Source organism: Nocardiopsis gilva YIM 90087 (assembly GCF_002263495.1).
GTDB lineage: Bacteria > Actinomycetota > Actinomycetes > Streptosporangiales > Streptosporangiaceae > Nocardiopsis_C > Nocardiopsis_C gilva.
Map to the genome: position 1 here is coordinate 3,874,102 of NZ_CP022753.1, position 115,343 is coordinate 3,989,444.

Genomic DNA, 115,343 nt, shown 5'->3' on the forward strand with positions numbered 1-115,343 from the left:
AATCACCACATGGGCGGGGACCGCACTGGAGACTTTCTGGAGGGTGTCGGCACGGTCCTAGGGGTGGTGGCAAAGAACGAAGGTGGCGCCGTGAGCCCGGAGACGGCCGAGCAGGCCGCACTGGCACTCCAACTACTCAACGGCCTTGTCGGCTAGCGCTACCGCCCGCGTACACATAAGGACGGCCGCACACGCAAGGCGAACGCGTGCGGCCGACCTTGTGGGCACCGCCTAGCTGCTCGGGCAAAGGCGCTGGTCCTGACCGCCGTTCACGCTCGCCTCGACGCAGCCTCCGGGGAGACCGGAGTCGGGGTCGGTCGCGTCGCCGAAGTTGGCGGTGACGGTGAGAGCACCGTCGCCGAACTCGCTGCGCTGGACCAGGTTGTCGTCGGACAGGTACTCGAACCCGGTCATCGGCTCGGTGGCCGCCGCCTCGTGCAGTGGCTGGAAGAACTTCTGCAGCTGGGCGATCTCCTCGCCGTGCTCATCGACCGCATCCTCGTTGAGGACGAGGTTGATCGGCGTGTTGTAGAGCATCGCGAGCAGGACGCGGTCCCGCTTCTGCTCCGGCAGCTTGTAGAGCGGCATCTCCCAGCGGTCGGTACTGATCAGTGAGTCGTGCAGGACCGTCTGGTACAGCGGCACCCGGTAGGCAGGGTCGAACATGGCCTTGGCAAGAGCGTCGGACAGAGTGGCGGGCTGGAAGAAGAATTTCGGGCCGGTCACCGGGGCCCAGCCGCCCCACTGCTCCTTGTCCCGTTCGAGCGCCCAGAGGCCGTCGGCGACGGGGGTCGAGGAGCCGTGGCTGAACGCGATGACCTCGTTGGCCCAGCCGACGGCCGACTCCGAGCCGAGCACGAGCCCGTCGTCTTCGGAGACGCGGCGCATGCGCTCGATGCGGTTGTCCCGGTCCTGGGCCTGGGTCATCGGGTGGTCGGGGCTGTAGTCGTCGAAGAGCTCACCCGCCGCGTCGACGTCCAGGAAGTAGCTCGTGGCGCCGTTGGCGGTCATCTCCTTCACACGGTCGGCGATGTAGGCCTGGGTGTCCTTGTTGTCCGCGATGGCCTGGGAGCTGAGGTAGCAGCCGCGGTCACCGAACCCCGACTTGGGCTCGCCGTCGGCCTCGATCACGCAGTCCTTCGGATAGACGCCCTCGGGCCACACCGAGGTGGGCGAGTCGGACTCATCGGGGTCCTGCGCATTGGCCCAGGAGTCGTAGGGGCCGACGAGGTATCCGGCGTCGTTGGCGGCGCGCACGGTGTCGGCGGTCATGGGCGTGTCGTCGGAGTCGCCGAGCCACATGCGGTCGATGCCCAGCTCGCGCAGCTTCTGAACGGTGGCGCTACGGCGGTCGCCGCCCCAGGTGTAGGCGTGGAAGGCGCCGACGAGCTTGCCCACCTCGGGGTTGTCCTGGATCTTCTTCTTCAGTGACCCGAGCTGCCCGCGCTCCTTGAGCAGGGAGCGGTAATCGGCCGCCGCGGCGGTGGGCTCGGGTCCGGTGAGGGCGAAGGTGACGGTGTAGTCGAGCGTCCCGGACCGCTCGGAGAAGGTGTGCTCGGCCTGGTTGGACAGCCGCCCGTTCTCGGAGACGAAGCGCAGCAGGGTCCCGATGCCGTCGTCGTCAACGGCGTAGCTCGCGCCGAGGTCGCCCAGGGCGGTGCCCCAGAACGGCAGGGTCAGCCCGGAGGACATGTCGATGTCCGTTCCTGCGAGACCGGCGTCCTCGGAGTTCCAGAAGCCGTCGTCGAGCGGGACCGACAGGCCTTCCCCGCGCGGGAACCGCACGGCGGAGGCGGCCGGGTCGGTGCCGGTGACGGGCCAGGTGACGGTGGAGTCGGAAGCGTCGTCTCCAGTGGCGGTGGAACGCAGCTCGACGGAGAGGCGGCCCTGATCGACCGTGGCGGTCGCTTCGAGCCCGCTGTCGGGGTAGGACCAGCTGGCGCCCTCGGTGCCGATGGTGACCTCGTCGGGGTCGCCCAGGTCCTGCTCGGCGGCGTCGGACAGGGCAACATCGTCCCCGCCGTCGTCGGGCCGGGCGGTGACCGCGAGCGAGGCCGGGTCGACCACGGCATCGCCGCCGTCGATGGGGACGATGACCGCGCCGTCCTCGACCCGGACCGGTGACGGTGGGGGTTGTGCGGCGGCGACGGCCACCGGTACGGCCACGGCGACGCCGACACAGGCGGCGATCCCGGTCACCCATCGCGCCGTGCGGGGCGACGGGCGTCGCGGGGTCGGGGTGGAGAACTCGGGGATATCGGTCGGTTCTTCTGCCATGCCGCCTGATGCTGCCGACCGGGCCTGAGAGTTGGATGAAAAGCGCCGATGGCCGCGCCACCCACCGCCGTCCGCCGACGCCGCCCCGCGGCAGCGGATGCCTCATGGGCGGTCGCCTGTGTCCATGGCGCGCCAGTACTGGCGCTTCTTCTCGTCGCGGACGACGATGCCCAGCTTGGCCAGCTCGTGGCGGAGCTCCGCGGCGTCGTCCCCGTCGTCCTTCTCCAGCGCCCGCTGGCGGGCCTTGAACAGGGCGTGGGCTCCCTGCGAAAGCTCGGGCATGTCCGGCACCCAGCGGCGGAACTCGTCGCGGTAGGGGTCCCCTTCAGCCAGCCAGGTATAGCCGTGGGCGCTGAAGGCCTGCTCCAGCACGGTGGCATCCAGGTCGTTCTTCTCCCTGGCCAGCTCACGCGTACCGCCGCCGAGCAGCACGAGATCCTTGCCGTCGAGGAAAACCGCGTTGACCGACGGTCGCTGGATCTCCTGGACGTTGTCGCCGCGCTTCAGCACGACGCCGTCGTCGGTGACGGTGACCGACAGGCTCCCGAGCCACCAGAGGAAGGCCAGGACCAGCCCGGCCGCCGCGCCGAGCACGAAAGCGCCGATGGTGGCGACCGGCTCAGGCAGGGACGCGACGAGCCGGAACGGCCCCTGGAACGGCGCCCACTCCAGGGAGGCGACCCACCCCGCCAGGGACTTGAGCAGCCATCCGAGCCCGGCGCCGATCAGTGGAAATCCGATCCACCACACCCGTTCACTGACGACGGTGGCGTTCTCTCTCTGGCTCATCGGTGATTCCATGGTGCAGGCTCTTCGTTCCCTCATCGACGTAGGCCGCCGGGTTTCGCTTCGTCCGACGGCAGTGGGCACGACCCGACGCTACGGGGTGTCACGACCTTGCGCATCATCCGTTGGGATGGGCCGCCGCGACCGAAGTCGATCACGCGGCAGCCGTGGTTGTCCGAGGGTCAGGCCCGTCCCCGTCGGCGCTCCCCGCGGCCCCGGCCGCGGTCGTGCCGCGCGGCGAAGGACGGCCCAGATCACTCGACGTCGTTGAGCAGCCCGGCGTCGTGGGCGAGGAGGGCGATCTGGACGCGGTTGTTGAGGTCGAGCTTGGTGAGGATGCGCGACACGTGCGCTTTGACCGTCGGGACGCTCATGTAGAGGGCCGCGCCGATCTCGGCGTTCGACCGGCCGTCGCCGATGGCGACGGCGACCTCGCGTTCGCGCTCGTTGAGCAGCGCGAGGCGTTCCTTGGCCCGCAGTCGGCGCAGGTCGTGGTCGGATCCGGTGACCTGGTCGATGAGGCGACGGGTCACGGCCGGGGATAGCACCGGCTCGCCGCGCGCGACGCGCTGCACGGAGGCCACGATCTCGGCGGGCGGGGTGTCCTTGAGGACGAACCCCGCGGCCCCGGCGCGCAGGGCGCGCAGGACGTGGGCGTCGGCGTCGAACGTGGTGAGGATGATGACCTCGGGTGCGCGGGTGCGGGCGCGCAGGGTCTCGGTGGCGGTCAGCCCGTCCATCGCGGGCATCCGGATGTCCATGAGGACGACGTCCGGCGCGTGCCGGTCCACCAGCGGCAGGACCTCCGTGCCGTCACTCGCCTCGGCGACGACCTCGATGTCGGGGGCTCCGCCCAGCATCATCTTGAGGCCGGCACGAAGGAGCGGGTCGTCGTCGACGATGAGCACGCGAATGCCCTGGGGCTCGGGTGAGGTCATGCGGGCCAGGGTAGCCAGGCGGAGACCCGGAAGTCTCCGGTTGGGGTGACTCCGTGGTGCAGGTGCCCGCCGACGATGGCGGCGCGTTCGGACAGGCCGGGCAGACCGTGGCCCACACGGGGGGCGCGTCCGGAACCGGCGTCGCTCGGTGGCGAACCGCCGGTTCCGGCCCCGGAGTCGAGCAGGGGGTTGCGGACGTCGACGGTGAGCCCCTCCCCCGGTTTGCCCGACAGGGCGACGCGCACCCCCGCCCGGCGCGTGCTTGCGGGCGTTGGTCAGTCCTTCCTGCACGATCCGGTAGGCGGTGCGGCCGATGGTGTCGGGGACGGTCCCGGTGACGTTCTCGTCGAGGTCCACCCGGGTCCCGGCCTGGATCGACTCGCCGACGAGTTCGCGCACGTCGGCGATGGTGGGTTGGGGCAGCTCCCCCGTTGGTGCGCGCAGCACGCCGATGACCTCGCGCAGGTCCTGGAGGGCCTGGTGGGCGCTCTCGCGGATCACCCCGGCCGTGCGGGCGATGTCCTCGGCTGGCGCGTCGGGGCGGTATTCCAGTGCGCCCGCGTGCACGCTCAGCAGGGAGAGCCGGTGCCCGAGCACGTCGTGCATCTCGCGTGCGATCTGCTCGCGGGCGAGCAGCTGGGCCTGCTCGGCGCGGAGGCGGGCCTCGGTCTCGGCGCGCTCGGCCCGGTCGCGCAGGGACAGGACGAGCTGGCGTCGGTGGCGGATGAACAGGCCCCAGCCGATGATGCCGAGCATGAGGCTGACGCCGAGCAGTTCCGCGAGGTACCGCGGGGCGCCGGGTTCGGGGCTGAGGATGGCGCCGACGAGCGATACGAGCAGGGCCAGACCGGTGACGTAGCCCGTGGTCCGCCAGGGGCGGTGCACCGCGACGGTGAACAGCGCCACCAGGGTGGCCCCGGCGACCAGGTCGGAGTAGGTCATCACGGCCACGAGAACCACGGCCAGTCCGACCGGCCACCGGCGCCGCAGCCAGAGTGCGGAGCAGCCCAGGACCGCCGTCGCGTAGTCGGCGATCAGCAGCCCCTGGGGGATATGGACACCGGTCTCGACGCGGTCCATCACCATCAGGAGCCCGAACAGTACCGCGCAGATGAACAGGGCGGAGTCGACGATCCAGTCACGCAGACTCCGCCGATGCGCGGGTCGGTCCTCAGAGCCCCTCATGGTGAACGACGCTACCCCCAGCTATCGGGCCGCTTCGCGCGCCCACCGCGCGATAGACCGAAGTCAGGGCGGATCCCGACGTTCGGCTGTCGTCGGTGGAGCGGTGGCCGACTTCGGCCAGACCAGGGGCCGACGTTCTGCTCCCGTTGCCGTGATCAGCACTCAGAGGGAGAGCCGGGGGTCTGCTGGGCGGCCTTGTCGGCGATCCTCCTTTCCGGTGTTCGGTGGTGAAAAGCGGCACCAGTGGCGGGTGGGGTTGGGGGCGCCGGTCTCCCCGGGTGCGGCGCGGCTCGGTTCGCGGCGGTGGCCCGCTGGTCATGCATACTCCCGGTGGGGCAGGTCGGGGAAAGCGGCAGCGACGGCCGGTGGGGGTTGGGGCCCTGCTGTTGGCTCCCGGGTGGGGCGGGGCCCAGGCCCGGGGCGGGAAAGCGCTCTCTGCGTGCCCGTTATGTCCGCCACCCCGTTGATCTCGGGAAAGTGCGCCAAAAAACCGCCGGAATTTGGCGCACTTTCCCGAGATCAACGGATCCACCGCCCACTGACCACGACAAACGAGACAAAGCGCCCACCCCTTCCTGCCTTGATTCCCCACTTCAGGCCGCTTCTGGCGATGATCACGGGAATTCTCTCGATTTCCGGCCGATTTTCGAAATAATTTCCATGATCATCGCGGGGAACTTGTGGCATACCGGGCGCCCAGTGGCCCGCAATCCGGCTTTCGGGCCGCCCGCATGGCTCGCCGGGAACCGGTCAGGGGCGCCCGACCCTCACTCCCCGGCGCCGCCCCTCACCGCTCGACCCGAGAGGTGACCGGCGCCCCAACCCCCACCGCCGTCGGCGCCGCTTTTCACCACCGAACACCGGAAAGGAGGATCGCCGACAAGGCCGCCCAGCAGACCCCCGGCTCGCCGATCATCTTCCGAAGGTGTCCCAAGACCGGGATTCCCACGCGGAGAACTCCCTTTCCGCTCGCCCGGGTCCACGGCCCCCGACGCCGCCATCGTGGCCCCGAGCACCGCCGTCGCTGCCAGCGCGGTGAGCACCCCTCTGCGCGCCAGCTTGGCCATGATCCCCATTCCCAGGTGTCCCATAGGTGCACGCGTCGACGCGTTCTCGTGTGTTCATGCGTGGGACGCCGAACTCCCGACAAAGGTTGCGAAATTCCCGAAAAATAGTACTTCGGTAAATTCCGAGAGTATGTCGAATAACGGAATCCCTTGCGCGATGAGGAACGACGCAGACGCGTTCGGTTACGCCTGGACACAGTCGGAGGTGGAGGGCGCGGCGTCCACGGAAATGACTCCGAAGGGTGAGGATATTCCATCGTGGAAGTCGCAATCGGGCGTCCTTCGCGCACCGCTTCGGCGACACATTCCCGCAGTTCACATGGGGTATTTCCGCATATTTCCCTTACCCGCAGGGCAGCTTTATGTTACCTACAGCCAGTCAGCTACTACTTGACCGCCGTCACGGGACGCTTAAAGGATGTGGGCGTGCGTAACCGACACCGTCGCTTGTCCCGCGCCCTCGTCCATCGACCGATCCTCCCGCGGTGAGCACGGCGCCCGCTCGTCAAAGCGCCGCCCGGTCGCCAGGGCGCGGCGACCTCGTGTCGGTGGTGGACACCCTGCACGGACGGGCCATCGCCGATCCCTACCGGTGGCTGGAGGACCCCGACTCCCCCGCCACCCGCACCTGGCTCGCCGACCGGGAACGGCAGTTCGCGCAGGCCGCCCCCAGCTGGCCGATGCGCGACCGCCTGGCCGCCCAGATCCGTCGCCTCATCGCAACCGACCTGTGGTCTCCTCCGGTACGGCGAGGCGGCCTCGCCTTCACCACCCGCCGGGACGCCGGGGCCGACCACCCGCGCCTCGTCACCATCCGCGGCGGCCACGAGCGCGTGGTCTTCGACCCGGCCGTGTACGACCCCAGCGGCCGCACCACCCTCAATGCCTGGGAACCCAGCCCTGACGGGCGCCTGGTCGCGGTTCAGACCTCAACGCGCGGAGCCGAACGCGGCGCGTTGCGCGTCCTGTCCACCGAGAGCGGACTTCCCGTCGAGGAACCCATCCGCGGCGTGCGCTACTCCCATGTGGCGTGGCTGCCCGGTTCCCGCGACACCGCCTTCTACTACGTCCGCCGCGACGACACCGAGGGGCGCCCCGGAGTGTGGCTGCACCGCGTCCTCGCCGTGCCGCGCCTCCCCGACATCCTGGTGCACTCCTGCGGCGGGCCGTGCACCGTCCCGGGTGTACGCCTGCTGCGCGGCCGATGGCTGCTGATCTCCGAGAACCACGGGACCGGGCACCGCAACGACCTCTGGATCGCCGACCTCTCCGGCGGGCGCGCACACGCGCCGCGGCTGCGGGAGGTGCACACCGGGGAGGAGATCGAGTCCGAGGCCGAAGTCGGCCCGGACGGCCTCCTCTACCTGCGGACCACCCTGGACGCGCCGCGCCGCCGCATCTGCGTCGCCGACCCCGCCCACCCGGCCCCCGCCCTGTGGCGCGAGGTCGTCCCCGAAGACCCCGAGGCGACGCTCGACGGGTTCGCCGTCACCAGCACCGCCCACCGATCCCCGCGCCACGTCACCACCGCCGACGCCGATACGTCGGCCGACATCGAGCTCCTCGTGAGCCGGAACCGCCTGGGCATCAGTGAGCTGGCCGCCTACGACACGCGCGAGGCCCACCGCCTGCGCCGCATCGAGCTCCCCGGCGAGGGCATGGTGACCCGGCTGGAGACGGTGACCGACGGTTCGGCCTCCTTCTGCTACGCCGACGTCGCCACGCAACAGACGGTGCTGGTGCTCGACCACGGTCAGCGCTGCCCCACAGATGGCCCCTCCACGCGCCAGCGGACGCTCGAAGCGCTGCCGCCTCCGGCACGGCGGGTCCCCCGGACGCGGAGCCCGGCCGACGCCCCCGCCGCCGCACCCTGTGGTGCAGCTCGACCGACGGCACGAGCGTGCCCATCACCGTGTTCTCCGCCCGGCCCGTCGACGGGCCGGGCCCCACGATCCTGCACGCCTACGGCGGTTTCGGCCGTCCCCGGCAGTTCGGGTTCAGCGCGACCGTGCTGGCCTGGCTGCTGGCCGGCGGCCGCTACGCGGTCGCACACGTCCGCGGCGGCGGCGACGCCGGAAAGGAGTGGCACCTGCGCGGCGCCCGCCGCAACAAGATCCGTTCGGTCCAGGACCTCATCGCCGCGGCCGACGCCCTCGTCTCCGGCGGGTACTGCGCGCGCGACCACCTGTGCCTGTCGGGCGGCTCGGTCGGCGGGCTGCTCGTGCTCGCGGCGGCCACCATGCGCCCCGACCTGTGCTCGGCCGTCATCGCCTCGGCCCCACTGGCCGACATGGCGCGGTTCGAACAGCTGGGTCCCGGGCGGATGTGGGCGCGGGAGTTCGGCACCGCGTCCGACCCCGTCGACTTCGCCGCACTGATGTCCTACTCCCCCTACCACCGGGCGTTGGACGGCCAGGACCACCGCTACCCGGCCGTACTGCTCACCGCCTGCCACGGCGACACCCGCATCGACGCCGCACACCCGCGCAAGATGTGCGCGGCACTGAGCGCCTCCACCTCGCCGGACCGTCCTGTCCTGCTCCGGTACGAACGCGACGCCGGGCACGGGGCGCGCGCCGTGACGAGGGCCATCGAACTCGCGGCCGACGCGCACGCGTTCGCGGCCGCGCGAACGGGGCTGTCCCCGCGGACCCGGTCCGCGTAGGACGGCCTACTCCCCCCACAGGAAGAGAGGTGAACGCACATGGACCCGATTGAGGTCGAGGTCGAGGAGCTGACCCAGGTCACCTCGCGGGACATCACCGCGGGCGGCGACAGCGACGGTACGGACTCCAGTTCCGACTTCATCTGAGCCTGAGCCCATGTCCCATCGGACATGCGATTCGGTGCTCTGAGTGACCCATCGGCAACCGGCCGCCGGGGAGACCCTGCTCCCTGGCGGCCCACCGTCTCCGCGGAGGAAGGGCCGACCGTGACCGACCGCCTGTTCACCGAAACGCTGCGCGCCGCCGTCGGCGACGACCTGCTCTCCGCCCGACTGTCGTCGGACGTCATATTCACCGACCTCGGGACCGACGCCGTGCGCTCGCTGCTGACCTTCGACGACCTCGACGAGATCCTGCGTACCCGCGAGCTCGAACCACCGCGCGTCCGCCTGCACAAGCGCGGGAAGCCGGTCCCCACCGCGCGCTACACAGAGGCCGGTGAGGCGTCGGGCACCGCGCGCTCGGTCATCCGGCCCGAGGACTTCTACCGGCAGCTGCGCGAGGGCGCCAGCCTGGTCATGGACGGGATCGACCGGCTGCACCCGCCCGTCCGCGCCGCCACCGACGACCTGATGCGGCTGGTCCGCGAACGCGCACAGGCCAACCTGTATCTGATCTGGGGCGACTCGCACGGCTTCGACACCCACTGGGACGACCACGACACGTTCGTCGTGCAGCTGGCCGGGGACAAGTCCTGGCAGGTGCACGGCCACGGCAGCCGCGCCTACCCGATGAAGGTCGACACCGACCACACCCACACCCCGCCCGAGGACGTGGTGTGGGAAGGGGTGCTGCGCCCCGGCCAGGTACTGCACGTGCCGCGCGGCTGGTGGCACACGGTGCGGGGCACCGGCGGGGTGAGCATGCACCTGACCTTCGGATTCACGCGCGCCACCGGGATCGACTGGGCGCGGGCACTGCTCGAACGCCTGCAGGACGTCGAGTTCATGCGCCGTGACCTGCCGCGGTTCGCCGCATCCGATGAGCGCGCCAAGCACCACGACGAGCTCCTCCGACGCCTCGCCGACGCGGCCGAGGAGTTCGATGTCGACGCGTTCCTGGACGCGCGCGACGCGCGCTTCCCGCGCCGCCGGTCCTTCTCCCTCGCCTGGGCGGTGGAGGGGAACGTGCCCGGTCCCGACACGCGAGTGGAGTTCGTCCCGCTGCTCACGCCGCCGGTGGAACGCGACGGGGCCGACGTGGTCGTGACGGTATCGGGGCGGCGCTACCGCTTGCCGTCCGTAGCGGAACCGGTGCTGGCGGAACTGGCCCGGGAGCGCGAGCTCACAGCCGGCGAACTGGCCGAACGCTCGGAGACACCGATGCCGATCACCGCGGAAGTCCTACGGGCGCTGGTCCGCCACCAGCTGGTGCTGCTGCGCTGACCGGCTCGGCGTCACCGAACGTCGGAGTCAAGGTCCAGGGTGAACTCCCATCGGTACCTGGTGGGCGTCGGATCCGTCGGCGGATCGAGCGGGACTAAGCGTGCCGAGCCTTCGGCTTCCTGGAAATCGCCGGTGCCACCGACGACGACCGCCTCCGTCTCCTGGAACTGGAGCCCCTTCAGGTCGGTGAGCCACGAGGTGTGGATCTGGCCGGATCCGTCGATCGCGTAGACGGACCGGCCTAACACGGTGGACTCCGTGGGGGCCTCGGCGCTGATCTGTGTGACCAGCGCCTGTCCGTGTCCCTCCCCGATGCGCTCGCCGCTCTCGTCACGCAGCGGCGAATGGGCGGTGATCGAGCTACCCGCGCCGATGGGCTCGGGCACATCCAGGTCCAGCAGATCGGTGGTGAAGGTGATCTCCCGGGTCTCGCGTCGCTCCGCCTCCGATGTGGCGGCGCCCGTTCCCACCACAGTGACCAGCGCCGCCAGGCCCGCTACCGCTGCGATCACCGCGCTCAGACGCCCCGCACGGCGCCGTCGGATCCATCCCGTATGCCGCCACACCACCATCGGACCCCCCTGAATCTCCGCAGCAATACTCACTCAACGAACTCAAGCAATAACATGCAGCGACAAGACGGCGGCTACCGCAACACGTCACGACCGCCGATCCGCCGAGAGGCGCCGTCCGCGCTCCTCACATGCCGCCGTCAGCACCGCCGCCGCGTTCCGGAACGCCGGTCACGCCCACGCCTCCCATCCGCAACTCACCCGATTGACGAAGGCCGAATCCCACGGTTTCCGGTCGCTGCGAATGGCAGACAGGGAGGGGGCGCGGCCTGGTCAGCGCGCGTTCTCGGAGCCAGGGCACCCGGCGCCGTTACGGCCGGTGGCGCGCGTTCCGGCCCGGCGCGTGGCAGCCCCGACGTTGGCGGCCGTTTCACAGACGGTGCACCGTCCGTAGTGCTGGAATTACAGCATGGGGAGGACTGTGGGGCGGGGCGATGCAGAGGTGGCGTGGACCATGCGGTACGGGGTCTGGTTGGCGGCCCCGATCTGTGCGGCGCTCGTCGGTGTGGTGCTGGCGATACTTCTCGGGCCGGTGACGCACTGGGTAGCCGGCCCGGTCGTGCACCGGTTGCCCGACGAGCAGCAGGCGGTGGCGCTCAACCATGTGCGCAGGACCGTGCTGCAGTCGGTGGGCGGCACCGCGGCGCTCTCGGCGCTGGCGTTCGCGGTGGTCAACTATCGGCTGAACCGGCGGGGGCAGATCACCGAGCGCTACACCTCGGCGATCGGCAACCTGGCGTCGGACAAGCTCGCCGAACGCATCGGGGGGATGTACGCGCTGGAGCACATCATGCGGGAGTCGGAGCGGGACCACTCGACGGTCGTCGAGGTCCTGTCGGCCTTCATCCGGGAGAACGCCCCCGCTGAAGACGAGGAGGAGGCTCCGCCGGTGCGGGATCTGGGGCGGTGGATGCACCCTCCCGCCGGCACCGTGGATCCTCCCGACGAAGCGCAGGCGCGCAAGCGCCCGGCAACCGATATCCAGACGGCGCTGACCGTGATCGCCCGGAGACCCCGGCGCCCGGAGCGGAACCGGGTCGATCTGGGCACGACCAACCTGCGCGGTGCGGACCTGCGCGGCGCCCACCTCGAACAGGTGGATCTGCGCGGTGCCCACCTCGAGCACGCCGACCTGCGGGGTGCGCACCTGGAGGACGCGAACCTGAGACGGGCGCATCTCCAGCACGCCAACCTGAGACGCGCCCACCTGGAACATGCCGACCTGTGGGGCGCCCGCCTGGAGGACGCCTACCTGGGGGGTGCGCAACTCCGCCGCGCGGACTTGTGGGGGGCGCACCTCGAAGACAGCAACCTGGTGGGCGCACACCTGGAGCACGCCCGCCTGCTGGGCGCCCACCTCGAACGCGCGTACCTGGTGGGGACCCACCTGGAACACGCCAATCTGCGCCGCGCCCACCTCTCCCACGCCAATCTGGTGGACACGCACCTGGAGCACTCCTACCTGGTCGACGCCCACCTGGAGGACGCCAACCAACTGGGCGCGCACATGGAACACGCCAATCTGCGGGGGGCGCACCTCGAACGGGGGAACCTCGGCGGCGCCCACCTGGAGGACGCCTACCTCGTCGGCGCCCACCTCGAACACGCGAACATGGTCGACGCCCACCTGGACCGGGCCGATCTGGTGGGCGCCCATCTCCAGCGCGCGGATCTGGTAGGCGCCACCCTCGACCACGCCAACCTGGTGGGCGCCGATCTCAAGGACGCCGACCTGTGGGGCGTCGACCTGTCCACGGTGCGGGGCCTGAGCGAGGCCCAGCTGCGGTCGGCGATCACCGCGGATGTCGACGAGCATCCCGGGGAGGGAAGCTGACCCGGGGCATAGAAGCACCGATCACGGCCGCGCGGAACTGCCCGGCGGAGGTCGTCATCGGAGCCTGGGAAGAACGTGGGACCGGACCATGCCAGCCGGGGGTCGCAGATCACCGGTTCGCCTCGCAGGCCGACACCCGAACCCGGCCCACCTATGAGATCATCACACCTTGGTCCGATCCGTGCGATGCGTCTGAGGCCACGGGGTTCATCCGTCGGCGCACGACGGATAATGCTGAGCACGGGCCTGGCGTAGGCCGCGGCGGTGGCATCGTTCCGGCGACGGGCCGACCGGGTGGTCGAGGCCGGTGACAGGTCGTGGAGAGAGTGACTCCTCCCACCGCTAAAGCGGCGGGCTTCTCCTGTCTCATCTCAGGCGACAGGAAGGACCAGCCCGGCCCTGATACCAACGTTCAACGCGCCCACGCGGTCGGCGTGCTCTGTGTAGCCGCACCGCATGCAGCGAAACTTTTCCTGTGTCTTGCGGTTGTCCGCACTGGTGTGCCCGCATGCTTCGCGCGGGCAGGTGCGCGATGTGTTGCGGGCGTCCACCGGGATCAACTCACGACCGGCGCTTCCAGCCTTGTACGCGAGAATTTCCAAGAACACCCCCCAACCCGCATCCAAGACGCTTCGGTTCAGCCCGGCCTTCGCGGCGGCACCGTTGGGCAGGTGCCCACCCTCGCCGTCGGGTTTGGGCGCCGGGCTCTTGGTCATGCCCGCGATGTTCAGGCGTTCGTGTGCGATCGCGTCGAACCTGCGAACCAGGTCCAACGCGGTCTTGTGGTGATGATCAAGGCGCTGCCTGCGAACCTTCGCATACAGCTTCGACACCCGTTCCTGCGCCTTGCGGTGCTTGCGGGTACGGTTCCTCGCCTTGACCCGTTTCGGAAACTTGTCGAGGTCGCGTTGCGCGGCGGCCAGCTTCTCAGCGCAGGAGGTGAGGAACCTCGGGTTGTCGACGTGTTCGCCCTCGGAGGTGGTCAGGAACGACGCCACCCCCATGTCGACACCGGCCACACGCCCCGTGGGCTCCAACTGTTCGACGGGAACCCGGTCGCACGCCAGCACCACGTACCAGCGCGCACCCTCACGCTTGACGCTGATCGTCTTCACATGGCCCTTGACCGACCGATGCTGGTGAACCCGGACGTGACCGACACCCTGAAGGCGCACGCGGGTCACCGGGTCGTTGGGTGTGGAGTCCCACCGGCACCCGTCGCCGTCCTTGGGGAAAACCACGGTGTCGAAGTGCCCGGCACCCTTGAATCTCGGGTATCCCGGCTTCTGACCGGCTTTCACGCGTCGGAAGAACGCTTGGAACGCCTCGTCCAGCCTGCGCAGCGTGGCTTGCTGGGAGGAGAACGACCAGCGCCCCTGCCGTTCGGGGTCGAACGCCCGAATATCTTTGAGCTGCGCAGACTGATTGCCGTACTTGATCTTGGTTTTCGAGGCGTGGGCGTAGGCGTCGCGGCGTTCCTGCAAGGCGCCGTTATACAGCGAGCAGTGGTCACGCAGCATCTGAGTCAATACCGCTTGCTGCCGCTTCGTAGGCCGAAGAAGGAACTTGTAGGCGCGGTTCATGCGTCTGCCTCCTTCTTCTTCGACCCGGGGTGTTCCGACGTCCGACAAGTTAGCGGGTCGGTGCGACAAACGCCGTCTCGCCTAGCGACAAGACGGCTTTCCTTGTCCCGCTACGCGGGGCACCTGATTCTCCCACCGGCTAAAGCCGGTGATCCCCTCAGGAGGGCTTGATGGAGCTCCCCTACAGCGCACTCATCCACGACTACCTCGCCGGTGCACCGCGACCCTGGGTTGTGGTGGCCCACTGACGGGAACACGCTGTTTCCCGACGCCTGCTGCCCGTCAGACACCGGAAGCCCGGGGCCGGTTGTCCGCCGGTCCCGGGCTTCGTTCTGTCGGGCCCGCGCCATGCTCGCGCGGGACCGCCGAACTAAGCGCTGGGCTGGTGCTCGGGCGCGCCCGCGTCGGTCTTGTGCTCGCCCATGAGCACGCGCAGCTTGCCGACGAACAGGCTCAGGGCGATGCCGCAGACCACGGCAAGCAGGCCGAGCACCAGGTAGTAGGTGCCGCCCAGGACCGGCTCCAACCGGCTGACCTGGGCGCCGACAGCGTCGCCCGCCGAGATGGACAGGAAGAACATCCCCATCATCTGCCCGGCGAAGGCCTTGGGTGCGAGCTTGGAGGTCATCGACAGGCCGACCGGGCTGAGGCAGAGCTCGGCGATGGTCATCAGGAGGTAGACCCCGAGCAGCCAGAACAGGCTGACCTTGACGGTGCCGCCGTCGGTGGCGGCGCTGGCGGCCGACATGAGGACGAAGGAGAGACCGGCCACGACCAGCGCGAAGCTGAACTTCGCGGCGGTGCTGACGCGGTTGCCGAGCTTCGTCCACACGAGCGCGAAGACACCGGAGAACAGGATGACCATGACCGGGTTGGCCGCCTGCGTCCATCCGGCCGGGACCTGGAATCCGAGCAGGTTCAGGTCGACGTCGTGCTTGGCGAACAGCGTGAGCGGACCGGCCGCCTGGTCGAAGATCATCCAGAACACGGCCGAGGCGATGAAGAGCCACAGGAAGGCCGTGAGCTTGGTGCGCTCCTCGCCCACGATCTGGTCGCGCTTGAACACGAACATGTTGATGAAGTAGAGGATCGGGACGATGACCGCGAGCGCCGTCAGCACGTAGGTGACCCTGTCGATGCTGAAGGTGCCGGTAGCCACGGACGCCGTGGCGGCGGCGACCACCACCACGATGCCGATGGCCACCCACGTGATCATCTTGTTCCGCTCGGCGGCGGACAGCGGCTGTCCCGGCACCTTGCCCGCGTCGCCCAGGCTCTTTTGCCCCAGGACGTAGGAGATCAGGCCGAGGGCCATGCCGAGGGCGGCGACGCCGAAGCCGATGTGCCAGGAGACCTTCTCGCCGATGTAGCCGACGGCGAAGAGGCCGATGGCCGAGCCGATGTTGATGGCCATGTAGTAGAGCGAGTAACCGGCGTCGCGGCGGGCGTCGGTGTCGTCGACGTAGAGCCTGCCGACCATGGAGGTGACGTTCGGCTTGAGGAAGCCGGTGCCCAGGCAGACCAGCATCAGCCCGCCCCACACAAACAGGTCGCTGATCTGGATGGCCAGGGAGATGTGGCCGAGCATGATGATGATCCCGCCCACCAGGACGGTGCGGCGCTCACCGAGGACGCGGTCGGCGATCCATCCGCCGGGCAGTGTGGTGAAGTAGCTCAGCGCCAGGTACAGGCCGACGATGGCGGTGGCGGTGCCGGTTCCCAGGCCCATGCCGCCATCGGCGATGGCCGCCCCCAGGAAGAGGACGAGGATGGCGCGCATTCCGTAGAAGGAGATGCGCTCATTGAGTTCGGTGCCGGCGAGGGTGAGCAGCCCTCTGGGGTGTGTGCGCAACGGGTTACGCCTTCCTTCCCCTGTGGTCGCGTGTGGCTGGACCCGACCCACGGGTACGCGCGTATAGCACGGCATGCGACAGCATTCGGCCACGCCAGACGAACCCTGTGGTGCGGGGGTGTCGGAACGCAGCCCCGGGGACGCCTTCCGTGCAGGGCGACCTCGCGAGACGCGGTGGCCTCGCAGGGGAACTACGAACTCGTTTGAGAAATATACAACTTTCTGTCCGATTTACCGAACGGAGTTCGAGTAGGGCGCCATGGAGCTCGGCGCACCCGTGCTGACCACGGCGAACGTCGGTTTCGCGGAATCCGCGCGCCCATTGCCCCAGCGATCGACCTTAGGGTAGCCTCATCTAATACACGACGGGTGTCGACCTCAGCACGGGGGTCGGTCGGCATGTTGTTCCCGTCCTCTTCCCCGCCTCTGGGACGTTCCGGAGTCTTCCCGCAGGACTGCAGTGCCTTCCGCAGGGCATCCGCGCAGAAAGGTCGACGCATCCGTATGACCATGACGCAAGCGCCACTCCAGGCGGTGGTCGATGCCTGTGCGCCGCTGAAGTTCGCGCCGCTGCCCGACATCCGGACCGAGCGGATCTCCTCCGTGCGGGAGCACCCGGGGAACGAGCACTGGTACCGCACGGACCTGATGGTCGCCGACGGCGCGGTCGGACCGCTGTTCGACCAGCTCATCGCTCACCACGGCCCAGGCCACAAGCTGCCCGCCGCCACCCACTTCCTGCGTGCGCTGCTGCGCGAACCGATCTTCCTGGTCTCCGCCGGCTTCTACCTCACCGGCCGCGCCGCACTGCTGGACGCCGAGCACCTCTGGTTCCCCTGGTCCTCCAGCGGGACCTTCGGCACGCCCACCATCACCAGCCCGCGGGTCGCCATCACCCCCGACGACCCCGCCGTGGGACACCCCGACACCGTCGTCGTCCAGGACGAGGCCGAGCTGGAGCGGCTGGCCGCAGAGCACCTGGTCCGGACCTTCACCCCGATCATCGACGCCGTCCACGCCCACACCCGCGTCGGTCTTCGCACGCTGTGGGGCTGGGTCCTCGACATCGTGCACTTCTACATGCTCAACCCCGCCCGGTTCCTGGGTCAGGATGCCGAGGAGGCCTGGCAGCGCGCGGCTCGGCTCGGCGATGCCCTGATCGAGGCGGGCGCAGTGACGCGCGCCCGGCCCCGGCTCTTCCCGTTCTGGGACAACCACCCGCGCGGCACCTGGGCCGTGCGCGGGACCTGCTGCTTCGATTACAAGGACGACCCCGAGCACGGGTTCTGCACCACCTGCCCGCTCAAGTGCGACGCCGACCGCCGCGTCGAGCTGCAGGAGTGGATCCGCAACCCGGCGCTGGCGCCCTAGCGCACCGCACCGCGGGCGTCAGCGGGTCAAGTCGACCATCACCGGCGGGTCCGGAGAGAGCAGGTCCTTCATCTCCAGCTGCTCCGGCTTCACATCCTTGGGGATGTCGTAGACCAGCCGTCCGCTCACGGAGTCGTCCGGTTGGATCCGCTGGAAGAACTTCTCCTGGTTACCGAGGTAGATCTCGGCCTGGGGGTCGTTGGCGTAGCGCTCGCCGTCGCTCCCGATCAGCACCTGCCCGGGACCCTCGAACCTGGTCGGCGTATCCCCGAGGTTCTTCACGGTGACGTTCACGATGATGTACTGGCCCTCGGCGTCCTTCCGCAGGGGGTCCGTACCGACGCTCAGCACCCGGGTCTGCACACCCGTCACCGTCATCCGCAGGTGCCCGGAGACGACGGGGTCGCCGATGGCGCCGGTAGTCGCCCCGGTCGGCAGCGGCCCCTCGGGGGTGTACTCGATCCCCGGCTCGATGGTGTCCTCGCCGATGCTGATCAGGACGACGACGCAGCCCGCCACGAAGAGCGCGAGCACGACGGCCACGACGCAGCCGAGGCCGAGGATCCTGCCCCACGGCCTCGGGCTGGGCTGCTGCGGCTGCCCCGAGCCGTCGGGCGGACCATCCGAGGATGGACCGCCGGGAGGCGGCGGCCCAGGATGGTTCCCGCCCGGAGGTTCCCCGGGCGGCGGTTGGTGGGTCATGCGGAACACCCCTCGTCGACCCGACGGATCCCGCGCCCCAGCGGTTCACTTCGGGACCCGGCGGGTACCCATCCCGCACCATAACCACCACGGGCACCAACCACACCGTATGCGGAAGCGTGTTTTCGCGATCGAGAGGAACCTCTTGACCCGGGGATGACGCGGACGTCGCACACTTCGGCGGAGATCACCCGTTCCCATAACGCCAGCGGAGGAAGTCGTGTTCACGCTCCATACGCCGCATCTCCGCGTACAGCCCATCGGGGTCGGGTGCCGAGACAACCACCCCACCGGTCGGGACCGGCCAGCGGGCGTAGGCCCAGTAACGGCGGGTGTAATACCCCCACAGAACCAGCCACATGCCCTGCTTCTGCCACTCGATGTGCGCCGCGACCTGCCGCTGGTCTGAGTCCTCACCGTTCATCGCGATGGGTGCATACCCGCACGCCCACCCGCGTGCTCACCTGTCCACCGGGCCGGATGTGGTCATCGGGCGGACGCTTGGCACCAGTGGCGGCCGGCGCCTTGCCTGAGGTGCGCCGACCGCCGTGGTGTTGTCGCTGGTCGCAGCGGGTTCAGACGCGCTCGCGCGGGTGTTCGGTGGTCGCGGCGCCGGAGACGAGACCGGAACCGGGGACCGGTTCGGCGGGGTCGTCGCCGAGGCGGACGATGCGGTTGTCGGCGTCGACGTGGACGACCTTGGGGGTGTGCTGGGCGCGCTCCGCTTCGTCGACCTCGACGTAGGACATGATGATCACGAGGTCGCCCGGGTTGACCAGGTGCGCCGCCGCGCCGTTGATCCCGATCACGCCGCTGCCGCGCTCGCCGCTGATGGTGTAGGTCACGAGACGGTTGCCGTTGTCGATGTCGACCACATGCACCTGCTCGCCCTCGACGATGTCGGCCGCCTCCAGGAGGTCGGCGTCGATGGTGATGGAGCCGACGTAGTGCAGGTCGGCCTGGGTCACCGTGGCACGGTGGATCTTTCCGTTGAACAGTGTGCGACGCACGTGCTTCATCCTCAGCTGTGTGATGCAAGGGACTACAGGCCCCGAAGGGTCCCGTGAACTCCTCCATCATGGCCCCTACCGCGCCGTGGGCGCACCACCGGGGTGCCGTTCTACTGCCTGCTGGCAGGTCGAACGCCGGACACAGCGTTGTTGTTCCGCCCGTGGTTCCCGGCCCTAACCAGGGACGTGAGCCGGTCAGCCGCGTCAGGGGCGCATACCGCGCACACCGGGGCGGAATCGGCCAGCGCGCGGGCCATGCGGTCCGGATGCTCCAGGTCGAGGGCGAGGTGAGCGGCGCCCGTCCGCATCACGGCGACCAGGGCCAGGACGAGGCCGGGCGAGCGCGGCAGGGCGACCGCCACCTCGGTTCCCGGACCGGCACCGTGCGCGGTGAGGTCGCGCTCCAGCTGTTCGACGCGTTCGTCGATCTCGGCGATCGTGAGCTCGGTGTCCACGGCGAAGGGGAGGACGGCGAGCCCGGTGCCTGGGGTGTCCTCCCGGTAGGGAGCGCTGTTCATGTGAACCTCCAGGTGGGGTGGGGTGTACCACGGTGAACGGCAGCGATGCCGGCGTCGCGCGCGGCCCCGCCGACGCGCGCGGGGCGGGACGCGCCGCCCGCGACCGACGGCGATCGCTCGGGCAGGATGAGGATGACGGCCGAACGCCCGCTGTCCTGGCGTTTCTCGCCGGGCGTGGCCTCCAGGTCGCCGATCGGGCGGCGGGGGTGGGCGATGCACTGGGACAGCAGCCGCAGCAGGCGCGCGACGATCGTGTCGGCGGCGGAGCGGTCGAACCGGTCCGCCGCGTATCGCAGGGTCAGAATCGACCGGCCCTCCTCCGGTTCGTCGACGACCGCGAATTCCAGTTCTCCGAGGGCGGCGGAGCTGCCGTCATCGTCGATGACGGTGTCCAGGCCGAAGAGGCGGCGCGGACGCTCCGGCCGGGTCGCGTGCGACACCGTCACTTGGAGCAGGGGCGCGCGGTGCGGGGCACCGGCCGGGGTGGGGGCGCTCGCGTCGGCCACCTGGTCGAGCGGAAGGTCGGCGTGGGCGCGGGCCGTGCGTGCGACCGTCTGGACCCGGTCCACGACATCGCCGAAGCAGGGCGTGCCGGAGAGACCGGCACGCAGGACGACGGGCCGCTGGAACATCCCCACCGCGTCGCCGAGTGCCTCGTCCGCGCGATCGGTGATCAGCGCGGTGAGGGGGATGTCCTCTCCCGCGCCGAGCCGGTGCAGCAGGACGGCCACGGCGGCGCGGATCACCGTCGCCGGTGTCGAGCCGTGGTCGCGGGCGAAGGTGGGCAGGCTCCGGGCCAGGGCGGTCGGGATTTCGGTGCGAACGACGCCGACTGTGTCGGTGCGTGTGGCCGGGGAGCGGGCCGGGGGTGCGGTGTCCTGCGGGTGACCGCCGCTGCCGGGGACGGTGGAGGGGATCGTGGGCAGGGCGATGGTCTCGGGGAGGTCGGCCAGTTCCCGTGTCCAGAACGCGCGGCGTCGAGCGGCCCTGCCGCGGGGGTCGTCCGCGCCGAGCAGCGCGCGCTGCCGCACCGCGTGGTCCGCGTACCGCAGGGGCAGTGGCGGCCAGGTCGGTGCCGTGCCCGCGCGCCGGGCGGTGTAGGCGGCCTGCAGGTCCCACAGGAACGGCCCCTGGGACGCCGGGTCGACGGCGATGCGGTGGAAGAGGTGGAGAAGCACGTACTCGCCGGGGGCGACCGTGAACAGGACCATCCGGAACGGCGGCTCCGCCTGGAGGTCGAAGGGGCGGCGGACGGCGTCGGCCAGAAGCGCCTCCACATCGCGGTCGACGGCATCGACGACGTCGAGAGGATCGCGGACGGCATCCGCGTCCAGGACCTCCTGGCAGGGCTCCCCGTCCCGCTCCGGGTAGCGGGTGCGCAGGGGCTCGTGCAGGCCGACCACGTCGCGCGCGGCCGAGCGCAGGGCGTCGATGTCGAGGGCGCCGCGGAGCCGTACCACCCACCATCCGTTGTCGGGCTCCCGCTGGCCGCGCATCCGTCCGAGCGCCCACACACCGCGCTGCTCCGTCGAGAGAGGGATGCGCTGGTCCCGGGCCGGTTCCCTGCGTCCCCACCCGGCCTCGTGCAGGGTGACCGTTGGACCGGGGGCGGGGGTCGGCGCATCGGGATTCGGGGCCGCGGGTCGGTCCGCTGCGGCGTCGGGACTGTGTTGGCGTTGGCGTCGGCGTTGGCACTCGGCGTCGGTCAGCACCTCGATCTCGCTGATCGGCAGGTCGGGTGCGACGAGCATGGGGACCAGAACCTGCTTGAGCCGTTCCGCCGGGCCGGGGCCCTCCCCCTGCCCCAGGGGGCGCAGCAGGCGGCGGAGGGAGAGCGGTGGGGTCGTCTCTGCGCTGAGGCGCCCGGCGAGATCGGCGGCACGGGCCCGCGCCAGGGCTTCGCGCGAGGTGGGATCGCCGGAGAGGTCGACGCGGTACGGCCGCGGCAAGGTGGTGGGGCGATCCGCGGTCGCGTCCATGCGGTGCAGCAGGATGGCGATGGCGGTCCGCAGGAACACGGACGGGCTGACGCCGTGGTCCTCTGCGGCCCGGCGGATGGCCCGGTGGGTGGCGGCGTCCACGCCGAACGCCAGAATCGACGCCTCATCGTCATCGTCGGTCGGGCACGCCTCGGTCACGGTGACGGTCATCGGACGCGGGTTGTCCGGGGGTCGATGGCGTCGACGTACTCGGCGGCGTGCACCGCACCGTCGGATGGTCCATGGCCGACGCCGATCCGGGCATCGGTGGACACGGGCTGCTGCATGGAGGTCACTGGGGTCCTTTCGGGCGACAAAGGCCAAGCAAACCTTACTAAGGTTACGCTTACCTAACCAGCCGCTCGACAGTCTTCGCTCCCGATACATGTGGTGTCAACCCACAGAAACGCGACAAACCCCTCATTGGCCGGATTCCGGCCCTCGCTCCGACACGGTCCACTCCTCCTGGACACGCCGACACGACCCCGGCGACCGGCCGCTCGGGGCTCGCATCGCCGCCCGATGGCGCTACCTCTCCTCGAGCCGCGGGAAGACGACCTTCTTCAGCACCAGCGTCACGGCGGCGGCCACCGGAATGGCGATGAGCGCGCCGACGAGCCCCAGGACGGCGCCGCCGAGCAGAGCGGCGGTGATCGTCGCCGTTGGCGCTACGTCGACCGCGTGCCGCATGATGCGCGGGGAGATCACATAGCTCTCGATCTGCTGGTACACGAGGAAGAACACCAGCGTCACCAGGCCGAGGACGGGATCGCCGACCCCCACCGCGATCGTCGCGGCGAGCGCCCCCAGCGTGGTGCCGATGAGCGGGATGAGCGCGGTGACCGCGACGATCAGCGCGAGGGTGAGGGCGTAGTCGGAGCCGATGATCACCAGGAACACCAGGGCCACGATCCCGCTGATCAGTGCGATGAGCAGCTGACCGCCGATGTAGGACCCGATGCGCTCGATGATCTCGTCACCCAGTTCACGCACGCCGGCGCGGCGCGAGCGCGGCACCAACCGGTAGCCGACCTCGGCGATGCCGGGCAGCGAGGCCATGAAGAACAGGGTCAGGACGAGCACGGTGAACGTGGCGATGAGCGAGTTGAGCACCGCCTGGCCGATGCCGAACACCCCGCCGAACACCTGCTGCCCGAAGTTGGGGTCGGTGATGAAGGATTGGAACCTCGCCAGCAGCCCGAACCGCTCGTCCAGGTCGGCCATCAGCCGGTTGTCCTGGAGCTGGGTCGCGTAATGGGGCACCCGCGAGATGAAGTCCCCGACCTGCTGCGTCAGCGGTGGCACGATCGCCCAGATGAAGGCGGCGACGAACGCGATGAGGGCGACGCAGATGATAAGGATGGCGCCCCAGCGCGGGATCCGCCGCTTTCGCAGCGATTCGACGATCGGGTTCAGCCCCACGGCGATGAACAGCGCCACCAGGATGTAGATGACGATGTCGCGGGCACCGACGAGCGCTTGGAAGAGCAGCCACGCGGCGAACACACCCAGCGCGCCGGTGAAGCCGAGCATGAAGAAGTTGAGGCGCCCCGGACCCGTGTCGACGGGGGCGCTGTCGGCCGACGGCGCATCGTGGGACGCGTCAGGCCCTGAGGGTTCCCCGCTCCGCCGGTCTGCCGGGACGTGCCCCGGCTCTCCTTCCGAGGCAGCCGATCCGCGCGGCTCGTGCTCCGGCTCGGGCCCGTCCCCTCCCCCGTCGCCGCTCGCGGCTCCGTGCCCTGCCCCGCTCTGCCCGTCGACCACGTCCGCCTCCATTGATCACGAGAACCGGCGCACCAACGCTAGCCAACGCCCCGGCCGACCCGACCGAGGCGCGCGACACCCCGTCACTCCCTCCCGGGGCCATCCGCATACGCAGCGTAATCTCATCGATGTCGGAAACCTTCACCGGGCATGCTGGCTCGGAGATTCCCTTTTCCGGCGCTCGGCTCGACGTGCGGACGGACGCACACCCACGGAGAACGGGGAAGACGACGAATGCAACCCACCGGAGCTCTCGCCCGACGGATCGCGGCGGCCGGGGCCGGGGCCGTCATGGCGCTCACGCTGCTCGGCGCCGCAGCGGCCGATGCCGGCCCGCAGGTGCGCGGCGGACCGGAGCATCGGGACGACAACGACGACCCGAAAGACCCGAAAAACGACGATCCAAAGAACGACGACCCGCAGGACGAGAAGCCGAAGGATGACAAGCCGAAGAGCGACAAGCCGAAGGACGAGAAACCGAAGGACGAGAAACCGAAGCACGACCCGTGGCTGTACGACCCGGCCCTCATCAAGGACGGCAAGGTCGCCTCCACCAAGAAGACCGAGTCCGGGACCATCCACATGGCCTACGGCACCTATCTCGGTATCGAGTACGCGTGGGCGTGGGTGGAGGATCCGGCCGACCCCGACCACCATCTCACTCTGGATGTCGACCTCGACGGCGATCGGCGGTGGGACGACGCCCGCTACGTGCGCCTCGGCGACCGCCAGTACACCCCCGGGTACCCCACGGCGAAGTCGAAGGACCGGGCGTTCCAGGCCTGCGTCCTCAAGGACACCGCCAAGCCCTGCAAGGCCGACTTCCGCACGCCGTGGTGGTGAACGAGCGACCGTGACGCGGTGACGCGCTTCGCCTCCCCCCACCCAGAATGAAAACGGTTTTCATTTCGTGTAAGCTGCTCTCCTCATCACGACACCGACCGAGGAGACAGTCAGTCATGTCGCGCGTCTGCCAGGTCACGGGCAAGCACCCGGCCTCCGGCAACAACGTCTCGCACTCCCATCAGCGCACCAAGCGCCGCTTCGACCCCAATATCCAGAGCAAGCGCTACTGGCTGCCCAGCGAGCAGCGCTACGTCAGGCTTCGGGTGAGCGCCAAGGGGATGAAGGTGATCGACAAGCGCGGAATCGAGCGCGTCGTCGCCGACATCCGCGCGCGCGGGAAGCGGGCCTGAGCCATGGCGAAGAAGAGCAAGACCGCCCGCAACGAACAGCGCGCCCTGGTCGTCGCCAAGTACGCCCAGCGCCGCGCCGAGCTCAAGCGGATCATCAAGCACCCCGACACCGACCCTCGGACGCGCGCCGAGGCGGTCCTCGAGCTGAACCGGCAGCCGCGCGACGCCAGCCGGACGCGGCTGCGCAACCGCGACTCCGTCGACGGCCGCCCCCGCGGTTACCTCCGCAAGGCGGGGGTCTCTCGTATCCGGTTCCGCGAGATGGCCCACCGGGGCGAGCTTCCCGGCATCCGCAAGGCGAGCTGGTAACCGCCGCTCCGCTTCCTCCTCATGCCGCCGGGCCTCCCCCGCGGCACGCCGCCCCGGCCCGGACTCCGCCCCGTCCTGGAGTCCGGGCCGGACGCGTCCGCGGCCAATTCCGGCCACGTGTGTGCGCGGGCACCGTCGATCGTTTTGCCAGGCACCCCCGGTGAGAGTTATCTTTTTGATTCGGCGTGGCTTTTCGGCTGAGTGCCGCAGCGGGCGGTATCTGATGGAACGGAAATTAATAGCATAATGGATGCGGACTCGACCCAGGTAATGACCAGGACCGGGGAATTCACTTTCGAAGGAGCCTCCACACCGCAGTGGGAAGCGGAGGTCCGGGCGCGGCTCGCCGCGGGCGTACACCGTTTCTCCGGCCCCCTGTCCGACCTGATCGCGCGGGATGCCAACGAGGGCGATACGCGGATGTTGGTCGCGGATTTCCTCAGCGAAGGGCTCAATTACAGCAAGTACGGCGAGCTGACGACGGAATACCGCACCTCCGGGGAGTCCATCGATTATGGAATCCTGCTCGACGACCGGGTGTTCGCGTTCGTCGAAGTGAAGCACTGCGGCCAGGAGCTCGACCACCGGAGTCTGCGCCCGGCGAAGTCGCAGGCCGGCGAGGACGGCGTGGAATGGGTGCTGCTGACCAACGGCCGCAGGTGGCAGGTGCACCACGTCGGAACCGCGGAGACGCGTGGCAGCGGACTCGTCCTCGACGTGGACCTGCTCGATGCCGAGGACGCGCAGGAGACCCTCGACCTGCTGTTCCACCTGACCCGCGAGGCCGTCGAGGACGGCCGACTGGATGACCTGCGCCGGTGGCGCGAGGCGCTCGTGGCCGAGCAGCTGGCCGATGCCCTGCTGTCCGACGCCGTCATCGAGGCGGTCCGCCTCGAGGTCCGCCGCCGCACCGAGCACGCCGGGCACCTCGGCGACACCGAGGACATCGCGCGCACCCTGCGCGAGGACGTCATCGCCCGGGGCCTCCTCGGTTGAGGAACCCTGTGGGGAACTCGTGGACGGGGTCGGCCTGATCCGTGGCTCCGGCGCACCACCGCTCGCCCGGTGGTGCGCCACCCCCTGGGGGCATGGGAAGCGTGGACGTGGGGTCGTGGCGCGCTCCTCCCGTCATGATTCGACGTGCAGGGCGCCGCTTTCTGTCGACTCCCGCGGTGCCGGAAGCTCCTCGTCCTCTTCTTCCTCGTCGGCCGCCGACGGCGGCACCTCCTCGGCGACCTCCTCAGAGATCCCGAGCTCGTGGCCGATCTCGGCCTCCTCGATGACCAATTCCTCTTCAGGCGGGTCGTCGATGTACCTCTGGTAGAGGTTGATCTCCGATTCCTGCAGGTCGTTTCCCAGGTCATCGGTTCTGTCGTCGGGCATCCTTCCCCCCTCGACTGACACCCTGACACCTTTGCCCTGTACATTCCCCATTCCGACATCCGCGACAAACCCCGCCCCGCCCATTCTCACCGGGTCCCAGCCCCCGCATGGCGCCGCAGGTCAGGCGCGCGGCAACCGCAGAGTGAACACCGCACCGCCCAGCTCCGGGCTCTCGCCCGCGTCGATGTGGCCGCCGTGCGCGACGGCGACCTCGCGGGCGATCGCCAGACCCAGGCCGCTGCCGCCCGGATCGCGGCGGCGGGATTCGGCGAGGCGGGAAAAGCGCTCGAAGATCTGCTCGCGGTCCCCGGGGGCGATGCCGTGCCCGTCATCGTGGACCCGCACGACGGCGTCATCGCCCTCGGCGCCCACCGTGACGAGGATGCGGTTCTGGGCGTGCCGCTCGGCGTTGGCGAGCAGGTTGACCAGGAGGCGGGCCAGCCGCAGCCGGTTGCCCGCGACGACGACGTCGGGGGCGAGCGCCGTCGTCACCTCCTTGGCCGTCACCCTGCCGCGCACCTCCCCCGCCGCGAGTTCGGCCAGGTCGATCGATTCCCGAGCGCAGCTGACATCGGCGTCCAGACGGGCCAGTTCGAGCAGGTCGTTCACGATCCCCTCCAACCGCTCGACGTCCACGAGCGCGCCGCGCAGCGTCTCGGCCGCCTCTCCGCACTCGGGCTCGGAGAGCTGGAGCTCCAGGCGAACGCGCAGTCCGGCGATCGGGTTGCGCAGTTCGTGTGAGGCGTCGGAGACGAAGCGGGCCTGACGCTTCATCGCCGTCTCCAACCGGTCGAGCGTCGCGTTGGCGGTGCGCGCCAGGCCGGCGATCTCGTCGCCCGTGTCGGGCACGGACAGGCGGTGGCCGAGCTCTGAGGCGGTGAGCCGCTCCAGGTCGGCCCGGATGGTCTCCACGGGGCGCAGCGTCCGGCCGACGCCCCACCAGGTCACCCACCCGACCACGGCCAGGATGACCAGCCCGAGCACCACCAGGATGAGCTCCAGCATGAGCCCCGACAGCAGCGCGGGTTGCCGTGCCGCCGCGTAGACCATCACATCGCCGTAGCTACTGTTCTGCTCGCGGAAGCCGACCACCGTCAGGCACCCGGCGACGGCAGCGCCGGTCCGGCACACCGTGGTGTCGATCCGGAAGTCGCCGTGCTCCGGCCGGACACGGGTCAGCGGAGCGTAGCCCTGCACCGTCGCGCTCGCCGCGACCACGCGGCCGTCCTCGTCGACGATCTGCAGGCGCGTGACACCGCCCTGGGCCGGGATAGGGCCGTCGAAACGCCGCTGCATGGAGAGTTCCACGACATGACGCGCCGCCGCGGCGGTGTGGTCGGACAGGTCGCGCTGAATGGCGTCCCGGGTGAGCAGCGACGCCGCCGTGATGGCCAGGACGAGGACGGCTCCGATCACGACGACCGCCGCGGCGGTCACGCGCGACCGGATCGAGCGGGAGCCGCGATCGTGGCCGCCGGAGACGTCCCTGGGCATGGCGGAGTCGCCTCCCTGCACTGGCAGCCCCTCCCCTGGTTCGGGTCGTCCCGATGCCGCCCCACCGACCCGCGGAAGAGGCGAACGTGGCGAACTCAGCGTGAGAGAAAAGATTTCCCGATCGCCCAGTCAACGTCTGATAACGACGTTACCCGCCGTGTGCCCACACGCTGGCAACCAGCGAGCGCCACGCCGGGCGCCCCTCGCCTGCGGCCCTCGGCACGGCGCGAGTGACCGGGCGCGGTCCAGGCCCCGAGGACCAGGGGTGCCCCGGCTGGGCGTCGGGCGGCCGGATGGGCTTCTCCCCCTCCCGGCCGCCCGTGCGAGGCGCGCACCGTGTCAGCTCCGCGCGCTGTCGGGCCGGTCGCCGTTGGGATAGGGCAGCAGCGCCATCTCGCGGGCGTTCTTGATGGCGGCGGCGATCAGGCGCTGCTGGCGGGCGGTGACGCGGGTGACGCGGCGGCTGCGGATCTTGCCCTTGTCGGAGATGAACTTGCGGAGCAGATCGACGTCCTTGTAGTCGATGTAGTCGACGTTGTGCAGCGGGTTGGCGAACCTGCGCGAGGGCTGCGGCCTGCGGCGTGGGGACGGCATACGGGGGTGTCCTTCCTGTGTGTTGCGGGTGGGGTCGTCAGGTCGGCGGCGACGCGGTCAGCCCGTCAGGACGTCGCGTCCAGCAGCTCGGCGAACGGGTCGTCGGCGCGGTCGAAGGTGAGCGAGGTGTCGGCGATCTCCTCCTCGGTGAGCAGGCAGGAGTCGAGGACCTCGACCAGGCGGTCGGTGTCGAGACCGACCCCGGTGAAGGAGATGCACTGGCACCGGTCGCCGCATTCGGGGACCCAGTCGAGGGTGGCGGCGGCCTTGCGGTGATCGGGGACGAGCTCCCAGGCGGCGTCGGGCAGCGCGGCCAGCCACGGACCGGCGGGCTGCATGGCCAGCGACGCCCCGGCGGCGTCCCAGACCAGCATGGTGTCGGGGTGACTGGCCAGCCAGAACCGGCCGCGGCTGCGCAGTGAGACCGCGACGACGTCGTCCAGCGCGGCGTGCAGTCGCCCGGGGTGCATGGGGCGGGAGCGCCGCCAGGTGACGGTGCGGACGCTGCCCATCTCGCAGCGCTCCGGTGGCTGGGCGGCGGTCGGGTCGGTGCGCGCGGCCGCCGCCAGGGGGTCGAAGCCGCCGTTGGTGAGCGCGTGCAGCGTGGCCCGCTCGGTGGGGACGACGGCGGCGGCCGGGTTGAGCTGGACGAGCACGGCGGTGCACTGCTCGCGTACCTCGGGGTCGCGGTCGCCGCCGTGCAGGGCGAGGGCGGTCGGGTACTCGATCTGCTCGGCGAGCACTTCGGCGACGGTCCGGTCGTCCTCCTCCGCGACGGCGAGACCGCGGTCGACCATGTCCTCCGTGGTGGACAGGTCGGCGATCAGCCGGTCGGCGGCGACGACGGTGATGACCGAGGAGAGGCGCAGCCAGTGGGCCACCGGGCGGCGGTTGACGACGGTCCCCGTCAGCGCCTCGGCGATGGGGCGGGGCTCGACGCCGTCCCAGGCCTCGACGATGTAGGTGGAGTGCTCGCCGCGCTCGGCCAGTTCGCACAGCAGGGGGATCAGGTCCTCGCGCAGTGTGCAGGACACACAGGCGTGGACCAGGTCGACCCGGGTCCGGTCGACCTCGCCCCAGCGGTCGCGTGTCACGCGCTGCACCTCGCCGTCGGCGATGCGGCTGAGGTCGTGGTGGATGGCGATCGCCCGGGGGTCGGCGTGGAGCAGCTGGTCGACGGCGGCGGACCGGGCCGCGCCGTGCAGCCCGGCCACAAGGACCACCCGGGCAGGCAGGGCCTGGGGCATCTGGGGCACCTCGACTTTCGGTATTGAAAATGATTATCGTTATCTTACAACGATGCCAGCGCCCCGCGCACAGCCCCACCCGGCGACCTGCACGGCCGACACTCCCCGGGGAATCCAGCGACATCACAGACTGAGCACTTAAAGTTGTTACTCAATTACTTTTAGTGACTACACCATCGACTGGTTCACCTCAGGAGACAGACCATGCGCAAGCGCTCCCTTGCGAGCGCCCTCGCGGCGTTCGCCCTCGCCGGGGGCCTCGTACCGGCCTCCGCCGCCCCCGCTACCGCCGGAGCGCCGGACAACATCCCCAAGCGCCCAACCGCGGTCCTGCACTTCTTCCGCGGCGACGGGCAGGCGGCCCTCATGGGCAAGGCCTCCGTCGCACGCGACTACGTGGGACGCCTGACCTGCGGCCCCGCCGGCGGCGACCACCCCGACGCCAAGGAGGCCTGCAAGGCCATCCGCGAGGCCTCCGGCCGACTCGAGGACATCCCGCCGCGGAAGGGGACGTGCACGCTGGAGTACCGGCCGGTGCCCATGGAGGTCTTCGGCGTATGGGAGGGCGAGGCCGTGCACCACGCGCGGACGTTCGGCAACCCCTGCCTCGTGGGGGTCGAGGCCGCCGGCGTCTTCAACTTCTGATCCCGCTCCCACCAGGGCCGGCGCCGCCCTCTCCCGCTTGGAGGGCGGCGCCGCGCCGTTCCCGCGCTCAAATCCGGACTACTCGTAGGGGTCGGGCGGGTTGTCGACCTCGGTCATGTTGTCCACCGAGAAGCGGTGGTCGCGGACGGACTGCAGCTCACCTTCGGGTTCCACCCAGGTGCCGCGCACTGTCCACCAGCTGTCCTTCTCCGGTGTCTCATCGACGTCGGTGATCAGCACCCGGTTCACGACCGCGTCGGCCGCGCAGCACGAGATCTGGAGCCGGGCCAGGTACCAGCCCTCGCCCTCCGGATGGGGGACGACGAACCCGGTCAGCTCGATGGGGCGTCCGGCCATCGCGCGTTCCTCGTCGGTCCAGGCGCGCAGGACGAATTCCTGCAGCTTGAGCTTCGCGGGCTCCGAGGGGTCGGTCTCCGCCAGGGCGTCGTCGTAGCGGCCCTCTTCGGCCTCGGTCGTCGCGGACGTGGGCGCCGCGGACGACGACTGGCTGGCGGTGTAGGACCCCAGCGCGGGCGGGGCGATGACGAACACCGAGATCACCGGCAACAGGAGCAGCCAGGCCACCCCCGGAGCGCGGGAGTGGTCATGGCAGTCCCCGTCACCTCCCCCGGCGCAGGCCGAGGCCGGCTCGTGGTCTGCGCCCGCATCGTCCTGCGCGGCGGCGGTGCGAACCTCGGCGATGACAAGCCAGGCGCCGAGCAGGACCAGCATCACACCGGCCCCGATGAGGAAGAACCTGAAGTAGGCCTGGACGTAGTTGAGGTAGAGGTCGGAAACGACGGTGCTGCTCAGGGCGGCTGCACCCAGCAGCACCAGCACGAGTCCCTGTGCGATCCGGTTCACTACAGCAGTCCTCCGATCAGGAAGCTGAGGGCGAGCGCCACGACCAGGCACAGCGGCACGAAGCGCGCCACGAACCCCCAGCCGAACGTACCGGCCTGCATCGCGATGAGCTTCAGGTCGACCATCGGGCCGACGACCATGAAGGCGAGCTTGGCCGTGGGAGAGAAGTCGGTGAGGCTGACCGCGACGAACGCGTCGGCCTCCGAGCAGATGGACAGCAGGATCGCCAGCAGCGCCAGGACGAGTACCGACACCACCGGCATCCCGGCGACGGTCAGCAGCCACTCACGCGGCACAAGCACGTTCAGGCTGGCCGCCGCGATACCGCCCACCACCAGGTAGCCGCCCGCGTGCATAAGGTCGTGGACCATCGAGTCGCGGAACACCACCCACTTGGAGACGGACGGATCGTGGTTCCGCTGCGGCAGGCGCAACCAGTCGGCCTTGCCGAAACGGACCCAGAACCAGCCGACGACGACGGCCGCGCCCAGGGAGGCGACGAACCGTGCCGCCACCATCTCCGGCTGCCCGGCGAACGCGACGGCGGTCGCCACCATGACAACGGGGTTGATCGCGGGGGCCGCCAGAAGAAAGGTCAGCGCGACAGCGGGCGCGATACCACGCCTGATGAGGCTTCCGGCGATCGGCACCGACGCGCACTCACAGCCGGGCAGCAGCCCACCGGCCAGTCCGGCGGCGGGAACCCCCGCCGCCGGACTGCGGGGCATGACGCGCTGGTAGAAGGACGGCGGCACGAAGGCGGTCAGCGCTGCGGACAGCGCGACACCGAACACCAGGAACGGCAGCGCCTGCAGGCTGATCGCGGTGAAGATGGTGGCCCAGGCGAGGAACGCCTCGCTGGTGAGCCGGTCGGAGAGCCAGGCGTTGCCCAGGGTCAGCGCCGAGATGAATACGGCGAACATCCACACGGTCGCCGTACGCCGTGGGCCCTTGGGGCGCCCCCAGTCAGAGGGCGGGAGGACGTCGTCGTGTGTGTCCCAGCCACTGACCAGGGAGTCGCCGAGAGAGGAGGGGGTAGCGGATGCGCTTCCCGGCGGCCTTTCGGGCACGGTGATACTCCGTCAGTCGTCGGATCGCTCGCGAGGCACCATACCGGAAATCGTTTTCATTTGTGACACGACGCGCGCACACGACACGAGGGGGAGCCCCGCTCCCCCTCGCTCATCGGTTGCGGCGACGCTGTCAGGAGCGCGTGGCCGGGCTTCCGTACTCGTCCGATTCGCTGCCCCAGCACTGGACGCCGGTGAGCTGCGGGTAGTTGTCGCGGCTGAACACGGGGTCGATCCCCCGGCGGCGCTGGTCGGTGTAGTCCCTGAGCAGGATGAACGCGATCCCGCACAATGGCGCGAGGGCGATCAGGTTGATCGTCGCCATGACGCCCATGGACACGTCGGCCATGTTCCACACCAGCTGCAGCGGCGCGAACGAGCCGAAGAAGACCATGACCAGGACCAGGACCCGGTAGCCGGTCATGACCCCGGGCTTGGCCGACAGGAAGGCCAGGTTGGACTCGCCGTAGTAGTAGTTGCCCAGCACGGAGGTGAAGGACAGCAGGAACATGATGATCGTCAGGGCGTGCACGGACCAGCTGCCGAGGTTGGCGGCCAGGGCTCCCTGCGTCACGGCGATTCCGGCGTCTTCGCCGTAGGTCGGGTCGGACATCAGCACGATGAAGGCGGTGACGGAGCAGACGAGCAGCGTGTCGAAGTAGACGCCGAGCGTCTGGACCAGGCCCTGCTTGACCGGGTGGGTGACGGAGGCGGTCGCGCCCGCGTTGGGGGCCGATCCCATACCCGCCTCGTTGGAGAACATGCCGCGGCGCATGCCGTTCATGATCGCGGCGACGAGGCCACCGGTCACGAACTCCTTGAGGCCGAAGGCGCTGGCGACGATGTCGGAGAGGATGGCCGGCACCTGCTCGATGTTCATCCCGACGACGACCAGGCCGAGGAGGATGTAGATGATGGCCATGAACGGCACGAGCGTCTGGGCGACGTGCGCGATGCGCCGGACGCCGCCGAAGATGACCAGGCCGGTGACGAGGGTGAGGGCGGCACCGATGGCGATCTCCAGCCCGTGCCCGGTGGTGAATCCGAGGGAGTCGGCGGAGCCGACGATGGAGTCGGCGATGCTGTTGGCCTGCACCGAGTTGAAGACGAAGGCGAAGGTCACGGTGATGACGACGGCGAACAGGACGCCCATCCAACGCTGCTTGAGGCCGTGCAGCATGTAGTAGGCGGGGCCGCCGCGGAACCCGGTCGACACGGGGACCTTGTACAGCTGGGCCAGGGTGGACTCGACGAACGAGGCCGCGCCGACGACCATGGCCATCAGCCACATCCAGAAGACCGCGCCCGGTCCGCCGAGCGTGATGGCGACGGCGACGCCCACGATGTTCCCGGTCCCGACGCGCGCGGCCGCGGAGATGGCGAAGGCCTGGAAGGAGGAGATCTCCTTCTTGCCGTCCGGGGCGATCCCGGGCTGGCTGCGGATGACCCGGAACATCTCGGGCAGCAGCCGGAGCTGCACCACGCCGGAGCGGACGGTGAAGTACACCGCGAGCACCAGCAACAGCGGGATGAGCAGAAAGGTCCAGAAGGCATCGTTGAGCGTGACAATGCCGTCGTTCAGTGCGTCCACGCGGTGACTTTCTCCTTCGAGAGGGCACGGCGAACTCCACCCACGGACGGGGTGAACGCGATGCGGGCGGTCTGCGGTGGGTCCTGTGCCAAGGAGGCGGCCGACGGATCGGCGGCCCGGTGGTATCCCGGCCCCGTTGCGTCCATCTTCGCGCCGACGGGTGGCTTTGCCCCATATCGACACGCGTGAGGACACGGTGGCCCCGCAGAATGACGACAATAACACCTATCTGCGCGCTATATCCCGTTCGTCCGCATTGGCGGGGGCTACTGATGCGTAGCTGATACGCATTCGTGTCCGTCCGTGCCACGGGCGTGCCGTACGGGACGCCACGGATATCCCCCAGATCGGAGACGGGGGTCTGCTGGGCGGCCTTGTCGGCGTGTGGCTGATCCGATGTTCGGTGGTGAAAAGCAGCACCGACGGCGGTGGGGGCTGGGGGCGCCGGCCCCCTGGCGAGTGGGGCGGGGCCGGGCGGGCGTTGGGGGCATTCACCACTGGAACGTCCGGGGCCCGTGATGTGGGGCGGCGCCGACGACAGCAGGGGTGGGGCGCCCCTGTTGGCTTGCGGGCGGGACGGGGCGCCTGGCGGTCGGACCGGAATTCCGCTGTTCCGCTGGACGTGAGAGCACTTCCGCCATACGGGAGCCGAGGCGTCCTCTCGCCGATGATCACGGGAATTCTTCCGATTTCCGGCCGTTTTCCGGAAGAATTCCCATGATCATCGCGCAGAGGCCCGGTAGCTCCCGCATAGCGGAAGTGCCCTCACGCGGAGCGGAACGGTGGCATTCCGGCTGGTCCTGGGGGCGGCAACCGGCTCGGCCGGATCCGCGCTCCCACGCCTCCCAAGGCGCAGAGAGCGTTTTCCCGCCCCGGGGCACCGTGCGCCCACCCGCCGGACGACCGGCGCCCCCAGCCCCCACCGCCCTCAGTGCCGCCCCGCGCCGACGAGGCCCGGTCCGGACACTGCATGGACAGCAGGCCGCCGCCGTGACCCCAGGACTCCTCCGCCGCCCACGCAATTTCCAGCTGCGGAAGCGCGAACGACGATGGCCGCCTCTCCCCCGGGGGAGAGGCGGCCATCGCGGTGTGATCAGACGCGATCAGCCGCGCGGGGCGCTGAAGTCCCTGCGGTCGCGGTCGCCGCGGTAGGAGGAACGCCCACCACCGCGCCGGTCATCGCCCCGGCGTCCGCCGCGGTTGTCATCGCGCCGGTCGCGACCGAAGTCGCGGCCCCGCGGTCACCGGACGGGCTGCGCTCACCGTCGAAACGGCGGCCACCGCCGCGGTTGTCGCCGCGCTGGTCGCGACCGAAGTCGCGGCCCCCGCGGTCACCGGACGGACGGCGGCGGTCGCCGCGCGGGCCACCGTAGCCGTTGCGACGGCCGCGCGGGCCGCCGCGGCCGCGGCGCGGGCGCTCGGGCTCCGGCGGCTCGATCCACGGCTCCCAGGAGGGCTCGCGCGCCCCGGTGATCTCGGACAGCAGCTCGTCGCCGGGGTTGACCATGTGCTGCTGGGCGTCCACCCCGGCGTCGCCGAGGAGTCGGCGCGCCAGGCGGCGCTGGTTCGGCGCGACCAGGGAGACGACAAGGCCGGACTCCCCGGCGCGCGCCGTGCGGCCGCCGCGGTGCAGGTAGTCCTTGTGCCCGGTGGGCAGGTCGACGTTGACCACCATGTCGATGCCGTCGACGTGGATGCCGCGCGCCGCGACGTCGGTGGCGACGAGCGCCTGGATGCGTCCCTCGCGGAACTTGGCCAGCGTCTTGGTGCGCACGCTCTGCGTCTTGCCGCCGTGCAGGGATGCTGCGGGGACACCCGCGTTGACCAGCTGCTCGCTGATGGTGTCGGCGCGGTGCTTGCTGCGCACGAACAGGATGGTGCGGCCCTCGCGGGCGGCGATCAGGGTGGTGATCTTGTTCTTGTCGCGGGGCAGCACCTTGAGCAGGTGGTGCTCCATGGTGGTGACCTGCGAAACCGGCGGGTCGACGGAGTGGGTGCGGGGCTCGTTCATGTAGCGGCGCACGAGCTTGTCGACGTCGCCGTCGAGCGTCGCGGAGAACAGCAGCGTCTGGCTACCGGCCTGCACCTGGTCGAGCAGTTCGCTGACCTGCGGCATGAAGCCCATGTCGCACATCTGGTCGGCCTCGTCGAGCACGGACAGCTCCACGGCGTCGAGCTCGACGGCGCCCTGATCGATCAGGTCGCTGAGTCGGCCCGGCGTGGCGACAAGGACGTCGACGCCGCGCCGCAGCTCGTTGATCTGCCGGGTGTAGGAGCTGCCGCCCACGACGTCGCCGACGCGGGCACCCAGCACCTGGGCGTAGAGACGCAGGGCGTCGCGCACCTGGTGCGCGAGCTCACGGGTGGGGACCAGCACGAGGCCGCGGGGGCGGCGCGGGGCGGCGCGCTTCTCGGCGGCGCGTGCCAGCAGGGGGAGGCCGAAGGCCAGGGTCTTGCCAGATCCGGTGCGGCCGCAACCGAGGACGTCGCGTCCGGCGAGCGCGTCGGGGATCGTCGCGGCCTGGATCGGGAACGGCTGGGTCACGCCGTTCTGCGCCAGCTTCTCGACGATTTCCTCGGGCAAGCCGAGGTCAGCGAAAAGCGGGCATGCTTCATTGTCCGTCAAGTGACGTAAACCTTCCTCATCAATCGGCGGCGTTTCGAGGAAGGCTCCGCAACCCTACGGGCACAGCGAAGAAATCACACAAACGCGCCGGAAACGCGACTCGGGGGTGATGGAAAGCTCCCCCGGCGCCGAGCGGCCCGGCGCGCCGGATGCGCGCAGCATGAAGTGACCGCCTGATGCAGCGTACTAGAACTCATCCCATAACAGGGGCGCGGCCCGGCGAATTCCCGGGTGATCCACGCCTCCCCGCCCTGCCCGGCGGGGCTGTGGCCGGGGCTGCCCCGGCCACAGCCCCGCCGTGTCAGACTCCGAGCTGTCGGGCGAGAGCGTTGAGCCGATCGGCCTGCGCCCGCCGCTCGGCCACGATCTGCTCGTCCAGGCTGTTGTGGGGGGCCTGGAGCAGCAGCTCCTTGGTCGCGGCGGCGGCCTCGGGCGAGGTGGCGAGCAGCGCCGCCACCAGGTCCTGCACGGCCGACTCCAGTTCCGAGCCGTCGACCACGAGTTCGGCGAGCCGGAGCTCGCGCGCCTCGGCCGCGCCCACCTTGCGCGCGGTGAGGCAGAGCTCGATGGCGCGGCTCACCCCGACGATGTCCACCAGCGGCTTGGTGCCGGTGAGGTCGGGGACGAGCCCGAGCGCGGGCTCCTTCATGCACAGCTGCGCGTCGTCGGCCAGCACCCGCAGGTCGCAGGAGAGGGCGAGCTGGAACCCGGCACCGATCGCGTGGCCGCGCACCGCCGCGATCGACACGATGTCGGGTCGGCGCAGCCAGAGGAAGCCCTCCTGGTACGCGGCGATCGTCGCGTCCAGAGCCGACCGGCTCTCGGCGTCGTCCCCGATGTTCGTCAGGGCGGATGTCTCTCCTTCGACACCCTCCGGGGAGAACATGGCGAGGTCGATGCCCGAGGAGAAGGTTGATCCTTCACCATCAATCACAACAATACGGACAGATGGGGGCAGCGTGTGGCCGACATGGGCCAGAGTCGTCCAGGTTCGTCCTGTCATGGCGTTGCGGCGCTCGGGACGGGACAGGGTGATCGTCGCGACCGCGTCCTCGATCTCCAGCCGCAGCCCGGCCGCGGCCAGATCGTCCTTCGAGGGGAGTGCCGTCTCCACCATGTCCTGCCTCCGCATATCCGCTGCGCCCGGCCGACCGGGCACGCCTTCGGTTCACCTTCGACGGTCGCCCACCCTAGTCCGCCGACACCGGCGAACTCCGATGGGGGCCGCCCCAACCAGGATCGATCACCGCGTGATCAGGCGCGACGGGTAGCACCGCCACGACCACGCAAAGTCACGCCGGCTTCCGTGAGAAGACGGTGCACGAACCCATAGGACCGCCCCGTCGAGGCGGCCAGGGAACGGATGCTCTCGCCGTCCTCATAACGTCTCTTGAGGTCATCCGCGAGCGCAGAGCGCTCGGTGCCCGTCACGCGGGTGCCTTTTCTCAAGGTCTCGGCCACGAGTTCCTCCTGTGTGCTCTCAGTGATCGTGTAGCGACATTGCAGACCATGATCAGCCATGGCGACGCGACTGGCTACCCATCGGGAGCGGCACACAGGTGTGTCGAGCGACGTGGCGGGTTTCGGACCGCAGATAACCCGGGCCGAAACCGGAAGGGTGTCAACCCGAAGGCCTATAAGAACGTCCGTGTATCCCGGACGGCCGCCGGGCCCGGGGAAGGACCCCGGGCCGGTGCGGCTCAGGCCAGGGCGATGAGGTCGGCGAACTCGGCGTTCCAGATGTCTTCGACACCGTCGGGCAGCAGGATCACCCGTTCCGGCTGCAGCGCGTCGACCGCGCCCTCGTCGTGCGTGACCAGCACGATGGCGCCCTTGTAGTTGCGCAGCGCGGCGAGGATCTCCTCGCGGCTGGCCGGGTCGAGGTTGTTGGTGGGCTCGTCGAGCAGCAGCACGTTGGCGCTGGAGACGACCAGCGTGGCCAGCGCCAGCCGGGTCTTCTCGCCACCCGAGAGCACGGCTGCGGGCTTGTCGACGTCGTCGCCGGTGAACAGGAACGAGCCGAGCGTGCGCCGGGCCTCCACCTCGGGCAGGTCCGGGGCGGCGCTCATCATGTTCTCCAGCACCGAGCGGTCGGGGTCGAGCGTCTCGTGCTCCTGCGCGTAGTACCCCAGGCGCAGCCCGTGGCCATCGATGACCCTGCCGGTGTCGGGCTTCTCGACCCCGGCCAGCAGCCGCAGCAGCGTGGTCTTGCCCGCGCCGTTGAGGCCGAGGATGACCACCCGGCTGCCGCGGTCGATGGCGAGGTCCACCCCGGAGAAGATCTCCAGCGACCCGTAGGACTTGGACAGTCCCTCGGCCATGAGCGGGGTGCGCCCGCTGGGGGCGGGGTCGGGGAAGCGGAGCTTGGCGACGCGGTCGGCCTTGCGCTGCCCCTGCACCGAGTTGAGGATCTTCTCCGCGCGGTTCTCCATCTGGTGGGCGGCTCTCGCCTTGGTGGCCTTGGCGCGGAACTTGTCGGCCTGCTTCTGCAGAGCGCCGGCCTGCTTCTCCGCGTTGGCCTGCTCGCGCTTGCGGCGCCGCTCGTCGGCCTCGCGCTGGGTCTGGTAGGCCTTCCAGCCCATGTTGTAGATGTCGATGACGCAGCGGTTGGCGTCGAGGTAGAAGACCTTGTTGACGACTTCGTCGACCAGCTCGACGTCGTGGCTGATGACGATCAGGCCGCCCTGGTGGGACTTGAGGAAGTCGCGCAGCCAGATGATCGAGTCGCCGTCGAGGTGGTTGGTCGGTTCGTCCAGCAGCAGGGTGTCGGCCCCGCTGAACAGGATGCGCGCCAGCTCGATCCGGCGGCGCTGGCCGCCGGAGAGCGTGCCGAGCGGCTGGCCGAGGACCCGCTGCTCCAGGCCGAGGCTGTTGGCGATGGAGGCGGCCTCCGACTCGGCCGTGTATCCGCCGAGGATGTGCAGGCGCTCCTCGGCCCGCGCGTAGGCGCGCACGCCCTTGTCCCGGGTCCTGTGGTCGTCGCTGCCCATCTTCTCCTCGGCGACGCGCATCTCGCGCAGCGCGTCGTCGATCCCGCGCGCCGAGAGGATGCGGTCGCGGGCGATCTCGTCGGGGTCCGCCGTGCGGGGGTCCTGCGGCAGGTAGCCGATGGTGCCCGAGGAGGTCACCCGACCGGCGGAGGGCAGCCCCTCGCCGGCCAGGACCTTGGTCAGCGTCGTCTTACCGGCGCCGTTGCGGCCGACCAGCCCGATACGGTCACCGGCGCCGACGCGAAAGGAAGCGGACTCCAGCAGCAGCCGGGAGCCCACACGCATTTCCAGATCAGAAGCGTTCAGCATGGGAGTAGAGGAACTTTCTCTCTAACGAGGGTGTGCGGCGGCGTCGTCGGGCGCACTCGGTCATGGCCGGGGCCGAAGGGGACGGAACGGGGATCAATCCGGAATCACGCGCACGGGCTCAACAGTATCCGCAACGCTCCTCCGACGCGCGTGATTTTCACCGCCCTCCGTCCTGCCGTCCTGTCGGCGCGCCGACAGCGGCGGGGCCGCACCGGACCGTCGCCGGTGCGGCCCCGCCGGGCGCCTACTGCTCGGTGTTGTCCTGCTCGGACCGCTCCGGGATGGTGGGAGCGGCCGGGCGGCCGGGGCGGCCGGCGCGGCGGGGGCGCGCCGCCCGCGTCCTCGTCCCCCTCCTCGGCCTGCTCCGCCGCGGACGGCGTGGAGGGCCGGTTGCGCAGCAGCGCCGCGAGCACCGCGACCGTGGGGGTGGCCAGGAACATCCCCGCGATGCTGGCGACCAGACCGCCGATGGTGATCGCCAGCAGCACCACGGCGGAGGGCAGCTCCAGCGCCTTGCCGTAGACGCGCGGGGCGAAGACGTGGCTCTCCAGCTGCTGGACGATGATGACGACGGCGACGACGATGAGCGCGATGACCCAGTCCTCGGTGACCAGCGCGACGAGCGCGGCCAGCAGGCCGGTGACGAAGGCGCCGATGACCGGCAGGAACGCGCCGATGAAGGTCAGCACGATCAGCGGGATCGCCAGGCTGGGGTCGATCAGGAAGATCAGGAAGACACCGATGCCGACCGCGTCGATGAGGCCGACCAGGGCCACGCCGCGCACGTAGCGGCCCATCACCCCGTAGGCGATCTCCCCGGCGGCACCCAGGGAGCGCCGCGTCTGAGCCGGGAACAGGCTGAGGAGCCAGGTGACCAGCCGGTCGCCGGAGTGCACGAAGTAGATGGTCAGCACCAGGACCAGGATCAGGCCCACCAGGAGCTCGGCCACGCTGGACCCGGCGGCCCAGGCCTGGCTGACCCAGGTGGCCCAGTCCTCCTGCAGCGCCCCTTGCGCCTGCTCGGTGATGTTCTTGATGAGCTGGTCGACGGCCTGGGGGTCCTGCCCCATCGCCTCGGCCAGTTTGGGGAGGCCTTCAATGGCCTCCTGAACGCTCTGGACCAGTCCGCTGAAGCCGTCGATGGCGGGCTGCACGATCATCGTGATGACACCGCTGAGCACGACCAGAGCGCCGATCATGGCGATGGTCGTGGACGAGCCCCGCCCCAGGCCGTGGCGGCGCAGCCAGTTGGTCGGCGGCATGAGCAGGGCGGTGACGAAGACGGCCAGGATCACCGGGATGACCGCGAGCCGGACCTGCACCAGCAGGTAGATGATGACCGCGATGAACAGCCCGATGACGAGGATCCGCCAGGCGGCGGTGCTCATTCTGAGCAGCAGGTCCTCATCGTCGGGGGTGGTGGCGTCCTGCGCGTTCGTCTCCGGTTCGGGGTCGGGCTGCTCGGCCACCACGGCCCGCGCCGTCTTCCGCCTCTTCAAGAACGACTCCAGGAACGACCACGTCCCCGGTCGGTTCATCCACACATCGGCCCCTTCGCTGTTGCCCTGCCGCACCCGGTCACCGGGCCCGCCTCACCCCCCGTGCCCGAGCGAAGCTCACCCACGTCTCGGCCCCGCGGTGCCGAGACGCCGGCACGGACCTCGTGAACCGCCTCAGAACTGCCACGGTTCCCGGACACGACCACTGTGCACGATCTCGTTGCCGAACGGGGCCAACGCCACCGGGATCATCTTCAGCGAGGCCCAGGCCAAGGGCAGGCCGATGATGGTCACGGCCAGGCCGAGCGCCGTCGCGATGTGGCCGATGGTCAGCCACCAACCGGCCACGATGAGCCAGATGACGTTGAGCAGTGTACTGCCGCTGCCCGCCCCCGGCTGGCGCGCCATTTCCCGGCCGAACGGCCACAGCGCGTAGTTCGCCATGCGGAACGAGGCGACGCCGAAGGGGATCGTGACGATGAGGACGCAGCAGATGATGCCGGCGACCACGTAGCCGAGGGCCAGCCAGAACCCGGCGACGATCAGCCAGATGATGTTGAGAATGAGCCGCAGCAGAGCCACGATTCCTCGTTTCTACGTCGGTATGCGGTTTCCCCGGAGGCCTGAGGATGACGGCGCCCCGGTTCATGTTTACCTTCATCGGACGACGTGGCGGCGCTGTCCGTTCCCCGCTGTGTCCCGCACCTTTCCCCTAAGGGGAGGCGGCAGGGCGATTCGTCCCCGGCCCCGCGAGCAGGGTCGCCGATAGGGTCGGTCCCACGTTTCGCGGCCGTCCCGGGCACGGCCGCGCCCGGGACCTCTTCCCCCCGGCTCGGCGGCTTGGACACGACGGAAGGACCTTTGACGTGCACACCGGCACGACGCGGACGACCAAACACGGGCACGCCTGCGTGCGCCTGGAGCGGGACGGCGCCACTCTGGTCATCGACCCGGGAGGGTTCAGCGAACCCGACGCGGCGGTGGGGGCCGACGCCATCGCGATCACCCACGAGCATCCGGACCACTTCGACCTGGACCGGCTGCGGGCGGCGGTGCGGGCCCGCCCGGGCGTGGAGATCTACACGCATGCGGGGATCGCCGAGCAACTGGACGAGCTGCGCGAGCTGGGCGCGCGGGTGCACGCGGTGTCCCACGGCGACACGCCCCGGATCGCCGGGTTCGACGCGCACGTGTACGGGGAGCGCCACGCGGTGATCCACCCCGACATTCCGGTCATAACCAACATCGGTTTCCGGATCGACACATCGACGGGCGGCGTCTTCCACCCGGGGGACGCGCTGACCGTGCCCGAGGACCCGGTGGACACGCTCCTGGTTCCCGTGCAGGCACCGTGGTCGAAGGTGAGCGAGGTGATCGACTACCTCCGCGAGGCCGCGCCGCGCTCGGCGCTCGCGATCCACGACGGCCTGCTCAGCGAGGATGGAGCGGACGTCTATGCCCGCGTACTCGGGATGACGGTGGCCGACGTGGACTACACGCGGCTGCTGCCGGGCCAGCAGCGCGACCTCTAGCCGCGCCGGCGGCGGGGGCGGCTCCGCGCCGCCCCCTCTTGGTCTAGACCGGAATGTGATGCGTGCATCAGGGTTCACCCCTAGGCACGGACCGAAATCCCCCATACGATGTCTGAGGTCCGGCTGAAACAGGCTGGTTCTCGTGATTCACGACCAAAACCGGACAGATCCGCAAAGATCGGTCGCGGATCGGACGGTTTAGGTAACGGTTGAGCGAGTAATTTCCCCACCCCCCGTGCGCAATCGGGAGTGGGGATGGCATGATTACGTACCGGCTCGCAGGGAGTGCGGGATCGCCTCCCCGGCCGTTTGCGTGAGCGCCCGCCGTCTTCGGCGGATCTGCGCCGCAGTGGTCTCCACCACACCGGGAACACCGAAGCATCGCACGGCGTTGCGTCGTGCGGGGTGCCTCACGCCGTATGACCAACGTTTTGTTCTGACCCTAGCTGTTCAACAGCTTACTAGCGAATTCAGTAGAGGTGGTTCAACCATGTCTCAGGTACGTCGGCAGGCCGCGCTGCGCCCCCGCCCGAGCTGGGGGTGGCAGGATGCCGCCGCGTGCCGGGGCGAAGACCTCGTGCTCTTCTTCGGCCCCGATGGCGAGCGCCAGCCGGAGCGGGAGATTCGCGAGCGCAAGGCAAAGGAAATCTGTGGTGCCTGCCCGGTCCGCACCGAATGTCTCGACTACGCGATCTCGCGGCCTGAGAAGTACGGCACCTGGGGCGGCCTCAACGAAGACGAGCGGGCCTCGGAGCGCCGGCGCCGCATGCGCCGCGCCAACGCCGCCTGACCCGACTTCTCTCCCCGGGCTCCGCCCCTGACAGTGGGCGGAGGCATGACACCAGGTGTCCCCTCGCGGGGATGATCCCAGTTCCCTTTGCGGCCCCGGCCTCAATATTCACCCGTGGCGCCCCGACGTAGCACACGTCGAGGGCGCCACGGGTTTTCTGACGCCTTTTCCCGCCATCTTCCGCGGCACCACGGCGCGCCACGCGTTCCCCCACTCTCGATGCGGGGTCAGAGGTGCCGGTCGAACCACTCGGCCACCGCGACGTCGACCTCCTGCCACCCGCCGGACTCGCCGAGCAGCTGCTCGACCCCGGGGACCACACCAAGTTCGTGGGGTGCCCCCATGCGGCTCAGCGCCCATTCGGTGAGTTCGCGGAGGAAGGAGTCACCGCCCTGGACCAGCACGAGGGTCGGCGCCCGCACCCCGGGCAGGCGCTCCTCGGCCAGGTCGATCCGGCCGCCGTGGGCCGCGACCGCCGCGATGTCGTCGGGGCGCCCCGCGGCGGCCACCAGTGCCGCCGGCGCCCCGGCCCCCGAGCCGAACAGTCCGACGCGGGCGTCACCCAGCTCGGTGGCCCGGCGCAGCCAGCCCACCACGTCTTCCAACCGCTCGCCCAGCGTCATGGCGGTGACCTCCTCGCCGCCGCCATTGACGCGGTTCCACTCCTCCGAGGTGAGCAGATCGATCAGCAGAGTGGCCAGTCCCGACCGGCGCATCCGCGCGGCGACCGACCGGTGCCGCGGCTCATGCCTCCCGTGGCCGAGCGCGACGACCACGGCCCCCCGCACGTCGGCCGGGGTCGCGAGATCGCCGTCGAGGTAGACGTCGCCCGCGCGGATCCGCACCGCGCGCTCCGCCTCGGCACCGATCTCCATCTCACGCAGCTCTGTCAGGAGCGCCGTCACGTCGGAGTCGGTGAGCTGGGCGAAGTCGCGGTACCACTCCCCCACGGCGTGGAAGTTCTCCGGCGCGGTCAGCACCACCAGGTCGTCGACCTCGGAGCGCAGCGCCTCCATCGCCGACTGCGAACCGACGGGGACCGCCAGCACGAGGCGTGCCGGATGGGCGCGGCGGACCATGCGCAGCGCCGAGCGGGCGGTGCCGCCGGTGGCGACACCGTCGTCCACGACGATCACATCCCGGTCGGCCAGGCGCGGCGCCTCGCGCGACCCGCGGTAGGTGCGCAGGCGGCGGTCCAGCTCGGCGCGCTCCTGGTCGACGGTGGCCATCAGCGCGTCCCGGGGCACATGCAGGCGCGCGAGGGCGACGTCGTCGAAGGCGACCTGTCCGTCCTCGGCGATCGCGCCCACGCCCAGCTCGGCGTGGCCGGGCAGGCCGATCTTGCGGACCATCAGGACGTCCATGGGGACCCGCAGTCGGCGGGCCAGTTCGGCGGCGACCGGCACCCCGCCGCGGGGAAGGGCCAGCACGATGGGGTCATTGCGGAGCTCCAACGTGCGCACACGCTCGGCGAGCCGACGCCCGGCCTCCGAGCGATCGGTAAACGGCAGCGATACGGGTAGCGGATTCATGATCGTCCGGCGTCTCCGCCCGCCGGTGCGGCGGTGGCGACGCCGCTCCCCTCCCGAGGTGCGGTGGAGAAAGTGCTACCGGGATACCCGTTTCGCCACATCGGACAACATCCTCGGCGGGCAAATCTGCACCCGCCGGCGTGCTGGGCCGTCGCTGGCCCCTGCCCCGGGAATCGGCCGCGGCCCCCGGTGCGGGCTCAGCCCAGGGCCTTGCGGTAGTCGTTCTCCAGCACCGCCATGATCAGGGCGTCGTGGCGGCGCCCCTCCCACAGCAGCGCGTCGCGCAGGCGGCCCTCGACGCCGAACCCGCAGGCGCGGTAGACGGCGATCGCCCGCATGTTGAAGGCGTAGACGTCGAGCCAGACGCGGTGCAGCCCCAGACGGTCGAAGGCGTACTCCAGGACCAGGCGGGTGGCCTCCTTGCCGATGCCCTGCCCGGTGAACTCGATGGCCGACAGCGCGATGCGGTAGGCGGCGCTCTCGTTGTCGGGATCGATGTCGCTCAGGGCCAGCTCGCCGAGGAAGCGCCCCGACGACTGCTCGATGATGGCCAGGTCCACCCGGTCGGTCTGCTCGTCCCTGGTGGCGCACCATCGGCGGATCTCGGTGTAGGTGAACCGCTGATGTGTCCCGGTCAGGCGGCGCACCTCCTCGTCCCGCATCGAGGCATAGAAGTCGTCGGCGTGCTCCTCGCGTACCGGCACCAGGCGGACGTGCTCACCCGACAGAGTGGGTTTTTCACGCAGCGCGCTCAGGTCGATCATCGTTGAGGGGCTCCGGTCGTCTTCGGCCGGATGAGCGGGGATCCGGCTGGGGGTGTGGAGATCGTCATGCGTGGGCGAATCTGCCAGAAGATCATACGTATAGGGCACTCGCGCTCGAACGCAACCCCTACGATGGGCGGACGCACAGCGTCTCCGGACGCCGCGTGGGCAACGGGGAGGCTCATTGACGACGAGTCGTCAAGCGCGGGCACCGGGGCGGGAGGCAGGGCGCGCGCGGGTCGCGGTGGCGGCCCTCTTCTTCGTCAACGGCTTTACCTACACCAACGTGGTGCCGTGGCTTCCGGCGATCAAGGACGGTCTGGGCCTGTCCAACGCCGCCCTGGGGACGGCGATCGCGGCGATGCCGTTCGGGGCGCTGCTGACCGGCATGCTGGCCGGTCCGCTGATCGGCCGGTTCGGCAGCGGCCGTGTCGCGGTGGCGTCCGGTGTGCTGGGCGCCGGTGTGCTGCCGCTGGTGGCAGCGGCACCGGGCTGGGGGACGCTGGCGGCGGCGCTGTTCGCGCTGGGATGCGCCGACGCCTGGATGGACCCGGCGATGAACGCGCACGCGCTGCGGGTGCAGCTCCGCTACGGCCGGTCCATCATCAACCTGTTCCACGCGCTGTGGAGCATCGCGGCGGTCAGCGGGGGTCTGGTCGGAGCGAGCATGGCGCAGCTGGGTGTCCCCCTGCCGGTCCACTTGGGCGTGGTCGCGGTTCTCCTGGTCGCCGCGGTGCTGGCGGCGTCCCCGTTCCTGCTTCCGGGTCCGGAGCACGCCGAACGCGGCATCGGCGGCGGATCCACACAGGGGCCGCGGGAGCTGCTGCGGCGTGCGCGTCCCGCGGTCGGCGCGCTCCTGGCGCTCAGTCTGCTGCTGATGCTGGCGGGAGCGATCGAGGACGCGGCGGCGTCGTGGGGCGCGGTCTACACGCACGGCGAGCTCGGTGCACCGCTGATGCTCGCCAGCCTGCCGTTCATCGCCTGCCAGTCGATGATGACCGTGGGGCGGCTGACCGGCGACCGGCTGACCGACCGTTTCGGCGCGGTGGCGGTGGCTCGCGGCGGCATGCTGCTGGCGGCAGCGGGGATGGCGGGGGCGCTGCTGTGGCCGCAGACCGCGCCGACGATCGCGGGGTTCGGCCTGGTCGGCCTGGGTGTGGCGACGCTCTTCCCGCTCACGCTGGCGGCAGCGGGGGAGATTCCCGGTGTGCGCAGCGGAGACGGGGTGGTGATCGTCGGGTGGCTGGGACGCTTGGGGTCCCTGACGCTTCCACCGCTGGTCGGGATGGTGGCCGACGCTTCGTCGCTGGGGACGGCGCTGTGGCTGGTTCCGGTGGGCTCGCTGTGCGCGGTGCTACTCGCCGCGACGCTGCGCCCGCGCGCCTAGCGCCTGGTCAGATCACCCGAACATAGGCCGTCCCAGGCCACAGTGGTGGCCCGGGACGGGATTGGGGATGTCCGCGCGCTCGGGCTCCTCGTTCAGCTCGCCGCCGTTGCTGTCGGGGCCCACGGCCCTGCAGCATCGACGTCTCACGTCACTCGGTCGCCCGCGCGGTGATCGCCGCCTGTCCTAGCGCAGCTGCGGAGCGCGGCCCCGGGAGGCGAACACGGTCATGGCGCCGATACCGGCGATGACCGCACCGCCGAGCACGAAGCCCGTCAGGTCGACACCGGTGACCGGCAGCTGCTGGCCGGCCTTGGTGGTGCCACCGTTGTCGGAGGACGTGCCCTGCTGCGGAGCGCTCTGGCCGTCGGCGTCGGTCGCGGCCGGACCGGTCGCGCCCTGCTCACCCTGCGGACCCTGGGGGCCTTGCGGACCCTGCGGCCCCTCGGGGCCGGGCTTACCGGGCGTGCCCGGTTCACCAGGGGTGCCAGGCTCACCCGGCGTGCCGGGCTCACCAGGCTCACCGGGGGTACCCGGGTTCTGGTCGTCGCCGTCGTCACCGGGGTCGCCCGGGTCACCGGGATCACCGGGATCACCGGGATCACCGGGATCACCGGGGTCACCGGGGTCACCGGGATCACCCGGGTCACCGGGATCACCCGGGTCACCAGGATCACCCGGGTCACCAGGATCACCCGGGTCACCGGGATCACCCGGGTCGCCAGGATCACCAGGATCACCCGGGTCGCCAGGATCACCCGGGTCACCGGGATCACCGGGGTCACCAGGATCACCCGGGTCACCGGGGTCACCAGGATCGCCGGGGATTCCCGGGTCCGGGTCACCGGGGACCAGGTCGTCCAAGGGCGGCACGATGATGCTTGCCGGAGCCGTCTCCTTGGACGCAGCGAGCGGCGTCGTAGCGGCCGGAGCCTCCTGAGGAACCTCAGCAGCAGTCGCAGGCGCGTCGACAGCCTCGGGGGCCGTCTCCGCGACAGTGTCCGCGAACGCCGGGACCGCGTGGAACCCGGCGGCCATCAGACCCGCAGCGGTCACGGTGACCGCGCGTGCTGTAAAGGACATCCTGCTCCTTTCTTTTATCGGGGGATATTTCTATTCAGGGGAGAGGGCATAGAGGTCGCCATCGGCGATGACGAGGGCGCGGTCGTCGAGAAGTCCCCAGGGCCGGACGGCGTCCCGGTCCATGTCGATGGGGTCGCCGTCGGCCGGGATCGCCACCGGGGCGCCCCCGGCGTCGCCATAGACCAGGTCACCGGCCACGCTGGCGGGGGTGAAGCCGTTCAGTGTCCGCCCCTCACCGGCGGCGAGGTCGAAGATCACCGGGCCATAGGCGGCGAGAGAGCCGCCTCGCACCCATCGCACGTCCGCGACATCGTCGGCGTCGACCTCGGCGGCGGCGATCGCGGAACCGTCCTCGGCGTCGTGCAGCGCGACCAGGTCATCGCCGCCGCCATCAGCCTTCCACAGCACAACGACGTAGTCGGCGCCGGCGGTGAGCAGCTCGATCGGCCGGTCCGCTCCGGAGGGAGCCTTCGGCACGATCTCCTTCTCCTTGTCCTTCGCGGCTCCGGCGTCCACCCAGGTCCACCTGCCGGTCCTGACGCCCATGAGGACACGGTCGGTGTCAGCGAGCATCGCGCCGAAGCCGGAGGGGACCTTCACTTCCTTGAGCTTCTCGCCGTCCGGGATATAGGCGCGGTCGTCTTCAAGGACGAGGGGGCTCGTCCCGGCGAAGGTCACGCGGGCGTTGTCGGGCAGGTCGATGGCCTCGGGGTCGCCTCCGCCGGCAGGCCACTGCCAGAGCGTCTCGTTGTCAGTGATCGCAACCCCGTAACCGTCACCCGTGGCCACGAAGACCGGCGCCCCCGCGATGTCCGAGGAGGACAGGGGGAGCTGGGCCGACCACTTCTGCTCACCCTTGGGGTCGACGACGACGAGCTCGTCATTGGGGTTGATGAAGGCGGCCAGGCTCCCATCGGGAGCGAGGGCCGGACGGGTCCCGGTCCGTGTCGGAAGCCGCCACGCCGCTTCCCGCGAGAATCCCGGCGGGGCGGCCCGGGTCTCCAGGATGACACCGGACTCCTCGGCGCTGCCGCCGTTGACCTCGGTTCCGATGAGGTCGGGACCCCACACCCAAACGACGCCGACACCGACGGCGGCGACCACCGCCAGCGCGCCACCGGACAGGGCGAGGGCGACCTTCTTGCCCTTCCCCTGACGCTTGGCGGAGGGACGCGCCACGAGTTCGGCCTCGCTGCCTCCTGCCGCCCGCACCACGCCCGTCGGGCTGATGATGAGCTGCCAGGAGCCATTGGCGTCCCTGGCGTTGACCAGGACGGAACGGCTGAGATGGGCGGCGTACCCGGTGGCGACGTCGAGCGCGGCGCGGCGGGTCTCCTTGGGAATGGAACCGGTGACCACCTGGGTGCGGCCCTCGATGGTGACTTCGGCGCTGTGCTCGTCGCGCGAGATGACGATGACGACCGAGCCCCGCTGGCGTCCCGGTTCCCTGCCGCTGCTCACGCGATCACCTGCCGGTCGGCACGCGGGTGCGGTCCGTTGTCCGGGCACGCCGAGGGGCGGCCTGCGGCGGATCCGATGGGACAGGGACGCAGTCCTCGTCGCGGCGGAAACGCGGCGCTCATGATGATGGTGAACCTGTTCGTCATCGAGAGTGGGGCACCAACGGGGGCGCCCAGCACGGGGGTACGGGACATCCGGGGGTCGGCGGAAAAAGAGAGAGTGGGCCGCCATTGGGCCAGGGGTGATGGCGGGCCAACGAGATGATACTGACCTCGGATAACGCCCAGGTCCTCGGTGGCGCCTACTGGAGAAGGGGCGCTGCGCCGTACCGGGAGCGCCGCGCACGACTCCCACCTCGCCGAAATATCCGCTCACCTGCGGTAATACTCAGATGGGAGCCAGAGGGACGGCAACGGAGACGCGGCTGACCCGGTTTAGGATCACCGTTTTCGACCGAAAAGTTCTGCCGAAAATGACCACATCCGGCCGTGGAGGAGCAAGCGACACCCCCGCCTCACACTCCGCAGCTGACCGGCGCCCGGCCGACGGCGGCCGGTCAGCGGTCAGCAGGTGCCCAGCATCTCCTCAAGGCCGGTCCTGTCCTCCTTGGCGATTGGAAGGTCGTAGTTGAGGGTGACGTCGACGTAGGACACCGCATAGCTGCACTGGAAGCCCTCGTACGGCTGCCACTCCCCCGGCCCCGCGTCACCCTTCTGCATATTGGCCGGACCGTCCGAGGCAAAGAGGTTGTCCGGATCGTTGGCGAACTGCACACGCTTGTCGCGGTCCCACTCGCTGGCGCCCATCCGCCACGCGAGCGACAGCGGGACCAGGTGGTCGACCTGGACCGCCTGCGGCTTGTCGGCGCTGAACTCGATCATCTCGCCGGTGTAGGGGTCCTCCAGCGTTCCCTCCAGCACCTTGCAGTCGGCGTTGACGCGGGCGCCCTCCAGATCGCGGGCGAGGATGTCGTTGCGGGTGGAGCATCCGTTCTTGTCGGTGTCGATCCAGGGGGAGCCGAACTCCTTGCGTTCGTAGTCGCCGCGGGGCTGCGGCTCGGCGACCTTGATCTCCTTCAGATGTTGCCGCGCCTCGGCGACCTCCTGGCCGGTTGGGTTCCAGCGGTCGTCGGACGAGCCGGAGGACGAGGCCCCCGGGTCAGAGCCGACCGAGGAGGAAGAACCGGAACCCCCGCCTCGTCCCAGGAGGTCGCCCGCCGTCTCGAAGAAGTTCTTACCCGTCAGTGCGGAGATGAGGGCGGCGAGCACGAGCAGTACGACCACAGAGGCGAACAGCCCGGTCAGCCGTCTCTTGGTGAGCGCGCCGGACGCACGGGGGGAGGGACGGTTCATTCGGTTCTCCTGCGTGCACGTCAGAGGGAGGGAGATAGGAGGGGCCAGACCGCCGGAAAATCCGGGAGGAAACCGGCCAGACATGATCATGCCGGATCGCGCGATCCCGTCTCCCCTCCGACGGCGTGCCGCTGCTCTCATTCGCGCCGTCCTCGCCGGGTGAGCGGCTCTCCTGATCCCCAGGAGCCTCCTCGGACGCTGTGTCCTCCACCGTGTTCACGACGTCCTCGGGGAGGCGGCCTCGGGGGCGGTCGATTCGGCCTGTTCCGGCCGCGCGCCGACCGTCGCATCCGCTCCCGACTCGGGACACCCCCGGGCCTCGTCGTCCCCGTTGCCCTCCGCGTCCTCCTCCCGGCGCTCGTCACCCTCCTCATCCGCGTCCTCGGAACCACGCTCGGCGACCCGGCGCACCGCCTGCTCGCGCCGCTCCACCAGCCGGGTCGCGCGGGCATGGCGGCGGGCAGCGATCTCGGCCCGGGCGGCGGCGGTGCGGGAGGTCGGCCACATCGAGTCGATCTCGGCGTTGAGCAGGGAGCCCGCGAGGACCGCCATCGCCACCACCCAGAACCACGCCAGGATCGCGATCGGCGCCGCGAGCGATCCGTAGATGGTGACCTCACCGAAGGAGCGGCCCAGGTAGACGCGCAGGAGTGCCGATCCCAACATCAGGATGAGCGTCGCCAGCACGGCGCCCGGCAGGTGGCGGCGCAGGGGCATGCGCACCGGGACGACCAGCGCGTAGAGCATGGCCACGGCGGTCACCGAGACACCACCGACGACCGGCCAATAGGCGACGTTCAGCCGCCCCACGGTGACCGGGAGCAGTTCCTGCACCAGATCCGGCCCTGCCACCAGAACCGGCAGCACGACGAGGGCGAACAGCAGGCCGCCGAGGTAGGCGACGAACGCCAGGACCCGCTGACGGAAGTAGCCGCGCAGCCCTTCCAGCCCGTAGGCGATGGTGATGGCCTCGATGAAGACGTTCATCGCGCGCGAGCCCCACCACAGCGACACGAGGAAGGTGAGGGAGAGGACGTTGGCCTGGGCGCCGCGCAGGAAGTCATCGATCAGGGGGACGACGACCGTGCTCACGACCTCGGCGGTCACCGCCTTCGTCGCCAGGTCGAGGATCCATTCGCGAATCTCCAGAACGGTCTGCGCCCCCAGCACGGCTCTGAGGTGGCCGAGGGTGCCCACCAGGCCCAGCAGCAGCGCGGGGAGCGACAGCAGGGCGAAGAACGCCGATTCGGCGGAGAGGCCGATGAGGCGGGTTCGCCCGGCCGAGCGGCCGGTGCGCACGATGAGGAGGACGAGGCTGCCCAGACGTGGATGCCGGGCGCGTGCCTCGTCGACACCGCGCCAGATTCGTTCCCACAAACCCCACACGCGGTCCAAGGTAGGTGTCGCCGCACAGCCAGCACCGCTGCCGATGGCCCATCCGCGCACATCCATACGCATTCGATGGACGATCGTGACCAGCGCCAGGCAAGAGCTGCAGGAAGGGGCCACGCCCCGCACCCGCCCGGACACACCGCCGAACCTCCGGACGTGACGTGCTTCACGGCGCACAGCCACGGTCGATCCCTGGACAAACCAACCCGCGCCATGTCATCGTCAAGGGCATGACCGCTGTTCTGGACCCGATGCTCCGCGTGCGCCGCCACGTGGACTTTCTGCGGGTCAGCAGCGCTATCTGTCGCAACGTCGGCTAGACCCCGCCACCACCGTGTGATCGATTCCGCCCGTATTCCTGGGGCGTGAGCGGCGCCGACGTATACCCATCACCCGTAGACGAGCTACGTGACCAGAGCACAACGACGTGCCGGACACGGAGCCCGGCGGTGATGCGCGCGGCGGCCGCTCCCCGCCCCCCGCGCACTCTTCGGAGGACTCCGCGATGCCTCCCACATCCGCACCGGCCGGCTCCGCACCCGCCGCCCCCACCGACCGCGTCGGCAAGCCTCGGCCGCGCCGCGGCGAGGGCCAATGGGCCCTCGGCTATCGGGAACCGCTGAACAAGAACGAGGAGAACAAGAAGAACGACGACGGGCTCAACGTCCGGCAACGGATCATCGACATCTACTCCAAGGCCGGATTCGACTCCATCGACCCCGCTGACCTGCGCGGCCGTTTCCGCTGGTTCGGGTTGTACACGCAGCGCGCGCCGGGCATCGACGGCGGCAAGACCGCCGTCCTGGAGCCCGAGGAGCTCGACGACCGCTACTTCATGCTGCGGATCCGCATCGACGGCGGCCAGCTCAGCGCCGCGCAGCTGCGCACCGTCGCCGAGATCTCCACGGCCTACGGCCGCGACACCGCCGACATCACCGACCGGCAGAACGTCCAGCTGCACTGGGTGCGCATCGAGGATGTGCCCACCATCTGGGAGAAGCTGGAGGCCGTGGGGCTGAGCACGACGGAGGCCTGCGGCGACACCCCGCGCGTCATCCTGGGCTGCCCGCTCGCCGGGATCGCCGACGACGAGATCGTCGACGCCACCGACCAGATCCACCAGATCTACGACGACCACATCGGCAGCCCGCTGTTCTCCAACCTGCCGCGCAAGTTCAAGAGCTCGATCTCCGGGTGCTCCTCCTACTGCACCAACCACGAGATCAACGACGTCGCGTTCGCGGGTGTGGTCGGGCCGGACGGCACGCCGGGCTTCGACCTGTTCGTCGGGGGCGGGCTGTCCACCAACCCGATGTTCGCCAAGCGGCTGGGGACGTTCGTCCGCCCGGAGCAGGTCAGCGAGGTGTGGGCGGCGGTCTGCTCGATCTTCCGCGACTACGGCTACCGGCGGCTGCGGCACCGCGCGCGGATCAAGTTCCTGATCAAGGACTGGGGCGCGGAGAAGTTCCGTGAGGTGCTGGAGAAGGAGTACCTGGGCTACGCCCTGCCCGACGGCCCCGAGCCCGAGCTCCAGCAGGGGATGCGCCGGGACCACGTCGGCGTGCGCCGGCAGCGCGACGGGCGCAACTACGTCGGCTTCGCCCCCAAGGTGGGCCGGGTCTCCGGGACCAAGCTGGCGCGCGTGGCCGACATCGCCGAGGCGCACGGCTCGGACCGGATCCGCACGACGGCCGACCAGAAGCTGGTCATCCTCGACATCGAGGACGACCAGGTCGACTCGATCGTCGCGGCGCTCGAGGCCGAGGACCTGGAGGTGCGGCCGAGCGTGTTCCGGCGCCAGACCATGGCCTGCACCGGTATCGAGTTCTGCAAGCTCGCCATCGTCGAGACCAAGGGGCGGGGCGCGTCGCTCGTCGAGGAGCTGGAGCGGCGGCTGCCGGACTTCCCGGAGCCGATCACGATCAACCTCAACGGGTGCCCCAACTCCTGCGCGCGCATCCAGGTGGCCGACATCGGGCTCAAGGGCCAGCTGGTCACCAACGCCGACGGCGAGCAGGTGGAGGGATACCAGGTGCACCTGGGCGGGGGCCTGGGGCTCACCGCCGGGTTCGGCCGCAAGGTGCGCGGGCTGAAGACGACGGCCGAGGATCTGCCCGACTACGTCGAGCGGGTGCTGCGCCGCTTCCTGGAGACCAAGGAAGACGGCGAGGCGTTCGCGACGTGGGTCGGCCGGGCCGAAGACAGCGACCTCAAGTGAGTGAGACACGTGAGTGAACGGGCGGCACCGCACTACTGCCCCTACTGCGGAGACGAGGACCTGATGCCGCACGAGGGCGATGCGGAAAAGGGCGCGGGATACGCCTGGGACTGCATGTCGTGCGCACGGGTGTTTCGAGTGAAGTTCGTCGGACTCCGCGCGGCCGCCGTGGCCAGCGTGGAGAGACATACGGACGGGACGGTGGAGAACGCATGAACGTCGCACTGGAGGACAGCCAGGCCCTGGCGGAGCGGGCCTCGGAGGAGCTGGAGGAGGCGAGCACGCAGGAGATCATCCAGTGGGCCGCCGAGACCTTCGGCGACCGGCTGTGCCTGACCTCCTCGATGGCCGACGCTCTCATGGTGGACCTGGTGTCGGGCGTCAAGCCGGGCGTCGACGTGATCTTCCTGGACACCGGCTACCACTTCGCGGAGACGATCGGCACGCGTGACGCTGTGGCGCAGGTGTACCCGATCAACCTGATCAACGTGAAGCCGTTGCGCACAGTGGATGAGCAGGACCGCGACCTCGGGCCGAGGCTGCACGGGCGCAACCCCAACATCTGCTGCTACCTGCGCAAGGTGGAACCCCTGCAGAGGGCACTCGAACCCTACGATGCCTGGATCAGCGGCCTGCGCCGGGACGAGTCGGTGACGCGGCGCAACGTGGGCGTGGTGCAGTGGGACCCCCGCAAGAAGATGGTCAAGGTCAACCCCATCGCGCGGTGGACCCAGGACGACGTGGACGCCTACATGGAGGAGAACGGCGTCATCGTCAACCCCCTCCAGTACGACGGCTACCCGTCCATCGGCTGCGCCCCGTGCACCCGCCCGGTGGCTGAGGGAGAGGACCCACGCAGCGGCCGCTGGGCCGGGATGGGCAAGACCGAATGCGGAATCCACCTCTAATGGCACGCGGAATCGCCACGGCGCGGGGGGACGGGAACGCACCCATCCCCCTGGTCGCCGTGGCCCACGGCAGCGAGGACGAGCGGTCGTCGCACACGGTCGAGCAGATCTTCGCCCGCGTGCGACGCCTCCGCCCGGACCTGGACGTGCGCGTCGCCTACCTCGACCACGTCTCCCCCAGCGCGGAAGAGGCCATCACGGCGGTGGCAGCGGAGGGAGCGGGCGAGGTCGTCGTCCTCCCCGCCCTGCTCACCGCCGCCTACCACAGCAAGATCGACCTCCCCGCCGTGCTGGAGCGGATCCGCGAGTCCTGCCCGTGGCTGCACATCCACTACGCCAACACGCTGGGCCCGCACCCGCTGCTGCTCGACGCCGTCGAACAACGCCTTGAGGAAGCAGGAGCCGTAGCAGCACCGGACACCTCACTCGTGCTGGCCTCGGCCGGTTCGAGCGACGCGGGGGCCAACCACGTCATCGAACAGATGGCATCCGCCCTCGCCGCCCGCGGCCCCTGGCGCCAGGTCACCCCGGCCTACGCCTCGGCCGCTTCCCCGACCCCGGCAGAGGCAGTCGCCCACCTGCGCGCCTCGGGCGCGCATAAGGTCGCCGTGGCGGGCTACCTACTGGCCCCGGGCTTCTTCTCCGACCGTGTCGCCGACCAGTCCTTCGCCAACGGCGCCGCAGCCGTAGCCCCGGCTCTGGGCGACGCCCCTCAGCTGGCCCGGGTGATCCTCGGCCGCTACGAATCAGCCAAACACAGGGTGCCCCTGTCGGGCATCACCACCGGCTGAGCCCAGGGCCAGTACCTTTCCCATCATCCGACCACAGGGGGTTCCCGCGCGCGGGAACCCCCTGTTCGCTTCTCCTGCGTCAGTCCGTACCCATGTCCATCCAGGGCTCGTCAGGCTGTGTAGGCGAACAACCCCATCATGCCGACCTCGCCGTGGTAGACGTTGTGGCAGTGCACGAGCCACCGGCCAGGGTTGGCCGAGTCGAAGTCGCATTCCAAGGACTGCCCGGGCAGCACGATGAGGGTGTCCTTGCGGGGGCCGTCCGGACCCACCTGGAAGGTGTGCCCGTGCAGGTGCAGTGGGTGCCACATGTCGGTCGAGTTGGTGAAGGCGACGCGGACCCGTTGTCCCTGGCGGATCTCGAAGGCGTTCTTGGTGGGCGCGTCACGGTCGAACGCGCGCCCGTTGATCGCCCAGTCATAGTCGGCCATACCGCCGGTCAGCTTGATCGTGTGGCGGACGTCAGGATCGCGGTCGTCGAGGCGCACGCTCGCATCCGCCACCAGGTCGGTGGCGTTCACGATCTCACCGTCGAGGCTGTCGGGCCGCACGTCCGGGCCCGGGGCCTCCCCTGAGCCGGAGCGCAGCAGCGCGAGCGCCGTGGCGCTCTTGCCTTCGGCCAGCGCGACGAGCGGGAACACGCCGTCCTTCACGGTCACGAGCACGTCGTAGCGCTCACCCATGCCCAGCAGGACCGCGTCGACCTCGCGATGCTCGACGGGGAAGCCGTCGGTATGGGTGATCGTCATCCGGTGCCCGCCCAGGGCGACGCGGTAGGCGGTGTCGCCTCCGGCGTTGATCAGGCGGATCCGCAGCCGCGTGCCCGGCTTGGCGCTGAACGTGTGCGGGTCGTTGGCGGGGCGCCCGTTGACGAGATGCATCGGATAGAAGACGTCGCCGGCGTCACCGCCCAGCAGGTCACTGGACGCACCCATCAGCATGGGTCCCATGCGCATGGGGCCGGAGCCGCCTTCGCCCCCGCCGTGCCCCTCGTCGTGCCCCATGCCTTTGCGCGCTTGGGCGAGCACCTTGTCGGGGGTGGTGTCGATGCCGTCCAGCCAGTCGTCGAGCATGACGACCCACTCCTCGTCGTAGGAGAGGGGCTCGCGGGGATCGTCCACGATCAGCGGTGCATAGAGTCCCCGGTCGAGCTGGGTACCGACGTGCGGATGAAACCAGTAGGTCCCCGGCGTGTCCGCGGTGAACCGGTAGGTGAACTGTTCACCGGCGGGCACCGCGGCCTGGGTGACATGAGGGACGCCGTCCATGTCATTGCGCACGGCCAGGCCGTGCCAGTGGATGGAGGTCGCTTCTGGGAGCCGGTTGTCCAGCGTGGCGTTCAGAGTGTCCCCGGCCGTGAGCCGGAGCTCCTCACCGGGAAGCGCGTCGCCGAGACTCCACGTGCGTACCGATCGCCCACCGATGTCCAGATCGGATTCGACGGCGCTCAGGCTGAACTTACGCTCTCGCCCCGTGCTGGGGCGCTTCTTCTCAACGGCGCCGACGATGTCGTCGGTGGGCTTGACGAGCGTCGGCGACGCATCTCCCCGCCCACAGGCAGAGAGCAGGCCGAGACCGGAAAGCGCGGTTCCGCCGCCGATGAAAGTGCGGCGGCTGATGTTGGGCATGACGAAACTGTCCTTCGCATGGCATAGAAGTACGGATGGAATAGATGGTCGTGGAACGACCGGTATTAGATCCGCAGAATCGACAGTTCAGCCAGGTCCGGCGTTGAGGGCGGAGCAGCATGCGCGACAAACTGCGTCGCGACTGGAGCACTCGGGGGCGGCACCGGGATGACGAGACGAACCGGCCCCGGCGCCGACAGGTCCAGCGCTGTCTTAGCGCTCAGACACATGTGCGTCGCCGGCTCGCATTCGGCCTGATGCGACGCGGGCGTCGCCGTGTGGCCCGCCTCCGCCCAGTGAGATGGCCGTTCGGACGCGCGACCCAAGTTCTCATCGGCCTGCGACGACGGGTCCTCGCCGAAGGAGGCCGTGAACGTGACGGCGTGCTGATAGGACGCCGCTGATGCAGTCACGTCCCCGCGCACCATTCCGTGATGGGCGATGAAGGCGACGACCGTGAGCAGTATGGCCGCGTACGCGAACCGCCAGACTCGAGCACGGCGCGAACGCGCGCCACTTCGGCTCACTGGGCTCGCACCTCGCTCCCGACGTGTGGTGTCCCGACTTTCCCAGTGAGACAGTATGCCCCTCCGTCATAGCAGGGGCGACTCGGCCCGTCCTCGCGCGTGCGGAACTCGGGCGAGGGCGACCTGGACGGCGCGTGACATGGCGACCTCCGCCGACTGCGCCGCCGTGTCAGCAACCCGCGTCGGCATACATACGCTGCTCCCAGTCGGTGACAGCGCCGCAGAACCCCATCCACTCCGCAGCCTTGACCGCCCGGTAGAGCTCAGCGGTCTCGGCGCCGAGCGCACTGGTGACCACTGGGTCAGCGTCAAACCTGTCCAGGGCTTCGCCCAGGGTCAGTGGCAGATCGGGGAACAGCGCCGTCCCGTCACCGTAGGCCCCCTCCTTGGGCGGCCCGGGGTCGATCTCGTTCTTGATTCCGTCCTCGATGGCGGCGAGGAGGACGGCGTGCGACAGGTAGGGGTTGACCAACGCATCGGGAGAACGAACTTCGAGCCGCCCGTTGACGGGGAGGCGCACCGTGCAGGTCTTGTTGTCCAGACCCCAGTCAGCGCGCGTCGGGGTGACCGGGTTGGCCTGCGCATACCGCTTGTAGGAATTGACTGTCGGCCCCATGACCGCCGAAGCGGCTCCGGCATGGCTGAGGATGCCTCCGACAGCGTGGCGGCCGATCTCGGTCAGGTGCAGCCGACGCACGGTCGGATCGACCAGGACGTTCGTCTCGCCACGCCACAGGCTGAGGTTGTGATGGCAGCTGTTGCCCGTCCGGTCGTCCGCGGGCTTGGGCATGAAACTCACCGTGAGGCCGAGTTCGCGGGCGACCTGGCGGCAGATCTGCCGATGCACGATCATCCGGTCGGCCGTGCGGGCGGCGTGGTCGTACTCCCAGTTCAGTTCCAACTGTCCGGGGTCGCCCTCGTGGTTTCCCTCGATCATCTCCAGGTCGAGTTCATGCCCGTAGGCCATGATCCTCTGGCAGACGGGGCGGTGGGACTCCAGGCTGTCCACGTGGTGGGCGGGAGACTCCCCAGGGCGGGGGCCGACGTGCGGACGGGTTCCGTTCCCGCTCGCGCTCCAGGAGGTTTCGGGTTCACAGCCGCTACGCAGTTCAAGCCCGGTGCGGAGGGTGAAGGCCGCCAGCTCCCGGCGGAGATGGCCCCGCACGTCCAGTGCCAGCGGCTGACCGTCCCTTCCTCCGGGCGCGTGCGCGGGCTCATAGAGACGGCAGAAGAACCGGCCGGTGCGGCGATCCCATGGCAGTACGGCGAAGGTGTCAAGGTCGGGCATGGCCGTGTACTCGGTCGCTTCGTAGCCACCGCCGAGGAGTGTTCCGCCGGCCGCGGTGCGGAGGTCGGCCAGGAGGGCGCGGTACTGCTGGATACCGTTTTCGATGTTGCGAACCAGACGACGGGCGGGGGCCATCTTGCCGATCACCCGACCGGTGAGCGTCACCGCCTGGTAGTACACGTACTCGACACCGGATTCGGCGATCCGGCTGCGGATCGCGTCCACGGCGTCCCTGTCGGTGTTGAGGTCCCGATGGTGGTCCAGCGCGGTCGCACCACTCGTGTTCGTCATCGGCGCCTCACAGACGCCAGAGCCGAGGTGATCTCGGCGGCACCTGGGGCCTCGGCCTCACGGCTCACGAGCGTCATAGGGGACAGATCCCGGGGTGGCCGGAAAATCCGGTTGTACGCAAAGAATCCCACTCCCGATGCGTATGGCGGACGAATGTGCGTCAACATGAGCACCCGGACCACAAGTAGAACATTGCCCTCCGCACGTCAGGAATATCCAGGATTTTCGCCAGTCAAACCATTGACCAAGCATCAGCCCCATTGTGACATACATCACCCCCTCAGGTTCCTGCCCTTACCTCGAAAGTCCGGTTAGTTTCTCAATTGTCCCTGAAGAGATCCGACAAGGAAGCGAATCGTGCGACTCCTTGCGATCGAAAGAAGGCCCCATGGCCTCGCCCCCAGGAACAACGAGTGCACAATCGTGCCGTCCACTGCTGTCGTAGGTGCGAGTTCTGGAGCGTCGGTGTCCGGGACCTGCCGGTCTACCACGGCCATTCACGGTTGGTGGCAGCGAGCGTACGCCCGTCCCGCCACCATGCACCTCCGCACGTCTCACAAGGCCGAACCGCATATTTTTCACAGGTTTTCCTGAGGCATGGGAGTAACGTGCTCAACCGCCACACACTCCACCACTTCACGGTCGACCTCCCGAAGGATGAAACGCTGACCGTTGTGGAGGATCTCCACTTCTTACTCAACGGCGTTTTCACTGGAGAAACGCTTCTTGTGCGATGCGACGGCACAAGGCACCCGACCGTGCGTCCCCTTCACCCCTCCCCCGCACGAGCCGACGACAGGACGGAACCGCCCCGGCCGAAGGCCTCCCTTTCGGCGTTCCCTGCAGCATCAGACAGCGGTGATGTCGCGCCACGACACGTGATCACCGACCTGAAGACCGCCGTTCCGGAGGTCAGCGGTCTGCATCCGACGACAGTGGTGACACTGGCGGCAAATGGCGGCGACACTGCCGTCACGGTGACGGTCCCCGACGATGAGCGGCTCCTCATGGGGCTCGGCCCGGTCATCGAGACGGCCGTCCGCGCGGTCGCGCGACTGCCCCGCCCGCGCGTCCACGACGCCGAGCGCCGAGAAGCCGCGATACGGGAGGCCTTGACCGGGCCGCCCCCGCCCGAGCCCCCGAGGAACCTCTCCCCGAGGACTTCCTCTCCCGATTCGAACGGCTGGCGAACGAGGACCCCGCCCGTACCGCCCTGCGGACGAGCGACGAGAAGCTGACGTACGGGGAGTTGTCGCGCGAAGCCGCAGCCCTGGCCATCAAGCTGGCACAGCGCGGTGTGGGCAGAGGGTCCCGGATACTGATCCTGCCCAGCCGCGGAATCAGCCTGGTCACGACCATGCTGGCGGCGTTCCGCGTCGGATCCGCCGTGTCGGTCGTCGATCCGCGGCATCCCGACGAGTACATCGCGGCGTGTGTCGGTGTCCTCGAACCAGAGCTCATCGTCGACCTCTCCGACCGCAGCGGCCCCTGGGCCGGACGTCCCGTCCTCCGCGAGGACGACGTCCGGAGAACAGGATCAGGATGCGGCCACGCGCCCGGGCCAACAGCGGGACAGGATCTCCAGCCGGCAGAGAAGGCATTCCAGCCGGACGACTGCGCGATCATTACCTTCACCTCGGGGACGACCGGGATACCCAAGGCCGTGGCCGGCCGCTATAGCTCGCTCAGCTACTTCTACGACTGGATGGACGCACGATTCGGACCCCTGCACGGCGCCAGGTTCGGCATGTGCTCCAGCATCGGCCACGATCCGATACAACGGGACATCATGACGCCGCTCTACCTCGGCGGCAGCATCGTCGTGCCCCAGGACGACATCCTCGACCAGCCAACCGAACTCGGGCAATGGCTGAGAGACGAGCACATCGAGGCCGTCTGCCTGAACCCCGTCCTCATCACGTCCCTCGACCACGAGGGTCCCGGCCTGCCCGACCTGCGGCTCTTCCTATCGGTCGGTGCCGCGCTGACGCGCGGCCACGCTCTCCGCCTGCGTCGCCTCGCGCCGGATGCCCGGATTCTGAATCTCTACGGCTCCACGGAGACACACCGGGCCGTCGGATACTTCGAAGTCCCGCGACAGCCCGAAGAGATCGCCGCCCTCCCGGCCACCATCCCGTTGGGAGAGGGGATGAAGGACGCCCGACTCGAAGTCGTGTCCCTCCGCGACACATCGCCGTGCGTTCCCTTCGAGATCGGCGAGATCGCGATGCGCAGCAGCCAGATTGGTCTCGGCTACCTGAACAGCCCCGAACTCACCAGCGAGAGGTTCAGACCCGGCCCACCGGCTCCGCCGGACGGCTCATCGAGCGGGGCATCGTTCACGACACCGACGTACATGACGGGTGACCTGGGCTACTACGCACCGGGCATGGGAGTGATCTCCGTGGGCAGGTCGGACGACCAAGTGAAGATCAACGGCTACCGCGTCGAACTGGCCGAGGTGAACGCCGCCTGCCACGCCCATCCCCAGGTCAGCGAGGCCGTCACCATTGTGCGGGACATCGACGGCGTGCCGTCGCTGACCACCTTTCTGGTCCCGTCGGACGAGACGTTGCAGTTCTCCGTGCAGGGGTTCAGGGCGTTCCTTGCCCGCACTCTCCCCCACTACGCGGTTCCGCAGCACATCATCACGCGCGACAGCGTGCCGCTGACCATCAACCGGAAGGTGGACATCGACACCCTGAAGCGGGAGGCCGAAGCCCGACACGCAGGCGACGGCACCGACGTCATCACGGATTTCGTCCGGCGGCACACCGGCATGGACCGTCCTCCGCAGGACACGCCGCTGGGAAGCCTTGGGATCGACTCGCTACGCTTCTCCTCCCTGGTCAGCGGACTCATCCCGGACGCCGCAGCGCGCGGCCGCTACCGGCTTCGCAACTCCATGACGATCGGCGAGATACGGCAGGCGCTCACAGGGGAGCCGCCGCAGGCTCCTGTGTCCGTGCCGCTGTCCGTGCCGCGCCAGCGATCGGCGGTAACGACCGGTGCGGTCAGGCACAACGAGCCCGTCACACGGGTCTCCAGCACCGAGATCACCTTCGGCACTCGCACCCTGGCCCACGCTTGCTCCAACGATTATCTGGGCCTCGGTACGCGCACTGGAGATCCCGAAGCGCTGGAGGAGTTGTTCGCGTCCGGCCTACCGCTGCACTCCCACGGCTCTCCGGCGGTGAATTCCCACACGGCGTGGCACGAGCAATTGGCCGGGCTGTTGTGCGAGCTCTACGGGACGGAATCATCACTCCTGTTCAGCTCCGCCTATCTGGCCAATACCGCTGTCATTCCGGGGGTGGCCGGGCCGGGCGACCATGTCCTCGTCGATGAGAGCTCCCACGCGTCCATCTCGGACGGCTGTCTGCTGAGTGGTGCCACGATCCACGTGTTCCGGCACAACGACGTGGGACACCTCGCCTCGCTGGTCGGGAATCTTGAGGGCTCGGCCGGGCGCAAGGTCATCATCACCGAGGGCGTCTTCAGCGTGGAGGGCGATGTCGCGGACCTCCCGGCTTTGAGCGAGGTCGCGCGTGCGCACGATTGCCTGCTGATGGTTGATGAGGCGTCCTCTCTCGGCCAGATCGGGCGCAGTGGGCACGGTGTGGAGGAGCACTTCGGACTGCGCTCCGCCGTCGATCTCCGCGTCGGCAGCCTGGCAAAGGCCCTGGGCTCCAGTGGCGGCTATGCCACCGGCAGCCGGGAGCTGGTCGACGCGATCCGCTCTGTCGGGGGAGCGGTCTTCTCTACGGGCCTCTCTCCCGTCCATGCCTTCATGGCACACCGTTCGGCACGCGAGCTCCTCGACAACGGTGAGGCGCTGGTGAGCCGACTGCGGTCAAACGCCGAAACGTGGCGTTCCGGTCTGAACGATGCCGGGCTCTCGACGGGCGGTTCGCAGGCCGCGATCGTACCGATCATGTGTGGGAGCGCGGAGGAGGTCGACCGCCGCCACAGCGCGATGCTCGATGCCGGTGTGTACGCGATACCCATCGCATATCCGTGGTCGAGGACAGTGAACGCGATAAGGACGTCCGTGACGGCCGACCATGACAGTGATGACCTAATGCGGTTGGCGGCCCACGTCGCGGACGTCCTTCTGCGCGCCCACGAGGATTCGTCATAGAAAGCTGGGTGACCGCATGAACTACCTGGTGGTCGGGGGAACGTCCGGCATCGGGGCCGCGGTTGTCAAGCGGCTCGTCATGTCCGAGCACGCCAACGTCCTATTCTGCGGCAGAAGGCGGGATGCGGGCGAGAAGCTGATGCGCTCGCTCAACCGCGGGCGACACGGGAATGTTGAGATGGTCCGCGCCGACATCACGGAGGAGTCGGACGTCGCCGCTCTGTTCGATCGGGTTCGGGACGCGTTCGGAGAACTCCACGGGGCCTTCAACGCCGCTGGAATCGTGGGGAAGGACAGCGTCCTGCGCGGTGCTCCCTTCCACAAGTCTTCGGCCGAGAACTTCGATCGCGTCCTGGACGTAAATGTCAGGGGAATGTGGCGATGCCTCCGCGGCGAGCTTGCGATCATGGCCCCTCAGGGGTCCGGCTCAATCGTCACCTGCTCCTCGGTCGCCGGTCTGCGTTCCGCGGACAGCATGTCCGCGTCGTACACGGCCAGCAAGCACGCCGTCGTCGGCATGACACGTGCTCTCGCTGTAGAGTACGCACCCCACGGCATCCGCCTGAACGCCGTGTGTCCGGGCGTCATCGACACCGACATGCTCGGCGGCATGCGGGACGAGCTACTGACCGACCTGCGCCGGAAGAACCCGGCGGCACGGATCGGCATGCCGGAGGAGGTAGCGGACGCGGTGGTGTTCCTACTGTCCGACCGGTCCCAGTCCATCAGCGGGACCGCTCTGACCGTAGACGCGGGAGGACTCACCGGCGCCCTGTGACCTCTGCCTGCGCTGCGCCAGGAAAGCCGAGCGCCAGAGCCCAGGCAAGCGCATCAGAGTCCAGCATGGGACGCCCCACCGCCACGCTGCTGCCCATCTTCGACGTCAAGCAACACCCCCCAGTTGACAGGCCCAATGTCAGTGGGGCCTGTCAGACTCGGCCCTCCCCCGACCCGGAAGGCAGACGATGACCGGCACCCCCGTTCCCAAGAGTTATGCACCCCGGTGGAACAACGACACCCGCCCCACCCCGCCTGCCGTCGGCGGCGAACGGGAGACCCTGAACGCGGTCCTTGACTGGCATCGGGCGACCTTCGACCTCAAATGCGCCGACCTGTCACCGAAGCAGCTGTCCCAACGGGTGGTGCCGCCCTCTGCCCTGTCCCTGCACGGCCTGGTCCGGCATCTGGCCGGCGTCGAGCGCTGGTGGTTCCGCATACAGTTCGCAGGCGAAGACGTTCCGCTGCTCTACTACTCCGACGATGACCCCGACCAGGACTTCGACAGCCTGGACGGTGACGTCGACGAGGACTTCGCCATCTGGCGAGCGGAATGCGAGCGCTCCAGACAGATCACCAATGCTGCAGCATCACTGGATGAAACAGGAATCCGCAAGAGGACCGGCGAGCCGATCTCACTGCGAAGGATCATGGTGGACATGATCGCTGAGTACGCACGGCACAACGGCCATGCAGACCTATTACGCGAGCGCATTGACGGCACCACCGGGATGTGACCCGGCACACCACCGCTACTCCTGGGCGCTGGCGGAGCCACTCCTTCAGGGACTGCGCCGACCCCCTCGGACAATAGGTCCAGCGGGCGTGGGGTCTGGGCATCCACCAGCAGGGTTCCGTACATTTGGCCTTTGATCAGGGTGAAATTGGCTTTGTTCGCGGGTGTACCCCATGAACATAGCCAAGCCCTGATACGTCCTTTCCTCGGAAACATTTCGACTGCAATCGAATCGCATTGCCCATGGATCGCGCGGCCTCAGACCATTGAATTATCGATATTGAGGAACGAGACTCACCAAGGACAGACAATGGACACGCAACGCATTCGAGCAGTCCTGAAGAACGCTGCCGTCGTCTCGACGGGTGTGGTCGTGCTGCCTGCCGTGTTCTCGGCTGCGGCCAGCGCATCCACTGCGAAGCCCGCCGAATCGACCCAGGAAGCGCCTGGTTGGAAGTGCAGGACGTGGGCAGGCGAGCACAATACGGGAGCCAAGTGCTGGAAGAGCGAGAGCGTCTACGTCTCCGCCAACTACCGGGAAAACGTCGACAAATTCGATGTCATAGATCACTTCGACAACGACCGGTCGACCATCGGTTACCTCCAGGCCCAGGGCAGCGGGACCGCAATCTTCACAAACGGCACGCATGACCTGGAGTTCACCGAGGACAACTGGGTCCGGGTCAAGGTGTGTACCTCCAGCTCACCCAAAGGCGTTTGCTCTCCCTGGAGCGCGAAAGGCAGCACTTGATTCTGGATGTGCCAACCGCTGGTCACGCCTAGGGCCAGCGGTCCGCCATGAGATCAGGCAGGGCGCTCTCCGCATACGGCTCATGGGCCCTGTGGCCACGGCATAGGGGCGACCGGGGAGCAGCCGACCTTAATCCACGCCTGCACTTGCTCCACAGGCCCATCCCCGTGTGCGCGCAGTTCTGGTGTCCCGGCACGAAGAAACCGAGGATTTCGTGCACACCTACTAGGGGGTGACCTCCCGGAACGGTGGTGGCATTGCGCAGCCCCTGGTCGGCAGGGACTTCTACTCTTTCCAGGACCCCGAGCTGTTTGCTGACAGGCGCGGCGGCGTGCTGATTTGGTGCTGCCCCACGCGCGCCTGGGGTGCCTCCGGCGGCACCCCAGGTGTGTCAGGGGCGCAGGTGGCTGTAACGGGCCTCCAGGCGGGCGCGTTCTTCATCGTCGCTTGGGGGTAGTGAACCACTGAACCAGGGCATACGGCATGGGCCCTTATGGAATGGCTCGGGGCAGATCAGGGTGGGGAGGCGTTCGGCGAAGTAGTCGAATTCCTCCCGCGAGCTCAGCAGGCCCACGCAGACATAAAACACGGTGCGGTCGCCGGGGTCTTCGCCGGGGTGCTCATCACGCCACTGTTCGGGCAGCTCAGAGCAGAACTCGGCGACGGTCATCCGGTCCTCCTCCGAGTCTTCAGGCGAAACCAGTTCGTCGCTTTCGAGGTAGTGAAGTTCGTAGGCTGCACCCGGAGAGCTGAGCTCGAGCGGGTGGTCGAGGTGCGCGCGGATCTCCTCCAGGTACCAGTGCAGGTCGGCACGTGTTCCGTAGATTCCCATCTCCAGTTCACGTAGCTGGAGGTCTGAGGCCAAAAGTGACTCCGGGTTCTTCTTGTTCCGTTGACGCCGAGCCAGGTGTGGCGCCTGTGACCGATGGACTTTAACAGGCGGTTACGGATGGTGTCGTGCCATTTTTCCGGTGTGCCTGGGATGGTCATAGGATTCCCTCCAATGTCCGGCTGGACGTGATGCCCACGCGGAGAATCCATCGATACGCAAGGGAGCGTTGTAGATGAGCGACACCCCCGACCTGCCTCCCCAGATCGACACCAGCGTGCCGCACTCGGCGCGGTTCTGGGACTGTCTGCTGGGTGGGAAGGACAACTTCGCCGCCGACCGGGAGGCTGTGGAGCAGGCCTTGCAGTTGCAGCCGGACCTGAGGGAGGTCGCACGGGCTGACCGGGCGTTTTTGTCTCGGGCGGTGAGAATTCTTGCCGGAGAAGCGGGTATCCGACAGTTTCTTGATATCGGTACCGGCTTGCCGACAGTGGATCACACTCACACGGTCGCTCAGGGGATAGCTCCCGAGTCGCGGATCGTCTATGTCGACAACGATCCCATCGTGCTCCTGCACGCCCAGGCGCTGCTCGTCGGCACCGAGGAGGGCTCGACCGAGTACATCGACGCCGATGCCCGCGATGTCGACCGAATCCTCGCGAAAGCGGCTGACACGATTGATTTCGAGCAGCCCGTCGCCGTCATGATGCTGGGGATTCTTAACTTCATCTTGGATGACGAGGAGGCGCACGCGGTCGTCGATCGGCTGTTGGGCGCCGTCCCGGGTGGAAGTTATCTGGTGCTCGCCCACCCGACGGCTGAGGTCGGTGGCCCCAAGACCGAGGAGGCCATCCGACAGCTGAACGAGACCAGCGCTACCCCGCAGAAGCTCCGATCGCCGGAGGCACTGGCCACCTTTATGAACGGCTTGGACATATTGGAGCCGGGCATCGTGTCTTGCTCGCAGTGGCGGACCGACGCCGACAGCGTCAAGGTGCTGCAGTACTGCGCGGTGGGGCGGAAGGCGTAGTCGATGGGTGCGAACGGCGACTGTGATCAACTTTTTCTAGAACCGCGTTCGGGTTTCGCTAGAGCGACACGCTACGCTGAACCTAGCGCTCGACCGAATCACGTTCGGAAAGGATGGCGTCGCCCATGCCACCCACTCACGAGGTGTTCAACCAGGCCTCTCCCCTGGAGGACTTCGACGTCGCCGCTGATGCCGCGTTGACCGAAGGGCTGGAGCGTGAGGACGCCGCGTGGGCGGCCGACGAGCTGCACGAGGTTGGGCGGCTGGCCGGGACCGCGCGCGCCCGTGCCTGGGGCGAGCAGGCGAATGTCAATGAGCCGCGGTTGCGGACGCATGATCGTTACGGACACCGGATCGACGAGGTCGATTTCCATCCCTCGTGGCACGTCCTGATGGATACGGCGGTCTCCCATGGCCTGCATGCCGCGCCCTGGGCCGACGAGCGGGCCGGGGCGCATGTGGCGCGGGCCGCCAAGTTCTATGCGTGGTCGCAGGTGGAGGGTGGCCATGGGTGTCCTATTTCCATGACGTACGCCGCCGTTCCTGCGCTGAGGCACTCGCCTGAGCTCGCGGCTCGGTACGAGCCCCTCTTGACTGCGCGCACCTATGACTTTGGGGTGCGCCCGCCGCTGAGCAAGCAGGGGCTGCTCGCCGGGATGTCGATGACCGAGAAGCAGGGTGGGTCCGATGTCCGGGCCAATACGACGCGGGCTGTTCCCTCTAATGACGGCGCCTACCGGTTGACCGGGCACAAGTGGTTCACGTCCGCGCCCATGGGCGACCTGTTCCTGACGCTTGCGCAAGTTCCCGAGGGGCTGACCTGTTTTCTGGTGCCGCGCGTCTTGGAGGACGGCACGCGCAACCCCCTGCACATCCAGCGGCTCAAGGACAAGCTCGGCAACCGGTCCAATGCCTCCGCGGAGCTGGAGTACGACGGCGCCCTCGCTTGGCCCGTCGGTGAGCTCGGCCGCGGCGTGCGCACGATCATTGAGATGGTCAACGGCACCCGGCTCGACTGCGTGATCGGGTCGGCCGCCGGGATGCGCGCGGGGCTGCTGCAGGCGGTTCACCATGCCTCTGAGCGCAAGACGTTCGGGAAGCTTCTGATTGAGCAGCCTCTGATGCGGAACGTCGTGGCCGATCTGGCTTTGGAGTCCGAGGCCGCGACAACGCTGATGATGCGGCTAGCCGGGGCCGCCGACCGCGCCATCCGGGGTGACGAGGCCGAGGCCGCCTTCCGGCGCCTCGCAGTGGCCGTCGGCAAGTTCTACGTCACCAAGCGCCTCCCCGCCCACGCCGCGGAAACCCTGGAGTGCCTGGGCGGGAACGGGTACGTGGAGGAGTCCGGGATGCCGCGCCTCTTCCGCGAGTCGCCCCTCAACTCCATCTGGGAGGGCTCGGGCAACGTCGCCGCACTGGACGTGCTCCGTGCCATGGCGAAGCAGCCTCAGTCCGTGGAAGCGTTCCTGGCCGAGGTCGGCCGCGCGCAGGGCGCCGATGCCCGATTCGACGCTGCCGTCAAGCGGCTGCTGAGTGAACTCAGTGATTTGGAGGAGGCGGAATTCCGGGCCCGCGGGGTCGTGGAGCTGATGGCGCTCACCTTGCAGGCGTCCCTGCTACTCCGATACGCGCCGACGCCGGTCGCCGACGCGTTCGTCGGTTCCCGCCTGGGCGGCGAGTGGGGCCACGTCTTCGGGACCCTCCCCCGGGGCACCGACACCCGCACCCTCATCGACCGGAATCGGCCGCGCACCCTGGGTTGACGGCCATCGCCGCAGGCAGCGGCGGGGGCGGGGCGCGGCGGGGGCGCCGCCCCCGCCGCCTCGGCGTGCCAGGTCCCTGGCCACGACCGTAGAAGTGTGCACAATGGGGGTGTCCAACGGTGTGATGTCCGGCCCCGGGATCCCGGCCGGATTCCGAGCCCCACGCGCGTGGGGATGAGCCCGAGTGTGAGGCCTGTGAGGCCATGATGGAGATCTGGCCGGGGAGCACCTACCCTCTGGGGGCGACCTACGACGGCACGGGGACCAACTTTTCCCTCTTCTCCGAGGTCGCCGACCACGTCGAGCTCTGTCTGTTCGACGACGCCGACGACGAGACCCGCATCCCGCTCACCGAGTACGACGGCTTCGTCTGGCACGGCTACCTGCCCGGTATCGGCCCGGGGCAGCGCTACGGCTACCGCGTGCACGGCCCCTATGCTCCCGAGCACGGTCTGCGCTGCAACCCCGCCAAGCTACTGACCGATCCCTACGCCAAGGCCATCGACGGATCGGTCACCTGGCACGAGTCGCTGTTCAGCTACCACTTCGACGCCCCGTCAAAGCAAAACACCCGCGACAGCGCCCCCTACGTGCCCAAGTGCGTGGTGGTGAGCCCGTTCTTCGACTGGGGCAACGAGTGCCGCCCCCGCGTCCCGTACCACGAGACCGTCATCTACGAGACGCACGTGCGCGGGCTGACGATGCTCCACCCGAGATCCCGAGCACCAGCGCGGCACATACGCCGGTCTCGCCCACCCGGCGATGGTCGACTACCTCTCCTCCCTCGGGGTGACGGCCGTCGAGCTCATGCCGGTCCACCACTTCCTGCCCGAACACGCGCTCGTCGCCCGCGGCCTGACCAACTACTGGGGCTACAACACCCTGGCCTTCCTCGCCCCGCACAGCGGCTACGCCGCCAACGGCTCGCGCGGCCAGCAGGTGCAGGAGTTCAAGGCCATGGTCAAGTCGCTACACGGGGCCGGCATCGAGGTGCTACTCGACGTCGTCTACAACCACACCGCCGAGGCCGACCACATGGGGCCCACCCTGTCCCTGCGCGGCATCGACAACCTCAGCTACTACCGCGTCCGCGACGACGACCAGCGCTACTACCTCGACTACACCGGCTGCGGCAACAGCCTCAACATGCGCCACCCGCACTCGCTGCAGCTCATCATGGACTCCCTGCGCTACTGGTCCACCGAGATGCACGTCGACGGCTTCCGCTTCGACCTCGCCTCGGCGCTGGCACGGGAGTTCCACGACGTCGACCGGCTGAGCACGTTCTTCGACATCGTGCAGCAGGACCCGGTGATCTCCCAGGTCAAGCTCATCGCCGAGCCGTGGGACGTGGGCCCCGGCGGCTACCAGGTCGGCAACTTCCCGCCGCTGTGGACCGAGTGGAACGGCAAGTACCGCGACACCGTGCGCGACTTCTGGCGCGGCCAGGCGGTGGTACCCGAGTTCGCCTCCCGGCTGGCCGGGTCCAGCGACCTCTACCAGAACGACGGCCGCCGCCCCGTCGCCTCGATCAACTTCGTCACCTGCCACGACGGGTTCACCCTCGCCGACCTCGTCTCCTATGACCGCAAACACAACGAGCTCAACGGGGAGGACAACCGCGACGGCACCGACGACAACCGGTCGTGGAACCACGGGGTGGAGGGGCCCTCGGAGGACCCCGCCATCGTCACCCTGCGCCGCCGCCAGGTGCGCAACTTCCTGGCCACACTCTTCCTCTCCCAGGGCGTGGTGATGCTCTCCCACGGCGACGAGGTCGGACGCACCCAGGGCGGCAACAACAACGCCTACTGCCAGGACAACGAGCTCGCGTGGGTGGACTGGAAGGGTGCGGAGGACGAGGACGACCTGCTCGACTACGTCCGCCGCCTCGCCCGACTTCGCCGTGAGCACCCGGTCTTCCGCCGCCGCCGGTTCTTCAAGGGGCCGCCCTCGCGCGACGGCGATCTGCACGACATCGCCTGGCTACGGCCGGACGGCGGTTTGATGTCCGAGGACGACTGGCGCGCGGGCGGGCGGGTGCTGGGCGTCTTCCTCAACGGCGACGCCATCACCGAGCCCGATCCGCGCGGGCGGCCGGTAACCGACAGTTCCTTTTTGCTGCTGCTCAACGGCAGCCCCGAGCCGGTGGAGTTCACCGTCCCCGGCCCCGAGTACGCCATCGCGTGGGAGACCACGCTCGATACCGCCGAGCCCGACGTCAACGACCGCCCGCTCGTGGCCGCCTCCGGGACGGTGCTGGTCATCGAGCGGGCGCTGGTGCTGTTGCGCCGCGTCTCCCACCGCGGTGCCTCCGGGACCGTCAACGGAAGGGGTGGCTGACCTCCGGACGACCCGTGCCGCTGCCGCCGTCCCGATCGGCTCCGTCCGAGGCCTGACGCGCGCCGCTCATGCGCCGCGCCGCCGCGTGCACCGTCTACGCTCGGACACCATGGGTTCCGTTCACGCCGATGCCGCGCCCCTGTTCCGGGCGCTTTTCCCGCACCCCGAGTTCGACATCGACCTCGTCTCCGCCTACGCCTACCCCGCCGTGCTGGAGCGGCCGTGGCTGCGCGCCAACATGGTCTCCAGTGCCGACGGCGGGGCGTGGGGTCCCTCGGGGCGGACCCGGGACCTGTCCTCGCGAGCCGACCGCGCGGTGATGGGCGTGCTGCGCGGCCTGGCCGACGTGGTGCTCGCCGGGGCCGCGACCGCCCGTATCGAGGGGTATCGCCCAGTCCGGCCGCGCGAGGTGTGGAAGGAACTGCGCGCCGGCCGTCCCGGCACTCCGTCGGTCGCGGTGGTCACCCGCACCCTGGACCTCCACCCCGACCTGCTGTCGGAGGCGCCCGACGACGCGCGCACGATCGTCTTCACGACCGAGTCCGCCCCTGAGGAGCGGCGCCGCGCCGCGGCCGCCATGGCCGACGTTGTGGTGGCGGGCGAGGATTCGGTCCGACCACAACAGGTCCTGGCGGCCCTGGCCGAGCGCGGGCTGTTCCGCGTCCTGACCGAGGGCGGGCCGCACCTGCTGGCCGAATTCACCGCCGAAGGGCTCCTGGACGAGCTGTGCCTGACGCTGAGCCCGCACCTGCTCGGTCCCGCGTCGTCACGCATCGTCGCCGGAGAGGCCCCCTCGCACCCGCACGATCTGCGCCTGGAATCCCTCCTGGAGTCGGAGGGCGCGCTGTTCGCCCGCTACACCGCGGTCTGACCGGCGCACACCGGGGCGACGGTTTCCCCTGGGGGTGGCCGGTTCCGGATACCCCCAGTACACGCATAAACCCTTCCGCAACGGGACATACCGGCTGTGTAGCTTCGACGGCGATCCGGGTGAATGGGGAGGGGGTATAAACATGGAACAAACCGGTATGCGCCCCTCTCTGAGCAAAGTGCCGCCCGGAGACTGCCGAACGAGGACCATGAGGACTATAAGGACCACGAGGACGACTCGAACGGCATGACCACGCATTCCGGGCGAGAGGATGAACTCAGTGCCGACGTCCGAAAACGACTCCCCGCCGGTCTATCGGGAAATCGCCGCGGCGTTGCGGTCCGCCATCGCCTCCGGCCACCTCTCCGACGGCGACCGCGTCCCCGGCGAGAACGAACTGATGAAGCAGTACGGCGTCGCCCGGGCCACCGCACGCCAGGCCCTGGCGGTGCTCATCAATGAGGGTTTGGTGGTCCCGGTCCGCGGATCGGGCATCTACGTGCGAACATTCCGCCCACTGCGCCGCCACGGACCGCGCCGCCTGTCCCGGGAACTGTGGGGCGGCGGCCGGTCCATCTGGCAGGCCGACGCCGCCGATCGGGGGTTCGAGACCGACAACATCGAAGTGACCGAGGATCCCGCCCCGGACCACGTGATCCGCGCCCTCGGCCTCGCCGAGGGCGCGCGCGTCGTCCGGCGCCGACGCCGCTACCGGCTGGACGGCCGGCCCATGCAGCTCGCCACGTCCTACCTGCCGGTCGAGCTGGTGGCGGGCACGGCGATCACACAGGTCGACACCGGTCCGGGCGGCATCTACGCGAGGCTGGCCGAACTCGGCCACGCCCCCGCCCACTTCACCGAGGAGATCCGCGTGCGGATGCCGACCCCCGTCGAAGCCCGCGATCTGCAACTGACGGCCGGAACCCCCGTCCTGGAGGTGCTGCGCACCGCGCTGACGGAGGACCACCGCGCCGTCGAGCTCAACGAAATGACCCTGGACGGGTCCGCCTACGTGCTGCAGTACGACTTCGACGCTTGACGTGCGGAAATGAGGCCGCGTTCCGCTGCGGGCGACGCCACTCCGTTCTCCTGCACAGGCCATTGCTCCCATGAAATTGCAACGGAACCCAGACATTCGACGGGAAAGCGGTTGACGCGCGGGAGGTTCCGTGTCGTGATAGGAGTGCGGGTTCTCTAGAGAACCCTCCCGGGCCCCGATCGAAGGCTCTCCGGCACCGCGAGTTAGGGGCCGCTAACGGCGGGCCGGGGAGGACGGCCCCGGCCCGCTGATGCGAGTCCAGGGCCGATGTGTCCCCCTCCCCCCCCCCCCCCCCCGAATTCCGGTGTCAACGCTCCTCGGCTCGGCCGCGCCGCCCCGAGGCGAAGACCAGGAAGCTCAGCGCGAACAGCGCCAGTCCGACGACCAGCGCGCCGGCCGCAGCGGGCAGGACGTCGTTCGAGGTGTCCGCCCACCATTCCGACAGGGAAAATCCCAGAACGGTGGCCAGCGAAACCGCGCTAAAGGCGGTCACTGTCAGCGCGGTGAGGAGTTTGCTGTCCGGCCACGGGTCCGGTCGGACCCGTTCTATACGGGCCGCCGCGTCCGTGACGGTCAGTACGGTGACCCAGCGAATTTCGGCTGCGGCGGCGGTCAGCGTCGACCAACCCGGCCGCATTTCCTCTCGAAGGTGATCTGTGTGGTGGTCCAACCAGAGGCGGAGGTAGCGCGTCCAGCCCACGTGCAAAGGCTGTTGCCGGTATCCCACTCCCAACGGTTGTCGATACGAAACGAGCATGGTCAGTTCTCCCGGCTACCCATGAGACCCTGTCAAATGCCTACCCGGTAAGATTTTTCGCGAACTCACCAGGCGTGAAGAAACCGACATTTATCCAATGCGAACGGTTGACTGGCCGTGACCGTCGTGGAGGAGGCACGCTGCGTCACGCGATGGGCGTCCGCTTGCGACTACTTAGAGTGACGACCGAAAAGGCGAGCGGCGGGTGGCCCGGGACTCGTCCACTGAGAGTGGTGGTCGCGGGAGACGGGCGGGGTCGCGGCAGGGGAGGTAGCGTCTCTACCATGGACGAATCGACGGCTCCGATCCCCCAGGACGAGGAGCAATGGCGCCAGCGGTTGGCCCCCGAGGCCTATGCCGTACTGCGCGAAGGGGCGACGGAGCGGCCGTGGAGCGGCGAATACGTCGGAACGACGACGGCCGGCGTCTACCGGTGCCGGGCCTGTGGTGCCGAGCTCTTCCGCTCCACCACGAAGTTCGAGTCGCACTGCGGGTGGCCGAGTTTCTATGATCCTTCGGACAGCTCCGCGGTAACGCTGCACGAGGATCGGAGCCTTGGCATGATACGTACCGAGGTCCGTTGCTCACGCTGTGATTCCCACCTCGGTCACGTGTTCCACGGTGAGGGCTACACCACCCCCACCGATGACCGCTACTGCATCAACTCGGTCGCTCTCACACTAGAGGCGGACGACTCGGTGCAATAGCATCCTCATTCAGCGGGTTCCGCCGACCGAAATCCCCCAGTTCCGGAGCCGTCCCGGCTCACTCCGGACCCCGCCGTGGATCGCAACGGTCCCCACCGGGCACTGGGGATCCACCAACAACACTCCGACGAAAGCTCTCGATGACCCACGACTCACATCCCGATGTTCCTGCCAGGCCGGGTATCCGGATGGCCAAAGGCTCCGCACCCTGGCTCGTGCCCGCATGCGCGATCGCCGGTGCCACCGTTCTGGCCGGCCGCAGAACACGGCTCGGCCGGGCGCTGGCGGTCCCCGCGGTAGGCCTGGCGGCCGGGATGGCGTGGTTCTTCCGTGACCCGGACCGCAGTCCGGCCAACGGGCGAGTCCTCTCCTCAGCCGACGGGGTCGTCCAGAGCATCGATCCCCAGCCGGACGGCCGGACCCGGATCGCGGTCTTCATGAACCCGCTCAACGTGCATGTCAACCGTGCGCCGCTGGCGGGCGTGATCAAGCGCGTGGAGCACCGCCCCGGGGGCTTCCGTCCCGCATTCGACAAGGACAGCGAGCGCAATGAACGCCTCATCTGGACCTTCGAAACCGAGATCGGTGAGATCACGGTCGTCCAAATCGCCGGCGCGATGGTCCGGCGTATCGTCCCGTATTTCACTGAGGGCCAGAAGGTCGAACAGGGCGAGAGGATCGGCCTCATCCGGTTCGGTTCCCGGGTCGACGTCTACCTCCCGGCCGGTATATCCCCATCGGTCGCGATCGGGCAAAAGGTCCGGGCGGGTGAAACGCGTCTTGATCACGACTAAGGGCCATCTCGCCCCCGGCACCGCGACCATGGGATCGGAGGACACTGTTCCGAGCCTCCGCCTGGCGATGGCCGACTACTTCACGCTCGGCAACGCGCTGTGCGGATTCATGGCGGTGTGGCAGCTCGCCGCGGCCGCCCACTACGCGGCCGCGGCCTCGGTGCCACTGCAGCGCGACGCCATCGCCACGGCCGTCATCCTGCTGCTCGCGGCCGCCGCCTTCGACCTGTTCGACGGGCGCGTCGCGCGCCGGTTCGGCGGCAGCGGCATGGGCGCCGAGCTGGACAACCTCGCCGACGTGATCAGCTTCGGATTCGCCCCGGCGTTCTTCGTGGTCGCCTGGGGCACGCTCGGCGGCAACGGCGGTCTCGCGCCCGTCGCCGCGGCGGCGGCCGTGCTGCTGGCGGTCGTGGTCCGGCTGGCCCGGTTCTCCTGCCAGTCGCCCGGCGCCACGAGTTTCAGCGGGCTGCCCGGCCCCTTCGGCGCGATGGCCGTCGTCACCATCGTGCTGCTCGACCCGCCCGTGCTCGTGGGCACCGTGGCAGTCCTCGCGGTGGCGTGGCTGATGGTCAGCCGCATCGAATACCCCAAGCCGCGCGGGCGCCTCGCCTACGCCGTGCTGGCCTGGATGCTGGGCAGCGTGGCCTGCCTGGCGGCGTGGGCCGTCGACGCCCCCGCCGGAGAGACCCTCCTGTACTCCGGCTCCAGCCTGGTCCTGCTGCTGATGCTGGCGATCCCGTTCTACGTGGTCATGACGCGTCGCGGCGGCAGTGACGACGACACCGCCGACGCGCTGCCGACGCCCATGCCGCCCACCCCCCGGGAAGGCTGAGGCGGCCGCTGAGGGCAGAGAACATCGAAGGGGTCCATCCCGTCCGGGATGGACCCCTTCGCGGTCTCATGGCCCTCCCACGGCCGGTCAGGGCAGGTCCAGACGTCGGGGAGGGGTGCCGTGTTCAGGCCGGTGTCGGGCCGGTCTCAGGCCAGTGCCTCGACCAGCTCGGCGACGCTCTTGCGGCGGCCGGTGTAGAACGGGACCTCCAGCCGCGTGTGCCGACGGGCCTCCGCGCCGCGCAGGTGGCGCATCAGGTCGACGATGCGGTGCAGCTCGTCGGCCTCGAACGCGAGCATCCACTCATAGTCGCTGAGGGCGAAGGTCGAGACGGTGTTGGCGCGCACGTCCTTGTAGCCCGCGGCCATCCGGCCGTGCTCGGCGAGCATCGCGCGGCGCTCCTCATCGGGCAGCAGGTACCACTCGTAGGAGCGGACGAAGGGGTAGACGCAGATGTAGTCGTGCGGCTCCTCCCCCGCGAGGAACGCCGGGATGTGGGCGCGGTTGAACTCGGCCGGGCGGTGGATGCCGACGACCGACCACACCGGCTCGCTGACGCGGCCCAGCCGGGTGCGGCGGAACGCCGAGTACATCTCCTGGACCGCCTCGGGTGTGTCGGCGATCCACCAGAACATGATGTCGGCGTCGGCGCGGAAGCCCTGGACGTCGTAGGCCCCGCGGGTGGTGACGCCCTTCTCGGCCGCGCTGTCGATCAGCGCGTTCAGCTCCTCGGTGGCGGCGACGCGGTCGATGCCGGCCAGGTCGCCGGTCTTGAACACCGACCACATGGTGTAGCGGATGAGCTTGTTGAGTTCCTCTGCCGCCTCTGGGGTGGCGGGCTGGCCCGTGGTCACGTGCACTCCCTTGTACGTACTCGGTCGATCGGTTGGCGTCGGTGGACGGGTCCAGTCGTGCACTGGACCGGCCATGCGGTCTGCTCGGCTGACTCGGTGGCACCAGGCGCGCCGGTTGCCGGGTTGTTCGGGTTCTTTCGGTCTACTCCGCTGGCTGGGGTGAGCGATGGTCGTCGGCCAGCTGCGCGGCGAGCGCCCGCGCCGCCGACTCGGCCCCGCCGACGCAGGCAGGGATGCCCACGCCGTCGTAGGCGGCCCCGCAGAGCACCAGCCCCGTATGGTCCGACAGTACGGCGCGTGCGCGCTCGACGCGGTCGAGGTGGCCCGTGACGTACTGGGGCAGCCCGGCCTCCCAGCGGGTCACCCGCTGGTCGACGGGGGCGCCGCTGACGCCGCAGATGTCGGCGAGGTCGGCGGTGGCCAGCGCGGTCAGCTCCGCGTCGTCACGCCGCAGCGCCTCCTCCTCGCCAAAGCGCCCGATCGAGGCGCGCAGCAGCACCGTCTCGGTGTCGGGGTGGGCGGCGCGCAGGGCCTCGCCCAGCCACGGCCACTTGACGCTGCTGAACGTCGCGGCCTTGATCGTGCGCCCCTCCCGGCCCGGGACAAGGAATCCGCTGCCCTCGGGCGGCCGGGGGAAGGCGGAGGCGGGGTAGGCCAGGGTGACGATGGCCATGCTCGCATAGTCGACGGCGGCCAGTTCGCGCGCGGCGCTCGGCGCCAGGGGGTCGAGAATGCGGGCGGCGGCCGGGGCGGGGCAGGCGAGCACGACGCCGTCGGCCGCGAACTCGCGAGGCGCCTGCTCGGAGCCTGCGGTGACCGTCCAGCCGGCGCCGTCGCGGCGCAGTCCGCGCACGGGGCACGCGGTGATGGTCTCGGCCCCGCTCTGCTCGACGAGCGCGTCGATGAGGGTGGCCAGGCCGCCGCGCAGGGTGGCGAACACCGGCCCGGAGCCGCCCGGCGCGGCCGTCTGCTTGGCCTTGGCGGCGCGCACGGCGCGGGCGAGGGAGCGCTCACCGTGGGCGAGCTGCTCGATCTGCGGGAGGGTCGCCCGCAGCGAGAGCTGATCGGCGCGGCCCGCGTACACACCGCCGAGGAGGGGCTCCACCAGGCGGTCGACGACCTCCCTGCCCATGCGGCGCCCGATGTAGGAAGCGACCGAAACGTCGTCGTCCACCGACGTGCCCGGAAGGAGGAGGTCGGCTGCCACCCGCAGCGTCCCCGGCCACGACAGCACGCCGCTGCGGGCGAGTGCGGCGAGGTCACCGGGGACCCCCATCATCTGGCCCTCGGGGAAGGCCCGCAGCCGCCCGCGGGAGTAGATGCTCGCGGGAGCGGGGGCGGGTGAGGTCACCCGGTCGTCCAAGCCCAGGTCCGAGATGAGCGCGAGCGCCTCGGGGCGTCGGCGCAGCACCGACTCCGCGCCCGCGTCCACCGGGACCCCGGCCACCGGCGAGGCGGCGAGCTTTCCGCCCATACGTGGGGTGGACTCCAGCACAGTGACGCTGGTCCCGGCACGGGTGAGCCGGTAGGCGGCGGTCAGCCCGGAGATTCCGCCACCGACCACGACGACGTGCGGTTTCCTCTGCATGAAACCCAGCTTTTCAGATCGTCACCGCCACTGTGACCCGCCCCCGGGACACGCGGCGCCGCGGGAAGCGGGGTGCTGACGGTGTGTCGGGAACCGCGCCCCGCATCCGTGACCCACGCGTTATGGGAACCCCGCAACGGCCGTGGAACGCGTCACGTCGAAGGGGCATGAAGGCTGCAGTGGTCAAACCTGGCAGGGGCCGCGCGGCAGCGGCCACCATCACCGCATCGCTCGCGATCGCCCTGCTCGCGGGGTGCTCGGAGGCGACCAACGAGTACAGCACCGAAACAGAGGACACTGCGGCACGCGACGCGGCTCCGCAGGCACCGGGCGGCGAGAACGCCGACGGCCGGGCGGAGGCGGGCGCCCCCGCCGATGAGGGCGGCGCCTCCGAGGGCGGTTCCGACGTGACCAACCTCGCAATCGAGAATCAGAAGCGCGCGGTGGTCTACACCGCCGATCTCGAAGTCGAGGTCCCCCATGTACAGGAGGCGGTGTCCGCCGCCAAGGACCTGGTGACCGACGTCGGCGGCCACGTCGGCTCGGAGAACATCGGGACCGGGGCCGGAGACGCGCCTCGGGCCTCGCTCCGGCTGCGGGTCCCCCAGGACCACTACGAGGACACCCTGGAGGACCTGGCCGAACTGGGCAAGCGCGAAAGCCTGGACCGCGAGGCCGTCGACGTCACCGAGGAGGTCGCCGACGTCGACAGCCGGGTCAAGTCGGCGAAGGCCTCGCTCAAGCGGCTGCGGGCGCTGCTCGACGAGGCCGAGGACGTCAAGGACATCCTCGACGTCGAGCGGGAGATCGACAGCCGCCAGGCGGAGTTGGAGTCGCTGCAGGCGCGCCAGGCCGCACTGGCCGACCAGACGTCGCTGGGAACGGTCAACCTGGAGCTGACACCGCCGCCCGGGAAGGTCGAGAAGGACGACACCGGATCGCTGGGCTTCCTCGGCGGACTGAAGGAGGGGTGGACGGCGTTCACCGCCCTACTCGAAGGCCTCGCGGCGGGCGTGGGCTGGGCGCTCCCGTTCCTGGTCACCCTGCTCGTTCTCGCCTCGCCCGCCGTGCTGTGGTGGCGCCGTCGCCGGGCCCGTCGAGCCAACAGCGCTTCGGCACCCCAGGCCCAGCCCGTTCCGACCGTGCCGCACCGGGAGGACGAGGGCACGGCATCGGACGGACCGACTCCTGGCACCACCTCTGAAACGGCATACACGGGCGACCCGGACACCCCTGGCGAGGACCGCAGCTGACAGCTCCGGGTGGGGAGCACAAGCTCCGGGCACCGTGGTCCCCGCACGCATCAGGGGCGGCGCGCACATCGTGCGCGCCGCCCCTGATGCTGTCGCCTGGCTGTGGCAGTGGCGACGACCGGAGACCTAGCGGGCGGTCTCCTGGTGGACGAACTCCGTCAGGCGGGTGAGGACGTCCGGGTCGGTCGTGGGCAGCACGCCGTGGCCGAGGTTGAAGATGTGGCCCTCGGCGGCGCGGCCGCGGGAGAGGACGTCGCGGGTGCGCTCGGCCACGGCCTCCCACGGCGCGAACAGCGTGGCCGGGTCGAGGTTGCCCTGCAGGGCCGTCGCGGGCTGCACGCGCTGGGCGGCCTTGTCCAGCGGGACCCGCCAGTCCACGCCGACGACGTCGGCACCGGCCTCGCTGAGCAGGCTGAGCAGTTCGCCCGTGCCCACGCCGAAGTGGATGCGCGGCACGTCGAACCGGCCGAGCTCCTCGAAGATCCAGGAGGTGTGCGGCAGCACCGACGCGCGGTAGTCCTCGGCGCTGAGCGCGCCCACCCAGGAGTCGAACAGCTGCACGGCGCTGGCCCCGGCCGCGATCTGCACCTTGAGGAACTCCAGCGTGATGGCCGACAGGCGGCGCATCAGATCGGCCCAGAGGTCCGGGGCGCCGTACATGAGAGCCTTGGTGTGCTCGTGGTTCTTCGACGGCCCCCCTTCGATCAGGTAGGAGGCGAGGGTGAACGGCCCGCCGGCGAAGCCGATGAGCGGTCGGTCACCCAGCTCGCCGACGAGCTCGCCGACGGCCTCGGTCACGTAGGGAACGTCACCGGGGTCGAGGTCGCGCAGCCGCTTGACGCCCTCGGCGTCGCGGATCGGCTCGGCAACGACGGGGCCGACCCCGGGCTTGATGTCCAGGTCGAGGCCGATCGCCTTCAGCGGCACGACGATGTCGCTGAAGTAGATGGCGGCGTCCACGTCGTACCGGCGCACCGGCTGCATGGTGATCTCGACGATCATGTCGGGCCGCGCGCATGCCTCCAACATGGGGACATCGGCGCGCACCCTGCGGTATTCGGGCAGTGAGCGCCCAGCCTGGCGCATGAACCACACCGGCGTATGTTCCACCGGGAGGCGCCGGCAGGCGCGGAGGAAAGGAGAGTCTTGCAGCGTCACACATCGATCGTGCCATGCTCCGAGCGCCCCCGTGCCCCGACTCCCCCGAGCCGCCCCGACCGGTCGATGGCCGACCCCGGCCACGGTCGCCCGAAGTGGTTCGTAACGGCGGCATCTCAGGAGGGATTCCGAGATCATCACAAAACCCCGACACGCCGGGAGAACTCCGCGATCTACGCGGTGACTCGTGCCACCGTCGTACGGTGCCCACTGTCACGCTCCGTCGCACCTCGGAGCGGTTCTCCATGGCGGTGGGGTCGTGGTCACCCCATGCCCGCTACCCGCGGACCCGGACGTCCAAGACCCTTGGCGCGCGGTGTTGTTGCACAGGATTTAGCGATTCACAAGATTAAGGCTGACGTTTCCACCATGCCCCCTCTCGGCAGAGTCGATGAGGCGCCTCCCGCATTCCGGCGCGCAGTCGAGAGCCTGCGTACAGCTGTGGTCCGACCCGAGGTCACGGTCGAAGACATCCCCGCTCCCCAGCGCCTCGCCCCCCACGCCGTCGCCAAGTCGGCGACCGTGCGCGTCGATGACGACGATGTCGCGCTGGGACGGCTGATCGTCCTCTATGACCCGGAGGGGACCCGCGACTGGCCCGGCCCCTTCCGCGTCGTCGCCTACGCCAGTGCCGATGTCGAAGCCGAGCTCGCCGCGGACCCCCTGCTCGGGCAGGTGGCCTGGAGCTGGCTGACGGAGGCGCTGGAGTCGCACGGCGCCGACCACCACACCCTCAGCGGGACGGTCACCCGCGCGACCACCGAGGGCTTCGCCGCCAAGGCGGACCAGCCCACCTCCACCGAGCTGGAACTGCGGGCGTCGTGGTCCCCCACCTCCGACGACCTGTCCGGCGACATGGCGGCCTGGCTGGACCTGCTGGCGGCGGCCGCCGGGCTGCCCCCCGCCGATGTCGCGGCCATCGCCCAGCGCCGACCGCCGTCCGGCGGATGATCACGCCCGCCACGGCGGGATTCCGCCGGTCCGCTATGCCGCCGGGATACCCCGGTGGCGCATGTAAGGGGACGAAAGCACATACCGTAGTGCTGTGGCGAATGTGCTGAACCCCAAGACAGATACCCCGGATCCGGAGAATCCCGGCGAACAGGACGGCCCGCAGGCCCCTCTGCTGAGTGAGCCACGGGAGGGGCTCCCGCCCGTCATCTCCGACGCGGCGCGTCTCGCCCGCGCTGTCGAGGCGTTCGCGGCGGGAAGCGGGCCCGTCGCCGTCGACGCCGAGCGCGCCTCGGGCTACCGGTACGGCCAGCGCGCCTACTTGGTCCAGCTGCGCCGGGAGGGGGCGGGGTCGGCGCTGATCGACCCGATCGCGTGCCCGGATCTGAGCGGCCTCGACGCCGCTCTCGACGACACGGAGATGGTGCTGCACGCCGCCCACCAGGACCTGCCGTGCCTGGGTGAGGTGAGCCTGCGGCCGAGTCGGCTGTTCGACACCGAGCTGGCCGGACGACTACTCGGGTACCAGCGCGTGGGCCTGGGGTCCATGGTCGAACGGGTGCTGGGCATGCGGCTGGCCAAGGAGCACTCTGCGGTGGACTGGTCGATCCGACCGCTGCCGAAGGACTGGCTGACCTACGCCGCCCTGGATGTCGAGGTCCTGGTGGACCTTCGCGACGCTCTGCACGCGGAGCTGGAGAAGGCCGGGAAGCTGGACTGGGCGCTGGAGGAGTTCGCCGCCGTGCTGGCCACGCCGCCCAAGGAGCCGCGGCCGGACCCGTGGCGGCGCACGTCGGGCATCCACAAGGTCCGCAACCAGCGGGGACTGGGTGTCGTCCGGGAGCTGTGGCTGGAGCGCGACCGTATCGCACAGGAGCGCGACATGTCGCCGGGCCGGGTGCTGCCCGACTCCGGGATCGTCGAGGCCGCGACGGTGATGCCGCGCACGGCGCAGGAGCTGGGGGCGATCAAGCCGTTCAGCGTGCGGCTGGGCCGCCGGTACGTCACGACCTGGATCAAGGCGATCAACCGGGTACGCGACATGGCCCAGGCCGAGCTGCCCCAGCCCGGGGCACCGGGCGATGGTCCGCCCCCCACCAACCGCTGGGCCGACCGCGATCCGGCCGCGGCCCGCCGCCTGGAGGCGGCGCGGTCGACGGTCAGCGAGATCGCCGAGCGCGTCGTCATGCCCACGGAGAACCTGCTCCAGCCCGACCTCGTCCGGCGGCTGTCCTGGACGCCCCCCGAGTCCATCGACGCCGATTCGGTCGCCGAGCACCTGCGCTCCAACGGTGCGCGCGCATGGCAGCTCTCGCTGACCGCCGAGGAGCTGGCGGCAGCGTTGAAGCGGGCGAACGAGTAGACACGACGCGGTCGGACCCCGCGCCGCCGGCTTGTCGTCGGCCCCCGGGGGAGCGCATGCGAACGGGCCCTTTCCCGGCTCCGGTGCCTTTCTCAGCACCGAGGCCGAGACGGGGCCCGTGGCATGTCCGGAGGCCCCGCGCGCTCGCGGCTGAGCCGCTCCGCGTACGTTTAAACCACTCATCGCGTTAAAAATCCGATAAGTGAGACAACTCACGCACAGATACGCTCAAGATGCTTCCGCTGCTCGGATTTGCGGATTAAGTTATGGAATCGTGCTGTTGCTGATGCGGGGTAGCAAGGTCCGTGGCGATAAGGATTCGAGTCATGCAGGGGTGGTGAGCCGCGTGTCGATGTGGCGCAGTCTGTTGCGCAAGACCGGATTCGTCTCCACAGGCACCCCGGCGAACGAGAACCCCGTTACCGTCCGTATTCCCGCGGTCGATCCGGGTGAGACGCCGGCGCTACGCGCGGCATCCCTGGAGCGCACCCTCAACGACCACCACGAGGAGCTGGGCACCGAGGACCCGCGCAGTATTACGGCGCGCAACAACCTGGCCAGCAAGTACGCCCAGATCGGTCGCCGCGAGGCGGCGGTCGCCCAATTCGAGCTGGCCCTGGAGGAGGCGGTTCGGGTCCTCGGTGAGGACCACGCGCAGACCGACGTCATCCGGGAGAACCTCGCCTGGTCCTATGGGGATGTGGGGCGGCATTCCGACGCGGCCGAGCAGTGGGAGGCGCTTCTCAAGCACCGCCAGGAGAACCTGGGGCCGGTCGCCGCCGACACCGTCGCCGCGCGCGCCCGCCTGGCGGTCTCCTATCGCCGCAGTGGCCGCCACGACGCGTCGATCGCCCACTTCGAGCGCGCGATCGAGGACTCCGCCCTTCCGGAGGAACGAGAGAACCTGCGTCTCGGGCTCAGCCTCGCCTACAGCGGGGTGGGCCGCTTCGACGACACCATCCAGCAGCTGCGCATGGTGCTCGCCCAGCGGCGGCGCAGGCTCGGCAACCGCCATCTCGACACCCTGGTGATCCACCACCGCCTCGGCCGCGCCTACACCCAGGCCGGACGCAGCGCCGAAGCCGTCGAAACCCTCCAGGCCGCCTACCGCAGCGCCCTCGCCGAGGCGGGCGACCCGGAGATCCGGATGCTCACCATGAAGATGCGCCGCGACCTCGCCGGTGCCCTCAGCGCCTCCGGCCGCCACCGCGAGGCCGCCTCGCTGTTCTGACACCGCGGCGTCCTCGGACGACAGCCATCGCCGGACGGCGGGGAGGCAGAGGTCTGCAGCCCCGCCGTCCGCGTGTCGGGCGCCCCGTCGTCACCGCCCCCGATACACGCCCTCGGGGGTGAGAACGGCGGTGTTGGCGCAGTGGGCGAGCGGCCGACCGGTCAGGAAACGGCCGACCTCGGCCGCCACGATGTCGGCCGCCTTGTGCGCGACCTGGCGGCTGGCCCCGGCGACGTGCGGGGTGAGCACGACGTTGGGGGCCGAGAGGAGGCGGGAGTCGGCAGGGACCGGTTCCTCGGCGTACACGTCGAACGCCGCCGCGTGCAGATGGCCGCGCTCCAGGGCGTCGCAGACCGCGTCGTAGTCGACCAGCCCGCCGCGCGCACAGTTCACCAGAACGGCGCCCGGGCGCATCGCGGCGATCTCGGACGGGCCGAGAAGTCCCGTGGTCTCCGGTGTCAGACGGGCGTGCAGGGACACGATGTGCGCCTCGGCCAGCAGGTGGTCGAGGGCGACCTTGGTGGCGGTGCCCGCCAGAGCATCACCGGTCACATACGGGTCGTGCACCAGGACACGCGCCCCGAGCGCCGCGAGCGCGGCGGCGACCCTGCGGCCGATGGCTCCATAACCGACGAGCCCGACGGTGGCGCCCTCGATCTCCACACCGCAGTTGTCGTAGTCGTAGAAGTCGCCGCGCCAGCGCCCGTGGCGCAGGTCGGCGTGGAGGTCGGGGATGCGGCGGGCGGCGGAAAGAATGAGGCCGAGGGTGTGCTCGGCCGTCGCGGCGGCGTTGCGCCCGGGGGCGTAGCACACGGCGACGCCGTGCCGGGTCGCCGCCTCGACGTTGACGTTGACCGGCCCGCCCCGGCTGACACAGAAGAGTTCGAGCTCCGGGCAGGCCGCCAGCACGCGCTCGGTGAGCGGCGCCATCTGCGTGACGCAGACGCGCGCGCCGCGCAGCGCTTCGATGAGTTCCTCCTCGGTGCCCGACGCCTCCTGGACCTCGGCGACGGGCCCGAAGGGCACGTGGGGCCACGGCAGCTCCAGCTCCCGCACGTCGATGTCGGCACCCGCCTGGACGCGGACGGCGTCGGACAGCAGCCGCGGCAGCACGAAGCGGTCTCCTGCCGCGAGGACGGTGGTGGTCATGGGGATTCCTTCGGGTGATGTCGATGGTGGTGGGCGACAGCTCGATCGAGGGTGCCGCTGGCGGCTACCGAGTTTTCCCGCGCAATGTCGGGGTGCTCCTTGCTTCCTGCGTTGATCTCGGGGATATCGACCGAATGTCGGCCGCTATTCGGTCGATATCCCCGAGATCAACGTAGGGAGAGGGCGGGTCAGGAAATGCTCAGCCCGAGGTGGTGCGCGGCCGCGATCTCGGGCGGGACGTTGTACTCGATCAGCGCCGCGCGCCCTCCGCTCATCCGCAGCGTCGTCAGGGCGGTGTTGCGCACGACCGGGAAGACGCGGCGGTACTCCCGCAGCGGAAGGCCGAGCAGGCGGCACAGGACCAAGCGCATCAGCGTGCCGTGCCCGACGACCAGGACGCGGCCGTCGGGGTGGGCGTCGATGATGTCGTCGAAGCAGGCCAGGGCGCGTTTGACGGCCAGGCGCGGGTCCTCGCCGCCCGGGAGGTGGTGCGCCACCGGGTCGGTGACGAACGCGGCGCGGCGCTCGGGGAAGAGCCGCTCCATCTCGGCGACGCTCTTGCCCTCCCCCTCGCCGAAGTCCACTTCGCACAGTCGCTCGTCGGCACGGGGCTCGCCCCCGATGGCCTCGGCACTGGGCAGGGCGGTCTCGCGGGCGCGGGAGAGCGTGGAGCACCAGACCGCGTCCAGTCCGGCGCCGCCGGCCCAGGTCGCCAGCGTTTCGGCCTGGTCGTATCCGCGCGCTGTCAGCGGGACATCACTGGAGCCCGCGTAGCGGTTGTTCGCGTGCCAGGTCGTCTCGCCGTGCCGCGCCAGTACAAGGTCGGTCACTGTGCACTCCTTCTCGTCGCCCGAGCGGGCCACACGCCCGCCGGGTCGTTCGTCGCGCTGCCTCGGCCGCGCCTTTTCACTGGTCAGTGCCGTTTTCTCGGTGCTACCCACTCCGTGGCACGAGCCGCTCACCCCCCTTCATGACTCACTCCGCTCGTGCGCGTGCTTGGCGACCTCGGACGCGAGCCAGCCGCGGTCCCGCAGCTCGTCGATGAGCCGCAGATAGCCGTCGCGCAGGCGGGCGGTCTCCCCGGGGTCGTCGCGGGGGTCGATGGCGGCCCGGACCCGCACCATGTCGGCGGCCACCTCGGTGGGATCCCGGTGATGGGCGGCGGCGAGCACTGCCATGCCCAGTGCGGGCTCGGCGTTGGCGGGGATCAGCACCTGGCGGCCGAGGATGTCGGCGCGCAGTTGGCACCAGTAGCGGCTGCGCACGCCTCCGCCGGTGAGGCTCAGCGGGCCGTCGGTGGGGGCGCCGAGGAGGTCGAGGTAGTCGAAGCAGAGCCGTTCGATGTAGCCGACCCCTTGCAGCAGGGCCGCGTAGTGGTCGACCTCGTCGGCGGGTTGGTCGAGCAGAAACCCCTCGGCGTCGGGTGCGCTAAACGGGAACCGCTCGCCGCGCCCGACCAGGGGGTAGGCACCGGTAGCGGTGACGCCGCGTTCGGCGGCACGCGCGGACAGGTCGTCCAGGTCGCGGCCGGACAGGGCGTGGGTGAGCGCCCCGGCACCGGTGCTGGAAGCGCCGCCGGGCAGCCAGTCCCCGGTGGGCGAGCGGTGGGAGTAGACGACGCCGCCCGAGTCGCGCAAGAGCCGCGGGGTCACGCCCTTGAGCACGAGGGTGGTGCCGAGGACGGAGTTCCACGCGCCGGGCGCCAGGGCTCCGGCGCCCAACTGCGCGGCGCAGCCGTCGGTCATGCCCGCGATCACCGGTATGCCCCGCGGCAGGCCGGTGTGCTCGGACGCGGCGGCGCACACCTCCCCCAGGACGGTGCCGGGCCGTACGACGTCGGGGAGCAGCGACGCGGGGACACCGAGCTCGGCCATGACCTCCCGCGGCCAGCGCTCCTCGATGAGGTGGTAGCCGGTCTTCAGGGCGTGGCTGGCATCAGTGGCGGTGCGGCGCCCGGTCAGCCGCCAGGTGATCAGGTCGGACTGGTGCAGCAGCAGCGCGGTGCCGGACCGGGCGCGCGGCTCGTGCTCCAGCAGCCAGAGCAGTTTCGGCAGCGCCCAGGGCGCCTGCATGCGGCCATAGCCCAACTCGGCCCAGACGTGGGCGCCGACCTCATCGGCGCGCCGTGCCTGGACGGTGGCGCGACGGTCGTCGTACATGAGGCCGGGGGTGAGCGGTGTGCCGCGGGCGTCGGCGAGCAGGATGGTGCCGGAGGTGGCGTCCACGGCCACGCCTTTGAGCCAGTGCGGCGGGACGGTGCGCAGCGCCGAGCGGCACGCTGTGCCGACGGCGGCCCACCACTGGCCGGGGTCCTGTTCGTGGCGGTCGCCCTCGCGGTAGCCGTGCAGGGGTTCGCGGGCTTCGCCGAGGACGGCCCCGGTGGAGTCGACGGCGAGCACCCGCGCGCTCTGGGTACCGAGGTCGATGCCGACCCAGACGGCGTCCTGTCCGGTGTCACGCACGTTCGTCCTCCTCTCCGGTGGGGGCGTCCGAGAGAGTGTCGGCCATCCGTCGCCAGCCGGGCCGAGTCAGGTCGCGCAGTTCGACGAACCGCTCGTAGGTGTGGGCGTACAGCTTGGCCAGGTGGGCGTCGGGTTCCCGGACGGCGCGCAGCCGGACGTGGTTCTGGGCGGCCGTGGCGAGGTCGGGGGCGCGCCCGGTGGCGACGAGTCCGCTGAGGAAAGCGCCCTTGGCGCCGACCTCGGTGTCCGTGGAGCGGATGACGGGGACGCCGGTGACATCGGCGATGAGGCCGCACCACTGGTCGCTGTTGGCTCCTCCGCCGCTGAGCCGCAGCTCGGTGATGGGCATGCGCGATGCCGCCAGGCAGTCTTTCAGGACGAGGGTCAGCCCCTCGAACACCGAACGCGCCACGCGCGCCCGGTCGTGCTCCAGGGACAGCCCCCACCAGGTGCCGCGCGCGTGCGGGTCGAGGAACGGCGCCCGCTCCCCGGCGGGTGACAGGTAGGGGAGGAACAGGGGACCGCCGGGTTCGGGGCCCGCGCCCAGGGCGAGCCGGCCCAGCTCGGCCGGGCTCCCCGCGCCGAGGAGGGTGGCCGCCCAGGTGAGGATCTCGGTCCCGGCGAGGGTGGGGAACGCGCGCAGCAGGTGGCCGGTCGAGTCGAACGCGATCGTCAGGCCGCTGGGGTCCCCGGTGGTGTCGGGAGTGGTGGTGACGATCTCAGTGCACAGGGTGGTGCCCAGGATGCTGCAGGCCTGGCCGTCGGCGACGGCGCCGGTGCCCATTGCGGTGGCGGCGATGTCGTAGGGCGCCATGACGACCGGGAGGTCGGCGGGCAGCCCGAGGTCGGCCGCGGCGGCGGGGGTGAGCCCGCCGGTGCGCCGGTCGTCGCCGCGCACCTCGGGCAGCAGCTCGGCCGCCCATTCCAGGTCGAACAGGGCGAGGCCGGCGGGGTCGTAGCGGCGGGTGCGCAGGTCGAGGAAGGGAGCGGAGGCGTCGGATTCGTCCACCGCGATCGCGCCGGTGAGCCGGTGGAACACCCAGCCGCCACAGGTGAGAACGGAGGCGGTGCGGCGCAGGCGGTCGGGGTCGTTGCGGGACAGCCAGGTGAGCAGCGCGTTGGGCAGCCCGGCGAAGGTGAGCGAGCCGTTGCGGCGGAAGGCGGCGTCCAGGACGCCGTCGGCGCGCCACTCCTCGACGATGGCCGCCGTGCGGCCGTCCGACCAGAGGATGGCCGGTCCGGTGGGCCGCCCCGCGGCGTCCACCGGCCAGCAGCCGTCACCCTGGGCGGTGACGGCCAGGAAGCCGATCGGTTCGCGGACCTGTTCGCGAACCTCGCGGATGGCGGCGGCCACCGTGTGCCAGACATCGTCCATGTCCTGCTCGGCCCAGCCGGGCCGGGGGCGGCGCACCTCCGTGGCGCGGCGGGCGACGGCGACCTCGCTCCCGCCGTCGTCGAAGACGACGGCCTTGACGATCGAGGTGCCGACATCGACGGCGATGACCGCCATCAGTGTCCTCCTGTCGGTGGTGGGGCCGCCGCCCGGGGGCGGCGGCTGGGATTCTCATCGAGGGGTTGGGGGAACGGGTGGCGGGAAAGGCCACCTGTTACCGCTGGTCATTCCCCCTGTGGGGCGGAGACAGCAGTCTGCCGCTCGCCGACTTCCTCATGCGCGTCGCTGTGCGCGCTGCCGTCGCCCTGCTCGTCGGGCAGCTTGAGGAAGGCGGTCATGGCGGCGCTCGCCAGGTAGAGGACGGCGAAGATCCACATCACGCCGACCACGCCCAGCGGGCCGAGGAACACCGCGACGATGGCCGGTCCGGCGACGACGCTGGCGCCGGCGCCGAGGTTCAGGGCGGCCATGGCCTGGCCCTTGTGCTCGGGGGCCAGCGACGGCATCAGCGCCGACAGCGGCACGTACCCCGCCAGCGTCGCGCCGTAGAACGCCGCGACCAGGATGGCGAGGGCGTACTGCGGACCCGCGGCGGCGGGCACGTAGTAGAGCGCCAGGATGCTGATGGCCGAGCCGACGCCGCCGCACAGGGCAACCGTCCGGCGCCACCCCATCCGGTCGCCGATGACGCCGAAGACCAGGTTGAACCCGATGTTCGTGGTGAACATGACGGTGAGCAGCCGCAGCCACTCCTCCAGGGTGAAGCCCACGGTCTCGGTGAAGAAGATCGGGAGGAACACCATGAACCCGAACTGCGGCGCGGTGTTGATGGTGCGCACGATCGCACCGACACCGATGCGCGGGCGTCGCCAGAGGATGGTCAGGCTGCCGAGCAGCGTGACGAGCGGACGTTCGCCCTCCGGTGCCAGGCGTCGGTGGCCGGTGGGTTCGTGGACCAGCAGCAGGGCGATCAGGCCGCCGACGACGATGAGCCCGAGGGCGACCCAAAGGGTCGCGTAGGAGCCGATCCACGGCACCAGTCCGCTGGCCACCAGCGATCCCAGGGTGGGCAGCCCGCCGGTGAAGGCGAACCAGAACCAGCCCACGGCGGTGCCCAGGCGCTGCTGCGGGGTGGCCGCGGCGACCCACACCAGGAACCCGTAGGCGAAGAGCGGGTAGCCGAATCCGCGCAGGCCGTAGGTGAGCAGGATGAGCCGGTAGTCGACCGTGGTCAGGGCAATGGTGAGGAAGAGGGCGTGGCAGACGACCCAGACCCCCAAGCCGGTCCACATCACGCGGCGGGGTCCCCACATGTCGGAGAGCGCGCCGGAGAGCCAGGCGGCGATGGCGGCCGTTGTCCCGTACACGGTGAAGATGAAGGCCGCACGCTGTGCGCCGATGCCGTGGTCCTGCAGGTACGGGGACAGGTATCCGAATTCAACGCCGTCGCCGATCATAAAGATGAGCAGGCCGATGAAACCCCATGCCAGCGGACGGGGGATGCCGATCCGCTCGGTCCAGTGGCGGCGCGCGGGCGCCGCCTCAGACCGCGGATCGATGTGTGTGCTGGACACCGAGGTCACCTCTCTCTTCGGGGCCGGTCGTCGCGGATCCGGCCGTTGGACCTGGTGCGGTACCGCCTACGAGGTCCATGAAAGAGGCAGAGTGTTATGGGCCACAAGACTTTTCCACGGACGCATCACACATCCGTGGGCGTCGAATGTGACTCTCGTGATCTCCTCCCTCTTCATAGCGGGAGTCTGGCGCGTTTCCCTGTTGTTAAATATTGTTAGATCTCACACAGCATCGCAGCCGCGAGGAAAAGGGGCCCATGCCGCACCGACCATCGACCGACCGGGACACCGCGGCGCGGGGAGCCGACCGGCACGCCCGGCAGCTGGGTATCCGCCAACGGGTCGCCGACGCCGGGTTCGCGCGCGTGGAGGCGCTGGCCGAGGAGTTCGACGTCAGCCCGATGACGATCCACCGCGATCTCGACGCCCTGCAGTCGCAAGGTTGGCTGCGCAAGGTCCGCGGCGGTGCCACGACCCAGACCTCGGCGGTGTTCCACGGAGACCTCGAAGAGCGCACGGCCGCGATGCCCGAGGTGAAGAACCGGCTCAGCGCCGCCGCGCTCAAGCTCGTCTCCCCCGGGCACTCGGTGATGCTGGACGAGAGCACCACGGCCCTGTACGTGGCCAGGCGGCTGCCGCAGCGCGCGCCGCTGACCGTCATCACCAACTTCCTGACCGCCCTCAAGGCGCTCGCCGGGGTACCCGGAATCGACGTGGTGGCGCTGGGCGGCGCCTACTATCCCGCCTACGACGCCTTCCTGGGACTGCACACCGCCGACGCCGTGGGCTCGTTCCGGGCCGACGTGCTGTTCATGTCGACCACCGCCATCACCCACGGCACCTGCTACCACCAGTCCCAGGAGACCGTGCACGTCAAGCGGGCGCTGATGGAGGCGGCGGAACGCCGGGTGCTGCTGGTCGACCACAGCAAGTTCACCCGACAGGGGCTCTACGCCCTGGCGCCGCTGACCCGCTTCGACCTGGTCATCGTGGACGACGGACTCCCCCGCGACGAGCTGCGCCGCATTCGCGACGCGGGGGTCGAGGTGCAGGTGGTGCCGTGCTGACCACCGACGTTTCACCGCCGTCGGCGCAGTCCCTCCGCTGATCTCGGGGATATCGGGGCCAAAATCGCCCGTGAGACCCCACTATCCCCGAGATCAACGCGAGCGGTCAGGAGGCGGTGAGCAGCTGAGAAGCGGCCAGGTCCCGGTAGAGGTCGTCGGAGTCGACCAGCTCCGCGTGGGTGCCCACCGCGCGGACTATCCCGGCGTCGAGCACAACGATGCGGTCGGCGCTGGTCACCGTGGACAGCCGGTGCGCGACGACCATGACGTTGGTGTCGCGCGCGGCGTCCAGCATGACCTCCTTGAGCGCTGCCTCGTTGGCGGCGTCCAGCTGCGATGTGGCCTCGTCCAGCAGGAGCAGGCGCGGGCGGCGCAGCAGTGCCCGCGCGATGGCCACGCGTTGGCGCTCGCCGCCGGAGAGGGTGGTGCCCCGGTGCCCGACGGCACTGTCGATGCCGTCGGGCAGGCGGCCGACCAGCTCCGACAGGCGCGCCCGCCGCACAACCTCGGCGATCTCGTCCGCGGTGGCGTCGGGGGCCGCCAGCACCAGGTTCTCCTGCAGTGTCCCGTCCAGCACCGGCGCGTCCTGCTCCACGTACCCGATGGCGCCGCGCAGCCCGGCCAGCGGCCAGTCGCGCACGTCCACGCCGTCGACGGCGACGGTGCCGCCCGTGGCGTCGTAGAACCGCTCCAGCAGCGAGAAGACGGTGGTCTTGCCCGCCCCGGAGGGGCCGACCAGGGCGGTGAGCCCGGCTCCGGCCGCCTCGAACGTGACGCCGTGGTGGACCAGCGGCAGGCCGTCGGCGTAGCGGAAGAGCACATCGGTGAGGGCGACCCGGGCGGGCCGCCGTGTCCCGGGGACCGGCGAGCGGGGGAATCCGTTGTGCGCGGTGTCGGTGTCGCTCCTCCCGGGGTCGGCGATGGCGTCGCTCGCGTCCGCGTCTTCCGCCGGTTCCGGGCGGTGGGCGTCGGTGTCCTCCCGCTCCAGGTTGCCGACCTCGTCGATGCGCCGGACGGCGGCCAACCCGCTCTGCAGTTCGGTGGCGGCGTTCACCAGCGTGCTGATCGGCTCCATGAGGTAGAAGAGCAGCAGCAGGAAGGCGATGAGCGAGGAGACCTCCAGCGAGCCGGAGGCGACCCGGGCGCCGCCTACCCCCAGCACCGCCAGGAACGCGATGTTGGTCGACAGCCAGGCCGTCACACCGGCGACCGCGCTCCAGCCGGCCTCGGCCACGCCCTTGCGCCAGGCGCGCTGCGCCGCCGCGTCGAGATGACGGATCTCGGCGGTCTCGGCCGAGGACGCCTTTATGGTGCGGAACGCCCCGAAGATCCGCTCCAGCTTGGATCCCATCTCGCCGAGTGCTGCCTGCGAGGCCTCGGTGGCCCGGCCGATCCGGGGCAGGACCACGACCATGGTGACAGCGGCGAGGACGATCACCACGGCCGTCACCCCGAACAGCACCGGGTCCATCCAGGCCATGAGGACGATCCCCGCCACCAGGAGCACCGAGCTGGTGAAGGCGTTGCTGATGCCACTGGTGGCGACGGTGCGCAGCAGTGTGGTGTCGGCGGTGAGCCGGGAGACGAGGTCGCCGGGCTTGAGCCGGTCCACCTCGGCGACGCGGAGCCGGATGAGCCGGGAGACGAGTTGTTGGCGGACCGCCAGCACGACACTCTGCCCGGTGCGCTCCAGCACGAACGTCCCCATCGCGCTGATGACCGCGCCGCCGATGACAGCAGCGGTGAGGAGGAGCAGGGGCCGGGCGAGCGACTCCCCCGCACCCAGCGCGTCGATGACGACCTTGGCGACGAGCGGCTGGACGAGGCCGGTCAGGCCGCCGAGGAAGGTCAGCAGGCCCCCGGCGAGCAGGACCTTCCAGTGCGGCCGCGCGTACTCCCAGATGCGGCGCGGCGATGCCTTGGGGGCCTCGCGCAACTCCTCCGCGTGCGGGCCCCGCTGTCGCCGCTCCGACACGACCATCTCGTCCCCCATTCGTTCTCGTCCACGGACAGCGAGCACTCATCCTTGGGCGAAGGACGAGCCGACATCAACCGGATTTCCGGATGGCACCGGCATTGCTCACGAAGGCAGCATGCCCCCTTCCGCTTACAGACGGCTGACACCGTCGCCACGCCCACGCACACGGCCCGCGCCACCTCCTCCGATGGCGCGCTCGGGCCAATTGGCGGCAATATTCCAAACTCGATTCGGTTTGCGGACCCCCGCGGCTCGCGCCACTAGTTACTCGCGAGTAGCATGAGGGGCACAAGTCACCCACCTGCTTGAGAAGGAGGGGCAATCGTGCCGCGAACTGCCCGCGATGTCGTGTTTGTCGACGGGGCTCGGACTCCGTTCGGCAAGGCCGGCAAGGGCCTCTATGCTGAGACGCGCGCCGATGACCTCGTGGTCCGGGTCATCCGAGAGCTGCTGCGCCGCAACCCCGGTCTGCCGCCGGAGCGCATCGACGAGGTCGCCATCGCCGCCACCACCCAGATCGGCGACCAGGGGCTGACGATCGGCCGCAGCGCCGCCCTCCTGGCCGGGCTGCCCCGCAGCGTCCCCGGCTACGCCATCGACCGCATGTGCGCCGGTGCGATGACCGCCGTCACCACCACCGGTGCCGGCATCTCGTTCGGCGCCTACGACATCGCCATCGCCGGCGGTGTCGAGCACATGGGCCGCCACCCCATGGGTGAGGGCGTCGACCCCAACCCGCGCTTCCTCTCCGAGAAGCTGGTCGACCCCTCCGCCCTGGTCATGGGCAACACGGCGGAGAACCTGCACGACCGCTACCCGTCCATCACCAAGGAGCGCTCCGACGCCTACGCGGTGCGCAGCCAGGAGAAGGTCGCCAAGGCCTACGCCGACGGCAAGATCCAGCAGGACCTGGTCGAGGTGCTGGTCCGCTCCGCCGAGCAGGGCTACGGCCTGGCCACCGACGACGAGCCGCCGCGGCCCGGCACCACCCTGGAGAGCCTCGCGGGGCTCAAGACGCCGTTCCGTCCGCACGGCAACGTGACCCCGGGCAACGCCGCGGGTCTGAACGACGGCGCCACCGGTGCCGTGATCGCCGCCGAGGACGTCGCCACCGAACTGGGCCTGGACGCCAAGATGCGCCTGGTCGACTTCTCGTTCGCCGGTGTCGAGCCGGAGGTCATGGGTGTCGGCCCGGTCCCGGCCACCGAGAAGCTGCTCGCCCGCCAGGGCCTGAGCATGGACGACATCGGCCTCATCGAGATCAACGAGGCGTTCGCCGTCCAGGTGCTGGCCTTCCTGGAACACTTCGGCCTCGCCGACGACGACGCCCGCGTCAACCCGTGGGGCGGCGCCATCGCCCTGGGCCACCCGCTCGCCTCCTCGGGCGTACGGCTGATGCTCCAGCTCTCCCGGCTCTTCGCCGAGCGGACCGACGTCCGCTACGGCCTCACCACGATGTGTGTGGGCATGGGCATGGGCGGAACCGTGCTCTGGGAGAACACGAACTGGGAAGGGAACGCCAAGTGAGCACCCCGATCGAACAAGCACGGGAGCTGTTCAGCGACGAGGTCGTCACCAAGGCCTTCGCGCGCGACATCGAACTCCCCTACGGCGCGGGCAAAGCCGTCCTGATCACCCTGGACAACGGCCACGACCACACCAAGCCGAACACCTTCGGCCCCGGCGGGCTGCTGGAGCTGGACGCCGCCATCGAGGCCGCCAAGGCCCGCACCGACATCGTCGCGGTGGCCGTCACCGGCAAGCCGTTCATCTTCGCCGTCGGCGCCGACCTCACCGGTGTGCCCAAGGTCGAGAACCACGAGCAGGCCCACGCCATCGGCAAGCTCGGCCACGACGTGTTCCGCAAGCTCGGTGAACTCGACGTGCCGACGTTCGCGCTGATCAACGGCGCGGCCATGGGCGGCGGCGTCGAGGTGGCGCTGCACTGCACCTACCGCACCGTCTCCGCCGGTGTCCCGGCGTTCGCGCTGCCCGAGACCTTCCTCGGCCTCGTGCCCGGCTGGGGCGGCACCTACCTGCTCCCCAACCTCATCGGTGCGGAGAAGGCCCTCAAGATCATCATCGACAACCCGATGAACCAGAACAAGATGATCAAGGGCCCGCAGGTGCACGAGATGGGGATCGCCGACGCGATCTTCGAACCGGCCGACTTCGTCGAGGAGTCGCTGCGCTGGGCGGCCAAGGTCATCAAGGGCGACGTCACCGTCGAGCGCCCCGAGGTGGACAAGGGCGAGGCCTGGGACCAGGCGATCAACAACGCCCGCTTCATGGTGGAGGGCAAGCTGCACGGGGCCGCCCCGGCGCCGGTGCGCGCGCTGGACCTGGTCGCCGCGGCCAAGGACCGCACGCGCGACGAGGGCTTCGCCGCCGAAGACGACGCGCTCGCCGACCTCATGATGAGCGACACGCTCAAGTCCGGGCTGTACGCCTTCGACCTGGTGCAGAAGCGCGCCAAGCGCCCCGCCGGAGCCCCGGACAAGCAGCTGGCGCGCAAGGTCACCAAGGTCGGCGTGGTGGGCGCGGGCCTCATGGCCGGGCAGCTCGCCCTGCTGTTCGCGCGCCGCCTCGGCGTGCCGGTGGTCATGACCGACCTCGACCAGGAGCGCCTGGACAAGGGCGTCGACTACGTGCACGGCGAGGTCGACAAGCTGCTGGCCAAGGGCCGCGTGAACGCGGACAAGGCCTCCCGGCTCAAGAGCCTGGTCACCGGTTCGCTGACCAAGGACGCCTTCTCCGACGCCGACTTCGTCATCGAGGCCGTCTTCGAGAAGATGGAGGTGAAGCAGCAGGTCTTCGCCGAGGTCGAGGCGGTCGTCCCGGCCGAGACCGTGCTGGCGACCAACACCTCCTCGCTGTCCATCACCGAGATGGCCAGCAAGCTCAAGCACCCCGAGCGCGTGGTGGGCTTCCACTTCTTCAACCCCGTCGCCGTTCTCCCGCTGCTGGAGATCATCCGGGGCGAGAAGACCGACGACGCCACGCTGGCCACGGCCTTCGCCACCGCCAAGACACTGAAGAAGTCGGCGGTGCTGTGCAAGGACGCCCCGGCGTTCGTGGTGAACCGGCTGCTCACCCTGTTCATGGGCGAGGTGCTGGCCGCCGTCGAGGAGGGCACCGAGCCCGAGGTCGCCGACCGCGCTGTCGCTCCGCTGGGCCTGCCGATGTCACCGCTGCTCCTGCTGCAGCTGGTCGGTCCGGCCGTGGCGCTGCACGTCTCCGAGACGCTGAACGCCGCCTTCCCGGAGCGCTTCGGCGTCTCCGAGCAGCTGCGCACCCTGGTGGGCGCGGGCAAGACGGCCATCTACGGCCCGGACTTCGCCATCGACCCCGAGGTCAAGAAGCTGTTCACCGGCGGCGGCAGCCCCTCCTCCGAGGAGCAGATCCTGGACCGCGCCATCAGTGCGCTGGCCCGCGAGATCAAGATCATGCTGGACGAGGGCGTGGTCGCCAAGCCGGCCGACATCGACCTGTGCCTGATCACCGGCGCCGGGTGGCCGTTCCACCTGGGCGGCATCACGCCGTACCTGGACCGGTCGGGTGTGTCGGAGAAGGTCAACGGCGAGCAGTTCCACCCGGACGGCCTCTCCGCTCTGTCCTAAACCTGGGGCGCATCGCGCTCCTGGAATCCCGACAGAGCGCGGCAAGTCCTCGAATATCAGTCGGAATCCCACAACGGCCCTCGAACCTTCCGGTCCGAGGGCCGTTGCCGTTCTATCCTTGGGAGATGACCGGTCCAACGGATCAGTTCACCGTCCGTGACACGTTCCGCGTTACGTGGGACGGAGCCGGGCTGGCGGCGGGATGCCTGATCTTCGCCGGGATGGGGGCCGCCCTGGTGGCGCGCGGCGGTATGGCCGATATCGTCATCGGCCTGCTGGCCGTGGTGATGTTCGGCGGCGGCGGGCTGCTGGCGGCCTCCCGTGTGCTGTCCCGGCGGCCGACGCTGGCCCTGGACTCCGAGGGCGTGCGCGTCGTCGCGCGCTGGCCGCGCTCGTCGTCCGATGACCTGTGGCTGGCCTGGGACGACATCGCGCTCATCCGGGTGTGCTCCCAGGACATCCCCTACCAGCGCGGCGCGGTCCGCCAGTGGTATCTCGTCTTCGTTCCGCACGCTGAGGCCGACCAGCCGTTCCACCCGCCAGCGCCATGGGAGCCCAACCGCGCCGTGCGCGTCCGCCGCACCTGGAACCACACCGTGGACGAGGTGGTGGCCGCGGCCCGCCGACACCGTCCGGGGCTGGCGTTCGACGACCGCCGCCCGCCGGGCATGTGCCGGGAGCGCATCGACTGACGGCTCGGCGGACAGCGTGGCCGACGCCCCGCGAACCGCGCACGATCCCGGGCCCCTCCCCTGCGCCAATCGACCAAGAGTGTCGCGATGGTTGCTCTACGATTGGGAAAACTCGTGAAAAGCCTGGCCAGGCCGACAGAATGGGGAGCGGGAGGACGCCTTGGGTGGCGGATACGTGACTCTGGAACAGGTCGCCCAGCACGCCGGAGTATCGCTCGCCACCGCGTCACGGGTGCTCAACGGCAGCACCCGGCAGGTCGGCCGGAAGCTGGCCGAACGGGTCAGCGCCAGCGCCAAGGAGCTCGGCTACCTCGCCAACCCCTCAGCGCAGACCCTGGCGCGCAACACCAGCTGCCTGGTGGGACTGGTCGTGCACGACATCGCCGACCCCTACTCCTCCAGCATCGCGGCAGGGGTCGCCCGGGTGGCCGAGGGTGAGGGTCTCGTCGTCGTCCTGGGCACCACCGGACGCGTACCCGCGCGCGAGGTCACCCTCATGTCCACGCTGCGCGCCCACCGCGCCCGCGCGGCGGTGCTGATCGGCAGCCGCACGACCGACCCGGCTGATCTCGTCCGGCTGGGCGAGGAGATCAGCGCGCTGGTCAAGCAGGGCGGCAGTGTGGCCTCTGTGACCCAGGAGGGGCTGCCCGCGCACACCGTGGTCCCCGACAACCGGGGCGGCGCCGCCGACCTGGCCCGTCACCTCATCGCCCAGGGCCACCGCCGCTTCGCCGTCCTGGCGGGGCCGACGGAGCTGCGCACCGCACTCGACCGCCTGGACGGCTTCCGCTCGGCTCTCGCCGGCGCGGGTATCGCGCTGGCCCCCAGCAACGTGGTGCACGGGGGGTTCACCCGCGATGGCGGGTATGAGTCCGCCCGGCGGCTGCTCGCGGCCAGGACCGACGCGACCTGCCTCTTCGCCGTCAACGACGTGATGGCGACCGGCGCCATGGCCGCTGTCCGCGACACGGGACTGCGGGTACCCGCGGACCTGTCCGTCGCCGGGTTCGACGACATCCCCGCGCTGCGCGACCTCACCCCCGGCCTCACGACGGTGCGCCTTCCTCTGGAATGGATGGGGCGGGAGGCAGCGTGCCTGGCACTGCGTGAAGACGGGGACACCGACGAGCCGACCACCGTCCCGGTCGCCGGCACGGTCGTGGAACGGGAGAGTACGGCCCCGCCGGGGCGGCCCGGGGGCTGATGCGGCGCCCGGGATGCGTCCGCGGCGACGGCTCAGCTCTGGCGCAGGAGGGTCAGTCCGAGCATGGTCGCGGTGTGCAGCACGTGGCGGCCCTCGGAGCGGCTGGAGATCAACGCAGCGTCGCGCAGGACGGCGGCGTGCTTGCTGACCGTCGCGGGTGAGACCCCGGCGGCGCGGGCGAGGTCGGTGGTGGTGGCGGACCGTTCGGCGAGGAGTTCGAGGATCCAGGCGCGCGTGGGGCCGACCAGCGCGGCGAGGGCGCGGGCGGCGCTGTCCTGGTCGTCGGGGGTGTCCCACCCGGGTTCGGGGCCGACGGGGTAGACGATCACCGGCGGCAGGCCGGGGTCGGCGAAGCTCACCGGGTGGCGCCAGCAGAAGAAGGAGGGGACCAGGCGCAGACCGCGCCCGTCGAGGTGGAGGTCCTGGTCGACGGGGTAGTTCATCTCCAGGACCGGGGTTTGCCAGCGTGCGAACGGGGCCAGTGAGTCCAGCAGCGCCTCGCCGCCGCCGTGCATGAGCGCGCGGGTGCGGGTGGCGAGGTCGGCCCGGACCGTGGACTGGATGGCCTGCCAGTGCGGTTCGATCGCGCTGCGGTAGTAGTGGCGCAGCGCGTCGCCCACCACGCGCAGGAACGGCTGGTCGCCGCGGGCCAGCGCACCGAACCAGGGCTGGGGCCGGCTGGTGGACGCCAGCAGGTCCATCTCGTCCCGCAACCGGGCGATCGGTGTGCCCAGGACGGCCTCGACGCCGGATTCCAGGTCCCTGTGCCCGTCGGCGGGGGTGAGGAAGTCCGGGAAGTAGGACGCGCACGGCGACAGCGCGGTCAGCATGCGCCAGGCCCAGCGCGTGGTGCCGTCGCCGTCCAAGTACCGGGTGCTGCCGCGCCGCCATTCCCCGAACACCAGCCTGCCCTGGGTGTTCTGGAGTAGGTGCAGGCTGTTGACGATCTCCCACATCGGATCCGGAGCGTCGGCCATCCGGATACGCAGCAGGTCGTCCGGGGTGAAGTGGATCCGCAGTCTCATGTCCCTCCGACGCCACCGGGGATGCGTCCGGCAACGTCCGCTGTGTCCCATTTCGGCCACACGTTGTCGCGACAGGGAAAACGTCCCCCGCCCGCGCCGCCGATGCAGAAGCGTAAGCCATCGATCATCCGGGTGCAGAAAGGTACAGAACGGTGGACTTCGGGATTCTGGGGACGCTGGAGGCCAGGGCCGAGGGGCGTCGGCTGTCGATCGGCGGGCGACGCGCACAGCTGGCCATGGCGGCGCTGCTGCTGCGCCCCGGCCGTGTCGTGCCGGTCGACCAGCTGATGGCGGTGCTGTGGGAGGACTGGCCGCCCGCCTCAGCCCGAACTCAGGTGTCCATCGTCATGTCCGGACTGCGGCGGACGTTCCGCGCTGCGGGGAGTGAGAGCGAGATCATCGAGACTCGGGACGCCGGATACCGGCTGCGGTCCGAGCGAGTGCGCATCGACACACTGACCGCAGAACGGCGCGTGACCGAGGCGCGCCGTGCCATGCGGGAGGGACGGACGGTTGAGGCGGCGCGCGGCCTGCGCGCGGCGCTCGCACTGTGGCGGGGACCCGTTCTGGGCGGGCTGGACGTCCCGGGGTTCGCGGCGCCCATCCGCCGCTGGGAGGAGCTGCGCTGGCGGATGGCCGAGGAACTCGCCGAGGCCGAACTGGCCCTCGGCCACCACCATGAGCAGATCGGAGACCTGACCTCGCTCGTGGCCGAGGCCCCCTACAACGAGCGTGTGCGGGCCCTGCTGATGACGGCGCTGGCACGCGCGGGACGCCAGGCCGACGCCCTCGCCGTCTACCGGGACGGGCGGCGCGTTCTCGACGAGGAGCTGGGGCTGGAGCCCGGACGGGCGCTGCGGGAGCTGCACGCGGCCATCCTGCGGGACGATCCCGCCGTGGGTGGACCGGACGGCCCGGCACGGCCCGCCCCCGGTATCCGGCCCGCTCAACTGCCGCAGGCGGTGGCCTCCTTCACCGGCCGACGGGCAGAGATGGACGCCCTCGACTCACTGCCGCCGGACCGGGATCGGGGGAGCGACCGCCACCTGGCCATCTGCGCCATCACCGGAGTGGCAGGGGTGGGCAAGACCGGGCTGGCACTGCACTGGGCGCACCGGGCCGCCACGCAGTTCCCCGACGGCCAGCTCTACGCGGACCTGCGAGGCTCGCGGGGTGAGGCTGGGGGTGACGGGCCGGCGTCAGCAAACGTCGTACTCCAGCGGTTCCTGCGCGCGCTGGGCGTAGCCACGGCGGACATCCCCGACGATCCGGAGGAGCAGGCCGCGATGTACCGCAGCCTCCTGCAGGGGCGGCGCATGCTGGTGGTCCTCGACGACGCCGATTCGGCCGCCCAAGTGCGCCCACTGCTGCCGGGCTCGCATGCGTGCTGCGTCGTCGTCACCTCCCGTGCACCTCTGGAGGAGCTGATCGCCCACGCGGGCGCCCGGCCGCTCCCCCTGGCCCCACTAAGCCGCGACGCCGCCTCGGAACTGCTGCGCCGGGTGGCGGGAGACGCCCTGGCATCCGCCTCCCCGGCCGAGATCGACCACCTCGCCGAGCACTGCGGCCGCCTCCCCCTCGCCCTGCGCACCGCGGCGGCGCGGCTGGCGGCCAGGCCGCGCCCCGCCGGCGACGGGCTCCCGGCCCCTCGGCATGAGGCGTCGGTGGAGGCACTGGAGGCGTGCGGATGCGGATGACGACCCGCCGTCGCGGACGCTGAGCCCCGCGGCGGCACGGGTGCCCCGGTGCGGACGAGTCGACGCCGCACGACCCCGACGGCCCACCGGCGTCGATCCCGGTGTCCCGAACCCTGCCGGCGGGCGGTCGCGTGCCGAGCGAAAGAGGTGCGACCGCCCGCCGGGGCCTCACGCGGCGGCCCGACCGCGCCACGGTTGCGGCTTACCCGCGCGGTCGGGCACTCGCCGCCCCGGAAGCGGTCGGCCCCCACGCGTGCGGCCCGCTGTCTTCCGGGCCGCACGCCCCGCCGACACGCCTCCGGTGCTCCGGGCGCCGAGCGCCACCGGGCAGGTGCGGGTGCGGCTAGTTCACCCACTTGTGGGATCGCATCGGCGCCCCCTCCCACAGGGTCCTCTTCGCACCCGGCGAGATCTTCTTCCCCAGCTTCGTCTTGTAGTTCGTGTCGATGTACACCTGGACGTGGTCGAGGTTGCCCTTGTACCCGTTGTTCCAGTACGACGACACGAGGAAGTGGGGGTTGCACTGGACGGCCCCGCCCCACCAGTCGGGGTCGTTGCCGTTCCAGGCGCACCTGGTGCCGGTCCCGTTCTTACCGCTCCATACGCAGAAGTCGCCCTTGGCACACGAGCCGTGCCACCCCGCGATCGCGGGAGCGACCGGGGCGGCCGCGGCGGTGCTCGGCACGCCGATCACGGCCGCGGCCGCTGCCGCCAGCGCTCCCAGGGCGATACGCGTCCTCTTCATCTGCTCCAACTCCAAAGTCCTCAGTCGCGCTCGGTCGCATCGATGGCAGAGGACGGCCCGCGGCATGGCGCATGGACCCGGAACCGTCCTCCCGCTCCGGAATCAGCCGCGCCGCGTCACTTCCACTGGTGGGAACGCATCGTCGTGGGCTTGATGTTGTGCCCACTCGACGACGGCGGAAGGGGGTCGTAGATGCCCTGCCGGTAGTTGGCTTTCTGGTAGAACCAGACCGTGTCGTACTTGCCCTGGTAGCCGTTGTTCCAGACGGACTGGACCTTGAAGCCGTGCGGCCGACACTGGACGGCGCCGCCCTGCCAGTCCGGGTCGTTGCCGTTCCAGGCGCACCTGGTGCCGGTCCCGTTCCGGCCGCTCCACACGCAGACGTCGCCCTTGGCGCACTTCCCCTGCCACGCGGACGCCGCGGCCGCCTGCAGCCGCATACCGGTGTCCTGCGTGCCGACCTCAGCCATGGCGGCAGCGGGGACGCCGAAGGTGGCGAGTCCCGCGACCGCCAGGACGCTCAGAAACCTGCGCGCCGTTCTCATGCCCTGTCTCCGTTCCTCTGATCCCACGAATCGCTCTGTGAAAGCGAGAGGAACGCTACGGGCCTGATTTATCAGCGCCTTATCGTCCGGTTATCGGCACTGTCGGCCCGCGATACGACCGGTGCGGTCTGGGGGCGCGGATCCGACTCCTCCCCCTCGCTGATTCCGATGCGGTCGTGCAGCCACCGCAGCGGGCGCGGGAGCCACCAGTTGGCGCGGCCGAGCAGGCGCATCCCGGCGGGGACCAGCAGGGCGCGCACGAGAGTCGCGTCGACGATCACCGCGACAGCGAGGCCGATGCCGATGATCTTGAGGGACAGCAGGGCCGAGGACCCCATCGCGACCATGACCACGACGAGCAGCATGGCCGCGCTGGTGATGATCCCGCCGGTGCGCTGCAGGCCGACGGCGACCGAGTGGGTGTTGTCCCCGGTGCGCAGGTACTCCTCGCGGACCCGGCTGAGCAGGAACAGCTCGTAGTCCATCGCCAGTCCGAAGGCCACGATGAGGATGAGGACGAGGTAGGTGGGGTCGATGGTGCCCACGGCGTCGAAGCCGAGCAGCCCGGCCAGGTGGCCGTCCTGGAAGCCCCAGATGACCACGCCCAGCGACGCGCCCAGGGACAGGAAGCCCATCACGATGGCCTTGATCGGCAGCACCACCGACCCGAAGGCTAGGAAGAGCAGCACGATGGTGATCGCCATGACGAAGACCAGCGTCCACGGCACCGCGTTGACGATCGCGTCGATGTTGTCGTTCTGGACCGCTGCCGCCCCGCCCACCAGGACCTGGTCGGCGCCCTCCGGCGGGGTTTCGGCGCGCACGTCGTCCACCAGGTCCGCGGTCTCCGGATCGTCGGTCTCGCCCTTGTAGGCGACGGTCACGTGGGCGGCGTCGTCGTCGGTACGGGACACCTCGGCGTTGACGGCGCCGGGGAGGTCATTGAGGCGGTCGGCGTAGTCCTCCAGGCCCTTCTTGGCCATGTCGCCGGTGAGGACGACGTCGATCTGGCCGACGCCACCGGCGGGAAAATCGTTGCGCAGGGTGTCGGTGGCGATCCGGCTGTTGGAGTCCTCCGGCAGGTAGCGCTGGTCGGTGGAGCCGACGTGGGTGAAGACCAGCGCGGAGGCGAAGGCGAGCAGGACGCCGCCGACGGACGCCAGGTAGAGCGACGGCCTGCGCATGACGCTGTGCGCCAGGCGGGCCCAGGCACCGGTGCCGGTCGCGACGGGGGCGGCGGTGGCGGCGGCCCGGGGGCGGAACAGGCGCAGCTGGAGGGCGTCGATCCTGTGGCCGACGACCGCGAGGAGCGCGGGCAGCACCACGAGGGCCGCCAGCATGTCGAAGAGCACGACGGCGATGCCGCCCAGGCCGATCGACCTGAGGATCGGCTGCGGGAAGAAGAGCAGCCCGGCGAAAGCGATCATCACCGTGACTCCGGAGAACGCGACGGTGCGGCCCGCGGTGGCCAGGGTGCGGGCGATCGCCTCCCGGGTGTCGGCGCCGTCGCGGGCGGACTCCTCGCGGAAGCGGTTGACCATGAACAGGCCGTAGTCGATGGCCAGGCCGAGGCCGAGCAGGGTGGCGACGTTGACGGCGAAGACCGACACCTCGGTCAGGTAGGTGAGCGCGCGCAGCATGGTGAGGGAGCCGAGGATGGCCAGCCCGCCCACGGCCAGGGGCATCAGCGCGGCGACGACCCCGCCGAAGATGACCACGAGGAGGACGAGCAGCATGGGCAGCGAGATCATCTCGGCGGTGACGACGTCGCTCTCGGCCCGGTCGGAGATCTCCTTGCCCACGCCGAGATTGCCGCCGACGTAGGTGTCCAGGGGCCCGGCGTCGAGGTCGTCGGCGATGGCCTTGTAGGAGGCCATGCGGTCGTCCTTGGTCTCGCCCTTGAGGGTGATGGGCACATAGGTGGCCATCTTGTCCTCGGAGATGAGGGCGCCGCGCTCGCGGTCGGAGAGGCCCTTGTCCAGGTAGCTGGTGGCGGAGGCGACCTTGTCCTTGGGAAGTCCCTCGACCGTCTTGCGGACGTTGGCCACGAAGACCGGGTTGTCGACCTTGAGCTCGCTGCTGCTGTAGACGGCGATGACGTCGACGGCGTCGTGCCCGAACTCGTCCTCGAGGAGCTCGCCGGCCCGGGTGGACTCGGAGCCGGGGTCTTCGAACCCGCCGTGGCTGACCGCACTGAACAGGCCCGTCCCCCAGCTGAGGGCGAAGGCGATGAACAGCGCCGTGGCGGCGAGCACCCAGATCCGTCGTCGGTAGGTGAACCGCCCAAGGCCTGCGAACATGAATCGGTCCTCCGGCGTGACTGTTAACGTGAGATACGGAGCACGGTGAACGCTGTTTGCTTACAGTGTTCACTAGAACTTGCGTCATTCACCGATGTCAATGTGACCTATGACATCCCGACCCGCGCTGCCCGCAAGACCGAGCGCGGCCAGAAAGGCGACACCAGTGCACGTCGAGGAGGAGAAGCCGACAGCAACGGCGCTGTCACGGCGCGAACGGGTTCGGGAGGCCACAGCGCAGGAGATCAAGCAGATCGCGCGCCGCCACCTCGTCGAACAGGGGCCCCCGGGGGTATCGCTACGCGCCATCGCGCGCGAGATGGGCATGACCGCACCCGGCCTGTACCGGTACTTCAACAGTCTCGACGATCTGCTGTCCTCGCTGACAGCCGACTTCTTCACCGAGCTTACCGAGGCCGTCCAAGCGGCTGATCAGTCCCTGCCCGAAGACGACGTCGACGGCCGCATCCTCGCCTCCCTTCGGGCGTTCCGCACGTGGGCCCTGGCCAACCGCGCGGAGTTCGCCCTGATGTTCGGCCCGCCCGGGCCGCACCACCGCAGACACGAAGGCGGCGCGTTGGAGGCCGGGCAGCGCTTCGCCGCGATCTTCTTCGCCCTCTTCGACCGCCTGCTGCAGGAGCGGCGCTTCGAGGTGCCCGAGGACGCGGATCTGTCGCCCGTGCTGTGCCGCCAGTTGGAGGCCTTCGCCGAGCAGACCGGATTCACGACGGAGAACGTCTCCCTCGGCGCGCTGCGCGTGCTCACCTCCTGTTGGGTGCGGCTCTACGGCCTGGTGTGCATGGAGGTCTTCCAGCACCTGTCCTTCGTCATGGCCGACATGGAGCCGCTCTTCGAAGCCGAGCTGCCCGACATCCTGCGCACGGTGGGCGTCACCTACCGCGCCCCCTGACCTCCCCGCCCTCTCTTCGACCCGGCCCGCTCTGTCGGCTTCGACCGAAGCCGACAGAGCGGGCAGCCAGGATGGGCAGGCGTTCGACCTGGTCCGATCACCCGTTTCGCACCGATCACGACAACGGTCGACGGTTGCGGCGGAAACATCGGCCACTCCCGGCCAGGCGGGACGGGCCGCCGAACTACCGGCCCTGTCGCTTGTCCGAATAAGGTTGATCGTCACGCTTGCCCGCGCGCAGCAGAACAGAAGGATCAACCTAGTGGACACCTCCCCCGATGGTGAGCCCATGCCCGTGAGCGACGTCCCGCCCGAGTCCGCGGGCGCGTCCGGCCCAACGCCCGACACGGGTCGGCCCACCGACCCGCGGGACTCTCCGCGGGAACCTCCCGGCCACCCGCCGCAGGCCGCGGGCCCGCCCCCAGCCGAAGGGCCACCGACCGCCGCCCCGAGCGGACCGGGACCGCGGTCGCAACCGGCGCGTGAGCCCCAGGGCCCGACCCCCGTGAACGCGGCACCGCAGCGTCCCCCGATGCCCCCGCCCCACGGCCGGCAACCCCCGCCGCACCCCGGACCGGGACCGCGCCCCGCGTTCCCTCCTCCGCCTCCCCCACAGGCGCCGCGCCCGCCCTACGGCCCGCACGGGCAGCCGGGACAACCGGGTCCATCACACCAGCCGGGCCAGCCACACCCCTACGGTCGCCCCGGCCCCCAGGGCCCACAGGGCCCTTACGGGCCGTACGGCGCCCCCGTTCCCCAGGGCGTGCCCCCTCGGGGAATCCCCGCACAGGGGATGCCGGGACAATTCGGCGCCTACCCCCCGGTCGCACCACCGCCCCGGCCGCGTCGGCGCGCGTCCACCGCTGTCGTGGTGAGCGCGGGCGGCTCCGCACTCGCCGCTGTCGTCGCCCTGACGGTCCTCATCACCCTGATGTCCCAGGGACCGGACTCCACGGCGTCGGAGTCCCAACAGCAAGCGGCGAGCGACAAGGATCTGTCCTCGTTCTTCTCGCGGAAGCTGGACGACCGACCTGGCGACCTGGACTTCCAGAACGACGAGCACCCCGTCTACAACGTGGCGATGCCCGAGCCCGTCGACTGCAACCTGCCGAAGCTCGACACCACGTCCGACTCGTCGTGGGAGGACTTCAGCACGACGGTGGGCGGCTGCCTGAACGAGATGTGGAAGCCGCGCTTCGAGGAGCTCGGAATCCGCACGCCGGGGCCGGAGTTCGGTGTCTCCAGCAAGAAGCCCCAGCAGGACCTCGCGCAGGAGGGGTCGACCCTCGCCTTCTACAAGCCGGAGGAACGCACCATCACCGTGGTGCTGCCCAACGTCAAGGAAATGGCGGAGTTCATCCCCGATGGCCAGCAGGAGGGCGTCTGGTCCGCGCTGCTCGGCCATGAGTACGGTCACCATGTCCAGAACGTAACCGCGGTCCTCGCCAAGTCCGTCGAGGCGGAGTCCGAGGCCGACTCCCAGTCGGACCAGCTGGAGCTGCTGCGCCGCACCGAGCTGCAGGCCGAATGCTTCTCCGGCGTCGCCATGCGCGGCCTGGGCCAGTTCGACGACACCCAGATCGACGAGGTCAACGAGCTCCTCAACACCGGAGGCGACCTGCCCACACACGGCAAGTCGATCAACCGCCGCCAGTGGTACCAGGCAGGCGCGGCCGGGGACACCCTGGAGTCGTGCAACACCTTCGGCGCTCCGGCGTCGAAAGTCCGCTGACCCCGGGCGGAGATCTCAGCACCCGACCACGGTCAGGTCGCACGGGCGGGGGTGTGGTGCCGCGGCACCACACCCCCGCCCGTCGCATTCCCGCCGCCTTCCGCCCCGCCCGCACTCCACGCGACGTAGACCGTGTACCGCCGCGCGCGTAGGCGCGGAGACGCAAGCAGGCCGATGACGGGCGTAGTGCGCGCACGCGAGCCTTGATCGCATGAACACCGCATCCCGCACTCCGACACAGCAGCAGGAAGGCCGTAGGACCCCATGGCGGCTGTCCCGCCCCTGGCGCACGACCGCGGTGAGCATCCACGTCATCGCGTCGGTGGGATGGCTGGGCGTCCACGGCAGCATGCTCGCTCTCACCGCGTCGACGCTGGCGGCCCCGGAGTTCATCCCCGCCGCCTACACCGCGGCCGGGGCCCTGTCCTCCATGCTGGTCCTTCCGCTCAGCGCGATGGCGCTCGTGAGCGGACTGGTCCTGGCCATCGGCACACCCTGGGGACTGTTCCGGTACTACTGGGTGGCCGCGAAGCTGGCGCTGACGACCCTTCTGTTCCTCGGTTCCAACTTCTCCATCGGAGCGGAGGTCCGCGCGGTGGCCACCGCCGTCGCGATGGAAGGCGCGACGGCGGTCACGCCGCTCGACCAGACGCGGACGGTCGGCGCCCTGGCGGTCTCCTTCTGCGTGATCGTCATCGTGACGCTGCTGTCGACGGTGAAGCCGTTCGGCCGCATTCGCCGCCGGAGCCGCGCAGCTCGTTGAGCCCTCACGCAATCCTCCGTTGATCTCGGCAGGGTGCGCCAGAAACCACCCACCGGGATTCGGCGCACTTCGCCGAGGTCAACGGAGGTACCCGTGCCGGAACCCGGCGAGTCCGGGCTCACGAATGGCCGAGCGCGCCGTACAGCTCGTCCCAGCGGTGCAGTTTCACACGTTCGCCGCGGCCGAGGTCGGCGGCGCGCTCGGCCTCGGCGGCGTCGATGGTCAGCCAGTCGCCGTAGTCGGTGAAGGTCACCCCGCGCTCGCCCAGCAGGCGATCGATCGAGTTGTCGTCCGCGCCCGGACCGCGCCGTTCGCGCAGCGCCGGGGCGTCATCGAGCAGCCCGCGCACGGTCGCCGCCGCATCGGACTTGTTCGTCCCGATCACGCCGGTGGCCCCGCGCTTGATCCACCCGGCCACGTACTGTCCGGGCAGCACGGCGCCGTCGGGGCCGAGCACACGGCCCTCGGCGTGCGGCACGGTGCGGGTGGAGTCGTCAAAGGGCACATCGGGCAGCGGAACGCCCATGTAGCCGATGGAGCGGAACACCATGCCGACGTCGAGCACCTCCTCCTCGCCGGTGCCGGTCAGGCGCCCGTCAGGGCCGAGCTCGGTGCGCTCGACGCGCAGTCCGGCGACGCTCTCCTGACCCAGGATCTCGATAGGTCGGACCCAGAACCGCAGGTCGACGTGGCGCGGCCGGCCCGCGGGCTCCTGCTGCGCCCAGGACTTCAGGATCTTGAGGTTGGTGCGAGCGGCGCGGGCGGCGCTCAGCATCGCCTCGTCGGCGGGATCGATATCGACCTGCTCGGGGCGGACGGTGATATCGGCGTTGGCCAGTTCACCGAGGTCACGGAGCTCGGGAGCGGTGAACTTGGCCTGCAGGGGACCGCGGCGGGCCAGCAGATGGACGCGCCGCACCTTGCTGGCGGCGAAGACGTCCAGGACGGGCTGCGGGATGTCGGTGTGGCGCAGTTCGTCGGCCGACTTGGCGAGAATGCGGACGACGTCGAGGGCGACGTTGCCCGCGCCGACGACGGCGATCTCCTCCGCGTCGAGGAGGAACCGCTGCGTGTCGGTGTCAGGGTGTCCGCAGTACCAGTTGACGAAGTCGGTGGCGGCCACGCTGCCCGGCAGATCCTCGCCGGGAATGCCCAGTTTGCGGTCGACGCTCGCGCCGGTGGCATAGACGACGGCGTCGTAGACACGGTCGAGGTCGTCAACGGTGACGTCCCGGCCGAACCGCACACCCCCGATGAAGCGCACGTCGGGGTGCTCCAGGACTTCACGCAGGGTGCGGGCCACACCCTTGATCTTCGTGTGGTCGGGGGCGACACCGTAGCGCACCAGCCCATAGGGGGTGGGCAGGCGGTCGATGACATCGACGGCCACGGTCTCGCGGCTCTGCCTGGTGAGGGCGTCAGCGGTATAGATTCCGGCGGGGCCGGAACCGATGACGGCGACGCGCAGGGAGTCGGGAGAGCTCATTACTCCATTCTCCCCTATCTCACCCGGGTTCCGCCGCCTGTAGAGCCCTCCCGTCGCCCCACCCGCCCCCACGGGGAACGATGCTAGGAAGACCGGCTCCCGACCAGGAACGAGGCGGCATGTCCCAGCTGTTCTTCGGCTTGATGGTGGTCACACTCCTGACGGCCGGCGTGCTGCTGCTCTGGAGCTTCACGCAGAGCCGCGGCGCGCCGCTGACGTCGGAGGTCAACCGTGCGCTGATCATCCTGGCCGCGGCGGCGGTCGCCCTGGCGGTCGCCTCGCTGCTCACCGCCTGAAACCATCCGGATCGGCAGTCGTCCGACTGCGCGAGGCCGTCGCCCGGGGCCGACCCACCGCCGAACAGCACGAGCCGATCACCCCCACGGCCGGGTATGCCCACCGCACACGCGCCGTCGTCGGGTCCGTCGACCCCCGGCCGCGCACCAACGTCCGAGCCGGTGGACGTATCCCGTCCATGAACCCGACGTCCGTGTCCGCCGCTCGCTGGGCTGACCGGTCTTCTCAGCACTGCTCATCCTCGCCCCTGATGGATGTGTCGGGAGCGGCGGAGACGAGGGCGAGTGCTCGGACGATCTGATCGGCGTCGGGGATCCGGCCGGGTGCCATGAGCCATTGCACGGTCAGCCCGTCGAAAAGCGCCAGGAGAACCGACGCGAGGCTCTGCACGTCGTCGTCTGCCGGCGGCGCTTGCCCGTCCGCAGCCTTCCCCGCGACGGCGGTGATGCGCTCGGCGATGGCGTCCCTGGCGAGCTGGTATTCGTCGGCCAGGTGCTCCCTCAACCCATCCCCCCGTGATGCCTGGGCGAACGCCTCCACCGCCGCGATGGCGAAGCCCCTGTTCTCCTCCAATGACCCCAGGAAAGCCCCCATCGCGCCGCGCAGCCTGTCCTGAGGATTCGCGGTGGTGATCGCGTCCTCCGTGACGGCCATCACCGACTCCGTCCAGGTGCGCAGCGCCCTGGTGATCGCGGCCTTGAGCAGCTCTTCCTTGGAGCCGAAGTAGTAGTTCACCGCCGGCAGGTGGGCGCCCGCCGCCGCGACGATGTCGCGGGTCGTGGTGTGCGCGTAGCCGCGCTCCTGAAGACAGCGAATCGCCGCTTCGATGAGCCTGTCCCGTTGATCCATGGACATGAGTCTAGGCTGTTTATAACATTCGTTAATAACGATCGTTAAAAACGAGCGCTTGGAGGCGGAATGACCAGCCGATTGCCTCCCGGGCCGCGTGCACCGCAGCCGCTTCAGATGGCGGCTTTCATGCGCGATCCGGTCGGGTTCATGCGCCGATGCGAACAGCTCTACGGACCCGTGTTCACCATCAAGCTTCTCGGGACACCCGGCTGCGTCTTCGTCGCCGACCCCGACCTCGCGCACCGTGTCTTCGCCACCGACCGCGACATCGGCCGGGCCGGTGCGGCACGCAAGGCGTTCCTTGAGCCACTCACCGGGGCGAACTCACTCCTGACCCTCGACGGCGACACGTGGACACGCCAACGCCGGATGCTCGGACCCGCGTTCCACGGCAAGCACATCAAGCGGTATCGAGAGCAGATCGCGGCCATCGCCGCAGAACGGGTCCAGCACTGGCCCCTGGGACGGCCGATCCCCCTGCGTCCACGCTTCCAGGCCATCACGCTGGAGGTGATCCTGCGCGTCGTGTTCGGGGTCGCCGACACCGCGCGCGTCCGACACCTCATGCGACTGCTACCGCGGCTCCTCACCGCCACCGAGTCGCTCGACAAGCTGATGTTCCTGCTCCCTCCCCCGGTGTGGAGCAGGCTCGATCCCCTCCTGTCCAGGGTTCCGGGGACACCCAACGCCCGGTTCGTCGCTCTGCTCGAAGCATCCGACGCACTGCTCTACGACGAGATCGCACAACGACGCCGGGCGGCCGATACCGCCGGACGGACCGACATCCTCTCGGTCCTGCTCGCCGCCAGGGACACCGACGGGCGCCGCCTGACCGACGCCGAACTGCGCGACACACTGATGACGCTGCTGCTGGCCGGTCACGAGACGACGGCCACCGCCTTGGCGTGGTGCTTCGAACGTTTGATCCGCCACCCCGAGATCTACGAGCGGGCACGCACCGCCGCCCGCGACAACACCTCCTCGAACGGCGGGGACGGCAACGGGACCGAGAACCATGGGGGAGACCACGGGGACTACCTGGAGGCCGTGGCCAAGGAGACACTGCGGAACCGCCCCGTCATCGCCGACATGCCCCGCGTACTGACCGAGCCGATGGAGCTCGGTGGCTACCGCGTTCCCGCGGACTGGTGGGTCACACCCGCCACTTTGCTCCTGCACGGCTCACCCGACCTGTTCGGCCCCGACCCCGACACGTTCCGCCCCGAGCGGTTTCTCAACGACGAGATCAGCCCACATGCCTGGATCCCGTTCGGCGGCGGACGCCGCCAGTGCCTAGGGGCACAGTTCGCCCTGCTGGAGATGGGCGCCGTACTCCCAGAGATCCTGACCCGGGTCCGGCTCCGTCCGGCGCCCGACGCCCGGCCGGAGAGGCCGACCCTTCGACACGTCACCTTGGGGCCCGAGCGGGACGCATGCGCCATCGCGGAACGCGAGGCAGCGGAGGACCGGACCTGTTGAGGCCTAGTGTCCGGCGAAACCATCCCCGTTGGACACTAGGCCTCACTCCGCTTCTCGGCTCTCCGCTCGGACGGCGGCGACGTGCGGGTCGGTGCGGTCGTCGTAGCGCCAGAGGGCCGGAAGCGCCGCGGTGAGGACGGTGACCGAGCCCAGGCAGGCCAGGCCACCGGTCCACATCGCCGCCCGGAGGCCGAACCGCGCCGCGGTGCCGCCCGCGCGGAGGTCGCCCACGGCGGGACCGGCCGCGCCGATGAGGAGTTCGACCCCGGCCAGGCGGCCCCGGAGGCGGTCGGGGACG

95 protein-coding genes and 4 pseudogenes (2 of these 99 only partly in view) are annotated in these 115,343 nt (G+C 69.9%); 46 read left to right on the forward strand and 53 right to left on the reverse strand.

Features of this window, described 5'->3' with window-relative positions:
* A protein-coding gene (locus CDO52_RS27670; protein WP_152471583.1) for a hypothetical protein crosses the window boundary here: on the forward strand, window positions 1-156 show its 3' portion. It extends 39 nt beyond the left edge of the window; only the last 156 of its 195 coding nucleotides appear in the window; its start codon lies off the left edge, out of view; it ends in the stop codon at window positions 154-156.
* A gap of 75 nt (window positions 157-231) precedes the next feature.
* On the opposite strand, the gene CDO52_RS17600 is transcribed toward CDO52_RS27670, so the two are convergent.
* The 4 genes and pseudogenes from CDO52_RS17600 to CDO52_RS29695 form a co-directional block, all read right to left on the reverse strand.
* The gene (locus CDO52_RS17600) at window positions 232-2,277 is read right to left on the reverse strand and encodes a glycoside hydrolase (RefSeq protein ID WP_083919821.1); all 2,046 of its coding nucleotides are present in this window, start codon (window positions 2,275-2,277) and stop codon (window positions 232-234) included.
* A 102-nt stretch (window positions 2,278-2,379) separates the two neighbouring features.
* Window positions 2,380-3,066 (reverse strand): YqeB family protein, encoded by a 687-nt coding sequence (locus CDO52_RS17605; protein ID WP_017618329.1) that lies wholly within the window; start codon window positions 3,064-3,066, stop codon window positions 2,380-2,382.
* Window positions 3,067-3,317: 251 nt separating this feature from the next.
* The gene (locus CDO52_RS17610; RefSeq protein ID WP_017618328.1) at window positions 3,318-4,001 is read right to left on the reverse strand and encodes a response regulator; all 684 of its coding nucleotides are present in this window, start codon (window positions 3,999-4,001) and stop codon (window positions 3,318-3,320) included.
* Window positions 3,998-5,186 (reverse strand): annotated as a pseudogene (locus CDO52_RS29695) (sensor histidine kinase). The gene CDO52_RS17610 and the pseudogene CDO52_RS29695 overlap by 4 nt, the downstream one beginning before the upstream one ends.
* A 1,609-nt stretch (window positions 5,187-6,795) precedes the next feature.
* Here CDO52_RS29695 and CDO52_RS17620 point away from each other — a divergent pair.
* Window positions 6,796-8,918: pseudogene (locus CDO52_RS17620) on the forward strand (prolyl oligopeptidase family serine peptidase).
* Between the two features lie 267 nt (window positions 8,919-9,185).
* Window positions 9,186-10,364, forward strand: coding sequence for a JmjC domain-containing protein (locus CDO52_RS17625; RefSeq protein ID WP_094932543.1), 1,179 nt, complete (start codon window positions 9,186-9,188; stop codon window positions 10,362-10,364).
* Window positions 10,365-10,375: 11 nt separating this feature from the next.
* On the opposite strand, the gene CDO52_RS17630 is transcribed toward CDO52_RS17625, so the two are convergent.
* Window positions 10,376-10,876, reverse strand: coding sequence for a hypothetical protein (locus CDO52_RS17630; protein WP_017618321.1), 501 nt, complete (start codon window positions 10,874-10,876; stop codon window positions 10,376-10,378).
* Window positions 10,877-11,390: 514 nt separating this feature from the next.
* Between CDO52_RS17630 and CDO52_RS17635 the strand changes: the two genes are divergently transcribed.
* The gene (locus CDO52_RS17635; protein WP_157745629.1) at window positions 11,391-12,770 is read left to right on the forward strand and encodes a pentapeptide repeat-containing protein; all 1,380 of its coding nucleotides are present in this window, start codon (window positions 11,391-11,393) and stop codon (window positions 12,768-12,770) included.
* 371 nt (window positions 12,771-13,141) lie between these two features.
* Here the strand turns inward: CDO52_RS17635 and CDO52_RS17640 are convergent, their stop codons facing one another.
* Window positions 13,142-14,353 carry an RNA-guided endonuclease InsQ/TnpB family protein gene (locus tag CDO52_RS17640; protein ID WP_026125735.1) on the reverse strand — a complete coding sequence of 404 codons (1,212 nt, stop codon included), beginning with the start codon at window positions 14,351-14,353 and terminating at the stop codon, window positions 13,142-13,144.
* A gap of 370 nt (window positions 14,354-14,723) precedes the next feature.
* Window positions 14,724-16,205, reverse strand: coding sequence for a peptide MFS transporter (locus CDO52_RS17645; RefSeq protein WP_232524242.1), 1,482 nt, complete (start codon window positions 16,203-16,205; stop codon window positions 14,724-14,726).
* Between the two features lie 510 nt (window positions 16,206-16,715).
* Here CDO52_RS17645 and CDO52_RS17650 point away from each other — a divergent pair.
* Window positions 16,716-17,576 (forward strand): (2Fe-2S)-binding protein, encoded by an 861-nt coding sequence (locus CDO52_RS17650; protein WP_026125734.1) that lies wholly within the window; start codon window positions 16,716-16,718, stop codon window positions 17,574-17,576.
* Window positions 17,577-17,594: 18 nt separating this feature from the next.
* Here the strand turns inward: CDO52_RS17650 and CDO52_RS17655 are convergent, their stop codons facing one another.
* The 6 genes from CDO52_RS17655 to CDO52_RS17680 all read right to left on the reverse strand — a co-directional run bounded on the left by CDO52_RS17655 (window position 17,595) and on the right by CDO52_RS17680 (window position 23,549).
* A complete protein-coding gene (locus CDO52_RS17655; RefSeq protein WP_083919817.1) occupies window positions 17,595-18,278 on the reverse strand; it encodes a DUF4352 domain-containing protein in 684 nt (227 codons plus the stop codon).
* Window positions 18,279-18,465: 187 nt separating this feature from the next.
* On the reverse strand, window positions 18,466-18,702 hold the full coding sequence (locus CDO52_RS17660; protein ID WP_017618313.1) for a hypothetical protein: 237 nt from the start codon (window positions 18,700-18,702) through the stop codon (window positions 18,466-18,468).
* Window positions 18,703-18,853: 151 nt separating this feature from the next.
* On the reverse strand, window positions 18,854-19,288 hold the full coding sequence (panD, locus tag CDO52_RS17665) for an aspartate 1-decarboxylase (RefSeq protein ID WP_017618312.1): 435 nt from the start codon (window positions 19,286-19,288) through the stop codon (window positions 18,854-18,856).
* A gap of 110 nt (window positions 19,289-19,398) precedes the next feature.
* Window positions 19,399-19,806 carry an AMP-binding protein gene (locus tag CDO52_RS17670; RefSeq protein WP_017618311.1) on the reverse strand — a complete coding sequence of 136 codons (408 nt, stop codon included), beginning with the start codon at window positions 19,804-19,806 and terminating at the stop codon, window positions 19,399-19,401.
* The gene (locus CDO52_RS17675) at window positions 19,803-21,956 is read right to left on the reverse strand and encodes a condensation domain-containing protein (RefSeq protein ID WP_017618310.1); all 2,154 of its coding nucleotides are present in this window, start codon (window positions 21,954-21,956) and stop codon (window positions 19,803-19,805) included. Before CDO52_RS17675 ends, CDO52_RS17670 begins: the two co-directional genes overlap by 4 nt.
* Window positions 21,957-22,313: 357 nt before the next feature.
* The gene (locus tag CDO52_RS17680) at window positions 22,314-23,549 is read right to left on the reverse strand and encodes an AI-2E family transporter (RefSeq protein WP_017618308.1); all 1,236 of its coding nucleotides are present in this window, start codon (window positions 23,547-23,549) and stop codon (window positions 22,314-22,316) included.
* A gap of 234 nt (window positions 23,550-23,783) precedes the next feature.
* On the opposite strand from CDO52_RS17680, the gene CDO52_RS17685 reads away from it, so the two are divergent.
* The 4 genes from CDO52_RS17685 (at window position 23,784) to CDO52_RS17700 (ending at window position 26,050) form a co-directional block, all read left to right on the forward strand.
* The gene (locus CDO52_RS17685) at window positions 23,784-24,392 is read left to right on the forward strand and encodes a hypothetical protein (protein WP_051060708.1); all 609 of its coding nucleotides are present in this window, start codon (window positions 23,784-23,786) and stop codon (window positions 24,390-24,392) included.
* Between the two features lie 116 nt (window positions 24,393-24,508).
* Window positions 24,509-24,745 (forward strand): 50S ribosomal protein L28, encoded by a 237-nt coding sequence (gene rpmB / locus CDO52_RS17690; RefSeq protein WP_017618307.1) that lies wholly within the window; start codon window positions 24,509-24,511, stop codon window positions 24,743-24,745.
* Between the two features lie 3 nt (window positions 24,746-24,748).
* A complete protein-coding gene (gene rpsN, locus CDO52_RS17695) occupies window positions 24,749-25,054 on the forward strand; it encodes a 30S ribosomal protein S14 (RefSeq protein WP_017618306.1) in 306 nt (101 codons plus the stop codon).
* 270 nt (window positions 25,055-25,324) lie between these two features.
* Window positions 25,325-26,050: a hypothetical protein gene (locus CDO52_RS17700; protein WP_017618305.1), complete on the forward strand. Its 726-nt coding sequence runs from the start codon at window positions 25,325-25,327 to the stop codon at window positions 26,048-26,050.
* A 132-nt stretch (window positions 26,051-26,182) separates the two neighbouring features.
* Here CDO52_RS17700 and CDO52_RS17705 read toward each other — a convergent pair whose 3' ends face one another.
* The 4 genes from CDO52_RS17705 to CDO52_RS17720 all read right to left on the reverse strand — a co-directional run bounded on the left by CDO52_RS17705 (window position 26,183) and on the right by CDO52_RS17720 (window position 29,772).
* Complete coding sequence (locus tag CDO52_RS17705) at window positions 26,183-26,437, reverse strand: hypothetical protein (protein ID WP_017618304.1); 255 nt, start codon at window positions 26,435-26,437, stop codon at window positions 26,183-26,185.
* Window positions 26,438-26,557: 120 nt separating this feature from the next.
* A complete protein-coding gene (locus CDO52_RS17710) occupies window positions 26,558-27,931 on the reverse strand; it encodes a sensor histidine kinase (RefSeq protein WP_051060709.1) in 1,374 nt (457 codons plus the stop codon).
* Between the two features lie 339 nt (window positions 27,932-28,270).
* Window positions 28,271-28,525 carry a 30S ribosomal protein S18 gene (gene rpsR, locus CDO52_RS17715; protein ID WP_017618302.1) on the reverse strand — a complete coding sequence of 85 codons (255 nt, stop codon included), beginning with the start codon at window positions 28,523-28,525 and terminating at the stop codon, window positions 28,271-28,273.
* A gap of 65 nt (window positions 28,526-28,590) precedes the next feature.
* Complete coding sequence (locus CDO52_RS17720) at window positions 28,591-29,772, reverse strand: CobW family GTP-binding protein (protein ID WP_017618301.1); 1,182 nt, start codon at window positions 29,770-29,772, stop codon at window positions 28,591-28,593.
* A gap of 204 nt (window positions 29,773-29,976) precedes the next feature.
* Between CDO52_RS17720 and CDO52_RS28835 the strand changes: the two genes are divergently transcribed.
* On the forward strand, window positions 29,977-30,417 hold the full coding sequence (locus CDO52_RS28835; protein ID WP_017618300.1) for an SSI family serine proteinase inhibitor: 441 nt from the start codon (window positions 29,977-29,979) through the stop codon (window positions 30,415-30,417).
* A gap of 78 nt (window positions 30,418-30,495) precedes the next feature.
* Here CDO52_RS28835 and CDO52_RS17730 read toward each other — a convergent pair whose 3' ends face one another.
* The 9 genes and pseudogenes from CDO52_RS17730 to CDO52_RS17770 form a co-directional block, all read right to left on the reverse strand.
* On the reverse strand, window positions 30,496-31,281 hold the full coding sequence (locus tag CDO52_RS17730) for a TIGR03943 family putative permease subunit (protein WP_017618299.1): 786 nt from the start codon (window positions 31,279-31,281) through the stop codon (window positions 30,496-30,498).
* Window positions 31,281-32,351: a permease gene (locus tag CDO52_RS17735; protein WP_026125731.1), complete on the reverse strand. Its 1,071-nt coding sequence runs from the start codon at window positions 32,349-32,351 to the stop codon at window positions 31,281-31,283. The genes CDO52_RS17730 and CDO52_RS17735 overlap by 1 nt, the downstream gene beginning before the upstream one ends.
* A 133-nt stretch (window positions 32,352-32,484) precedes the next feature.
* Entirely contained in the window at window positions 32,485-33,942 is a 1,458-nt protein-coding gene (locus tag CDO52_RS17740) for an alanine/glycine:cation symporter family protein (protein ID WP_017618297.1), read from the reverse strand.
* A 1,103-nt stretch (window positions 33,943-35,045) separates the two neighbouring features.
* Window positions 35,046-36,568, reverse strand: a pseudogene (locus CDO52_RS17745) (DEAD/DEAH box helicase).
* 301 nt (window positions 36,569-36,869) lie between these two features.
* Window positions 36,870-37,685, reverse strand: a complete 816-nt coding sequence (locus CDO52_RS17750; RefSeq protein WP_094932544.1) for an enoyl-CoA hydratase/isomerase family protein — start codon at window positions 37,683-37,685, stop codon at window positions 36,870-36,872.
* Between the two features lie 137 nt (window positions 37,686-37,822).
* The gene (locus tag CDO52_RS17755) at window positions 37,823-38,029 is read right to left on the reverse strand and encodes a helix-turn-helix domain-containing protein (RefSeq protein ID WP_033299892.1); all 207 of its coding nucleotides are present in this window, start codon (window positions 38,027-38,029) and stop codon (window positions 37,823-37,825) included.
* Window positions 38,030-38,268: 239 nt separating this feature from the next.
* Window positions 38,269-39,867 carry an ABC-F family ATP-binding cassette domain-containing protein gene (locus tag CDO52_RS17760; RefSeq protein WP_026125729.1) on the reverse strand — a complete coding sequence of 533 codons (1,599 nt, stop codon included), beginning with the start codon at window positions 39,865-39,867 and terminating at the stop codon, window positions 38,269-38,271.
* 104 nt (window positions 39,868-39,971) lie between these two features.
* Window positions 39,972-41,405 carry an AI-2E family transporter gene (locus CDO52_RS17765; protein ID WP_094932850.1) on the reverse strand — a complete coding sequence of 478 codons (1,434 nt, stop codon included), beginning with the start codon at window positions 41,403-41,405 and terminating at the stop codon, window positions 39,972-39,974.
* A 135-nt stretch (window positions 41,406-41,540) separates the two neighbouring features.
* Window positions 41,541-41,948: a YccF domain-containing protein gene (locus tag CDO52_RS17770; RefSeq protein ID WP_017618292.1), complete on the reverse strand. Its 408-nt coding sequence runs from the start codon at window positions 41,946-41,948 to the stop codon at window positions 41,541-41,543.
* A gap of 284 nt (window positions 41,949-42,232) precedes the next feature.
* On the opposite strand from CDO52_RS17770, the gene CDO52_RS17775 reads away from it, so the two are divergent.
* On the forward strand, window positions 42,233-42,898 hold the full coding sequence (locus CDO52_RS17775; protein WP_094932545.1) for an MBL fold metallo-hydrolase: 666 nt from the start codon (window positions 42,233-42,235) through the stop codon (window positions 42,896-42,898).
* A gap of 490 nt (window positions 42,899-43,388) precedes the next feature.
* Window positions 43,389-43,688 carry a WhiB family transcriptional regulator gene (locus tag CDO52_RS17780; RefSeq protein ID WP_269769149.1) on the forward strand — a complete coding sequence of 100 codons (300 nt, stop codon included), beginning with the start codon at window positions 43,389-43,391 and terminating at the stop codon, window positions 43,686-43,688.
* A 227-nt stretch (window positions 43,689-43,915) separates the two neighbouring features.
* On the opposite strand, the gene CDO52_RS17785 is transcribed toward CDO52_RS17780, so the two are convergent.
* Both CDO52_RS17785 and CDO52_RS17790 read right to left on the reverse strand, forming a co-directional pair.
* Window positions 43,916-45,220 (reverse strand): phosphoribosyltransferase family protein, encoded by a 1,305-nt coding sequence (locus tag CDO52_RS17785; RefSeq protein WP_026125728.1) that lies wholly within the window; start codon window positions 45,218-45,220, stop codon window positions 43,916-43,918.
* Between the two features lie 197 nt (window positions 45,221-45,417).
* The gene (locus tag CDO52_RS17790; RefSeq protein ID WP_017618288.1) at window positions 45,418-45,984 is read right to left on the reverse strand and encodes a GNAT family N-acetyltransferase; all 567 of its coding nucleotides are present in this window, start codon (window positions 45,982-45,984) and stop codon (window positions 45,418-45,420) included.
* Window positions 45,985-46,168: 184 nt separating this feature from the next.
* Here CDO52_RS17790 and CDO52_RS17795 point away from each other — a divergent pair, with 184 nt between their 5' ends.
* On the forward strand, window positions 46,169-47,371 hold the full coding sequence (locus CDO52_RS17795) for an MFS transporter (RefSeq protein ID WP_026125727.1): 1,203 nt from the start codon (window positions 46,169-46,171) through the stop codon (window positions 47,369-47,371).
* 183 nt (window positions 47,372-47,554) lie between these two features.
* On the opposite strand, the gene CDO52_RS17800 is transcribed toward CDO52_RS17795, so the two are convergent.
* The 4 genes from CDO52_RS17800 to CDO52_RS17815 form a co-directional block, all read right to left on the reverse strand.
* Window positions 47,555-48,451 (reverse strand): hypothetical protein, encoded by an 897-nt coding sequence (locus tag CDO52_RS17800; RefSeq protein WP_094932546.1) that lies wholly within the window; start codon window positions 48,449-48,451, stop codon window positions 47,555-47,557.
* A gap of 30 nt (window positions 48,452-48,481) precedes the next feature.
* On the reverse strand, window positions 48,482-49,912 hold the full coding sequence (locus tag CDO52_RS17805) for a hypothetical protein (RefSeq protein ID WP_017618286.1): 1,431 nt from the start codon (window positions 49,910-49,912) through the stop codon (window positions 48,482-48,484).
* A gap of 563 nt (window positions 49,913-50,475) precedes the next feature.
* On the reverse strand, window positions 50,476-51,264 hold the full coding sequence (locus tag CDO52_RS17810; RefSeq protein ID WP_094932547.1) for an HNH endonuclease family protein: 789 nt from the start codon (window positions 51,262-51,264) through the stop codon (window positions 50,476-50,478).
* A 216-nt stretch (window positions 51,265-51,480) separates the two neighbouring features.
* Window positions 51,481-52,650, reverse strand: coding sequence for a YihY/virulence factor BrkB family protein (locus tag CDO52_RS17815; RefSeq protein WP_394340761.1), 1,170 nt, complete (start codon window positions 52,648-52,650; stop codon window positions 51,481-51,483).
* Between the two features lie 236 nt (window positions 52,651-52,886).
* Here CDO52_RS17815 and CDO52_RS29290 point away from each other — a divergent pair, with 236 nt between their 5' ends.
* The 5 genes from CDO52_RS29290 (at window position 52,887) to CDO52_RS17835 (ending at window position 56,573) form a co-directional block, all read left to right on the forward strand.
* Entirely contained in the window at window positions 52,887-52,976 is a 90-nt protein-coding gene (locus CDO52_RS29290) for a putative leader peptide (protein ID WP_332459723.1), read from the forward strand.
* A 185-nt stretch (window positions 52,977-53,161) separates the two neighbouring features.
* A complete protein-coding gene (locus CDO52_RS17820) occupies window positions 53,162-54,874 on the forward strand; it encodes a nitrite/sulfite reductase (protein WP_017618283.1) in 1,713 nt (570 codons plus the stop codon).
* A 9-nt stretch (window positions 54,875-54,883) separates the two neighbouring features.
* Window positions 54,884-55,090, forward strand: a complete 207-nt coding sequence (locus CDO52_RS17825; protein ID WP_083919813.1) for a hypothetical protein — start codon at window positions 54,884-54,886, stop codon at window positions 55,088-55,090.
* On the forward strand, window positions 55,087-55,782 hold the full coding sequence (locus CDO52_RS17830; protein WP_017618282.1) for a phosphoadenylyl-sulfate reductase: 696 nt from the start codon (window positions 55,087-55,089) through the stop codon (window positions 55,780-55,782). Before CDO52_RS17825 ends, CDO52_RS17830 begins: the two co-directional genes overlap by 4 nt.
* Window positions 55,782-56,573, forward strand: coding sequence for a sirohydrochlorin chelatase (locus tag CDO52_RS17835; protein WP_017618281.1), 792 nt, complete (start codon window positions 55,782-55,784; stop codon window positions 56,571-56,573). Before CDO52_RS17830 ends, CDO52_RS17835 begins: the two co-directional genes overlap by 1 nt.
* A gap of 110 nt (window positions 56,574-56,683) precedes the next feature.
* Here CDO52_RS17835 and CDO52_RS17840 read toward each other — a convergent pair whose 3' ends face one another.
* The 3 genes from CDO52_RS17840 to CDO52_RS17850 all read right to left on the reverse strand — a co-directional run bounded on the left by CDO52_RS17840 (window position 56,684) and on the right by CDO52_RS17850 (window position 60,307).
* A complete protein-coding gene (locus CDO52_RS17840; RefSeq protein ID WP_017618280.1) occupies window positions 56,684-58,201 on the reverse strand; it encodes a multicopper oxidase family protein in 1,518 nt (505 codons plus the stop codon).
* Window positions 58,202-58,266: 65 nt separating this feature from the next.
* The gene (locus CDO52_RS17845) at window positions 58,267-58,728 is read right to left on the reverse strand and encodes a hypothetical protein (protein WP_017618279.1); all 462 of its coding nucleotides are present in this window, start codon (window positions 58,726-58,728) and stop codon (window positions 58,267-58,269) included.
* A 169-nt stretch (window positions 58,729-58,897) separates the two neighbouring features.
* Window positions 58,898-60,307: a glutamine synthetase family protein gene (locus CDO52_RS17850; RefSeq protein WP_017618278.1), complete on the reverse strand. Its 1,410-nt coding sequence runs from the start codon at window positions 60,305-60,307 to the stop codon at window positions 58,898-58,900.
* A 608-nt stretch (window positions 60,308-60,915) separates the two neighbouring features.
* Between CDO52_RS17850 and CDO52_RS27680 the strand changes: the two genes are divergently transcribed.
* From CDO52_RS27680 to CDO52_RS17870, 5 genes are all read left to right on the forward strand, one after another.
* A complete protein-coding gene (locus tag CDO52_RS27680) occupies window positions 60,916-61,545 on the forward strand; it encodes a hypothetical protein (RefSeq protein ID WP_152471581.1) in 630 nt (209 codons plus the stop codon).
* A complete protein-coding gene (locus CDO52_RS17855; RefSeq protein WP_232524513.1) occupies window positions 61,542-64,448 on the forward strand; it encodes an aminotransferase class I/II-fold pyridoxal phosphate-dependent enzyme in 2,907 nt (968 codons plus the stop codon). Before CDO52_RS27680 ends, CDO52_RS17855 begins: the two co-directional genes overlap by 4 nt.
* Before the next feature lie 16 nt (window positions 64,449-64,464).
* A complete protein-coding gene (locus CDO52_RS17860) occupies window positions 64,465-65,226 on the forward strand; it encodes an SDR family NAD(P)-dependent oxidoreductase (protein WP_017618275.1) in 762 nt (253 codons plus the stop codon).
* Between the two features lie 187 nt (window positions 65,227-65,413).
* Entirely contained in the window at window positions 65,414-65,962 is a 549-nt protein-coding gene (locus tag CDO52_RS17865) for a DinB family protein (protein WP_017618274.1), read from the forward strand.
* Between the two features lie 309 nt (window positions 65,963-66,271).
* Entirely contained in the window at window positions 66,272-66,712 is a 441-nt protein-coding gene (locus tag CDO52_RS17870) for a hypothetical protein (protein WP_017618273.1), read from the forward strand.
* A 391-nt stretch (window positions 66,713-67,103) separates the two neighbouring features.
* On the opposite strand, the gene CDO52_RS17875 is transcribed toward CDO52_RS17870, so the two are convergent.
* The gene (locus CDO52_RS17875; RefSeq protein WP_017618272.1) at window positions 67,104-67,544 is read right to left on the reverse strand and encodes a hypothetical protein; all 441 of its coding nucleotides are present in this window, start codon (window positions 67,542-67,544) and stop codon (window positions 67,104-67,106) included.
* Between the two features lie 232 nt (window positions 67,545-67,776).
* Between CDO52_RS17875 and CDO52_RS17880 the strand changes: the two genes are divergently transcribed.
* The 5 genes and pseudogenes from CDO52_RS17880 to CDO52_RS17900 all read left to right on the forward strand — a co-directional run bounded on the left by CDO52_RS17880 (window position 67,777) and on the right by CDO52_RS17900 (window position 74,587).
* On the forward strand, window positions 67,777-68,571 hold the full coding sequence (locus CDO52_RS17880; protein WP_017618271.1) for an SAM-dependent methyltransferase: 795 nt from the start codon (window positions 67,777-67,779) through the stop codon (window positions 68,569-68,571).
* Window positions 68,572-68,696: 125 nt separating this feature from the next.
* Window positions 68,697-70,334 (forward strand): acyl-CoA dehydrogenase family protein, encoded by a 1,638-nt coding sequence (locus CDO52_RS17885; RefSeq protein WP_017618270.1) that lies wholly within the window; start codon window positions 68,697-68,699, stop codon window positions 70,332-70,334.
* Window positions 70,335-70,537: 203 nt separating this feature from the next.
* Window positions 70,538-72,677: pseudogene (gene glgX / locus CDO52_RS17890) on the forward strand (glycogen debranching protein GlgX).
* 109 nt (window positions 72,678-72,786) lie between these two features.
* Window positions 72,787-73,548 carry a dihydrofolate reductase family protein gene (locus CDO52_RS17895; protein ID WP_026125723.1) on the forward strand — a complete coding sequence of 254 codons (762 nt, stop codon included), beginning with the start codon at window positions 72,787-72,789 and terminating at the stop codon, window positions 73,546-73,548.
* Between the two features lie 280 nt (window positions 73,549-73,828).
* Window positions 73,829-74,587, forward strand: a complete 759-nt coding sequence (locus CDO52_RS17900; RefSeq protein ID WP_017618267.1) for a GntR family transcriptional regulator — start codon at window positions 73,829-73,831, stop codon at window positions 74,585-74,587.
* Between the two features lie 307 nt (window positions 74,588-74,894).
* Here the strand turns inward: CDO52_RS17900 and CDO52_RS17905 are convergent, their stop codons facing one another.
* Window positions 74,895-75,224, reverse strand: coding sequence for a hypothetical protein (locus tag CDO52_RS17905; RefSeq protein WP_017618266.1), 330 nt, complete (start codon window positions 75,222-75,224; stop codon window positions 74,895-74,897).
* Between the two features lie 404 nt (window positions 75,225-75,628).
* On the opposite strand from CDO52_RS17905, the gene msrB reads away from it, so the two are divergent.
* The 3 genes from msrB to CDO52_RS17920 all read left to right on the forward strand — a co-directional run bounded on the left by msrB (window position 75,629) and on the right by CDO52_RS17920 (window position 77,677).
* Window positions 75,629-76,051, forward strand: coding sequence for a peptide-methionine (R)-S-oxide reductase MsrB (gene msrB, locus CDO52_RS17910; protein ID WP_017618265.1), 423 nt, complete (start codon window positions 75,629-75,631; stop codon window positions 76,049-76,051).
* Window positions 76,052-76,191: 140 nt separating this feature from the next.
* Window positions 76,192-76,845, forward strand: coding sequence for a phosphatidylserine decarboxylase (locus tag CDO52_RS17915; RefSeq protein WP_026125721.1), 654 nt, complete (start codon window positions 76,192-76,194; stop codon window positions 76,843-76,845).
* Window positions 76,846-76,873: 28 nt separating this feature from the next.
* Entirely contained in the window at window positions 76,874-77,677 is an 804-nt protein-coding gene (locus CDO52_RS17920; RefSeq protein WP_017618263.1) for a CDP-alcohol phosphatidyltransferase family protein, read from the forward strand.
* Window positions 77,678-77,823: 146 nt separating this feature from the next.
* Here the strand turns inward: CDO52_RS17920 and hemQ are convergent, their stop codons facing one another.
* Window positions 77,824-78,465, reverse strand: a complete 642-nt coding sequence (gene hemQ, locus CDO52_RS17925) for a hydrogen peroxide-dependent heme synthase (protein ID WP_394296715.1) — start codon at window positions 78,463-78,465, stop codon at window positions 77,824-77,826.
* A gap of 208 nt (window positions 78,466-78,673) precedes the next feature.
* Window positions 78,674-80,119 (reverse strand): protoporphyrinogen oxidase, encoded by a 1,446-nt coding sequence (gene hemG, locus CDO52_RS17930; RefSeq protein WP_026125720.1) that lies wholly within the window; start codon window positions 80,117-80,119, stop codon window positions 78,674-78,676.
* Window positions 80,120-80,286: 167 nt separating this feature from the next.
* Here hemG and CDO52_RS17935 point away from each other — a divergent pair, with 167 nt between their 5' ends.
* The gene (locus tag CDO52_RS17935; protein WP_157745633.1) at window positions 80,287-81,372 is read left to right on the forward strand and encodes a DUF4349 domain-containing protein; all 1,086 of its coding nucleotides are present in this window, start codon (window positions 80,287-80,289) and stop codon (window positions 81,370-81,372) included.
* Window positions 81,373-81,498: 126 nt separating this feature from the next.
* On the opposite strand, the gene hemE is transcribed toward CDO52_RS17935, so the two are convergent.
* Window positions 81,499-82,467 (reverse strand): uroporphyrinogen decarboxylase, encoded by a 969-nt coding sequence (gene hemE, locus CDO52_RS17940; RefSeq protein WP_017618259.1) that lies wholly within the window; start codon window positions 82,465-82,467, stop codon window positions 81,499-81,501.
* Between the two features lie 432 nt (window positions 82,468-82,899).
* On the opposite strand from hemE, the gene CDO52_RS17945 reads away from it, so the two are divergent.
* From CDO52_RS17945 to CDO52_RS17955, 3 genes are all read left to right on the forward strand, one after another.
* Window positions 82,900-83,481 (forward strand): DUF3000 domain-containing protein, encoded by a 582-nt coding sequence (locus CDO52_RS17945; RefSeq protein WP_094932551.1) that lies wholly within the window; start codon window positions 82,900-82,902, stop codon window positions 83,479-83,481.
* 94 nt (window positions 83,482-83,575) lie between these two features.
* Window positions 83,576-84,844, forward strand: coding sequence for a ribonuclease D (locus tag CDO52_RS17950; protein ID WP_017618257.1), 1,269 nt, complete (start codon window positions 83,576-83,578; stop codon window positions 84,842-84,844).
* A gap of 352 nt (window positions 84,845-85,196) precedes the next feature.
* A complete protein-coding gene (locus tag CDO52_RS17955; RefSeq protein ID WP_033299869.1) occupies window positions 85,197-86,075 on the forward strand; it encodes a tetratricopeptide repeat protein in 879 nt (292 codons plus the stop codon).
* Window positions 86,076-86,165: 90 nt separating this feature from the next.
* Here the strand turns inward: CDO52_RS17955 and CDO52_RS17960 are convergent, their stop codons facing one another.
* The 5 genes from CDO52_RS17960 to CDO52_RS17980 form a co-directional block, all read right to left on the reverse strand.
* Entirely contained in the window at window positions 86,166-87,224 is a 1,059-nt protein-coding gene (locus CDO52_RS17960; RefSeq protein WP_017618255.1) for a 2-hydroxyacid dehydrogenase, read from the reverse strand.
* Window positions 87,225-87,412: 188 nt separating this feature from the next.
* A complete protein-coding gene (locus tag CDO52_RS17965; protein WP_033299873.1) occupies window positions 87,413-88,054 on the reverse strand; it encodes a histidine phosphatase family protein in 642 nt (213 codons plus the stop codon).
* 138 nt (window positions 88,055-88,192) lie between these two features.
* Window positions 88,193-89,686 carry an FGGY-family carbohydrate kinase gene (locus CDO52_RS17970; protein ID WP_017618253.1) on the reverse strand — a complete coding sequence of 498 codons (1,494 nt, stop codon included), beginning with the start codon at window positions 89,684-89,686 and terminating at the stop codon, window positions 88,193-88,195.
* Complete coding sequence (locus CDO52_RS17975; RefSeq protein WP_094932552.1) at window positions 89,679-91,196, reverse strand: FGGY-family carbohydrate kinase; 1,518 nt, start codon at window positions 91,194-91,196, stop codon at window positions 89,679-89,681. The genes CDO52_RS17970 and CDO52_RS17975 overlap by 8 nt, the downstream gene beginning before the upstream one ends.
* A gap of 107 nt (window positions 91,197-91,303) precedes the next feature.
* Window positions 91,304-92,653: an MFS transporter gene (locus CDO52_RS17980; protein WP_198345753.1), complete on the reverse strand. Its 1,350-nt coding sequence runs from the start codon at window positions 92,651-92,653 to the stop codon at window positions 91,304-91,306.
* Between the two features lie 257 nt (window positions 92,654-92,910).
* Between CDO52_RS17980 and CDO52_RS17985 the strand changes: the two genes are divergently transcribed.
* Window positions 92,911-93,720, forward strand: a complete 810-nt coding sequence (locus tag CDO52_RS17985; protein WP_017618249.1) for a DeoR/GlpR family DNA-binding transcription regulator — start codon at window positions 92,911-92,913, stop codon at window positions 93,718-93,720.
* Window positions 93,721-93,826: 106 nt separating this feature from the next.
* On the opposite strand, the gene CDO52_RS17990 is transcribed toward CDO52_RS17985, so the two are convergent.
* Window positions 93,827-95,713, reverse strand: a complete 1,887-nt coding sequence (locus tag CDO52_RS17990; protein WP_017618248.1) for an ABC transporter ATP-binding protein — start codon at window positions 95,711-95,713, stop codon at window positions 93,827-93,829.
* 309 nt (window positions 95,714-96,022) lie between these two features.
* Here CDO52_RS17990 and CDO52_RS17995 point away from each other — a divergent pair, with 309 nt between their 5' ends.
* From CDO52_RS17995 to CDO52_RS18010, 4 genes are all read left to right on the forward strand, one after another.
* Complete coding sequence (locus CDO52_RS17995) at window positions 96,023-97,225, forward strand: thiolase family protein (protein WP_026125715.1); 1,203 nt, start codon at window positions 96,023-96,025, stop codon at window positions 97,223-97,225.
* Window positions 97,222-99,318, forward strand: a complete 2,097-nt coding sequence (locus CDO52_RS18000) for a 3-hydroxyacyl-CoA dehydrogenase NAD-binding domain-containing protein (protein WP_017618246.1) — start codon at window positions 97,222-97,224, stop codon at window positions 99,316-99,318. The genes CDO52_RS17995 and CDO52_RS18000 overlap by 4 nt, the downstream gene beginning before the upstream one ends.
* Window positions 99,319-99,443: 125 nt before the next feature.
* Window positions 99,444-100,010, forward strand: a complete 567-nt coding sequence (locus tag CDO52_RS18005) for an STM3941 family protein (RefSeq protein WP_017618245.1) — start codon at window positions 99,444-99,446, stop codon at window positions 100,008-100,010.
* A 160-nt stretch (window positions 100,011-100,170) separates the two neighbouring features.
* Entirely contained in the window at window positions 100,171-101,214 is a 1,044-nt protein-coding gene (locus CDO52_RS18010; protein ID WP_094932553.1) for a LacI family DNA-binding transcriptional regulator, read from the forward strand.
* Between the two features lie 32 nt (window positions 101,215-101,246).
* Here CDO52_RS18010 and CDO52_RS18015 read toward each other — a convergent pair whose 3' ends face one another.
* On the reverse strand, window positions 101,247-102,239 hold the full coding sequence (locus CDO52_RS18015; protein WP_094932554.1) for an ArsR/SmtB family transcription factor: 993 nt from the start codon (window positions 102,237-102,239) through the stop codon (window positions 101,247-101,249).
* A 152-nt stretch (window positions 102,240-102,391) separates the two neighbouring features.
* On the opposite strand from CDO52_RS18015, the gene CDO52_RS18020 reads away from it, so the two are divergent.
* Window positions 102,392-103,936 carry an AfsR/SARP family transcriptional regulator gene (locus CDO52_RS18020; protein WP_017618242.1) on the forward strand — a complete coding sequence of 515 codons (1,545 nt, stop codon included), beginning with the start codon at window positions 102,392-102,394 and terminating at the stop codon, window positions 103,934-103,936.
* A 343-nt stretch (window positions 103,937-104,279) separates the two neighbouring features.
* Here the strand turns inward: CDO52_RS18020 and CDO52_RS18025 are convergent, their stop codons facing one another.
* The 3 genes from CDO52_RS18025 to CDO52_RS18035 form a co-directional block, all read right to left on the reverse strand.
* Window positions 104,280-104,681: a peptidase inhibitor family I36 protein gene (locus CDO52_RS18025; RefSeq protein ID WP_094932851.1), complete on the reverse strand. Its 402-nt coding sequence runs from the start codon at window positions 104,679-104,681 to the stop codon at window positions 104,280-104,282.
* 116 nt (window positions 104,682-104,797) lie between these two features.
* Entirely contained in the window at window positions 104,798-105,226 is a 429-nt protein-coding gene (locus CDO52_RS18030; protein WP_017618240.1) for a peptidase inhibitor family I36 protein, read from the reverse strand.
* 71 nt (window positions 105,227-105,297) lie between these two features.
* Complete coding sequence (locus CDO52_RS18035; RefSeq protein ID WP_017618239.1) at window positions 105,298-107,526, reverse strand: MMPL family transporter; 2,229 nt, start codon at window positions 107,524-107,526, stop codon at window positions 105,298-105,300.
* Window positions 107,527-107,692: 166 nt separating this feature from the next.
* Between CDO52_RS18035 and CDO52_RS18040 the strand changes: the two genes are divergently transcribed.
* The 3 genes from CDO52_RS18040 (at window position 107,693) to CDO52_RS18050 (ending at window position 110,931) form a co-directional block, all read left to right on the forward strand.
* Complete coding sequence (locus tag CDO52_RS18040) at window positions 107,693-108,436, forward strand: TetR/AcrR family transcriptional regulator (RefSeq protein WP_017618238.1); 744 nt, start codon at window positions 107,693-107,695, stop codon at window positions 108,434-108,436.
* A gap of 793 nt (window positions 108,437-109,229) precedes the next feature.
* Entirely contained in the window at window positions 109,230-110,168 is a 939-nt protein-coding gene (locus CDO52_RS18045) for a neutral zinc metallopeptidase (RefSeq protein WP_017618237.1), read from the forward strand.
* 211 nt (window positions 110,169-110,379) lie between these two features.
* Window positions 110,380-110,931, forward strand: coding sequence for a hypothetical protein (locus tag CDO52_RS18050; protein WP_083919805.1), 552 nt, complete (start codon window positions 110,380-110,382; stop codon window positions 110,929-110,931).
* A 118-nt stretch (window positions 110,932-111,049) separates the two neighbouring features.
* Here CDO52_RS18050 and CDO52_RS18055 read toward each other — a convergent pair whose 3' ends face one another.
* Window positions 111,050-112,417 carry an FAD-dependent oxidoreductase gene (locus tag CDO52_RS18055; protein ID WP_017618235.1) on the reverse strand — a complete coding sequence of 456 codons (1,368 nt, stop codon included), beginning with the start codon at window positions 112,415-112,417 and terminating at the stop codon, window positions 111,050-111,052.
* A 119-nt stretch (window positions 112,418-112,536) separates the two neighbouring features.
* Here CDO52_RS18055 and CDO52_RS27685 point away from each other — a divergent pair, with 119 nt between their 5' ends.
* On the forward strand, window positions 112,537-112,713 hold the full coding sequence (locus CDO52_RS27685; RefSeq protein ID WP_017618234.1) for a hypothetical protein: 177 nt from the start codon (window positions 112,537-112,539) through the stop codon (window positions 112,711-112,713).
* 226 nt (window positions 112,714-112,939) lie between these two features.
* On the opposite strand, the gene CDO52_RS18060 is transcribed toward CDO52_RS27685, so the two are convergent.
* A complete protein-coding gene (locus CDO52_RS18060; RefSeq protein ID WP_198345754.1) occupies window positions 112,940-113,563 on the reverse strand; it encodes a TetR/AcrR family transcriptional regulator in 624 nt (207 codons plus the stop codon).
* 69 nt (window positions 113,564-113,632) lie between these two features.
* Here CDO52_RS18060 and CDO52_RS18065 point away from each other — a divergent pair, with 69 nt between their 5' ends.
* Window positions 113,633-115,045, forward strand: coding sequence for a cytochrome P450 (locus CDO52_RS18065; protein WP_083919804.1), 1,413 nt, complete (start codon window positions 113,633-113,635; stop codon window positions 115,043-115,045).
* A gap of 42 nt (window positions 115,046-115,087) precedes the next feature.
* On the opposite strand, the gene CDO52_RS18070 is transcribed toward CDO52_RS18065, so the two are convergent.
* A protein-coding gene (locus tag CDO52_RS18070; RefSeq protein WP_017618231.1) for an MFS transporter crosses the window boundary here: on the reverse strand, window positions 115,088-115,343 show its 3' end. The gene runs 998 nt beyond the window's last position; 256 of the gene's 1,254 nt are visible here — the last part of the coding sequence; its start codon lies off the right edge, out of view; it ends in the stop codon at window positions 115,088-115,090.

Bases quoted from the DNA above. Each gene is read 5' to 3' on its own strand.
- CDO52_RS17610 (WP_017618328.1), bottom strand. From the start codon at position 4,001: ATGACCTCACCCGAGCCCCAGGGCATTCGCGTGCTCATCGTCGACGAC.
- CDO52_RS17720 (WP_017618301.1), bottom strand. From the start codon at position 29,772: ATGCCCCAGGCCCTGCCTGCCCGGGTGGTCCTTGTGGCCGGGCTGCAC.
- CDO52_RS17945 (WP_094932551.1), top strand. From the start codon at position 82,900: ATGCCCCCTCTCGGCAGAGTCGATGAGGCGCCTCCCGCATTCCGGCGC.
- CDO52_RS17850 (WP_017618278.1), bottom strand. From the start codon at position 60,307: ATGACGAACACGAGTGGTGCGACCGCGCTGGACCACCATCGGGACCTC.
- CDO52_RS28835 (WP_017618300.1), top strand. From the start codon at position 29,977: ATGCGCAAGCGCTCCCTTGCGAGCGCCCTCGCGGCGTTCGCCCTCGCC.
- CDO52_RS17840 (WP_017618280.1), bottom strand. From the start codon at position 58,201: ATGCCCAACATCAGCCGCCGCACTTTCATCGGCGGCGGAACCGCGCTT.
- CDO52_RS17670 (WP_017618311.1), bottom strand. From the start codon at position 19,806: ATGAACAGCGCTCCCTACCGGGAGGACACCCCAGGCACCGGGCTCGCC.
- CDO52_RS17790 (WP_017618288.1), bottom strand. From the start codon at position 45,984: ATGATCGACCTGAGCGCGCTGCGTGAAAAACCCACTCTGTCGGGTGAG.
- CDO52_RS17760 (WP_026125729.1), bottom strand. From the start codon at position 39,867: ATGCTGAACGCTTCTGATCTGGAAATGCGTGTGGGCTCCCGGCTGCTG.
- CDO52_RS17905 (WP_017618266.1), bottom strand. From the start codon at position 75,224: ATGCGGCCGGGTTGGTCGACGCTGACCGCCGCCGCAGCCGAAATTCGC.
- hemG (WP_026125720.1), bottom strand. From the start codon at position 80,119: ATGCAGAGGAAACCGCACGTCGTCGTGGTCGGTGGCGGAATCTCCGGG.
- msrB (WP_017618265.1), top strand. From the start codon at position 75,629: ATGGACGAATCGACGGCTCCGATCCCCCAGGACGAGGAGCAATGGCGC.
- CDO52_RS18025 (WP_094932851.1), bottom strand. From the start codon at position 104,681: ATGAAGAGGACGCGTATCGCCCTGGGAGCGCTGGCGGCAGCGGCCGCG.
- CDO52_RS17960 (WP_017618255.1), bottom strand. From the start codon at position 87,224: ATGACCACCACCGTCCTCGCGGCAGGAGACCGCTTCGTGCTGCCGCGG.
- CDO52_RS17750 (WP_094932544.1), bottom strand. From the start codon at position 37,685: ATGGTGGAGACGGCACTCCCCTCGAAGGACGATCTGGCCGCGGCCGGG.
- CDO52_RS17780 (WP_269769149.1), top strand. From the start codon at position 43,389: ATGTCTCAGGTACGTCGGCAGGCCGCGCTGCGCCCCCGCCCGAGCTGG.
- CDO52_RS17675 (WP_017618310.1), bottom strand. From the start codon at position 21,956: ATGACCGTCACCGTGACCGAGGCGTGCCCGACCGACGATGACGATGAG.
- CDO52_RS17875 (WP_017618272.1), bottom strand. From the start codon at position 67,544: ATGGGAATCTACGGAACACGTGCCGACCTGCACTGGTACCTGGAGGAG.
- CDO52_RS17870 (WP_017618273.1), top strand. From the start codon at position 66,272: ATGGACACGCAACGCATTCGAGCAGTCCTGAAGAACGCTGCCGTCGTC.
- CDO52_RS17705 (WP_017618304.1), bottom strand. From the start codon at position 26,437: ATGCCCGACGACAGAACCGATGACCTGGGAAACGACCTGCAGGAATCG.
- CDO52_RS18060 (WP_198345754.1), bottom strand. From the start codon at position 113,563: ATGGATCAACGGGACAGGCTCATCGAAGCGGCGATTCGCTGTCTTCAG.
- CDO52_RS18005 (WP_017618245.1), top strand. From the start codon at position 99,444: ATGACCGGTCCAACGGATCAGTTCACCGTCCGTGACACGTTCCGCGTT.
- CDO52_RS18055 (WP_017618235.1), bottom strand. From the start codon at position 112,417: ATGAGCTCTCCCGACTCCCTGCGCGTCGCCGTCATCGGTTCCGGCCCC.
- CDO52_RS17835 (WP_017618281.1), top strand. From the start codon at position 55,782: ATGGCACGCGGAATCGCCACGGCGCGGGGGGACGGGAACGCACCCATC.
- CDO52_RS17765 (WP_094932850.1), bottom strand. From the start codon at position 41,405: ATGAACCGACCGGGGACGTGGTCGTTCCTGGAGTCGTTCTTGAAGAGG.
- CDO52_RS18035 (WP_017618239.1), bottom strand. From the start codon at position 107,526: ATGTTCGCAGGCCTTGGGCGGTTCACCTACCGACGACGGATCTGGGTG.
- CDO52_RS17785 (WP_026125728.1), bottom strand. From the start codon at position 45,220: ATGAATCCGCTACCCGTATCGCTGCCGTTTACCGATCGCTCGGAGGCC.
- CDO52_RS17915 (WP_026125721.1), top strand. From the start codon at position 76,192: ATGACCCACGACTCACATCCCGATGTTCCTGCCAGGCCGGGTATCCGG.
- CDO52_RS17655 (WP_083919817.1), bottom strand. From the start codon at position 18,278: ATGACCCACCAACCGCCGCCCGGGGAACCTCCGGGCGGGAACCATCCT.
- CDO52_RS17640 (WP_026125735.1), bottom strand. From the start codon at position 14,353: ATGAACCGCGCCTACAAGTTCCTTCTTCGGCCTACGAAGCGGCAGCAA.
- CDO52_RS17935 (WP_157745633.1), top strand. From the start codon at position 80,287: ATGAAGGCTGCAGTGGTCAAACCTGGCAGGGGCCGCGCGGCAGCGGCC.
- rpsR (WP_017618302.1), bottom strand. From the start codon at position 28,525: ATGCCGTCCCCACGCCGCAGGCCGCAGCCCTCGCGCAGGTTCGCCAAC.
- CDO52_RS18050 (WP_083919805.1), top strand. From the start codon at position 110,380: ATGAACACCGCATCCCGCACTCCGACACAGCAGCAGGAAGGCCGTAGG.
- CDO52_RS17820 (WP_017618283.1), top strand. From the start codon at position 53,162: ATGCCTCCCACATCCGCACCGGCCGGCTCCGCACCCGCCGCCCCCACC.
- CDO52_RS17660 (WP_017618313.1), bottom strand. From the start codon at position 18,702: ATGAACGGTGAGGACTCAGACCAGCGGCAGGTCGCGGCGCACATCGAG.
- CDO52_RS17955 (WP_033299869.1), top strand. From the start codon at position 85,197: ATGTGGCGCAGTCTGTTGCGCAAGACCGGATTCGTCTCCACAGGCACC.
- CDO52_RS17685 (WP_051060708.1), top strand. From the start codon at position 23,784: ATGCAACCCACCGGAGCTCTCGCCCGACGGATCGCGGCGGCCGGGGCC.
- CDO52_RS17985 (WP_017618249.1), top strand. From the start codon at position 92,911: ATGCCGCACCGACCATCGACCGACCGGGACACCGCGGCGCGGGGAGCC.
- CDO52_RS17975 (WP_094932552.1), bottom strand. From the start codon at position 91,196: ATGGCGGTCATCGCCGTCGATGTCGGCACCTCGATCGTCAAGGCCGTC.
- CDO52_RS17700 (WP_017618305.1), top strand. From the start codon at position 25,325: ATGACCAGGACCGGGGAATTCACTTTCGAAGGAGCCTCCACACCGCAG.
- CDO52_RS17600 (WP_083919821.1), bottom strand. From the start codon at position 2,277: ATGGCAGAAGAACCGACCGATATCCCCGAGTTCTCCACCCCGACCCCG.
- CDO52_RS18015 (WP_094932554.1), bottom strand. From the start codon at position 102,239: ATGAGACTGCGGATCCACTTCACCCCGGACGACCTGCTGCGTATCCGG.
- CDO52_RS17800 (WP_094932546.1), bottom strand. From the start codon at position 48,451: ATGTCCTTTACAGCACGCGCGGTCACCGTGACCGCTGCGGGTCTGATG.
- CDO52_RS17635 (WP_157745629.1), top strand. From the start codon at position 11,391: ATGCGGTACGGGGTCTGGTTGGCGGCCCCGATCTGTGCGGCGCTCGTC.
- CDO52_RS17895 (WP_026125723.1), top strand. From the start codon at position 72,787: ATGGGTTCCGTTCACGCCGATGCCGCGCCCCTGTTCCGGGCGCTTTTC.
- CDO52_RS17880 (WP_017618271.1), top strand. From the start codon at position 67,777: ATGAGCGACACCCCCGACCTGCCTCCCCAGATCGACACCAGCGTGCCG.
- CDO52_RS17810 (WP_094932547.1), bottom strand. From the start codon at position 51,264: ATGAACCGTCCCTCCCCCCGTGCGTCCGGCGCGCTCACCAAGAGACGG.
- CDO52_RS18030 (WP_017618240.1), bottom strand. From the start codon at position 105,226: ATGAGAACGGCGCGCAGGTTTCTGAGCGTCCTGGCGGTCGCGGGACTC.
- CDO52_RS17885 (WP_017618270.1), top strand. From the start codon at position 68,697: ATGCCACCCACTCACGAGGTGTTCAACCAGGCCTCTCCCCTGGAGGAC.
- CDO52_RS29290 (WP_332459723.1), top strand. From the start codon at position 52,887: ATGACCGCTGTTCTGGACCCGATGCTCCGCGTGCGCCGCCACGTGGAC.
- rpmB (WP_017618307.1), top strand. From the start codon at position 24,509: ATGTCGCGCGTCTGCCAGGTCACGGGCAAGCACCCGGCCTCCGGCAAC.
- CDO52_RS18065 (WP_083919804.1), top strand. From the start codon at position 113,633: ATGACCAGCCGATTGCCTCCCGGGCCGCGTGCACCGCAGCCGCTTCAG.
- CDO52_RS17990 (WP_017618248.1), bottom strand. From the start codon at position 95,713: ATGGGGGACGAGATGGTCGTGTCGGAGCGGCGACAGCGGGGCCCGCAC.
- CDO52_RS17605 (WP_017618329.1), bottom strand. From the start codon at position 3,066: ATGAGCCAGAGAGAGAACGCCACCGTCGTCAGTGAACGGGTGTGGTGG.
- rpsN (WP_017618306.1), top strand. From the start codon at position 24,749: ATGGCGAAGAAGAGCAAGACCGCCCGCAACGAACAGCGCGCCCTGGTC.
- CDO52_RS27685 (WP_017618234.1), top strand. From the start codon at position 112,537: ATGTCCCAGCTGTTCTTCGGCTTGATGGTGGTCACACTCCTGACGGCC.
- CDO52_RS17860 (WP_017618275.1), top strand. From the start codon at position 64,465: ATGAACTACCTGGTGGTCGGGGGAACGTCCGGCATCGGGGCCGCGGTT.
- CDO52_RS17920 (WP_017618263.1), top strand. From the start codon at position 76,874: ATGGGATCGGAGGACACTGTTCCGAGCCTCCGCCTGGCGATGGCCGAC.
- CDO52_RS17830 (WP_017618282.1), top strand. From the start codon at position 55,087: ATGAACGTCGCACTGGAGGACAGCCAGGCCCTGGCGGAGCGGGCCTCG.
- hemQ (WP_394296715.1), bottom strand. From the start codon at position 78,465: ATGTGGTCGGTGTTCAAGACCGGCGACCTGGCCGGCATCGACCGCGTC.
- CDO52_RS17865 (WP_017618274.1), top strand. From the start codon at position 65,414: ATGACCGGCACCCCCGTTCCCAAGAGTTATGCACCCCGGTGGAACAAC.
- CDO52_RS17650 (WP_026125734.1), top strand. From the start codon at position 16,716: ATGACGCAAGCGCCACTCCAGGCGGTGGTCGATGCCTGTGCGCCGCTG.
- CDO52_RS18045 (WP_017618237.1), top strand. From the start codon at position 109,230: ATGCCGGGACAATTCGGCGCCTACCCCCCGGTCGCACCACCGCCCCGG.
- CDO52_RS17710 (WP_051060709.1), bottom strand. From the start codon at position 27,931: ATGCCCAGGGACGTCTCCGGCGGCCACGATCGCGGCTCCCGCTCGATC.